Source organism: Methanofervidicoccus abyssi, assembly GCF_004310395.1.
GTDB lineage: Archaea > AGJL01 > Methanococci > Methanococcales > Methanococcaceae > Methanofervidicoccus > Methanofervidicoccus abyssi.
In genome coordinates, this window is sequence record NZ_BFAX01000001.1 from 1 (window position 1) to 115,343 (window position 115,343).

Below are 115,343 nucleotides of genomic sequence, written 5' to 3' on the forward strand. Positions count from 1 at the left end.
TGGTGGTATCAATACGTAATAACCCTTTAATGGCGTATCCCAATGAAACAATTTATGGAAGGATCCACAACACACTAATAAGACTTCTATATCCAAAGGCGGATAAAGTTATAGTAGTATCCAAAAAAATAAGAGATATACTGTCCAACCAATATAATATCCCAAGAGAAAAAATAGAGGTTATATACAACCCTCACAATATCCAAAACTACCTAAAACTATCAGAAGAACCGATAGAAGATGAATACAGGGAAATATTCAAGGATTCCTTTGTATTTATAAACATAGGGAGGCTAATGGAACCAAAAGGACAGTGGTTTTTAATTAGGGCATTTAAAAAAGTTGTTGAAGCACACAGTAATGCAAAACTGATAATCTTAGGAGAAGGAAAATTAAGAAAAGGATTAGAAGATTTAATAAGAAAACTCAACTTAGGAAACAAGGTATTCTTAATAGGAGTTCATAAGAATCCATTTAAATTTTTAAAAAACTCACAGTGTTATGTTCACTCATCCCTGTGGGAGGGCTTACCTAACACGTTAATTGAGGCTTTAACCCTAAATCTTCCAATCATCTCCACAGATTGTGAAACTGGTCCCAGAGAAATCCTCACTCCAGAGTTGGATATCGACAAAAAAATTGATTATCCTTATTTTGGAAAATATGGAATACTAATAAAACCCTTCCCAAGAAAGTACATTTTTAAAGATCTGGAAGAAAAACCTTTGATAGAACAGGAAAAACAATTAGCCGAGTTAATGATCAGGATGATTGAAAATGAGGAATTGAGAAAAAGATATTCTAATGGCTTAGAAAGAGCGAGAGATTTTGATATTGAAAAGATTATTAGGAAGTGGGAAGAAGTGATAAGATGAATGTAGAAATAGATATATTTTCAATTAAATACGAAAACAAAAGAATAGATCTGATTGGTAATCCTTATCAAGCATTAAAAGACCTTGAAAAGTACTTAGATTTTATAACAGAAGTATGTAAAGGGATATGTAAAAATAATAACTTAATAAAAAAAGAATTCGAAAATCTACTATATTACTCTTTTTTATACTACTTAGTAAACTGGGATAATATCTATCACTCTAATCAAGTTCCCTATATTAATTGGTACAACTTTAAAAATAATATATAAAAAGAAAATCATATATATGACTCTTGCCATAACTGACCCAAACAGTCCATAATAAAACACCCCCTATTTCCTTCATAACCCCTTGTTATGGACTGCACTATTGCAACTCCCATACCAGGTAGGGCAAAAATGCCTGTAAGGGTTAAAATAGTCATTACAAAGTAATACTCTCCAAAGGATTCCTTGGAGAACATATTTGCTAAAATTACACTTAATAAAAAACCCTTTATAAATAAAAAAAATTCTGCTAATTCCTAACCAAAACCCTCCCTTTATAAAGTAAGGTAAATCCAACCCTACCTTTGAGGAATACTTTTTTGCCAGTAAATATATCCTCTCCTTTAAACTGTAGTACAATTCTTTAAACTTCGTTATCATCTCTATCTCTCACTTAACTCCCTTAGAATCTTCTTGTATCTTTCCACTGACACCTTCCAATTAAAGTTTTCTTCTACGAACTTCTTAGCCTCCCTACCACAGTGAACCCTCAACTCCCTGTCATTAATAAATTCCATTATGCCCCTGCATATCTCCTCTGGACTGTTATCCTTTAGAAGTATTCCAGTTTTTTTGTTCACTATTACTTCATCTCCCCCCTCATAGGGACTACCTACAACAGGTTTTCTACAACACATAGCCTGAAGTAAAGATGTAGAAAGACCCCCACCTCTATATGATGGATGAACATATATATCACAACTTTTAATTATCCCTATAGCCTCCTCAAAATCCTTCTTTCCAGTAAAGTATATCCCCGTATTGAGATACCCCCCAGATAACTCTTTAAGATACTCTAAATCTTCCCCGTATCCAACTATTATTAACACAGTTTTATCCCTTATCTCTTTAGGAAGAAGTTTGTATCCTTCAATTAAATTATCCACTCCCTTCCATCTATACAACCTTCCAACAAAACATAGTTTTATCTTATCTTTAAATTTATCCTTTATCTCTCTATCTTCAGGTATGCTGTCTATATAATCTATCTCTATACCTCGATATATTACAGGAATATCAAGATTTTCTAAAAAATTCTCCAAGATAAATTTTTTGACAGATTTTGATATAGCTATCACACAATCAGATCCTCTAAATATCAATTTTCCTATCGTTTTATCATACATATAGGCTATCTTGTTAGTAAACCTATTACTCACATTAACAAAGGCACTGCCATGCTCCACATGTACAAGTTTTATCTTGGACAGTCTAAATTTTGCAAAGAGAAAACCTAACAGTGTATTTGAGAAGAATCTTGTTCTTGTCATTACAACATGAAAATTTATTTTATATAGACTGAAAAACATTTTCCAAAACTTGATGCTTAATATATTGGGAACAGGATAATTTGGAATAACCTCAAAGGCAGGATACCTATACACCTTAACGTTGTTGTGTCTAACTTCAAATTCTTTATACTTTGGAATATTTGGGGCGAAGATATAGATGTTAAATTCTTTATACTCAGATAGGTACTTAACAAATTCATCAACATGAGTTTCTAATCCTCCAATATGAGGTACATAGTATCCTGGAAAGATTATAAGGTTGATGGCCATCTATTACCCCCAAATAGATTTTTTGAAGCAATCTGTAAGGAAATATTACAACTCTTTATAATTTTTTAAATACTTCATACTAATCACTATTGTTGTTATCACACATATCACCACCTGAACAATAGATACAGGTGCCTTAACAGTAAGAGGTTCATCTATTCTGACGTCATCTAAAACATAGTATGGATTATAGTTTCTAGTAGAATCAGCCCTCAAATTAACCCCCTCTATCCTCAAGGTGTTGCTCCCGTTATTTATACAGTCTGTAACATCTACCTTCACCCTCTTTACGTCCCATGTAAAACCTCTATTGCTCCCTTTAATTGTATATATCAACTCATCGTTTAGATAGACCCTAACCTCCATATCTTTATCTATATTTCCGTAATGTCTAAAGGTAAGGTTATACGTGTAATTTTCCACTTTATCTATCTGGAAATTGTAGATCTTACTATCTTCTTTATAATTTATTTTTATATATCCAAAGTTGTAGGCAAATACTCCATCTATTAATAAAAGGAGAAGAAATAGCAGTATAACACTTCTACTTAGAGAGAGCATACAATTCCTCCCAATTTTTAATATTTATATCAATACTTTACTACCACTTTTATCCCTCTTATACCTTCCAAACTCACTTATATACTTCAACTTATCTCCCCAGAACACAGGCCCATCCCTACACACACAGAAGCCCTCTTCATCTAAAGCACACTGACCACAGAGACCTATACCACACTTCATATACCTCTCGAGGGACAACTGTACAGGAATATTGTATTCCTTTCCAATCTCCACTACTTTTTTCATCATCAACTCTGGTCCACAGCTTATTATAAGATCGAAATCACTATCTTCTTTCAGTAACTCTTCCAACCTTTCCGTTGTAAACCCACGGTAGCCAAGACTTCCATCATCTGTACATAAGAGTAACTTTCCACATCTTCTAAACCTCTCTATAAATAGTAATTCTTCTTTACTACGGGCTCCAAGTATCGTAGTTATCTCAAAACCTTTCTTTGAGAACTCTTCCATAGCAGTTACAACAGGTACAGATCCAATACCCCCAGCAATTCCAAGTATTCTGTCTCCCAAAGGTTCGAAGAATGTCCCATAAGGACCCCTAACGCCTATTAAATCTCCTTCTCTCAGATTGTGCATAGCCTCTGTAAATCTACCAACCTTAGCAACTGTAAAACTCCTATCAGAAGAGAATCCAAAGGGTTTTTCATCTACACCTGGAAGCCACAACATGGCAAACTGTCCAGGCCTAAATTTAAACTTCCTATCTAAGATGAAGGTTTTTACAGTTGGAGTTTCAACCACTACCTCTTTTATCTCGCAGATCACCGGCTTCTCCACATTATCCCTCATCTCTATTTTTCAGAGCTACCTTATAGTGAAAACAGGAGTAATATCCTTCATGACATGCAACCCCTTTCTGCTCAACGACAAAGAGAAGTGCATCCCCATCACAGTCTCTGTAGATTTCCTTTACCTTCTGTATATTCCCACTCTCTTCGCCCTTCTTCCAGAGTTTTCTTCTACTTGTAGAGTAGTAGTGCATATAACCTGTTTCTAAGGTTCTTTTCAACGCTTCCTTATCCATAAACGCTGTCATTAATACGTTTTTTTTCTCGTCGGTAGTTATCGCTATTATTAGGTTCTTCCCATCGATTTTTCTAAATTTTAAATTTAATTCCTTTATAATTCTTTCTGCATCCATAATATCCCAATTGAAGGTTATCATGTTATATATACTCAATAATTTTGTTATGAATTTTCATAATTGTTTACATAATCGTTATTTTTCCAAAATACTTATATACTTAAAAATATATTATTAATTTATATATAATAATGTTTACAGACTAATATATTATGTTACTGAGGTGGTTTATATGAGGATGTATAAAATTAGAGGACAAATATCTTTAGAATTAATATTACTGATGCTTGCAGTATTATTAGGTACTGTTATAGTAGGAGGAATTATTGTACCTAATAATTTATTTAATATAACAAGTGTAGAAGATACTAAAGAGATATTATTTAGAGGATTTGTGGAAGGAGGAGGGGTTTCTGTATCTTTTAGTGGTAATGATAACTTTTCAAACAATGGCACTACAGAAGCCTCTAATGCTGGAAATAACGAAAGTAACAACGAGTATGGAACTAATATTATTACTAACGGAAGTATAGCTGGAAGTCTAGAATTAACATTGATGGGTAACAGTATTTCATATATAACTTCGGATGTAATTCCAGGGGGAGAATCAATAAGTGGAGATATAGATATCACTATTCCTGGTAAAAAAATAAAGAAATTCAATGTAAATGAAACAAAGAAATTCAATGTAAATGGATACGTGACTGGAAAAATAAAAGTAAATGGAAATGGTGAATTACAGCTAGGAAACTTATCAGAAATTGATACCTTAACACTGGATATGAATGGAAACGCTAACATTACGTTGGATATTCTAAAAGTATACCATCTATATACAGGTGTTATTAAAGGTAATGTGGATCTTACACTATCCGGTACCAATATAGTTACCATGGATGTTAAGAGGATCAATGGAAATGGAGTATTAATTCTAAATAACGTATCTATTGAAACATTGAAAGTTGAAGAAATGGAGAGTAACTCAAAGTTAATAATCAATAACTCCATTATAGATGACTTTGAAAAAGGAATTATAAAGGGAGAAATAATATATATAAATTCCTCAGTAAATGGAATATGGTATTCCTAATTACATTGAAAAATAATCCTATCCGAATATTATTTTTATATTTTTACTATAATTAACCTATTAATAAAAGAATTTATTATTTATTTAATATTTTTTTATCTTCTCTTTTAGTAGTGGTTTATGCATAAAGTAAAGTGCTAGTGCAAGCATCAATATACTTCCTGCGAGATATACCATCTCCATTGGATTGGAATAATCTATATTCATCACCCTTTTAAAAAATCCAATAATTAAAACCATTATCACAACTTTTCCAAGTTTGTCCTTAAGCTCATCTAAACTGTAAATTGCTAAGATCCTACTTCTACCACTCTCCTCCTTATCGTCTATCTCACTGATAAAAAGTTCGTAGATACCAAAGGAGAATATCAACATAACCACTGCAACTAGATAGAGATGCACTGCACCTATGATCTTTTCAATTAACAATTCATGAAAATTTAGAGGATGATAACCTTCAAAAAAGAACATATATACTCTTTCAGTGATTATCACCATATCATAACTGGCTACGAGAAAGAGGGAGATACTTCCAACCATTCCAAATATAACAGCTAAGATAGCGATCAGCCTACATTTCCATAGAGTTCCTTCAAAAATAACCTCTAAAATATTCTTCTTTTTCATAACCTCACCTTAATTATACAACAAGAAAATAGATCTTTACACCAATATCTTTTATATCTTTTTTGGTGATTTGTATGGAGTCTCGAAAAGACGTAAAGATCTTAATAATGGGAGGTACAAAAGACGGAATCGAGATATCCAAAAGGTTAAAAAAGATGGGGTTCTTCACCATCACAACTACAAAAACAGACTACGGTAGCAAGTTGGTAGAGAAGTACTCGGATGTAGCCATCTCCAGGGAGAGCACAGATAAAACTCTTAAAGATATAATTAAAGAGTACAACATCTCAGTCCTAATTGACGCCACCCATCCTTTTGCAGTTAACGCCTCCAAGAGAGCTATAGATGTTTCAAAGGAATGTAATATTCCCTATATAAGGTATGAACGCCCTCATAGAAGATATAATGATGCCATATATACGAAAGACTTTGAAGAGGCCTCGAAGGTTGCCCTGAATATAAGTAAGAAAAACATCCTTTACGTTGGAGGAATTAAAAACTTAGAAACTGTAGTAAAGGTAATAGGAAAAGAGAGGCTGATTACCAGAGTGCTTCCAACTTCAGTACCGATAGCTCTGAAGTTGCTACCTTCTAAAAATGTAATAGGTATGGAAGGAATATTCTCAAAGGAATTAAATAAGTATATTCTCTTAGATTACAACTGTGACGTACTTATCACAAAGGACAGTGGAGATAGTGGGGGGTTGAATGAGAAGGTTTTAGGTGCTAAAGAGGCTAATGCAAAAGTAATAATTGTAGAACGTCCTAAATTGGATTACCCTCTATTTTTCTACAGTATTGAAGATCTTTTAGGGTACGTGGAAACCTTATTTTCCGAGGCTAAACAAAAACCCATTGTTGAATGATATCCAAGAGTGTAGTTAAGATTAACCTTTGAATAATGGAAAAACACCGAGGTAACACAATACCATGGATTATAATAATAAAATAAATAAGAAAAAAATAAATAAAATAAAAAAGAGACAGAAAACTTCTAAGAAACTTGAATTATGAATCACAATAAAACCTTAATAACTTTTTTATTATATTATATAGATTAATGTATAACCATTAGTATTATTATGGATAGTATTATTGTGATACTAGTAAAAATATGATTAGTATAATAGTTACTGTTAATAAAATAACGTCATTTGTACTTATATTTCCTATATTAAAATGAATATCGGAATTTTCTGAATACCCTCTGGAGACCATGGCTAAATAAGTTCTCTCCCCCTGTTCGTAGGCCCTTATAAAAATAGATCCTACGGTATATCCGAAAATATTGAGTATTTGTTTATACGATAAGTTTTTTCTATTTAACGCCCTAGATTTTTGAGCCCTTATTGTGGATTGCAGTATATCATACATTATAAAAAGATATCTAATCATCAAACCCAAAAGGATGGACATAATATTTGGAAGGCCCAGTTTTCTTCCAGCAAGTATTACTTTATATATTGGTGTAGTTGAAGATAGGAATACAATAGAAGTAATTGAAACAAGGAATTTTAAAAATAACAGTATTCCAAAATTCAATCCTTCCTGGTATATAGGAATACCGAAGATTTGAAAAATTATAGTATTTCCCCTTATAAAGGGCTGAAATAGGACAATAAATAACCCAAAAGGTAGTATCGGTATTATTCTTTTTAAGGTATTTTTTAACGAAATTTTAGATAAAATAATTAATAGAATCATATAGAATTCAAGTATTATCAAAAAATAGATATTTTTTAATGTTGTTGCTGTAATTATTAATAACAATACAATAATTAGTTTTATCCTTGGATCCAACCTGTGTATTATACTATTTTTAAAATTTTCTCTTTCTATAGCACGTAATGAACCATGCAAAAAACCACCTATATTTTAATATTTTTAATAAATGCAATAAAATATTTAAAAAAATATTTAAAAATGATTATTGGGATTATATTTTTCAAAAACTACTGATTATACTGACTACTTTTATTTTTAACTAAAACCTTGCTCAATCCATAGGTTAATCCCAATGCAATCATGGTTCCCACAACTAGTGCAATAATCTCCCCAATTTTTCCCATACCTTCAATACCATAATCGGGCATTGGTGCTGGGATTACACTTCCTTCCTCCTTTAGACCAATCTCTTCTAAATTTTGATGCAGTACCTTTTCATTGATAACCTTTTCTGCAGTACTTTCTAAACCATCTGGATTTGTTGATGCCAAGAAGGGAGACAATATACTAATTAGGAAGGCAATTATTAAACCTCCATAGATTATTTTATCCATTTTATCCATTTGATATCACCTTATTAAGTCCTTTAATTAAATCAGGTCTTACGGATGATAGGTAGGAAACCACAACTGCAGTTATGACACCTTCAATAATTCCAATTACTGCATGGTATAAACCCATATACATTAGTCCCTTGTCCAATGGGAAGGTACCTGCAATTGCCAATTCAATTGCACAGGCAATTGCTGCTAAAAATACTCCTGTCCACCCAGCAGCAAATGCTGCAACAGGTATGCTGACATTTTTTAACATTTTAAATACATAATATCCAACAAAGGAGGTAATTATCCCCATATTGAATATATTTGCACCCATAACTACTAATCCACCATCTGCAAAAAATAGTCCTTGGACAATTAAAACTAACGTAATTAACAGTACTCCAGCCCATGGACTATCAAAGATAATGGATACTAAAGGTCCTCCTACCATATGACCACTTGTACCCCAAGGTATAGGTACGTTCATGGACATAATGGCAAAGATACCTGCTCCAAGGACTCCAAAAAGGGGTACTGATTTTTCATCTAACTCCTTAGAAGCCCATTTAATGGATCTTGCAACAAACACCAGGGAAATTAACCAAAATATGGCACTTTCCCATAGTGGCAAAAAACCATCTGGTATGTGCATCATATCACCTATCTTCTTGTTAATACTAATCTTTAATTTAGTAATAATGTAATACTTTTATTAGAGTTTTTAATATAAATAACTTACTATAAAGAAATTTTTATTACTATTAAATATTTTTTGAGTAATCTATATGAACACCAATAACAAAAATAAAAGTTAAATTTAAGAATTTTTGAGTTAAAAATAATTTTATAAAAGAATAATAGGTAATTAAAAAAATAAAAATGAAAAAATAATTAAAATTTAAAAAATGAATATAATATTTTTAAAAATCGATTTATTTTTTTAATGGGACAATTACTACTTTAATAGAAACTGGGTTATTTCAGTTTAATATATCATGTTTTTAAATAACTTTAAATAATAAAACTGAAAGGTATTGAATATATGCTATATCATATTAATGCATGATTATTAAGTATTTTATATTCTCTATATTTCGGTGTAATGTATGATAGATCTGGCTAAAAAACACTTTGAAAAGATTGTAATACTCTGTGGAGCAAACAGAGATTGTAAGTATTACCCATGTCATTTTAACAACCAGGTATGTCTCTGGTGTTTCTGTCCCTTCTATCCCTGTTACGACGAGAGGCTGGGAGAATTTATCACAAGAAAAGATGGTAACAAGATATGGAGTTGTATTAAATGTTCCTGGATACATAGGCCAGATGTTGCCTGTGAGGTTTTAAAGGAGATCTTAGAGGTTACAAGGGGTAAAAATACAGCAGAGGCTCTAAAAGTCTTTGAAAACAGGGAACTACTGATGGAGATTATGAAGAAGGTAAGGGAAAAATTACCGTAGGTGTTTCAATGATTACCGTGGGAATAGATCATGGAACCTCCGGTATTAAGGTGTGTATCAGAGAAAATGGTAAAAATACCTTCTTTATACTCTCACGTAGTGAGATAAAGAACAGATCTTTTATACAGGAGTTAAGTAAGTACGTAAATCCTAACAACATAGATCTTATCTCCGTATGTTATTCCATGGGGGATGGTATAGATAGAATACTACCTATAGAGAAGGTAAAAAACAGGGGTATAGTTAGTATAGAAGGTGTTGGAGAGAAGATAGGAGGAGGTACTAAGGTATTTGACGAGATAAAAGAATCTGACATTCCTGCCGTGGTAATTCCTGGACTTCATAGAGGTATTAAGTGCTTAGATCGGAGATTCAGGGCTCTCTACTCCCATATAGCTTCCCCCGAAAAACTCTGTATGGCCTACAGTGCCTACAAACTACTCCAACTTAGAGATTTCATCCTCTCAGATATATCATCCAACACTGTTACATTAATTGTAAGGGATGGAAAGGTATTTGGAGGTTTTGACGCCTGTATTGGAGCAGTGGGATTACTACATGGGCCCATAGATTTGGAGATGATCAGAGAGATAGACAGTAAGAAGATAACTGCCAACGAGGCATTCTCAACTGGAGGTATAATAAAGATAATAAAAGATAGATATAGAGGTGTGGAGAACACATTAGAAGAGATCCTCAGGTGTTATAAAAAAGATAACAGGTGTGTCCTTGCAATAGAATCCCTTGTCCTCAGTGTAGCCATGGAGATAAACGCCCTTATGGTCCTAAATCCTAATAGGGATGTAGTACTAACAGGATCCCTTGTAAACATTAGGGAATTCGCCATCCCCGAGAGATTAAAAGAATATATAGATGGAAACTTCTATCTTTTGAAGGGGGAGAGTGGTGCTCTTGGAGGTGCTTTAATTGCAGAGGATATATTAAAAGGTGTTAGGAATATTTTAGGTATAGAGGTAGATTGTAGATAGTTATCTATTTTTTTTACTTAATTATAACAATAAAGTAACTGGGTGTAAGTCAGAAGATGTTATGGGATTTTTAAGTTTGATATTAAAATCTACTATAAAAATATAATATAACTATAAAAATATAATATAAAAAACATAATTTTTAAACGTATAACAAAGAAATAATGAAAATAATAATATAAGTGAAAAAATAAGAATAATTAAAAATAATATAAAAATAACAGAAAAGAGATGCAAAAGACTCTCTTGAAAAAGATTTGGGGCATTTTACCTACTTCCCTAGTGCTCCGTATAATCCAGAAGATAAAGGATTATACTTTACTTTTCACCTGTTATATTCTTATTTTTCTGTTTATAACTATTATTTTTTGATTATAATAATTTTTATTATTCTTCATCAAAAATCTGGATAGTTCCTGTTTAAGTATAAAATCTTTTTTGCCCATAATGATTAAAATATAAATAATAAACAGTTGAACTGAAGGAGTGATGGAAACGCAGTGAGCAGTGATTCTATTACAGTATCAAAGGTTTTCCCAGAGAACAGCAGTAAGGCCAACTATTTTTATTATTTTTATTAATCGTATTTCATATTAATAACTTTTATATAATTATTATTTTTTTATTTAAAAAAGAGATGTTAAATAGAGGTGAACCTATGAAGGTATATTTAAATGGTAAATTTGTAGATAAGGAAGATGCCAAAATATCCATCTATGATCATGGTCTCTTGTATGGAGATGGAGTATTTGAAGGTATAAGAGCATATGATGGAGTTATCTTTAAATTAAAGGAACATGTAGATAGACTTTACGACTCTGCAAAATCTATTCTTTTAGAGATGCCACTCTCTAAGGAGGAGATGGAGAAAGTGGTAGTTGAAACTGTAAGGATAAACAATCTGAGAGATGCCTATATTAGACTGGTGGTTACTAGAGGTATTGGTGATTTAGGGTTAGATCCTAGAAAGTGTTCCAATCCAACTGTATTCTGTATAGCTGAACCTATGAATCCTCTACTTGGAGAGAGTGGTATAAGAGCTATAACATCTTCAATTAGGAGGCTACCTGTAGATGTACTAAACCCTGCTGTAAAATCCTTAAATTATTTAAATAGTATCTTGGCAAAAATTCAGGCGAACTATGCAGGCGTTGATGAGGCATTTCTCTTAGATAGTGAGGGATATGTTGTAGAAGGTACAGGAGATAATATATTTGTAGTGAAAAATGGAATTATAAAAACTCCTCCAGTGGCATCCAGTGTATTAAGGGGGATCACAAGAGATACAGTGATAGATATAGCGAAAGAATTAGGTTATATAGTTGTGGAGGAGAGAATTACACTTCATGAGTTATACGTAGCAGATGAGGTATTTATAACAGGTACTGCTGCAGAGTTAGTGCCTGTTATAGAAATAGATGGGAGGGTTATTAATGGGGGTAAGATAGGTGAAATAACAAGGAGGTTGAAGGAGGAGTTTAACAGAGTGAAGAGAATCTTAGGTACTAAGGTGTATGACTAATGAACTCTCATATAGAAGAGATATATCCACAGAATCATGAGAATCAGCATTAAGACGGAGAAGATTACTAAGGTAGGTGAATTTCCAATGAGGATAGGAATAGGTCCGATCATGATAATACCTGAAAAAGAAACTTCACTCTCATTTTCTTTGTCTATGTTATTTTCTATCTTCTCTTTATTTTGGGTTCCATATGTGATAACTCCAAGGGACAGGAGGAAAAAACCGATAACTATTAGAAATATACCAACGTATATAATGAGTAGTCTATCCATAGATATCCCTTTTTAATGTTGTAATATCACAACTATAACTTAACTTCATTAAATCATTGGCCAATACTACATTTTAAATTGAAAAATATATAAGTTCCCATTAATGTAGTGAAATAAAAACAGTTAATATATCCTAAAATTATTTTCTTAATTTTCTCCCTATAAAATCCTGTATCTTATTTTTTGTAATTATTATAATCCTTACATTTTTATCATCATCATTAACCAAGAACATAATTTTTAAAGTATAAAAATAATAGTTATATAATCTGGGGAATAAGAACTTATTTTTTGCTTTTTTATCTTTATATTCATTGTCTTATTTTTTCTTTAATTTTTATAATAATATTTATATTATGTTATTTTAAACTCCAATCTCTAGAATATCCCTGAGCACCTGGAAAGTATAAAGTTTCCCCTATTGACGAGGCATCCTATAGAATGACCAATAACTACGTGGAATCGCAGAGTTCTCTTTTTATTATCTTAGTATTTTATAGACCATAATCTCTAATTAATTAATATATTATAAACTCTAATAATATGCTGTGTTGTAAAATACACAGAACCATAACATTTATATAGAAGTTTGTAATCATATATATACCGTAGAAGTAGAAAAACTGTAAAGAATTAAATAACCAATCATAATAATAAGGAGGTGGGGGAGGATGGTAGCAACCCAACCAATAGTTATATTGCCTGAAAATGTAAAGAGATACGTAGGTAAAGAAGCACAAAGAATGAACATACTGGCAGGGAGAGTTATAGCTGAAACTGTAAGGTCCACATTAGGTCCAAAAGGAATGGACAAAATGTTAGTTGATGATTTAGGGGATATAGTTGTTACAAACGATGGTGTAACAATATTAAAGGAGATGAGTGTAGAACACCCTGCTGCAAAGATGTTAATTGAAGTTGCTAAGACCCAGGAGAAGGAAGTTGGAGATGGTACAACAACAGCAGTAGTTATAGCAGGTGAGTTGTTAAGAAAGGCTGAAGAGTTGTTAGATCAGAATGTACATCCAACAGTAATTATAAAGGGATACCACTTAGCACTTAACAAAGCTCAGGAGATATTAAAAGACATAGCAATAGATGTTAACCCAGAAGATAAAGAGATGTTGAAGAAAATAGCAATGACATCTCTAACTGGAAAAGGTGCTGAGAAGGCTAGAGATAAGTTAGGAGAAATTGTAGTTGATGCTGTTACAACAGTTGTAGATGAAAACGGTAAGGTAGATAAGGATCTGATAAAGATCGAGAAGAAAGAAGGTGCTTCAGTAGATGAAACAGAGTTAATTAAGGGAGTAGTAATTGACAAGGAGAGAGTAAACCCACAAATGCCTAAGAAAGTTGAAAATGCAAAGATAGCACTACTTAACTGCCCAATAGAAGTAAAAGAAACTGAAACAGATGCTAAGATAAACATTACAGATCCTGCAAAGATGATCGAGTTCATAGAGCAAGAAGAGAAGATGATAAAAGATATGGTAGATCAGATAAAGGCATCTGGTGCAAATGTAGTATTCTGTCAGAAAGGTATAGACGATCTTGCTCAGCACTACTTAGCTAAGGCTGGAATACTAGCTGTAAGAAGAGTTAAGAAGTCTGACATGGAGAAACTTGCAAAGGCTACAGGTGCAAACATAATAACAAACATAAAAGATCTCACACCAGAGGACTTAGGAGAGGCTGGAGTAGTATCTGAAGAGAAAGTTGCTGGAGATGCAATGATATTTGTAAGAGAATGTAAGGATCCAAAGGCTGTAACAATCTTAGTAAGAGGTACAACAGAGCACATTGTAGATGAAGTAGCAAGGGCTATTGAAGATGCAATTGGAGTAGTGGCCTGTACAATAGAAGATGGTAAGATAGTTGCTGGTGGTGGAGCAACAGAAGTAGAGTTGGCAATGAGATTAAGAGATTACGCAGATACAGTTAGTGGTAGAGAACAGTTAGCAGTTAGAGGATTTGCCGATGCATTAGAGGTAATACCAAGAACACTAGCTGAAAACGCAGGTTTAGACGCAATAGAGATGATGGTAAACCTCAGGGCTAAACATGCAAACGAAGGAAGTGCAGCATATGGATTGAATGTCTTCACAGGAGAGATAGAAAACATGGTAGAGAAGGGTGTTGTTGAACCACTGAGAGTTAAAACACAGGCAATCCAGTCAGCAGCAGAAGCTGCTGAGATGTTGTTGAGAATAGATGATGTAATAGCTGCTGAGAAGTTAGAAGGTAAAGATAAGAAAGGAGGTTCTGAAGACTTTGGAGGGGAAGACACCAACCTCTAACATCTAACTAATACTTCATTATATTTTTATTTTTTTTGTTACTATATATCGATATATGCAAATAAATGAATAATTATTATAAAAATATAGATCAATTAAAATCAGACCTTAATACTGGAACAAAAGAAGTTGAACTGTTTAAGTTATTTGATTTTATTTAACCTAAAAAATGGTGGGCCCAGCCGGATTCGAACCGGCGACCCTCGCCTTGTAAGGGCGATGTCATAGCCAGCTAGACCATGGGCCCGTATAAAACAATTACAATACTACTATATAAATATTACGGTTTAATGTATATATATACACTACCATATTGGGGAAGTATGAAAGATAGAGCACTTAAAAATTTTTTAAGAGATATAGAAGAGATAATAAAATACTCTTCAGAGAAGGATGAGAAAAGTATAGAGAAATTTAAAAAAATATTAATGGAGATAAAGGAAGAGAAAGGTATAAACATTGTAGCGGATTATACGGAGTATAATCCCCTCCATCTGGGACATAAGCACTGTTTAAATAGAGGTAAGAAGAAGGGACTCTTTATAAGTGTACTCCCTGGACCCCTTGAGAGAAGTGGTAGGGGAATACCCTATCTAGTAGATAGATACATTAGGGCAGAGATGGCTATAAGGGCTGGTGTAGATATAGTTGTTGAAGGACCTCCTATGGGTATAATGGGCTCTGGGCAGTATATGAAGTGTATCGTCAAAATGTTTCATACTATAGGAGTAGATGTTATACCTAGGGGATATATAAGAGACAGTAAGATGGAGAAAATAGTAGATCTTATAAATAAGGGATACCACATCAGTGTAAAACCTTATAATATATCCTGTATTGAAACTGGAGAGTTTATCTGTGAGAAACTTGAGACAGATAACTACGTAATAGCATCCTTGTCTAACACTATCTATAAACTAAATAAAAAATACAACCTAAACTTCAATCCAAAGTTTCTATTTGTTGAAAGACTTGAGGGTATAAGTGGTAGTAAAATAAGAGAGTGGATATTTAAGGGCAAATTTCAGGAAATAGGTGATATGGTTCCTGAAACTACTTTAGAAGTATTGGAAAAGTACTCGGGAGGGGATATAGAAAGTATCATTCTTAGGAGATTTGAAGATAGAATATTGGAGACTGTTAACGAATATCCCCTTGAAAAGTATGTTCCAAAACATATTGCGGAGATTTTAGAGAAAAATAGGCCCTATAAAAGTGTGGAAGAGATTAGAAAAACTATACCTCAAGGTTTCTCTAAGCATTTTAAGGAGAGGATCGTTTCCATGTTGGAATGTAGGATAGAAAGAGATATTATCTCAGAGTACATTAAGAACTATCCTCCTAAGATAAAAATTCTATCTATAAACCAAGATATTTTATAGATCTTAGATTTGAAAAATAATAAGATAAAATAAAAAATAAGACCTCTCTCCACCCCAACATAAATTTTGAAAGTATAAACAGGTAGACATTCCGACCCCTGAATATTGGAAGGAGGAAATCTTCTCTAATATTTACTACTATACTACTTCTCTGATCTTTTCTAGTGTCCAGAAATTTAACAGAAATTTCACGTACTTCTCCAGTATCTCAAACGTGTCCAAAGAATAAATGGTCATAACTTTACTTTTTTATCTCCTATTGATTAATAATTTTAATTCTCCTTTTTTCTTTTTATAATTATTATTTTTTTAAATACGTTATTGTTAATTTTAAAATATTTTATTATTATATTTTATTATTGTAATCTATAAAGATAAAGAATACTAAAAAAACCAAAATGATTGAGACTCTTTTAAGATCCATCTTTTCTACTGGGATCATATGTTGCTTTTTGATAAGATTTCCATTCCCTTTTTATTTTTAAACAGTTATTTTTTGTGGTTAATTTTTAATAATATTATATTAATATAGAAAAATAAAAAGTTAATATCTGTAACACACTTGATTGAATTTTTTCAATTCCCACAGATTATCTCTTAGGAGGGGAATACTTTGCAAAAACAGAGGTTCTGCTTAGATACAACTGCCATCACCGATAGTGAAGTGAGAAAATCCTTAAATGCCTCCACAATAACGGAGTCTGCTGAAAAGATACTTGATCTCATTGCAAAATCTAGAATATACCTGGATATATCCTGCCACATACCCTACCCAAGTGTGTACAATGAGTTGATAGGTTTCTTAAAGAGGGAGGGATGTCCAGAGGAGATTATAATAAAGGTAGATACCTGGCTGGTAAAAAAGACTCCAAACAGATACGAGATAAAACTCCCTGCAGAAATACTATACGAGTATATAAGAGATTTAAGGGAGAGAATAAACAAAGGTATGAGGCTAAGTGAAAGTGCCATGTATGAAACTGCAGAGGAGATATACAACCTTACAATAAAGGGGGAAGGAGGTAAGAGAGAATTAATAAACTCTGTACTCTCGAAAACTGTCAATACCTTCAGAAACAAGTACAGAAATGCCCTTAGGACAGGAACCCTTGACAGTGCTCCTGACCTAGATGTGTTGCTTCTAGCGAAAGAATTGGATGCTGCAGTTGTTGCTAGTGATGAAGGTATTGAAAAATGGGCTCAACGCTTAGGTTTAAGGTTTGTTAAGGCAAAGGATTTTCCATTTATTTTGAAGGAGTATCTGTCAGTTTATAAAAAATAGGGTATAGAGTTGTGTTTTTAATAATTAAACCTTTGATTAGAACTAAGGTGATATTGTGAATCTAAAGGAGTTTATAAATATCTGCCATCTGTTATACCAGAGAAAGTACGTCGTAGGTAGTGGAGGTAATGTAAGTATCAGAGTGGATGATACAGTATATATTACACCTACAGGATCTATACTGGGATGTTTAAGGGAGGAAGATGTCTCTATTGTTGATATGGAAGGTAATATAATAAAAGGAGAACCTTCATCTGAGTTGAAGATGCATTTAGGCATATACAGAAATAGGAAAGATATAAACAGTGTAATACATACTCATTCTCTCTATGCTATAGCCCTTTCAGTGCTAGATAAAGAGATAGAGTTGATAACCCCTGAATCTAAAGTTTTCATAAAAAAGATAGGTTATGTTCCCTATTTAGAAGCAGGTAGTGAGGAGTTAGCTAAGGAGGTGTTTAAAAGAAAAGAAGATGTGATTATACTTAAAAATCATGGTGTTGTATGTCTAGGAAAAAATCTAAGGGACGCCTATATAAAAACAGAAGTTGTTGAAGAAGTTACAAAGTTGAACTTTATTACTCATCTTTTACAGTCTCCAAGGCACTAACTATACTCCAGATCTGGGTTCTTGTATGAAGGGGCATATTTGGATCGTCACTGATATCGTCCAAATACTGTATCGCAGTGGCACTTCTTACAATGTATTCCTCTTTTTCATTTAAGATGGCATCCTTTGCATTCTGTGCCGCAGCTCTTATATTCCTTGGAACTGTAGGATCATTTATGATGTTATCCAGCATCTGAGCTATCTGTTTTAACTTCTCCTCTGGACTGAGTTTCTTAGGTTTAAACACCTTCTCACCCTCAGAATTTTTTAAGGGTGATAAAAAATATAGCACTTATCCCTGTCCTATCAACTCGGTAATAGGTTTCTCTCCATACTCGACGATCTTGGTATTTACCTGGACGATATCTTCAGAAATTGTGTTGCCTCTTACACTTTTTCTCTTCCTTATACCTTTTTCCTTCGGTCTGTATCCAGGACCTTTACTTAGTAGTACTCTTTTAACTCCAGTACCAGGAATATCGGGTCTCATTGGAAAACCACACTTGTCAGATCCTCCAGTTATTTTTAACTTGTATCCTTCCAGACCTATGATGGAACCGTCTATAATATCTCCTATTTTTTTACCTATCAATGCAGATGTTTCAACCTCCAACTGGTAGGATTTCCCATCTTTATCAGATACTACAACTTTGAACTTTGGCAAGTTATCACCTTAGTTAGTCTTTATTAAAAATAAGAATTATTGTAAGAGACATTAAAAATAAATTATTTTATTAATCTAAAAAAATGTTTTTAAATGTATAATCCTTGATTATTTTTATACTTTTCCACGTCCTTATTATCGTAGTTTCTTATCATAAACATTATATATAAAATTTTTGATATACCAAAGAAGTTATTAAGTGTTTCTACTATAAATAATAAAGTATCAAATGGAAAAAGTAAATAAAAGGTGAAGTTTTACTCCTTCTATTTTCACTAAAGAATAAATCTCACTGTTATCCCCTGGAAGGACCTGGGCACTGGTAGAAGGGAAAAAATTCTGCTAACACCTCCTTAAAGAGGTACGTTAGATTACCATGTTCTCTTTAAAACGCATTTCCCTAAAGGTGTTTAACCCCTACTTAAATTCAACTTCTACTAACTAAAAGTATTTAATTAAAAAAATTATTATTATCTTAACTTTTAATTAAAAGTATTTAAAAATAATATTATAAATTTAAAAGACTATTAGAATAATAAAAATTAATAAAAATAAATTTTACCTAAAATTGTTTTTTAATTATAATATTAACAGAGTTATTGATAAAATTCTAGTTCCTATTAAAATCTCAAAAAATTTCAGGTACAACTGTAGATATCAACAAATAGGATTTTTCTGTTTTTATTCCGGTGTCCAGAAATATATTCCTGGAAATTAACATGTCTTTTTTTGATATTTTTATACTTAATTTTTGTTTAGGATTAATAAAAAATTAAAATCATTGCATCAAAAATAATAAATAAAAAAGATAAGTCAATTATAAATTTTTAAAATATAAACAGATAATTTTTCACTCCTCTACGCTTTCTTCTATCATGTCCTAATATTCAGAAAATATCCGTTTATAAAGATCCGGGTAGTCCCTATGTTAGACATCCCAAAATACAAAAGAATTACAGCTAGAAATGTTGTATTGGATTTAAACGGTACCTTAGCAGTAGATGGCTATGTAGATAGAGAGGTTTTAAATCTGTTAAAGGAATTAAGTAAGAGTTACAGGATAGTTGTCCTAACTGCGGATACCTTTGGAAATGCTAAGAAGATATTTGAAGGACTAGATAATGTAACCTTGGAGGTTATAAGAGATTCTGAAGAGAAAACTAAAGTTGCTAAGAGATACACTCCATATATCGGAATAGGTAACGGTAACAACGATATAGGAGTCTTTAAAAATGCAGAATTGAGTATAGCGATTATAGGGAAGGAAGGATGTAGTGCTAAACTTCTCCTTTCTGCTGATGTTATAGTATGTGATATAGTAGATGCTATAAACCTACTACTAAAGGAAAAAAGATTAATAGCAACACTTAGAGGATAGCTAGTAGCAGTCAAACCTTGTACGTAGTGTTATCTCCCCCTTGAGATTCTCAGTTAGTAGTTTCTTGGCCTCTTCTACGGAGTAGTTCCCAAGTAGGTACATCATCTTAACTAACGCCACTTCCGGAAGCATGTCCTCACAGGGTATCACCCCCAATCTTAGAAGTTTTCTACCATTTGAATACACGTTCATATTTACCCTTCCATTTATACACTGTGAAGCCATAGCCACTAAGAGGCCACTGTCTATAGCGTACTTTATGTTGTTGAAGATAGTCTCTGGAGCATGTCCTAAACCAGTGCCCTCAAGTAAGATACCTTTATACCCTTTATCTACATAGTAATCTATTATATCTCCTTCTATCCCGGGATATATCTTTATTAGGGCTACTCTCTCCTCCAAGTTGGTGTTTATTTCAACCTTAGGATCTTCTCCTTCTACCTTATTATTTACTTCCCTTATATACTCTATCCTCCTTGAAGTTGGGTATATTTTTGCAATAGGTATGGTATTCACAGATCTGAAGGCATCTCTTCTAGAAGTATGGTACTTTCTAACCTTTACACCTTCATGGAGATACGTGAAAGTATCTCCACTCTCTCCATGCATGACGACATAAACTCCTTTAATGGGCTCAGTGGCCACCATCACTGCAGATATAAGGTTCAGGGGGGCGTCTGAGGAAGGTCTATCGCTACTCCTCTGGGCTCCTACAAGTACAACAGGTATATTGGTTTCCACCATAAAGGAAAGTGCAGCTGCTGTGTAGTGCATGGTGTCTGTACCATGAGTTATAACGATCCCTTCCGCTCCATTCTCCACTTCTCTCTTTATCTCTTCTGCTATTCTCTTCCAATGGAGGGGAAGGATATTCTCACTGAGTATGTTCATAAGTGGCCTACCCAATATATTTCCAATCTCCAACAACTCTGGGAACGCGAGTATCAAATCTTCTGCAGTAAATGCCGGATGAACCGCTCCAGTATTATAATCAACCCTTGAGGCTACAGTACCTCCAGTGGATAAGATGGAGATATTTTTTAAGTTTCCCTTATTTTCAAAGATCACCTCTGGTTTTCTATATTTTGGAGTTTTACTACCTTCTATTTTTTCTATAGATACTATACGTCTCTTTGAAATACCTACGTTGTATCCATTTTTCATCTTGATAACTAAGATGTCTTCGTCTAAGGAGGGCATGACTATACCTATATATTGGGTATTCTCTGTTTTTATGGATACTAAATCTCCAACTTGGTAGTTGTCCATTTTTTCACCAGGCTTATAAGGTATTTTTTAATAATACTTGTTATATTATTAAAAATATTAAAGAATATTATTTAAATTAAAATTTATAATAAAAACTATATATCTATTAAATATCTATTAAAGAAAGATGGGGTATTATGAATACTACAGAGTTTAGAATAGTAATGAGGATCTTTGTAGTGTCTGTGTTCTTACTTGTTTTATACTTAATATATCCTTTTATCGACGTTATTGCTCTCTCTTGTGCATTTGCATATATGGGTAAACCCATATACGATGGAACTAGAAGATACTTTGGAAAATCTACAGCTGCACTGATCAGCCTACTTATTTTTATAATCCCAACTGTGGTAGCAGGTATTTTAGTGTTGAGAGATCTAGCAGCCTTTATACTTCAGGCAAATATTCAGAGCACTATTAACTCTTTAAACAGTATTTTAAATAAGATGTCGGACCACCAATTAGGTTATATATCCTATATAAATGAAAGTACTATGATACAGAATATACTGCTACATATTTGGACCTATTTAGAACCCCATATAAAAGCACTGGCATTTCAGGTTATGTCTCTTCCAATAGTATTTATAAAAGTACTAGTAATTATATTTTTAACCTATTATCTTTTGAAAGATGGGGATGTTATCAGGGAAGTGATACTTTCTCATGTTCCAGAAGAGTATTATCAAAAAACAAAATTATTTTTAGATAAATTAAACGAATCTTATAAAAACCTTTTCATAGGTAACGCCTTGACATCCATAGTGATAGGAATTGTGGCAGGTATAGGGTACTACATATTAAACGTACCTAATGCATTCCTTTTAGCAGTTTTAACTGGTATATTTGCACTACTACCTATAGTGGGAAGCTGGACTATCTATATACCTTTAACCTTCTATTATATATTAATAGGAGATGTGGTGAAAGGTATCGAAATATTTGCCTTCGGTTCAGTATTTCTATCCCTCTTACCTGACTTCATAATAAGGCCTCATATAGTTAAAAATGAGAGTAACATCCATCCCTCTTTGGTTTTAATAGCCTTCCTAATGGGCCCACTTACCTTCGGTTTTGGAGGTTTTGCTATAGGACCTCTGATTATTGGAGCCTTCGACGCCATATGTAGAATAAATCTAGAAAAGAGATCTAAAAACGAAGAGAATAATAAAACAATTTAAATATTTAAGAATTTGGATTATAAAGAATATAAAAAAATATTCTAATGGCGCGGAGGCCGAGATTTGAACTCGGGAAGGGCATAACGCCCAACGGGATTAGCAGTCCCGCGCCGTACCAGGCTGGGCCACCTCCGCACCTAATCCATTATAGTAAAAATACATTACTACTATATAAATTTTTCGATCAATGCATATCTAACATCTCCACTATAAGCCCCAATATTTCGTTAGACTATTGATGGTTGTTGCTAGTTTAAAAATTAATGGTGGTTAGACACATTCCCTATCAATGTTCCCTAACTATGTCACTCTCTCCTGGTGGAAGAACCCTGAGGATGTCTTCGTCATCTACATCGTAATCTTTAAATATCTCCTTAAGTTCCTTTATAAGCTCTCCCTTCTTCCTCCTGGCAGGTTTTATCATTACATATTTCTCAAAGTTTTTGGCGGTCTCAGGAGGTGCTGTAGTTAACTTCTTCTCCCCTTCGTACTCCAAGATACCTATACATAATCCCAGAGGCACACTCCTTATAAAGTTCCTCCTACCTCTTATCATAAACGCCCCTTTCTTCAGATACTCTCCACTCTCTGCAGTCTTTGAGATCTGCTCAGGTCTTACCCAGTAGACATCTGTATTACCCAGTCCCAACTTCCAGGCCCTTGAATGGGAAGCTGCAAAACGAGCAGTTTCCCACAACAATCTCTCTCTTTTCTCCTCCTCTAACTCTCCTATATCTCTATCCATCTTGATAACTGCAAAGGGTGCCCCCTCCATAAGTGTATGGAATACTATATCCTTATCATCTGTGTATCTCTTTATAAGTATCTCGTTTGTCGTTGCATCTTTTCCAGCCAGTATTAAGTAGCCCTCTATAACAGTCCATTTGAATTTCTCATACCACTTCCTCTTTTTCCTCTTCTTTTTTACAAGAGATTTTTTCTCCATCTCCTTGATCAACTTCTGTTCCAATTCCCCCTCCCTTTTCAACCTCTCGAGTTTCTCTCTACTTAACTCTATAGCCTTCTTAACACCCTCCATTTTACTCTTGAACTTCTTAGATCTACTGTAGTACTCTTCTGCATTCTCAAAGGCGTTTTTTCTTATATCTAATACAATATCTCTCTCTATAACCCCTTCCCCGTAATCTGCAGATAATCTAAGTACAACTTCTCCACTTTTCTCTCTTATAGAAACAATCTTACTAAGAAGAGGATTATCTCTGTTTTCCTTAATTATCTTCTTTATCTCTGCCCAGTCCATTCTCTCCCTTGCCTGCCTGAGAGCATTGAGGATCTCATCCACTACGTTGTAGTTGGCATATATCAGATCCCCCTTTATCTGGTTCTCCTGTGCCGTCTTTTCGTACTTCTTTAAAGTTTCCATCTGGCTCTCGAGGATCCTCTCCTGCTTTTTTATAATCCTCTGTAATTTACTCTCAACCTCCTCTACAACCTTCTTTGCTATATACTGGGAGAAGTAGTCATCCACTGCGTTTATGAATTTTTCGTAGTACTTTTTCTCGTAATCTTTATATCTTATCAGTTCCACTGGAGATACATCGAAATACCCTCCATCTTTTAAAACTATATGGGGCTTTCTATCTTGAAACATCCTCTTGAAGAACTCTCTACATCCGTTATACAGTTTCTCTATCTCCTCCTCGGAGAGATTCACAGTTTTCTTATCTACACCTGCAATATAACATATCTCCTCAGCATATGTTCCTGCTAAACCAAAGATCCTTGAAATAACCCTTACACATTCCGTCTTCTTATTTTTATCATCTTTAAACTTATCTCTAAATATCTCATATGCTATTGAGTATTCCAAATTAAATGGAGTTAGATCCCTCTGAGGTGGATACTTATAGATCTCCTTTGGGATTATCTCCCTACTACTCCACCTTTCCATCTTTAGCGGTAGTATTATCCTATCCTCACTATCTAGAAGTATCACATTACCCTCACCGAAGAGTTCCACAATAAGTTTATAGATATTCTCCTTCCACTGAAATGTTATCTTAACTATTCTATCAAAATTATGCTGTTCCACACTGGTTATTCTAGTGTTTTTCAGATACTTCCTCAGTAGCATTGCAAAGGATGGGGGATTTTTAGGTTTCTCCCTGTTGTATTCTGTTAAGGTAATATACTTGTAGGTGCCTATCCCTATGGCCACCTCCTTTGCACCTTCATCTGGAACATGTATCTTCAGTATCAATTCCTTTCCTCCCTGAGAATCTATTAGAAATGCCTTATCCAATATTCCATTTACTATCTCTCCTTGGAGTTCCTGTACTATGGCGTATATATCTACGTTAGTTAGATCCTTTTTCATAGTATCACCTAAGTAACTCAAATAATCTAAATTTTTAGTTAATATATGGTACAGTATATTAAATTAAAACTATGATAATTTATCATAAAACAGGATTATCATAAAAAACTGGACAGATTTAGAACCTCTTTAAAATCTCTCAAATGCAATGATAAAAACAATAGTTACAATCATAATTGTTATAATTAAAATAAAAATAATAAAAATTATTATATATTAAGAATCTTAATAGAAATGAATGTCTCGGAATTTTCCTGGACCCTAGGATAAATATTTACATGTTACATTATAAGATATCCAGAGTATCTAAAAGTTTTTTGTTTTAAAACCTTTTTCTAAAAAAAACTTTAGTAATCACCATTCTGATCCTCCGCTACTTTTTGAAGCTTGTGAATCAGTAGTAGCAGATAACTTCCCCCTTCTCAGCTTCATTGGAGAACTTTCGGGAAAACGATGACTTCTCCATCTTCAGGACCATCAAATCAGCTCTCACCCACATCCCTGTCTCCTTCGAGATCGCAGTTGATACATCCCATAACCTTGTGTCTATTCAGGCCTAATTTACCTACACATCGGGTACAGGGAGGAAACATGAGTATATTGACAATAATAAAAATATTTAAAGATTTGACTCGGTTATTTATTTATAAAACAGCTTTCCTAATAAAACCTACCTAATAAAAATGAAAAGTATAAAAATCACTAATATAAAAATTATAACACGATATATCTAATATCATAAAGAAAAAAGGTGATAAAGTGAAAAATAAAGTGGTAATTGTCACCGGAGTGCCTGGAGTAGGAGGTACAACTTTAACCCAGAAGGCTATAGAGAAGTTGGAAAAGGAGGGAATTCACTATCAGTTAGTAAATTTTGGCACTGTAATGTTTGAAGTTGCAAAATCGGAGAACTTGGTAGAAAACAGAGATCAACTGAGGAAGTTAGATCCAGATACCCAGAAGAGAATACAAAAGATGGCTGGAAGGAAAATTGCCGAGATGGCTATGAAGGGTCCTGTTATTGTAGATACCCACAGTACAGTTAGAACTCCCAAAGGTTATTTGGCAGGATTACCTAAATGGGTACTGGATGAACTTAACCCAGATATTATAGTACTTGTAGAGACTACTGGAGACGAAATACTCATGAGAAGACTGGGAGATACCAGTAGAAATAGGGATTTAGAAACCACTAAAAGTATAGAAGAACATCAGTTTATGAACAGATGTGCTGCCATGGCCTATGGAGTACTAACTGGAGCCACTGTAAAGATAATTAAAAACAGGGATAAACTATTAGATGACGCTGTTGAAGAGTTAGTATCTGTTTTAAAGTAATTCTTTTTTATTCTTTTTCTTAAAAATATTGAGGAGGTAAAGATGTTTGAGATATTCCGTTTTATTGTAGATACCTACTATAAAACAATGGATATGCTATTTATGCCCATTGTAATAAATATCCATCCTGCCCTTGCCATACTTATAATAGCCTTTATAGTATCTTTTATTATTACATTAGCAACGAAATTGTTAGTTGATCAGGAGAGAATGGAAGAGATTAAAAAGAGAATTAAAGAGTTCCAAGTAAAGGTAAGGAAAGCCTCTAAAGATCCAGAACTTATGAAGGAGATTGAGAAGGAACAGGAAGAGATAATGAAGATCCAGATGGAAATGATGAAGATGAGTTTTAAACCTATGATATACACCTGGGTACCTATTATAGCCATTATTGCATATCTGAAGCATGTCTACGGTTACAACGGGGTATTACATACCTTAAACCCCTCCTGGAATGGAGTAGTGGTATATCTTCCGACCATTCTCTCTAAGTTGTTGTTGGTACCCTTCTTTCACTGGTTAGGTGGTTTATTCTATCGAGGGGGATTTGGAATAGTTTCGGATGAAGCTCTTGGATGGCTTGGATGGTATGTGATATGTTCCATGGCTACATCTACTTTTTTGAGGAAGGTGATGGGTATAAAATAAGGGGATATGATGGCAAAGAAACCTGTAGTGGGAATACTCTCTGGGGAGAGGATTGTTGTATTTAATAAAGAAGGGATATCCAGACTAAGTGCCAAGAGGTACGGGGAGTTAAACGAGAACTTTTTATCACTATCTCTCATAGAAGGACTCTATTTACTGTCGAAAAACAGTATTAAAGTTAAATATAAAGATAGGTTTCTGTCATTTGAAGAACTCTACAACTACGCCAAAGAGATAGATGAGAGGTTATGTATAAAGTATCTGGTGTATAGAGATCTAAAAAATAGAGGTTATACCGTAAAAACTGGACTTAAGTACGGGGCTGATTTCAGACTCTACAGTAGAGAGAACATAGAAGAGATACATTCTGAGTATCTCGTAAAGGTATTCTCCGAAGATAAGCCCTGTTCCATCTCAGAACTTACAGGGTTTGTAAGGGTCGCCCACTCTGTTAGAAAGAAGTTGATAATCGCCATTGTAGACAACGACGGAGATATCGTTTACTACAATATGGAGTATATAAGGCCTTAAGGTGACAGGATGACTTTGAGGATCTCACCTGAGAAGGAGAAGGAACTTATTATAGACATATTGAAAAGTTACGGTGTAAGTGAAGAAGATGCAGAAATCACCGCAAATATATATGTGGAGGCCGATCTCAAGGGATTCCGATCACATGGTATAGGTAGATTTCCCCAGACAGTTGTGGGTATAGAAGTAGGAAATATCAACGTCAATCCAGATATCAAGATAATAAGGGAGAGTCCTGCAATAGCAACCATTGATGGAGATATGGGGTTAGGTTATGTGGTGGGAGAGAAAGCTATGAAGTTAGCTATAGAGAAGGGGAAAAATATAGGTATAGGTGTAGTGGCAACTGTGAATTCCAACCATTTCGGTATAGCAGGCCACTATTCAGAGATGGCACTTAAAGAGGATCTAATAGGCATAGTGATTACAAATACAGATCCTGCAATGGCTCCTTTTGGAGGTATAGAGAAAATACTTGGAACAAATCCAATAGCAATTGCTATCAAGGGAAAAAAACATATTTACTCCTTAGATATGGCTACATCTTCCATTGCAAGGGGGAAGATATTAGAGGCTGCAAGGACTGGAAAGAGGATTCCTGAAAATTGTGCCATAGATAAAGAGGGCAATCCAACTACAGATCCTAAGAAGGCCTTAGAAGGTTGTATATTACCATTTGGAGGGCCAAAGGGATATGCCCTGGCCCTTGCAATTGAAATGATTGCTGCAATAGGTGGAGCCGAGATGGGCACTAAGGTTAGGGGAACTGCAACTCCTACTGAGAGATGTACTAAAGGAGATCTCTTTATAGCTATAGATCCAGGATTCTTTGGAGATAAGGAAAAGTTTATGGAAAAGGTAGATATGCTCATAGAGGAGATAAAAAACTCCAAACCTGTTAAGAATTCCAAGATACTTATCCCTGGAGAGATAGAGAGAATGAATATGGAGAAATACAGGAGAGAAGGTATTGAGATTGACCAGGTGCTTTACAACAGGTTAAAGGAGATATGTGAAAAGAGGGGATTGGACATAGAAAAATATTTTTAAGTATTTTTAATTCAGATTATAAAAATATATAATAATTTATTAATAATAATTTATTAATATTAAAATCAGATAGACAGACAGATAACAATTAAATATAATAAAATTATTCCAGAAAAATAAATGTAGAAAGGTTTTTATCCTTTTTTATTTTATGTTATTTTAATTATATTTTTAAAATTACACAAATAACCTAAAAAATAAAAAAAATAATAATACGTAGAAAAATGGTGGACTGGGCGGGATTTGAACCCGCGGCCTCCGCACAGCCAATGCGGCGATCTCCCAGACTGATCTACCAGCCCTCAGTGTGGAGCATTTTAAGTTATTTCTTCTATATATATTTTTCGGTTCTATCATATCACTCCAAAGTAGTAGTGAAGTATCAACACTATTAGATATCCTATCACTACAAAAGGTACAAAAGGATATGTTGTAATTAAAGTTAACTCTTCTACAGATATATTCCCCTCTCTATGTAGTTTTTGTAGAAGTTTTATATCCTCCTCTCTTAACCCATCTCCATCTGTAAGGATGATTTTATCGTAGTCTCCTTTTTTCCCCATCTCCATATCCAACATCAGTTTAAACCTTTTCCACATTCCAGCTTCTTCTACCTTAGCCACGCCATCCTTTATGTAGATAACATCTCTTAGTATATCTCCTTCCTTCAACTGAGATATGGGCTTTTTTACAGATACCTCGGCACCAGTTAATGCGTATATCACAAGGGATATGAGAATAAGCTCAAATACATATATCACAAAGAAAATCAGAAGGTTATTATTTATAAAGTAATTCTTATCTACTATGTAGATACCAAGGAGATAGATAGGAGTTAAATAACTTAGTTTATTTATAATCTTTTTGTACCATGGTACTTTTCTGGAGATATATATGGAGATAATTACATAGGCCCAGAGGAGAAGAGAAGCGTAAGGTATCTTATACCTATAGAAGAGATATCTCAGGGAACCATAAAATACACTTAAACCTAATGAAATTGGTACAATACTTTTCCAGTATTTCCTAAAGATATTTATCAGAGGAAAAAGAGCTACAATTCCAGCACTTATACCTATCAACAGAAGTATAGGTATTGGTACATGTAATATAGTATCTCCATAGGAGAATATTGGCGCCAAAGTGGTGAATATCTTTACATCCCCTCCTCCCATACCTACACCTAAGATGAGACAGAGTATCAAAGTGGCGAAGAAAGAGAATATAGCGTCTAATCCAAAGAGATAGTAACCAACTGAAAGGTTTATCAACAACATAAGGATAATGACAATATGAGGTACTTCCTTAGTTTTAATATCCATGTATGAGGCTATCAAAAGGAGGACGAAGTTGATGAGATAAACTATCGTTAAGATATCCATTTTTCCCACCTAAATATAACAACCCCCAAAATTTTTACAAATATTTTTATTTTTAACAATAAAAAATTATAAATAAATGATTAAAATTTAAGTAAGAATAGTATCATACTTTTCAAATACACAAGGATATCCTGGAGATTTATGTAATAACTTCACTTTCCAATAGTTTAAACATATATAAATGATATATAATAGATAGTAACTGTTGTGTTAGAAGAGAGGAATTGTTCTTCCTCCAATGTCTGCGGGTAAGGAGAGATACTATTTTTTACCTTATATTAATTCCTTATATTAATTATTATGGCATTATCATTATTGATTTTATATTTGTCATATTGATTTTTTATAAGATTTTTGATGAATGAGAAAATATATTTTATTTTTATAAGGTACAAAATTAGATATAGTCACAACAAGTTAAAAAAATATCTAAGTGAAACTATGGCTATCTTGGGACTAGTGGGAAAACCGAATGTAGGAAAATCTACACTATTCAATGCAATGACAGAGAAGGCTGTTGATATTGCCAACTATCCCTTTACAACTATCAATCCAAATGTTGGAATATCTTATATTACCACACCCTGTCCATGTAAGGAGTTGAATCTTAAATGTAATCCCCAAAACTCCAAGTGTATAGATGGTATAAGGCACATTCCTGTTGAGGTTGTAGATGTTGCAGGACTTGTTCCAGAGGCACATAAAGGGAAAGGTATGGGAAACAAATTCTTGGACGATCTAAGGCAGGCTGATGCTTTTGTATTGGTGGTGGATGCAAGTGGTAAAACAGATCTAGAGGGGAATCCTACTGAGAATCACGATCCTGTGGAAGATGTAAAATTTCTACTGAAGGAGTTAGATATGTGGATATATGGAATACTCTCTAAGAACTGGGATAAACTAGCTAGGAGAGGGCAGCAACAGAAAAATATCGTTAAGATTATCGCTGAACAACTTAGTGGTCTAAATATCTCAGAGGAGGATGTGAAAAGTGCCATAAACACTCTTAGTTTAGATGAAAATCCTCAGAGATGGCGTGAAGAAGATCTACAGAACTTGGCAGGAACCTTGAGAAAAATCTCTAAACCTATGATCATAGCTGCAAATAAGGCTGATCATCCAGATGCCATGGAAAATATTAAGAGATTAAAAGAGGAATTTAAGGACTACATAGTTATACCTACATCGGCGGAGATAGAACTGGCACTGAGGAGGGCGGAAAAAGCAGGGTTGATAAAATACGACAGGGTTAAAAATGACTTTGAGATAGTGAGTGATTCACTGAATGAAGCTCAGAGGAATGCCTTGGAGTATATCAGAGAGTATCTAAAAAAGTACGGTAGCACTGGAGTGCAGGAGGTTCTCAACAGAGCATACTTCGATCTCTTAGATATGATAGTTGTCTATCCTGTAGAAGATGAGAACAAATACTCAGATAAGAAAGGTAACGTACTACCAGATAGTTTTCTGGTAAAGAAAGGAACTACTGCAAGAGACCTGGCATATATGATACATACCGAAATAGGAGATAAATTTATATACGCCATAGATGCTAGGAAGAAGATGAGGGTTGGAGCAGATTATCAGTTAAAGGATGGGGATATTATAAAGATAGTATCTGCGAAGTAAATGATTAATTTTTTTGGGTAAAAAATAAAAAAGTAAAAAAAGTAAGTATCATTTTAGGGGAATGGATAGATAATAGGGATTCGTATTCTTTTTTATGATTTTATTAATCACTGTTTTAATAAAGATAATTATAATGATAATTTTAATAATAACCAAAACCATTACCTATACTCATATTCATCCAACAATAAAGGAGAAAGATAATCACTGTTTAGAAAATCCTATATCTTGTCGATACTAAAATGCCAAGTTCTTGGTGATACCGTGATAACAGATGTTCTTATAATAGGAGGGGGAGGGGCTGGTGCTAGATGTGCAATAGAGTGTAGTGGTAAGAGGGTTGTTGTGGCAGTTAAGGGGTTATTTGGTAAAAGTGGGTGTACTGTAATGGCTGAAGGGGGTTATAATGCTGTACTGGATCCTGAGGATGATTTTGAGAAACATTTTAGAGATACCTTGAAGGGAGGAGGTTATATAAACAACCCTAAATTGGTCAAGATACTGGTAAAAAATGCCCCAAAGGAACTGAGAAACTTAGAGAAATTTGGAGCATTGTTTGACAGAAAAGAAGACGGTAGCATAGCCCAGAGGCCCTTTGGAGGACAGAGTTTTAACAGGACATGTTACTGTGGAGATAGAACTGGACATGAGATAATGACATCTCTGATGGAGTATATCTGTAAGTTGGACAACGTTACTGTACTGGAGGATGTAATGGCTATAAAACTGATAGTAAAAGATAACAGATGTTATGGAGCTATTTTTTTAGATCTCATAGATGGGAGGATATTTCCCATATATGCAACATCTACGGTAATTGCCACAGGAGGTGCTGGACAGATATATCCTATAACTTCCAACCCTCTTCAAAAAGTAGGAGACGGTTTTGCAATGGCTTACTGGGAAGGAGTGGAGTTAATAGATATGGAAATGGTGCAGTTCCATCCTACAGGAATGGTAAATAGCGGTACTTTAGTCACTGAAGCTGTAAGAGGTGAAGGAGGCATACTCTACAACAGGTACGGAGAGAGGTTTATGGCAAATTACGATAAAGAGAGGATGGAATTATCTACAAGGGATGTTGTTGCAAGGGCTATATACACGGAAATAAAGGAAGGAAGGGGGATTAATGGAGGTGTATATTTAGATGTGTCTCATTTAGAGGATGATGTTATCGAGGAGAGACTTGAGACAACATTCAAACAGTTTCTAGATATAGGGATCGACATAAGAAAAGAACCTATGATAGTGGCACCTACTGCCCATCACTTTATGGGGGGTATAAGGATAAACGAGAGATGTGAGACGAACATCGAGGGGCTATTCGCCTGTGGAGAGGTTACAGGAGGTATCCATGGGGCAAATAGATTAGGTGGCAACGCCCTTGCAGATACCCAGGTATTTGGAGCGATTGCAGGAAGAAGTGCAGGGGAGTTTGTAGAAGATAGGGGGAATTTAAGGGATATGGTAGATGTAAGTGGTATGATTAACAAGATAAAGGACGATATAAGGGGAAAAATAGAGACAGATAGAGGACATTCGATACATTCACTTATAAGGGATCTTAAAAGCACCATGTGGGATAAAGTGTCTATAGTCAGGGATGAAAGAGGGTTAAAAAGTGCCCTATCTAAGATAGAACTTCTAAAAAAGAACTTAGAAAATGTAAAGTTAAGGAATATATTCGAAATTCAGAAATACTTTGAATTTAAAAGTATGATAACAGTTGCAGAACTTGTGACCAGGTGCGCCTTGGAGAGGAGAGAAAGTAGGGGAGCCCATTACAGATCAGACTATCCAGAAACTAAGGAAGAATGGAAGGGGAACTTAGTTATATCTAAAGATGGGATAAGATTTATAGAAGCCCTTTCGATTTGAAACAAAAGAGAGTAATAAAAAATTTCAAATAGGATTACAATAAAGATTATAATATTATAATATAAAGAAGTATTGTTAAAAATCATAAAACCTTTAAACACTGGCAAAAAATATAAGTAAAATCTTTTTTAATGCCAAGCAGTTTGTTGAGGTTTTGTTCTCTTATTTTTTTATAATAATAATATAATAATTTATAATAATAATTTAAACCTTAGGGATATTACTTCTCCTATCTATTAACTCCTTCTTCTTCGCATCGTTCCAGTTGGAGACGTTCTGTAGATAACCAGTTATCCTACTGTACCTCTGAATACTACTACTACCACAATATACACATCTATCTTTTAGACCTGCAATAGATCTACCACATCTTTCACATATACTTAAGTTCTTTGTATATGTCCAGAAACCTATATTGGACTTTTCCACAATTTTCTTAGTTATATCCATAAGTACCTCTGGATCTGCATAAGCCTCGATGTTCCAGAAGTGAGTAATATGTCCCCCATTACAAAGTGGATGAAACCTCTCCTCTATCCTAACCTTCTCCCCTACAGACACTGGAGCATTTACTCTAACATGTGAAGAGTTTGTATAGTAGAGAGTATTTATATTGGAGAAATCTCCATTTACCACAAATTTGCATTCTTCCTTGTAATATCTGTAGTCCAACCTGGCAAACCTTCCTGCAGTACTCTCCGCTGGCGTCTGAGTTACGCTCCACCTTAAACCTGTCTCCTCCTTTAAGTTATCTGCATAATCCCTTATGTATTTAATTACTTTCTCCCCAAACTTAAGGGCGTACCTGGATTCATGAAGTTCCTCCCCTATATGGTATTTGAGAAGTTCATTCAACCCTACGAAACCGAAGGTTTTAGTGGTATTCTCGTATTTGTAGTACTGCTCTCCATTGAACCTCTGTGTTAAAAATGGTAGTATTCCACCTTTGAGGACCTTTTCAGTTACCTGGTGTTTTATATAAAGCGCCCTCTTAAGTATCTCCAACCTCTCCTGAAGTATCTCGAATAGCCTGTCATCATCCCCTTTAGCCTCATAACCTATCCTCGGTAGATTGACAGTGTACCACTGCATATTTCCAGTTCTTAAAGTATCTATTTCCACATCACCTTTCCAGTCTCCACTTAATCTCGTCCTGCACCCCATGGCGTTGGTATTCTCCACCTGCCATTCAGGGTACATGTTTATAAAGTAAGGTATTCCCCACTTACTACTAAGTTCATGGAGTTTTATCATCAGATCCCTGTTTTCATCCTTAAACGCCCTCTCCCTCAACTTCACAATGAAGTTTGGAAATAGGAAAGGTTTTCTTACAGCGTCTCCTTCCATCATCACATCTATGAGAGCCTCTAAGATAAGGTGAGCCTCCTCTTCGTATTCCTCGTAGGTGCCCCTTACATCCCCTGCAACAACAGCTTCCTTATCCCTTAAGTACTCTGGCACTTCTAACTCTAAGTTTATACTACTGAAGACAGTTTGTCCCCCCCTAGCAACATACATTTGATTCATCTCGTAAATAAACATCTGCATAAGTTGTTTTATCCTCCTGTAGGATAATCCCCTCATATAAGGTGCTAACCATATGTTGAACTCGTCTATCGACTGGCCCCCACTCATCTCACACTGGGCAGCGCTTAATACCTTAGCAGCGTGCTGTATTGCAACCTCTGGATGCTTTGCAGGTTTTGAGACACTTGTATGTCTCCCAGTACCATCTACTCTTAACCCGTACATGAAGAAGTTCCTTAAGTCATGCTGGCAGCATACAGGTCTTATTGCAGCGTACTCCAAGTCGTGGAGGTGGATATCTCCTCTCATATGTGCATCTGCAATATCCTTCGGGAATATCTCTAAGAGGGCGTACTGCTTCATCGTTTCGTCTGCAACCCACTTATGTATAGACTCTGGGTTGTGCATGAGGTTTGCGTTCTCCCTACATCCTTCATTTATAAGTTTTTTAATGTCGTATATAGGAATACCTAACCTTGTGTGTCTTATTCTGTACTCTTCCAATCCGTATTCTATCAACTTTGCATTTACTAGTTCTCTTATCATCGGTGCTGTGATGTACTTAAGGTTAAGTCTCTTCAGAGATTTTTCAATCTCGTTTCCTATCTTTTCAGCAGTTTCTTTATCTAACCCAGTTTCATCTATAAGTTTCTTGATAATCCTGGTTTTATCAAAGGGCTGGATCTCGTTGTTGGAGGTTCTAACTACTAAATTATGCTTTTGTTTATATTTTTCTAAGTAGTTAGTTCCATTTTCCCTGTCTATCTCTTTCAGTGATTCACATACAATTTCTTTTATCTCTTCAGTAGTTATTCCATCGTATAACCTAGATTGAAGTACAGCGAGGATTCTGTTTATGTGTCTGTAATCAACCTGAGAGTTCAAAAGAGATTTGACTAACTTATTTAGATCGAATAACTCCCTTACACCATTCTTTTTAACGACATAGATCTTGCAATTTTTATAGTATCTACTACTTATCATCACTACCACCAGATATTAAAGAGATATAAAAAAGTACCAAATAACTACGATAACTAATAATCCTTATACTATTAATATTTTTTTAAAATTCTAAAATACTTATTTTCAAATATTAAAAGATTTACAACTATTCCAGCAGATCCTTCAGATGTTCAATACATTTGACTATATCGTCAATACTATTATTCTGCATCTCTATCATCTTTATTCCATTTATTCTTCTTAATTTGTCTCTGTAATCTCCAAAGGGTATCCTGCCTTTTTTCAAATATTAAAAGATTTACAACTATTCCAGCAGATCCTTCAGATGTTCAATACATTTGACTATATCGTCAATACTATTATTCTGCATCTCTATCATCTTTATTCCATTTATTCTTCTTAATTTGTCTCTGTAATCTCCAAAGGGTATCCTGCCTTTCCCTATGCACAGATGTTCATCAAGATCTCCGTTGTTGTCGTGTATATGGACATGGGTTATTTTCTCTATAACTCCTCTCTCTAAAAAACTTTCTATATTTCTATTTAAGAAGGCATGACCTATATCGAAGGTTATGCCTATATCCTCCAAATGTTCAAGAATCTCCTTAGTAGGTTCCCTGAACATAAACATACTATAAGAAGGCATATTCTCAATGGTAATCTTAGTACTGTACTCTTCCTGAATCCTGTTCAACTCCTTCAAGGTTTTTATAAGGGATTCTAAGGCTACAGTGTAATCGTCTTTAAATACACAGTAACCAGGATGGAGTACAAGAATACTACTATTTACCTTACTGGCAACCTGCAGGATATCTCTGACAAGATCTAAACTTGCCCGTCTTATCTTCTCCCTAAAGGAAGAAAGATTTAGATCTGTCAGTGGACAGTGGAGCGTGTATTTTAAGTTGTAGGAATCTACCACTTCTATGTTCTCCTCCTTCATAATATTTAAATTACCATCACATAATAACTCAACATACTTTACCTTACCCTCTAAGAAGTCTAAAGCATTGGGAAGGCTCTTTTTAGAGTCTAAAAATACACTACAGGATACTCCGATCTTCATGGTTTCACAGAGATTGTTTATGAACCACTTTCTCTCCGTTAAAGTTAAATCTTTATACATTATAAAGATTATTGAATTATACTAATTATAAAAATGATTAAAGTTAAAATAATGAAAAAATCATTACAATTAAAATCTCAATGAAAATGAGCAAATAAAAAATAAGGTAGAACTATTAAATATTTCAGGATTTCCGAATACTAAATAAATATTTAGTTGTATTAGGAAGTATTCAGGTTTATCTAGGAGTTTTATATTTTTTACTTTTCTTTATATTTTATTTTTATTATTTTTATTTTTTATTGTAATAATTCATCAATTTGATGAAAACTATGGTGATGTTATCTGACTATATGTAACAAGGGATATATATGAACATTCTCATGCCTACCATTTTTCATCCCTACAGTGGAGGAATAGCCTATCATGTAGATAACATAATAAGACACCTCGTGAATATCTCACCATATAATTTCCATATTCTTAACTACAGTTTTCAAGGAGAATTAAAGGAGAAACCTCCTAACACCATGGTGCATAAGGTAAAGTACATTAGGGGAATAAGAGGTCCAACCTACACCTTTAATGGATACTTCCTGGGGAAAAACATAATAAAAAAATACAACATTGAGATTATTCACAGTCATTACGCATTTCCCCAAGGTTTCTTAGGGGCACTTCTCAGTAGGAGGTACAAGATACCTCATATATTAACACTCCATGGCAGTGATGTGTTGATACTCTCTAAGCATCCCATTGGTAGACTGTTCTTCAAATATGCTCTCAAATATTGTGATAGGATAATCTGTATAAGTAGATACTTAAAGGAACAACTTCCTAAGGAGTACCAGGATAAAAGTGAGGTGATATACAACGGAGTGGATTTCAGGAGATTCTATGATGCTGGTATAGACGAGGATTACGGTCTTTTTGTAGGATCTTTTGTACCTCAGAAAGGATTGTATACGTTAATTGAGGCTATTAAAGATATAAACTTTAACTTTAAGTTTATAGGAGATGGTCCACTCTTCAGGGAAGTTAAAGAGTATATAGAGAGAAAAGGCATTAAAAATATCGAACTCTTAGGGAAAAAGGATCAAAGGGAAGTTGCCCAATACCTTAGAAGATGTAGTTTTTTAGTGCTTCCTTCTACCTCTGAAGGTTTCGGTATGATAATATTGGAGGCTATGGCCTCGGGGAAATGTGTAGTAGGCTCCAAGGTAGGAGGTATCCCAGAGTTGATTCTCGACAACTACAACGGTTTTCTATTTGAGGCTAACAACGTAAAGATGTTAAAGGAGAAGATAGAGATGTTGGTAAATGACAAGGATCTGAGAAGGAAGTTGGGTAGAAACGGGAGGATGTTCTCACGGAGATTTTCCTGGGAAGAGGTTGCCAGGAGATTGGATACTATCTACAAGGAATTAAAAGAAAGTTTTAATACCCAGTGATTAAACAGGGATAAAAATTATACCATATTTTAAAAAAAAAATTAGATGAATGAAAGGAATAAAACGGGAGAGGAGAGAGTTAATAGGAGAAGTTGTAAAGTACACTTTATCCACTTTTTAAGATAAATAACTTACCTTATCATCCCTTTCTCCTTCTGCCATTTCCTCCTTTCTCCCAGTATACACCTATCACCTCTATTACCTCCAACAGGATTCTGTGGAGTACCTAAGCAGTTCATACATCTGGCCATAATACTGGCCCCCAATGCAAGGCCATCCTCGACGAACACTACATTATCTTCAGGTTTATCCCATATACCTAAATTATTCAATTTCTCTAATATCAACCTAGGTTTATCCCCTGTTATTCCAGCCCTTCCAGTTATTCCAATGGCACTTTTATCACTTATAAGGCCCATATCTCTTGCCAACTCTACAAGCCTCTCAGTTATCTTTGCAGATACTATATCCAAGGTGTAAAGTAGGGTTGGGATGTTACTCTCCTCTAAGATTTTCTTTCCAATCTCCTCCAACTTTGGTAGATCACTTCCATTCTCTCCTACATCACAACCTATAAGGGTTGTTCCCGCCCTTTCTGCACTTTCTGGATTTACAGGTACAGTTCCAAATCTCTCTACATTTTTAGGAACTTCACAGATCCTTATATATCTATGTATCTCTTCTCCATACTCCTCTGCAAGTTCTCTATTTATTTTACCTTCCCTACTCTTTATATCCAGTACTGCACCTTTATCTTTACTTACCAATCCACTACCTCTAACTATACTGTCTGCAATGGCACCTGCAAGGCCACATAAGTTGCCGATAACATGGGCGTAGGGCTTACTGTCATCTGTTATCCTACCTGCAAGTGTTGTACCAAAGTCTATACTCATACATGGGTTTCTGAAATCTACATGGGTCCACTTTGCCCCCACCTTTATTCCTGCAGTAACTAACTCACCTTCCATTTCATTGGCTACAACTTCTTTACCAGTTGGAGGTACCACTCCAGTAACAGCACCGTCAAATATGATCTTATCCATTAGACTGTACTTGTCAAAGGGCTTTGGAAGTTGGCTTTTACTCATGGCAGGAGCCATCTTTGAAGGAGGTACTCCTGCTTTTAAACATCCTTCTGCAAGGGCTATTATCATATTAGATACTTCCTCTGGGGAGGCAAATCCTGCAGTAACTCCAGTACTTCTAACTACAAAATGGAGATCATCCACTGTAAGGTTTCCCTTTTTCAAGGCTCCAAGTAATACATCCTTAACCATATCTGCAACTGCCCCCTTAGTCAATTCCACTCCCCAGATGGTTTTTCCAAATACCTCCTCCCCTTTTTTTGGTGGCCTCACATCCCTGGTCATTACAACGTATTTACTAACAATGTAGGTATTACCCGTTTCCATATTGGTTGCTGTAATTATGGATTTTGTTGTAGTATTTCCCAACTCAACAGATGCAACAATATAATAAGGGTTTCTCTTCAATTCTATTAGGTCTATACTCTGGGATCTTGCATAGGCAATATTAGAGCTTTTTTTGAATATATTAAGTATTTTATCAAAAAATCCCATTTTATCCCCCAAATTATCCCAAAATTAAATTTTAAAATTTTTATAGTAATTTAAAATATTATCGTATAATAACCTTATATAAGATATATTATATAAAAAATATAAACAAAAATTAAAGCCTAATGTTACGAAGATCACAGTAAGAGAGTATAATTGTTATAATAGATATTACTAATAAATAAAAATTATCTGCCATTATCCTAATCTCAGTGTAAAGAGAATTTTAAGAGATGATAGATGTGTAATTACACCTCTTTCCCTTTTTGAATAAAGGTTTTTAATTTTTATTATATCTTCATTAAATATTATACTAACCATTATTATATTATTAATCATTGATATTTGTTTAGTGAAAATGTATTGCTCTTATGCTATATTATTTAATGGCCTATACTATCTCCTTTATAGAAAAATAACGGTGATTTTATGTACTATCTGATATTCACATCCTATGGTGCTTTTCTCCTAGAATATAACGGTGATCTAAATTTAGAGAACATAAAACACTATAAAATATTTCCAGAAGAAGAGATTCCCAAAATCATGTATAACCTCCGAAGAGGAAACCTTCAAATAGTTGAGGAGTTAATGAAAGAATGGGATCTAAAGGATAAAGGTATAAAAGTCTTAGTAGAATACTTAGAAAATGAGCCCACACTTCCAGGAAAGTTTATAAGAGAGAATATATATCCCCTAGGTAAGAAATACAGCATTTTCAACAGTTACAAGGAGTTTATAGAAAAAACAAACCTATGGGCTACTCAACTCACAAAACTTTTAATGAAGGAATCCTCTGAGAGAAAGGATAAATTGATAATCCAGACTGTAAGTGCCTTAGATGACTTAGATGAGACACTTAATTTATTCTCCGAGAGACTTAGGGAGTGGTATTCTCTCTACTTCCCAGAGATGGACAAGATTGTAAAGAAACATGAACTTTATGCAAAATTGGTATCCCAATTTTTAAAGAGGGAAAACTACACCAGGACTAAGTTAAAGGAGTTTCTACCTTCAAAAACAGCCAAAACACTATCTAAAGTAGCAAAGAGTTCAATGGGTGCAGAGTTATCCGAGGAGGATCTCTCAATTATAAAGGGATTTGCAGATCAAATAATATCTATGTATAACCTAAGAGATAGCCTACTGAAGTATTTGGGAGAATTAATGGAGGAGACTGCACCTAACTTAACAAAGTTGGCAGGGGTTTCCTTGGGTGCCAGACTTATAAGTTTAACTGGGGGATTGGAGAGGTTGTCAAAACTCCCCGCCTCTACAATACAAGTTATCGGAGCTGAAAAGGCACTATTTGCACATCTGAGATTAGGAGCAGATCCTCCAAAACATGGGGTAATATTCCAACACCCTCTTATTCAAAGCTCTCCCTGGTGGATTAGGGGGAAGATAGCAAGGGCTCTAGCCTGTAAGTTGGCTGTGGGAGTTAGAGCAGATGTTTTTGGAAACTACATAGCAGATGAACTTCTTGAGAATCTTAATAAGAAGGTTGAGGAGATAAAGAGGAAGTACCCAGAACCTAGGAAAAAACCTTCAAAGAAGAAGAAGGAGAAAAAAGAAAAAGGTATGAAAAGGAAAGGAGATAAGAAGAAAAAGAAAAAGATAAAAAACCGAAAAAAGGGAAAGAAAGTAATAGGTAAGACATCCTCAAAATGGTGATACTTTGAAAGTTAGGGAGATCTTCGATAACGTATATGAGATAGATACAGGTGATGGGGTCAGGAAAATAGGGACAAAATCCTTAATCCCTTCCAAGAGAGTTTATGGAGAGAAGATAGTTAAGATAGAAGGGGCGGAATATAGAATCTGGAACCCTAGCAAGAGTAAGTTGGCAGCTGCCATATTGAAGGGGCTTAAGGTTATGCCCATAAAGAGAGGTTCAAAGGTGCTCTACTTAGGTGCTTCGGCAGGTACCACACCTTCACATGTTGCAGATATTGTGGAATACACACCTGTATACTCTGTGGAGTTCTCGCCGAGAATAATGAGGGAGTTCTTAGAAGTATGTAGGGATAGAACAAACCTTATACCTATACTGGGGGATGCTAACTTACCGAACACCTACAGTAATATAGTTGAGATGGTGGATGTGATATACGAAGACGTCGCTCAGGTAAATCAGGCTGAGATACTTATTAAAAATGCCAGATGGTTCTTAAAGGAGGGAGGATACGGTATAATAGCTATAAAGGCAAGAAGTATAGATGTTGTAAAGGACCCCAAGGAGATATTTAAGGAGCAGAAGGAGATACTGATAGAGGGAGGTTTTAAGATAGTGGATGAGGTGGATATTGAGCCCTTTGAGAAGGATCATGTATTGATGGTGGGCATCTGGCAACCCTAAGGTGGTAGTGTGAGATACGACTTTCATACACATACAGTTTTCAGTGATGGAGAACTGATACCTTCAGAACTTGTAAGGAGGGCCATACTACTTAACCATGTTGCCCTAGCGATTACAGATCATGGAGATGCAAGTAACTATAAGGATTTAATAGAGAAGATAACGTTAGCGAGGGAGGAGTTGGAAAAGTACTGGGATATAAGGGTTATAGTAGGTATTGAACTTACCCATATACCTCCTAAGTCCATTCCAAAGATGGCGAGAAGGTGTAAAGATGTAGGGGCGGAAATTGTTGTAATACATGGAGAGACAATAGTGGAACCTGTAGAGAAGGGAACAAATTACTACGCCTCTATCTCCGAGGATGTGGATATTTTAGCCCATCCTGGATTGATAGACAGGGAGTGTGCAGAGAATATAAAGGAGAATAATATATTCTTAGAGATTACCTCGAGGAAGGGGCACTCTCTAACAAATGGACATGTGATAAATGTTGCAAGGAATTTCGATATACCTATCTTGATAAATACAGATGCCCATGGCCCTTCTGATCTAATAGATCTAGATTTTGCAAGGAAAGTAGGTTTAGGTTGTGGAATGGGAAGAAAAGAATTGGAAAATGCTTTATGTCATTATCCCAAAGAGTTGTTGAAAAGATTATAGGAATTAAATTGTACGATCGATAAAACTTTTTAAATTAATAAACACCATCGAGATCCAATAAAAATAATAAATTTATTGATATAGAGTAACTAATTAATAGTAATTTTTTTATTTTTAAAACATTCCCTCATTTTTATCATTATCACAATTTTTCAATTTTCTTAATCATTAACTTTGATAAAATTGATAAAACTCTTATTTGATATTCTTATCATCCTTGATAAACTCTCTCAGAAGTACAGTGGCGTAGCAACCTTTTTCCAACTTAAACCTTAAAACTACACCGTCCTCTTCTGCCCAGAATGTAAAATCATAAACCTTAGTGATCAATCTCCTCCTAGTGCCTGGGAAGTCTCCAAAGTCCTCTATATAGAATCTCTGAAGGTCGATACCCTCCTCTTCTATGATATCCCTTTCAATTTCCCCCTGTATCCCCTCAGCCAGCCTACACTTTCTACCTAAAACAGCCCCTGTGGGAATACCTCCAAACAGTATATCTCCCTCCTGGGGTTCAAAACCGTACTGGAACCTCCTATTTATCATCTCGTTGAAAAGGTAGGACTGATAGGCGTTTATAAACATACATCTTAAATGAGGTGGTAAAACCTTAAAACTCTTAATAAAACTTCCAGTTTCCAAGTATCTCTTGAGCATCTTTCTCTCGTAGTAGAGTTCCTTTGGGTACATCTTTAGAGCTCCCTTGAAATCTCCTTCATCTACCAACTTCCTAGCCTCCCGTACTCTGCCTTCCTCGAATAGTGGAGTTCCACAGTAAGCGTAAAATGCCCCTTCAAAGTCCCTGTTGTATATAAGTTTTCCCACTATATGGGTTATAGGTCTATCTGTACCAAATCTTTGGATGCCATAGTAGTTCAATATATAATTTAACTTAATATCTTTTAGAATATCTACAACTTCCTGAGGGTCTCTATCCTTCAGTCTTACCTTTATAGTAAATCTGTTGCCCCAGAGATCACCTAACTTTAACTTTTTATTTGTCCTTTGGATATCCCTTATTTTTATCCCCTTTATACTATCTTTTATCCTCTCCAGAGCCTCTACCTTTATCCCAAAGCATCCTACTCGTTGAGTAGTTGCTGCATACTTATCTTTAGTCCCTGCAAAACCAAAGTTCTTTCTCTTAGAATTTGTCCTCTTCACCAACTCTCCTATTGCATCTAAGGTGTTCCAGTTTATCTTCTCCAAGGTAAAGTGTATAAAGGCACCTTTCCAGTTGGGATCATCCTTAAAAATTCCAAGATCTTTTCCATACTCTAAGATTATACCATCTTTGGTGATCTCCTCAACTATGAAGTCTTCTGGATACTTCTTAATAATTCCCTCGATCTTTAGATTTATAAAGTATTTGTCTAAATTAATTTTTATTTCTTCTATCAATTTTCTTATCTTCTTCTTCCTGTATTTTTTCTCTATCTTCTTACGATAATCTTCAAGATTTTTTAGGGATTCTAACTTTCTCCTGTAACCTATTAGATAGTTTTTCATAGTTTATCCCTATCGTACTGTAACTGTTAAAAATAAATGATTATTCCTACTTCTAAATTTGTTTAATGGTTTTTTATGAGTTATTCCTGAATCTTAAGTGAGTAACTTCGAAAAACTTACTGGAGAGTGTTCTAAAGTCTTATTAAGGATATAAGAAATTTTAATAGATTGATATAAGTTTTAAAGAGTACTTCTATAACGTTTAAGTTGTAGTATATAGAGTACTGATATATTATCCAATCTAAAGGCTCCAAGAAAGCTGCAAGCCCAATAAAAGCCAGGGCGGTTAGTATCTTTAAAATAATATCTCTACTAAAAATACCTTTTACTTCATTATAGAACTTAGAATTTTCTACAGGCAATATTCTCTCTGCAACAGTGAGACCTGTCACTATAGATAGAGCGAGACCAGCAAACTCGAAAATTCCGTGAGGTATTACAACGGGGAGATATTCTATATTTATATTGTATCCTAAGGCGCCAGTTAAGGGATTTATAACTGTAATCAGGTAAAATAATATAAGGGCATTTATATAATCCTCACGGGCATTGGGATCCCTTTTAACTTCTCTCCTATAAAGATATGCTACAAGAATGTAAGCCAAGAGGATAGCTATACAAGATAGAGAGTTATTTATGAAGTAGGGTAGTACAAGAGATAGATAACTGTGACCTACATGGGTTGTAACTGAAGAAGACACTACCTCAAATTTCTTAGTTGCAATGTATTCTACAGTTTTTATCACACTTTCTGGGTGGGAAGGTATTAATAAAGAAGAAAGAAACACTAATATCTTCGAGAGTAAAATTACAGATAAAAAACTGATCCAACATCCAAAGTAGGTTATAAAAAATTTTTTTGTAAAATTCATCCTTAGAAAACTTTTAAAGATATTTCTAAAAGTTGAAGATATTTTTTTTATTATGGTATCTATTTTCCTATACATAGTTTCCCTATTGTGTTAGTTCTTTCTGAGATCTTCCCGCTTTTTTTACATCACTACTATTATAGTGAAAAATATATTTCCGTAGTATATTAAAGGTTTTATATAATTGTTATTGGGATAAAATGAAAAATACCGACGTCGAGAAGAATGTACTTATAAGAGAAATCTATGGGATGATTAGAGAGATACGTCGGGAATTAAATTTAAAGGATATAAAGTTGGAGATTGTAGATGTAGAGATAATACGTGAAGGTGGAGATACACTTTTAAATATATGTGTCCTAACTAGATCTGATAAATCTACAATAATAGGACCTGGAGGCTGGGTTGTAGGAAAGCTAAGAGAGTATTTAAAGGACAGATTTCCTGGAAATTTGAAGATCCTTGTAGATACCTATATTGATAGAGTTATTATAAGGAAGAAGATGGAGAAAGCTTTATCCACTCTGGAAAGTATTGGATTGAAAAAAGGAGAAAGGATTGTTATACTGGTTCAGTGTTGCTACGATTTAGGAGTGTTGGATTTTTTAAGAAAATATTTTAAAGTATTTGTAGTATCCCTAAGTATTGGATCTGTAGTCCTTCCCCCTAAGAACAGGAAGTTGATAGAGGATTATCTCCTAAAACATAGGATTCCCCATAAGTTCTTAAATCCTATAGAGTTAAAGGGAGAAGATATAAAAGAAGTATTGGGCAGGTATCCATGTGATTTCTGCAACGATGTTGTATTTAAATTTGTCGTAGAGGAGTGTAAAAGAATGGGCATAGGTTATTTAATAAACAACCATATACATCAAGAGATTGAAAGATTCAAAGACATTTACCTAATAAATTTTTTAAAGTTGTACCCTCTAAAGAGAGATACTCTAAGGATAAACTATCCCTACTTAAAATGCCCCTTGATGATACAGTCTCTTAAAAGAGATAAGGATTTAAAGGTTAAAGTAATAAGAGATATAGTGTCAGAGGTATATGAAGGTCTTATGGAACCTGGTATAGGTGCAGAAGTTATATTGGAGATAGGGAGAGTAGGAGAGAATAAAAAGAAAAAAATCTAAAATATTTGATATTATTTAGCAATTTAAAAAAATAATCATAGTCCTAAATATAACATATAATATAACTATAAAAACTCTTTAAGAAGAGATCCAATATTTGATGTAGTCCAGAAAGATAAAGGTTATATTTTACTTTTCTATCTGTATTTTTTCTATTCTTTAATTTTATAATATTCTTTTAATGAATTATTATTTTTTTATTAGGATTATTTCCATAGTTAAAGATATCACATCCTTTTTACTATGCAATTACTTTAAAATCTGTTGTTAGGTAGGAAAGTATTATCAGGAAAATATCCAGTATAATTATCAACAGTAAATACTTAACAGGAGGAGATTCTATCTTATTTATAAGTTTTAAATCTCCGTTGTATCCCCTAGAACTCATTATAATGAAGGATTTTTCACCTCTCTCCCATGCCCTTATAAAGAGAATAGCAGCCAATGTACCTAAGGATTTATAAGTGGTTTTTAGATTTCTATACCCCAATCTTGTATTTTGGGCGTTCATTATTCTTATCATCTCATCAAGTAAGAGGAAGATATACCTATACATCATCATTGCAATATCTAAAATGGCAGATGGAATTTTCAATTCCTTTAAGATATAGAAAAGTTCAGTTATAGGGGTGGTTAGTGCCAGGAATAGAGTAGAAGCAACACAACCAAGCATTCTACTGAATACCAACAACCCTAAATTTATACCGTAACTGTAGATAGAGATTTTGAAGTTGAAGATCTCTATGGTGAATAGTTCATTACCGCCTACGTATATGTAGCCCATTAAGATCACTGTAAGTATTCCAAACCCTAAAGGAGTTGCTAGAAGAAGTAGATATATCTTCAGTGGGACTTTTGCTACAAAGATAGTTAGAGCTATCATTATGAAAGCTATAATTAGAGGTACTACGATAGATTTTGAGAAAAGAGCGATCAACAGCATAGATAATGCAAATAATACCTTTAACTTAGGGTTGGTATGGCGCAACCTGTTAGTATGGGCTATGTGATCTATAGTGTTTAATTGCAATCTAACTCACCTGAAAATATTTTGTAAAAATAGAAACTATCTTAAATTAACAGAATAAAAAAAATAAAAAGGAGAGGTTATTGGTTCCCGGATTTTAACTCTATCTTAGCTTTGTTGTATCCTACAAAGTATCCAATGATTATGGCACCTATTGCAGCCTGTAACGCAAAGAGAAGGGATTCTATTTCTCCACTTGGAGGCTCCCATATTGGACTAAACCAAGGTTTATAATTTGGATTCAGTTTCTCTATAGCCTCTCCTGCTGCATCATCTGCTCCCCCAAAATATCCTTGCTCTTCCCCTTTACCAGCGTACATTATAAGTGGAGCAGCGGTTAATAATATAACTCCTAAGATCATAATAATATGTTTTGTTTCCATTTATTCAGCACCTCCAGTACTGGTATTTAATGAAGATGTGTAGTTTGGAACTTCACTTTCATCAATAACTCCTAACTTCAAAAGTATATCTGGCCTTAACTCCTTTATCTTGTCCCAAAGTATTACTGTCAATAAACCCTCTGCAATTGCAAGGGGTACCTGAGTAATGGCAAAAATACCTAAGAACGTTGTCAATGTAGCTATTGGATTATTTCCTGGAAATGCCAATGTAAGTTGTATTGAGGTGGTAACATAAGTAATCCAATCTGCAGCAATAGCTGCTAACATAATTGCCCATGAGGAGTTTATCTTTCCTTTTAGGATTTTCCATACAATTGCCCCTGCAAGAGGACCCATAATACCCATGGAGAATACATTTGCTCCTAAGGTGGTTATACCACCATGGGCCAACAGTAGAGCCTGGAAGAGTAATACAACAGTGGCTAAAACAGCGGTAATTGGTACACCAAAGAGCACTGCACTTAATCCATTACCACAGGGGTGGGAACAACTTCCAGTAACTGAAGGTAGTTTAAGGGAACTGAGTACAAACATATATGCTCCTGCAACTGCCAACAGAGGTTTAACTTCTGGCTGTTCTTTCATAAGTTTGTTCATCTTTATAACTCCATAACCCACTACTATACCCGATAGAACGTACCAAAATGCACACCACATTGGTGGTAGAAATCCTTCCATTATGTGCAAAGTATCACCTCGTAGTTTTGTATAGTAAATCAATTTAAAATTGTAATATAAATATTTTTCTATTGAAATTTAATTTAATTAAAACTTTCTTTAATACTCCTCTCAAAACAAAATAATACCATAACGCCTAACAGCAAAACCTGAATAAAAAAATAATAGGTAATTAAATCGCCAACTAGCTTAAAAAAAGAAATAAAATAAATCTATCATGGACAAAATCGTAATAAATAGTAAAAGGATGAATAGAAAATAAAAAGAAAGTAAAAAAATTTCCCATAAAATCCCATAAAAAGAATTAAAGGAACTCCTGTTCTACTTTGCTAGTATACACTGTAGTACAAAAAGATAGGGACAGATTTTTACTTAATTATTTTTTTAACCCGAATTAGTTCTTTTATTAGGTTATTATTGATTTTAACCGTTTTTATAGTAGTTATTATATTTTTTATCGTTTGATATAATGAATATAAAAAAATATTTTTGGATATCATGAGAAGAGTAATAGAGTACTACAACACCTTGGCCAAGGAGTACGACAACATATACAAGGATATAAAATACATGAGATCTGTGGAATTTAAAGTTCTGAAAAGTGAGATAAAGAAAGACTACTTAATCTTAGATGTGGGGTGTGGGACTGGAGAACATTTAATGTATCTGAGAGATTATAACATAATAGGATTGGATATATCCATAGAGATGTTAAAAAGGGCCAAGGATAAAAGTGGAAAATTTGTAGTTGTAGGCGATATACAACATCTACCATTTAAAAGTAGATCCTTCAACTGTGTAATTTCCTTCTTTGGAGCCTTGAATCATGTACAGATAAACAGAGCACTTAAGGAGATAAGAAGAATTCTCGTTAAAGAAGGTTTATTTATATTTACTCTGGCCAACCTCTATCATATGAGATGGATATTTAAATCCCTGTTAAGAAAGGGATGGTGGTACACTGTAAAAGCTATAAAAAAGAGGAAGGGAGATATTACAAAGGTTGTGGATGGGAAGAAGATAAGAGTTAATACCAGATTTTACTCGTTGGAGGAGGTGGAGGACCTCCTGGAAAAACATAACTTCCATATAAAGTATACATTTGGTACTTACATTACCAATTCTCCCTTAGATAACATACTATACAAAACCTTTTTAAAGCACTTTGGTGGTTATATAGGTGCTGTAGCTGTTAAAAAGTAAATTAGGTGAAAGGATGTATAAGATATGTGTAATAGAGGGAGACGGTATTGGAAAGGAAGTTGTACCTGCAACCTTAGAAGTTTTAAAGGCTACAGGTTTGGACTTTGAATTTGTACATGGAGAGGCTGGGGATGAGGTATTTAAAAGGAGAGGTATTGCCCTTCCAGAAGAAACTGTAGAGATTGCAAAGGAGTGTGATGCGGTACTCTTTGGAGCTGCTGGGGAGACTGCAGCAGACGTGATAGTTAAGTTGAGAAAGATACTTGATACCTACGCCAACGTCAGACCTGTTAAATCCTACAGAGGTATAAAGTGTCTGAAGGATAACATTGATTATGTAATAGTAAGGGAGAATACAGAAGGTCTTTATAAGGGTATAGAGGCCGAGGTTGCAGAGGGAGTATATACTGCAACGAGGGTAATTACGGAAAAAGCCTGTAGGAGAATATTTAAATTTGCATTTGACCTGGCAAGGAGGAGAAAGAGGGAAGGTAAAAGGGGAAAAGTTACCTGTGCCCACAAGGCTAACGTCCTAAAACTGACAGATGGAGTATTTAAAAGAATATTCTACGAGGTTGCAGAGGAGTATCCAGATATAGAAGCGGAGGATTACTACATAGATGCCATGAATATGTATATCATCACAAAACCTGAAACCTTTGACGTTGTTGTTACCTCCAATCTCTTTGGAGACATCCTATCAGATGGAGCTGCTGGGACAGTTGGAGGACTGGGAATGGCACCCTCTGCAAACATTGGAGATAGATATGGACTCTTTGAACCTGTACATGGTTCTGCACCAGATATTGCAGGTAAGGGTATAGCAAACCCCACTGCTACTATACTAACTGGAGTACTTATGTTGAGATATTTAGGAGAAGACGAAGTTGCCAACAGAGTAGAGAAAGCACTTGAGGAGGTGCTGGAGAAGGGACTTACAACGCCAGATCTCGGTGGCTCCCTTACAACATTTGAGATGGCTCAGGAGGTTGTTAAAAGATTGAAAGAAGAGTAAAAGAAATTTTATTTTCCATAGTATATCTCCAACGCTTCTTCTACACTTTTATTCTCTATGGTGATAGCATATATAGCATTACACATTCTTACAGCCTCTTCGAAGGATTTTTGATGTATATTTCTACCTGTGGCATTTCCCGCTGCACCACTTATGTGTATCTGGTCGTAGAGTTCTTGAAGGAATACCTTAGGATCTTTAGATTTACCTCCTGCACACACTACTTTAGTTCTACCTGCTGCTAAGACAGCTTCTTTAAGAGCCTCTGCAGGATTTTCACACTTTGGATAGTTAACCTTTACAAAATCTGCACCAAGACATAGGGCAACTCCAGCGGCTCCAGCTATTAGGTGGGGATCATATTCGTCTTTAACAGCCTTGCCTCTTGGATACATCCAAAGTATCGCTATTAACCCATGTCTATGAGCTTCATACACTACCCTAGAGGCCTCAGAGAGCATCTCATGTTCATACTCACTACCTAGGTACACTGTATAACCAACCCCCAATATGTTAAGTTTTGAATAATTCTTGAACTCCACAACATCCTTTACAGTAACTAGGGCTCTACTTATAGGATCCCTCTGGGAGGTTTTAACAAGGTTAGTTTTTGAGTTTATCTTCACTACGTAGTTGATATCTCTATAGTCCATACCATATCTAGCTATAAGTCCCAACTGTGTAGCAAAAGCTCCTATTTTCCCATTGGAAGCTATTCTAAATAAATGTTCAGGATCTGCATCATCTTTTGGAATCCCTGGGCCGTAGAAGTCATCGTTTAAATGCTCTATCTTTTGATCTCCTGCAAAGAGCATCAGTCTTCCAGTGTTTTGGGTTAATTTAAGATAATTCTTTATATAAGTATTTCTTTTATCTGGTGGAACGTCTAAAGGTACTAGTACATCCTTTTCAGATATTTTTATACTATTCTCCATAAAAACCCCCGAAAAATTTGTTGTTATAAGATTATTCTAATTCTCTAATCATAAAAAAGTAATCTTCCAGCCAATCTACTACTCCATAATTTATCTTCTTATTTTCAACAGCATGTATAATTTCATTTAGAATGAAATCTATGCTTCTGCTGGTAGTATCGATCTCGTATACAGGTATATTCTCATTCTTCAATCTTTCTAAGGATTCCACAAGAGAGACATCTAGTATCTCTGCCCCCACATTCTCTTTAATCTTCTCCTCTGGATAACCTCGTCTTTTCAACCTCTCCATTATTACCTGGGGATTGCACCTGAGGACTACGATGTAATCTACATCTAATAGATGACTTATATGTCCATCGAGTATTACAAAATCTCCCTTCAAATCTTTTAAATACTCCCTAAGTCTTTGAAAGTCTACTACATAGGAGTCCATATATTCATCCTTCTCTATGTAGAGTTTGTTCTTCTTTACAACTTTTGTAAGATCTACATGTCTAACGGAGATGCCCTTCTTCATTAGTCTATCTTTAAGATATTTAGAGATAGTAGATTTTCCTACTCCAGGTGTTCCTGTGATGGCTAATTTTATACTACCACCTTAGTTGTTATTCCTGACATTCTCAACAACTGTCTCAGATCTATACCTGTCGATGTCTATATCAGAACGGACTATTAAAATTACGTTGTCATCAACTTTCCAGAGGGAGTAATTCAAAGTCTCCATATACTTCTTAAAATCTAAGAATATCTTCTCAAAAGCCTCAAGGGTAATCTCCTCATGGTTTATAATGATCACATCATGGTCAATTATCTTCTTTAAGGTTTCAAATTCGTGTGGAGATTTCATTCTAACTGTCAATACCTTAGGTAGGATCTTCTGGACAACTACCTTAGTCTCACTTTTCATATCCCCTTCCTTCTCATTTCCCTCACTTATATTTTCTTCATCCAATAGAGGTTCTCTTCTTTTTACCTTTAATTTAGACACTATTTTAGATTCTGGTAATGGTATCTCTTCATCTCCCTTTATCTCGTAGGCAGATGCTTCCTCACCTACGATAATATACTCGTCATCCTTAATTGGAAGTTGTTTTGGTGGTTCATCATTTCCAAAGATAACTCTCTTTAGCCTTTTTAACATTTCTGCCACCTGATTTATCATTTAACAAAATCAACTGATTTATGATTATTATAGATTATTATTATTTATATTATAATTAGTTTGATGATTATTATTTGCCAATAATTATTATTATTTTACTATATTTAAGTTTTTTTAATTTTTAAAAGCAATCCATTACAAGGTATATCCCTAAGAATATAAAAAAAGCCCCAACCATCATCTTGATAGATGGAAGATCCCTTGTCAAAATAGAGTTGACAACTATTGTAAAGAAAGGATATATACTGGTAATTACCACGATTTTTGAAGGTGAGGAAAGTTTTAGAGCTTTATAGTATAGATAGGTGGATAAAACACTTGCAAGTGATACTATCCCAAGGAAAATAACAGGTTCAACAGGAAGGGATTTGAGGCTCCCTATGCTTACTTTTCCCATTAAAATATAGATGACAGATATTACAATGAAATTCATAGATACCATTAAAAACAGTGCCATTGAGGGATCTATATAATTTAACGCCTTCTTTTCAATAATTGGAAATATCCCCCACATCATCGCTATAATAAGTGCCAGGAGTTCCCCTTTCATAAAAGATCACCCTTATGCTTTTATTTTTAAGAGGGCATAATAGCAAAAACATTATTAAAGATAAAGGTAAAAAATAATAAAAAACAGGAATTCTTCAAATATCATCAAATACCAACTATAAAATTCTAGTATTCATAATTACTTAAAACATCACATGGAAAGATAAATACCGTACATTTACCCTTCTTTATTTTTAATATTTTAACGTTGATAAGAACCTAAATTTTTTGTTGATTTTACCTAATAGACATTATTAATCCCCGAAGGTGTAACTATGAGTATAAACGTCTTAATAGATGTGGATTACAACCCCCACGATAGGTGCATATATCTCTATCTATTAAATGGCCTTATAAAGGATAGGAATTTTAAACCTTACTTTTATGTAGATGCACCTATAGAAGATATTAAAAAATATCTTGAAAAAAACCATAAAGAGTTGCTATATCATATAGAGAAACTTGAAACTATAGAGAGGGCGATGATAGACAGGAATCTTAAGGGTAGAAATAGGATCATTAAGAAGACACTTACAAAAGTGGTTGTGAAGTATCCCAAAGATGTGCCAAAACTTAGAGTACTTAGAGAGTTGGGAGAAATATACGAACATGATATCCCCTTTACAAAGAGATACCTCATAGACAACGACATAATTCCGATGATATACTACAGAAATATTGAAGATAAAGAAAGAGAAATAGTGGGCAACGAAATACCGGAATTGAAGGCAGTAGCCTTTGATATGGAAGTGTACTGTGAGGGTAGGGAGCCTGTACCAGATAGAGATCCTATACTTATGGTGAGTTTCTACTCGCAGGGAATGAAGAAAGTTCTATCTTACAAACCCTTTGAACATGAGTACTTAGAGTTAGTGGAGAATGAGAAGGAATTAATAAAGAGAGTTGTTAAGATTCTAAAGGATTACGACCTAATATATACCTACAACGGAGATAACTTCGACTTTCCTTACTTAGTGAAGAGGGCCAAGTACTTAGGTGTTAATATTCCCCTGGATATAAGAATCTCAAGAGGAGGAATGCATTTAAGAAGTTATATCCCCGGAAAAATACATATAGATCTTTACCCCATTGTGAGGAGGACGTTAAACTTAAGCAAGTATAAGTTGGAGGATGTATGTTATGAACTCTTTGGAGTACGTAAGTTGGAGGTTGGACATAGGAATATATCTAAGTTATGGAAGGAGGAAGATAGAAACCTCGTTGAGTACTCCTTCCAGGATGCCTATTACACCTACCTAGTTGGAGAGTACTTTTTACCTTTGGAGGTGATGTTCTCGAGGATTGTAAATCAGACACCTTTTGAGGTTTGTAGGATGAGTAGTAGCCAGATGGTAGAGTACCTACTACTTAGATACTCGTATAGAAAAAACTTCTTAGCACCTAACAGGCCTTCTGAGGAGGAGTATAAGAGAAGACTTAACGAGTACTACGAAGGAGGATATGTAAAGGAACCTATTAGAGGTATTCATGAGAATATAGTAAGTATGGATTTCAGATCCCTTTATCCTTCTATAATAATATCCTATAATATAAGCCCTGATACCATAGACTGTGAATGTTGTGAGGGAGAATCTGAAAAAATACATGGACACTGGTTCTGTAGAAGGAGGAGGGGGCTTATACCTGAAGTACTCTACAAGTTAATAGAGAGGAGAAAGGAGATAAAAAAGAAGTTAAAGAGGATAGATAGGAACTCCTCCCACTACTCTCTCCTAGATTACGAGCAGAGGTCCTTAAAAGTGCTGGCCAATAGTCACTACGGTTATCTGGCATATCCAAGGGCCAGGTGGTACTCCAAGGAGTGTGCCGAGGTAATAACCTACTTAGGTAGGATGTTTATACAGAAAACCATAGAGGAGGGAGAGAGATACGGGTTTAAGGTAATATACGCAGATACAGATGGGTTATATGTTACTATGGATGGTATAAAGAGCAAAGAGGAGTTGTTGGAGAGAACCTACGAATTTTTAAGAGAGATAAATAAAAAACTTCCAAAGAATATGGAGTTGGAATTTGAGGGGTACTATAAAAGGGGGTTATTCGTTACAAAGAAAAAATATGCTCTTATCGATGAGAACGGTAAGATAATAATAAAGGGATTGGAACTTGTAAGAAGGGATTGGTCCAACATAGCCAAGAAAACACAGAGGGAAGTGCTAAAGGCACTACTGGAGAAAGGAAATATTAAAATGGCAAAGGATATCATCATCAACACAATCGAGGATCTGAGAAAAGGTAGAATAAATAAGGAGGATCTGATTATATACACACAGATCACAAAGGATATATCCCAGTACAAAACAACCGCCCCCCATGTTGAAGTTGCTAAAAAAATCTTGAGGAATGGAGGTAGACTGAAAGTGGGTGATGTAATTGGGTATATCATTACCAGTGGTAGTAAACCTATAAGTGAGAGGGCAGAGTTGCCAGAGGATGCAGAGAACTACGATGTAAACTACTACATAGATAACCAGGTCCTCCCACCTGTGATACGAATAATGGAGGCTTTGGGAATATCGAAGGAAGAACTTAAAAGTGAAAGTAGACAGAGTACCTTACAGGATTTTTTTAGGATTTAACTGATCTGTTAGGGTAATCAAGAGTGGTACTATGAACCTCTTTGTATATGGGGAATTAATGAAAGATGATGTTCTACTTATGTTGATAAATAGAATACCAGAAAAGAAGAAAGGAAAAATAAAGGGATATGAGAAGTTTTTTGATTATTCTATAGGTTATTATGGTGTTAGGAGAAGAGAAGGATCTGAAGTCCCCGGTATTATACTGCTAGATATAACTGAAGAAGAGTTAAAAGTTTTTGATCACTTTGAGGATGAAGGGGAGTATTACTACAGGGTAAAAACTAAGGCTTACGATGAAAATGGAAAGGAGTATGAAGTATTTCTCTACGTTAGGGACTTATAAAAAAATAAAAAATATTAATAATTATTACAATAATTTTATTAATAATATTATACAGTACTATTAACTACCACGATAGTTAAACATGTTTTTTGTCAAGACTACCCACTATTTTTTAAAGTCTATCTATAATTTAAAACACTCTTATTTTTTTGTCTATGCACTAACTACAAAATTAGTGATAGTATGTATAAACTGGGTATCAATAGGGAGATTGTAGAATCCATATACAGAGAAGGACACCCTATAGCCCAGTATGGATTATATATGAAGAAGATAAGACCATACAAAGTATTTAAAATACCTGTTGACTGTGGGTTGGTATGTCCAAATAAAGATGGTACATTAGATACCGAAGGTTGTATATTCTGTCCAAAGATGGGTAGGCCTATAAGTGTAAAGTACTGTGACAGTAAATACTCCCTGAAGTATCAAATTGAAAAACAGATGGAAAATCAAAAAAAGAAGGGAATAGGTAAATTCTATATTTATTTCTATCCTGGAACAAACACCTACGGAGATCCTGAGAGGTTAAAGGAGTTGTGGGACCTTGCTCTATCTTATTCAGATGTAATAGGACTTTCCTTAGGTACCAGGCCAGACTGTTTAAGTAGGGAGGTCTTAGATATCTTGGAGGGCTATGTAAAAAGGGGGTATGAAATTTGGATAGACTTGGGTATTCAGAGTTTCCATCAAAAAACCTTAGATCTACTAAATAGGAGGCATAATGTGTCCCATATTATAAAGGCTATATTAGAGTGTAAAAGGAGAGGTATCTTCGTATGCGGGCATGTTATACTTGGGTTGCCAGGTGAGACCTGGAAGGAGATGATGGATACTGCAGAATCCCTATCGAGGTTAGGGATAGACGCCCTTAAGATATATCCCTTAGTTGTAGTTAAAGATACAAAGTTGGAGGAGATGTATTGGAGGGGGGAGTATAGAACCTTAGATAGAAAACAGTACATAAAACTTCTCTGTGATTTCTTAGAACATACTTCTCCCTATGTACTTATACAGAGGGTTTCAAAGGATAAGGTACCTGAGGAGATAACGGTATCTCCAGAATGGAAGTTAAGTAGATTAGCTATACTCAACGACGTGATCACAGAGTTTAAAAGGAGAGGTACTAGACAGGGCATATACTTTAGGGGATAGCATGAGATACGAGGTGGTGATCACTTGTGCCTTAAATGGAAAATACAACAGGGCTCCTATAGGGGTATATTTTAAAGATAATTGGGTTAAACTTCACCTCTATGAGGGGTCCCATACCTACGATATACTGAAGAAGGAGAATTACTTTGTAGTAAATATTACTTCTCCCTACCTTCTAGCTCAGTCTGTATACGACGATAAGGGGAATTACAGTACTATAGAATACAGTGATATTGCTCTCCCCTATCTCTCCGATGCTTACAAGATATACGTTGTAAAAATTGTTAAAAGGAAATTTGTAGATATCAAGGATGAGTATGGAGATTCAAAACTGATGGTGATCCAGGGAAGGATTCTCCTAGAAAGGGATATAAACAGTCCTCCTGTAACGCCTTACTCCAGGGCAGATGGCCTCATTGTGGAGATGGCTGTACTCTACTCCCGGCTAAATATTGTCAATGAGGAGAAAAGGGTAGAGATGGTTAAGAGGATGGAAGAGTACTTTAAGATCATTAAGAAAGTTGGAGATGAAAGGTATATTCGACTGGGGGAGAAGTTCCTTAAGAGTAAGAACCCAACAACCCCTTAGGAGAAGAATTAACAGAGTTCTATCTTATCTTTTAGTATTTAAGGACATCTTAGAGCAAATAATTGTAGAATTTTTTCACCTGAAGGGAAAAAATTATAATCTCCATTTTTACTGTTTGCTCATCTGTAGATATATACTGATAATGTCACTTAGGATTGCAGAGGATGTTTCTATACTTCCAGCACCCCTTCCAACGACTATAACTTCTTTGGCTAAGTCGGTGTATAACTTAGCAACATTTAAGGATCCCTTTACATTGAGAGGGTCGTCTAAGGGTATCAACTTGGGACCTACCTCTAACTTATTTTTCTTTACCTCTCCAATGAGTTTTATAGTATATCCTCCTTTATTCGCCATGGTAAGTGCCTCGGGGGTTATCCTCGTAATCCCCTCTATTTTTACGTCTTTTATAGTGACGTTCATATCCATAATAGAGTTTGCAAGAATCACTATCTTTGCAGCGGTATCAAGCCCACTGATATCCTGGTAGGGATCTGTCTCTGCAATACCTAATTCCTGTGCTTCTTTAAGTACGGTGTCGAAGTCTAAGTTCTCCCTCTCCATCTTTGTGAGGATATAGTTAGTAGTTCCATTTAATATTCCCTTTATCTCTATAATCTCGTTTCCAGCTAGGGTCTCCCTTGCTAAGTTAATAATGGGCATGGCACCTCCAACAGATGCCTCGTATCTAAATATTTTGTTGTATTTTTTGGCGTAGGACATCAACTCCTGGAAGTAGAGGGCAAGAGGCCCCTTATTCGCCGTTATCACATGTTTTCCACTTTTAAACGCCTGAATGATATATGTTTTTGCGGGCTCTCCATTTTCTATATTTGTAGGTGTCGCCTCTATGAGGACATCTCCATCGAGGGTTTCTATAACTTCTGTTGCTGGTAGAGATACACCTTTATCTGGATACTCAGCTATCTTTCCTTTCTTTTTCTTAACTTCTAAGGCTAAATCTAGATCCAAACCATTTTCATCTATTGCAGCACCACTACTATCACATATAGCAACTACCTTGAGATCCATACCGTATCTCTTTTTAAGATACTCTCTCTTCCTCTTTATGACGTTGATAACTCCTCTCCCAATTACTCCAAAACCTACCAGTATTACCTTCATGTTCCCCCCGTAGATCTAAAAGGATTTTATAAATAAAAGATCCTTTTCCTTCGAGATCCTCTCCATCTCTCTACACAGATCCTCTAACTTATCACTCTCTACTACTATCCTCATCCTTGCAGAGGACTCTTTAAAAGGATGGGGCATAGTTAGATCGAGATCTACAACTAAACCGTATTTGTTAAATCTATCTATGGTGTCTCTTATGTCCGTATCTACAACATGTCCTATAACTACCACGTCTATATCCATCTTTCTAACGTTATTATTTACCTTAGTGACTACAATACCACTATCTTCAAGTTTTTCCAATATTTTTTCTAAGGTATTCTCATCTAGATCCTCAAGTACTATCCTAACAGGCACCTTACCATCACTCTTTTTCTCCCTTAGATGTATAACACTGTGAATATTTATACCCATCTCAGATATAGGCGTCAGAACCTTTAGAAGTTCTCCTGGGGAATCCCTTAACTCTAAATCTAAGAGAATCATAACTTCACCTATTTATAATTATTATAATGTAAAAATTTTAATGTAAAAATTTTATAAAAAATATAAAAATAATAATAAAATAAATAATTAGAAAAAAATATTTAAATAGTTCTGTAATTCAGGGATCTCTTAATTACCTCAACATTTATCTTTCCAGAACTTACTACTTTTCCAGTCCTTATATCGTTTATCGTTACTACTGCAGGGGCGAACATTCCCTTATCTATTTTGTAGAAGTCATAATTTGCAGATTTGAATACCTCTAAGAATGGTTTTCCATAGTCTGATGATGCAGAAGAAGGCAGGTTTTTACACAGATCTTCTATGTTATCTCCTTCATCACTCTCTATGTAGTAATACGTTTTACCTCCGTAGAGCACCATATCGTTGGTAGCACCCATCATAACTAAATCGTCTCCAACAATTGGAGCGATAGGTGCAATACCTACTGCATATTTAACCTTCTTTACATCGAAGTTTAGTACCTCTAACATCTTGTAGGTTCCATTCTCCACAACCCTACCACTGATCTGTATAGAACCTACAAGGGATGCTGTTGGAGCAACTAAGAGATAGACGTTTTCAACATTTACCCCACACTTATCTGCTATGTACTGAGCGACGTCCTCGTTTGGAAGTTTTGAAGATTCTAAACATAGTATAGCTACATCGGCATTGTCCTCGTAACCTATTTCCTCGTATGTGCTCTTAGGCATCTTTGCAAGGGCTCTGGCAGGTCCTGAACCCATGGCAAAGTATTTACCAACCTTTATAGCCCAGCCTGCTTTCTGGGAACCTAAGGTGGCTACTGCAGGATGGGATGTGATCACCTTTACAGAAGGAAGTGCCAGTTCGTTGTTTAATCCCTCATCTAAGGCGATACCAACATCTGCCAATCCCCCTAAACATACCTTTGTAAAAGCCTTACCTGCTTCGAAACTACCGGGAACATTTATTCCACAATCTATAACCTTTGCCCCATTCTCCAAGGTTTTTACTTCTATGTTTAACTCATCCTTCTTTTTTATCATTTCTTCTACTATAGAAAGTGCCCTTAAATTTACACTTAGCATCTGTATCACCCTGCTGTTTTATTATTTTTTTTAAATTTTTTAAATATTATTTTTATACTTTTTTATTTATAGTATTAAATAGGAGATGATATATATGGATAGGGAGATCTACAGATTCTTACATAGTTTAAATATAAACTTTAGGAAAAAAACACTGAGGGAACTTTTAGAAGAAGAAAAACCCTATGTTGTCATAAATGGAAAGAGACATAGGATAAAAAAGAGGGAGTTAAATTTACTGAAAGGTTTAACTGACAACCTAGATCTAAGGATACCTATAGTTTTAGAGATAGATGCCTCCTTAGAGTCTGGTACTGTGAAGATCAGTGGCCGTGAGGAAGTAAAGATAATATCTAAAATACTTGGAAGAGAAATAAACCCCTTTAGTGAGGAGAACTCTCTATATATCTACAAACCTGAGGTAAGAATAGTTAGGAGACACCTTCCTACTACTACAGTCTACCTCTTTAAAATAGGACCTGTGATAGAATGAAAAAAAGAAAGTACAGAGGTGTAGACCCATTTAAGAGGATTTTGAACAACCCGAAAAATATAGAGAGGTTGTATAAACTTTATTATATTATAACTCTCTGGGTATGGTTTGTAGTAGTACTTGGAGCTCTAATTTTTATTGTATGGGCTATAAAATATTTAAGGATAATTTAAGAGAGAGTGAGAATTTTAGGAATAATATAAAAAAATTTCCTTAAAATTTTAATAATGGAAAAATTAAAAAAAATTAAAATAATTTATTGGTAATTATTATAATTATTATTAACAAAAATAAAATCAACAATGAAAAAATAAACTCTCTGATAATCTCCTTGAATTATTCCGGGTACTGAATAAAAGAAGTAATGTTGTTAACACAATATACCATGTCTCAATGGGGGATATCGATGAACGAGTATGTCATGTATTTTACCATGTTCTCCCTGATGATTGGAGCACTTTCATCGCTGAAACTCTGTTTCCATAGGAATACATCCAACGTACTCATTGGAGAAGGTTTAATGGCTATAATAATAGCTACCTTTTTAGTAGTACTCTCCCAGGCATTTAATATACCTTTTGCGGATACTGTAGCACTCTTTATAATCGTGGCTGGACCTGTTGGAACGCTAGCATTTTCTATGGTTATGAGAAAAGGAGATAAAAATAAATAACGGTGTCAGTCCGCCCATCAATCATCACAGGTCAGAAGCTACCACCGATCATCATCCACCATTTAAAATTAGATGCCTTCACATGTTTATATAATTTTCCTATGTAATCCTATAGTATCCAAATCTCGGTGAGTATATCTCGGCATTTCTCTTTAACTTATCCAATAGATCCTCTGCCTCCTTCTTAGATATACCAAATTCAGAGGCTCTCTCTATTATATCATCTTCTGAAGCTAAACCATCGTTAGAGAGTGCAGAGAGTTCCTTTATAATCTCTAGTATCTTGTCCATCTTGTCGTATTTTGACTTGGGTAGTTGCCCCATGATTTTTCCTATGTCGTATTTCCCTGTTTCTGGATCGTAGGCAACCTGATTTAGACACTCCTCTATAATCTCGATGGCTACCTTTGCATCCCCCTCTTCAACTTTTTTTGATAACCTTGCCTTTGCATGCATCTCGGATATCCTTATAATAGCTTCTAACTGTCTGGCTGTAACTGGTATTGGGTTATCTCCCTCTCCCAACCTTCTCATATTTACATAGAAGTCCTTAATGATCTTCTTTGCAGCTTTTGTTAGATGTGGGTTCTTTAACTTCTTTTCATCTACATCATCCTCCATAAAGAGTTCCTGGTTCTCCTCGAAGTATACACAGTTTCTAGCGTAGATGATATAACTCTTCATTAGGTTTTCGTCTACTACGATACCGTCTACCTCAATAGGTTTTAATACAGAGTAATCCTTAGTTACTGTCTCTATATGGACATCTAAAATATGTTCTGCAATCTCTTCATCTCTTCTTCTATCTGGTATGTCTCTAAGTGGGAATATTAGATCGAATCTACTCAGGAGTGGAGGAGGTATATCTATCTGTTCAACAATCCCTAAGTTGGGATCGAATCTTCCCCTCTTTGGGTTACAGGCTGCAAGGACAGCACATCTTGCAGGGAGTTTTACATTTATACCTCCTTTATTTACATGGATAGTCTGAGACTCCATGGCCTCGAGGATGTATTTCATAACATTCTTATCCACTGTAAGTTCATCTATACAGGCAGTACCTCCGTTAGATTTTACAAACACCCCAGGCTTCACCACCCATCCATCCCCTATATCTGTACTCTCTTTTAAAACGTTGGCTGTAAGACCTCCACCTGTTGCTGTAGTAACTGAAGCGTAGGCGTTCTGAGGGAAAAGTCTTGCTATCTTCCTTAACATGGTAGATTTCCCTACCCCAGGATCTGTAATTAGAAGTATGTGGCTGTCTCTCCTTAGAGGAGTACCATCAGGTAGAAATTTTGTACATCCCTTTATCTGTTGTAGGAATATTGCCTTTTTTACAATATTATATCCCTTAATCTGTGCTATGAGGTAATTAGATAGTATATCCACTATGTTCTTCTTTTTACCTAGTTCATTCAGTACCTCTATAAGATCAGGTTTAAGAACATCTCTAACTTCTATCTTCTGATAATCCTCGATCAGGGATACACTGTTACTCCTTACACATATCTCAAAAATAGGCATGTTTAGGCTGGAACGGATTCTTTTTCTCATAACAGTTCCTACAACTTTTACCCTTCCTGAGTATATCCCCTGGGAGTTCTCCAGAAACACTTTTATACTCTTTGGTGGATCTTCTGGATTCTTCATCAGATCTATAGGTTGTTGTATCTCCAACTCCTGGATATTCACATAGATAGAGCTATCTAAGTCTAACTCCATCTCCACCCTACGATCATTTTTCTCACATACTTTACATATATACTTCGGTATCTTTTCGAAGTAGTTATATGTTGTATGTGTTATGTTCCATCCACACTCAGGACATACGAACCGGGCCACCTTAAGTAGGGCACATACTTTACCTGCAGATATGATATCTCCTTCAAATGTTAAAAGTTTGTTAATGTCAAAGGAGTTTATATTTTCTATTTTCTTCTCACAACCTATAGGGTTCTTTAGAGATATACAAATCTTTTCTAATTCCTTTTCTGTCCTACTATCTTCCCCAAAAACTTCCTTGTAGGTTTCTTTAAATACGTCGAGGAGGGTTTTTTCAACTTCTATAGGATACTCTAGGATTATATCGTTTACTTCACAAGCTTCTGGAAAATTCCTTAAGAAATCCTCTATATCAAACTCGAAAATATTATTCTTTATAGTACTCTCTGATAGTTTACGTTTAATATACTGCTTTATTTTGTCTTTATATTTCTCTTCAAATTCTTCTTTATCGTATTCTATTGTAAATTTGTCCATTGTCACCACAACTTTTTAATTTGTAAGTATAATATAAATACATCAAAATAGAAAATTATCAAAATAATCATTATATTAATCAGTTTAAAATATTAATTAATTAAAATATTAATTAAATACTGAATTAACCTTGTAATGTAGTTTGGGATAGTTAATATATATCTCTGATGTGAAGTGAACTTTATGATTTAACCCTTCTAAACAAAAATTATTAATATATAGAACTTTAATCAATTTTTCTATATCCATTTTTTCTATTATGATCTTGGTGATATAGATGGTGTCTGAAAATATAAAAAATTTTGTCGAGGAGATAAGAAATCAAGTCCAGAAAGAAGCTAAGTATATCGAGTTAGTTTTTACAATTTATTACCTGATAAATTTAGTGGAACCTAGTAAAAGAGAAAGTTTTCAGGAGGCTATTAACAACGCTGAGAGTATAGAAGATGTCTACGAAATACTTGATGCCTTAAAACTCCAGATTGGGGCGCAAGGTGTTAAAAAGTTACTTAGGAATCTATAAATCATTTTTTAACTATTCATAGACAGTAGTACTATTCCCAAGATCACTAATATAATACCTATTATCTGATTGGTAGATAGATACTCTCTGAGGAAAATAACTGCCAATATGGTAGTGATAGCAGGACCTATAGAGGATAGAGGTACAACGATACTAGCCTTTCCCTTATTGAGCATGTAGTAAAGTAGTAGACTCCCCAACACCACCATTACAGCGGATATTACACCGTAGATCAGTATTTTTCCTTGTATCTGCCATAGTCTCTGAGGATCTTTTATAATTATAAAGATAGAGAGTATCATTCCTACGATATTAACTATAATCCACTGTATAAAGGGATCCTTTTCAGAAACTATCTTTGCAAAGAAAGTGCCCACACCGTAGAGGATCGCTATAAGGATCCCAACTATAACGTCATTGTTTATACTAATCACCCTGAAATTGTCAGAGATTAATAACTTTAGCATCCCTTATATTCTCTAAATTTTTCAACTTCTCCAACACATCTTCAGGTATCACATGATCTACGTTGAGGACCATTATACTCTCTCCTCCAGGTTCCTTCCTACCGACCTGCATCCCTGCAATGTTTATACCGTAGTCTCCTAGGAGTAATCCCACCTTACCTATCATCCCAGGCCTATCTATGTGTCTGATTATACAGATAATACCTTCAGGTTTTATATCTACCCTGTATCCGTTGATCTCCCTAAGTACAGGCCTACCTTCTATTACAGAACCAACTAAGGATATACTTTCTGAATTACCTTCTGCTAACACTTTTATGGCGTTACCATACTCACTCTCAGATATTGTGCCTTCAATTACCTTTATATTTCTATTTTTAGCTACTGTAGGTGCATTTATAAGATTGACACCTGCAAGGAGTATAGGAGACAACATACCTATGAGGAAGGATCTCTTCACCATCTCTGTATCTTCCTTTGCTAACTCACCAGAATATATTAACTTCACTTTCTCTATGGACCTGTCAAGTAGTTGTATGGTCATAAGTCCCAACTTCTCTGCAAGATCCATATAAGGTTTTAACTTTCCCATCTTTTCAGATGGTATTGCAGGGAGATTTACAATATTCTCTGCAGGTTCTCCCCTAAGTATCTTTACAACCTGTTCTGCAACGATAATACCTGCACTTTTCTGGGCCTCTTCTGTGGAAGCACCCTGATGGGGAGTACCTATAACGTTGTCCAGTGTAAGTAGAGGATTATTCTTTGGAGGTTCTTCTTCGAAAACATCCAGTGCTGCAGCCCTTATTTTCCTATTTCTTAGAGCCTCGTAGAGGGCCTTCTCATCTATCAGTCCCCCTCTAGCACAGTTTATAATTATTACATTTTTTTTCATCAGTGATATCTGTTCCCTACCTATTATATGCCTAGTTTTTGGAGTTAAGGGGACGTGGAGGGTGATAAAATCACTAACCTTACAGAGTTCATTTATATCACTTAATAACTTAACACCTAAACTCCTTGCAACCTCTTCAGATATATAGGGATCGTAGCCTACAATATTCATACCAAATGCCTTCGCTCTCTTCACAACCTGCTGCCCTATTCTACCTAGTCCAATAACTCCAAGGGTTTTACCATAAAGTTCTACACCTTTAAAGGATTTCCTATCCCACTCTCCTCTCTTTAAGGAGGCTGTAGCCTGAGGTATATTCCTCGCTGCAGATAACATCAAACCCATAGTTAACTCTGCGACAGAGATGGAAGATGCATCTGGAGAATTAACCACTATGATACCTTTCTCTGTTGCATACTGGATATCTATATTGTCTACACCAACACCAGCCCTTGCAATAATTTTTAATTTTTTTGCGTGCTCTAAGATATCTCTTGTCAACTTTGTTCCACTTCTAATAACTATAACATCTATATCTTTTATTTTTCTCTTTAATTCCATCTTATTCAGGTTAGTTGCTATTTCCACTTCTCCGACTCTTTTGAGTATCTCTACAGCATCTTTGTGTATTTCGTCTGTTATAAGAATATTCACCATAAACCTCACTTCCCACTTTATGGTTCTTTTTTATTATGTTTGTTCTTCATGAGAAATCCTATTCTCAAAAATTATTCTTAATTATATATATTAAGTCTTACTGACTAACGGGATTAAAATGTGGGATTTCTCTCCTCCTTCTATAAAGGTTTGGGGGTGTTATATCTCCAATCCTGAGAGGAATAGACTTACCTGAAAGAGTGCGAGATCGGTGATATCTTCTTGATAAACCTATGGGGAACTGAGATTGATATGTACTGAAAATGCAGATGCCACAGGTCTCCACAGTTTCCCATAAAATAGAAGTTAAAATAAAAGTAAAGAGATAAACAGTTACTCTAAAACTTTTTAACATTTCTGAACAACTCAAGGAAAGATAGAGAGATAAAGGCGATGAAACTTCTATCCTTTTGTCAGATGGTTTAACAATATATTACTTTCGGTTATATTTTATACTTATTAATTATTATTTACCATTATTTTACTTATTGGAATATTTAAACATTTTTGCTCTACACACCTAACGTATATAAAGTACTCTTAAATTTACTTCAGTAGATTATTATAGGATGTGATTATACTAACAACTTCTAAGATAGAAAATTTTAAATAGATGAAAATATACCTGTTATAATCATAGAATCTATTAAAATCGGAATACTGTAAAATTAAAGCTTATTATTTCTCTTTTTCTTTTCTGAAATTAAAAGGGGGATTATAATAATATTTTTTAAATATTTAACAGGTGAAATTAAATGTTTAAAGCAACTATCAGTAATGCAAAGGAGTTTAAAAAAATAGTTGAAGCAATGAGTAACGTAGTTGATGAAATCTCATTTGAAGTAGATGAAAAGGGTTTGAGGGCAAGTGCAGTGGATCCTTCTCACGTAGCATTGGTGAGTATAGATATTCCAAGGGAGGCCTTTGAGGAATACCTTGCAGATCCTCATGAAATAGGTGTAGATTTAGGAGTATTTAAAAAGATCATGAAAAGGGCGAAATCAGAGGAGAAGTTAATCTTAGAACTGGACGAAGAGAAGAATAGATTAAATATTATCTTAGAGAATAATGCAACAAGGAAGTTTTCACTCTCACTCTACGATGTCAGTTCCTCAAATGTTAAAGTTCCAGATCTAAACTATCCAAATGAGATAGTTATAAAAGCGGGAGCATTCAAAGAAGCCCTGAAAGATGCTGAGCTGGTTAACGATCATGTTACCCTACAGACAGATGGTGAAGGTAGATTTATAGTATTATCAAAGGGAGATGTGAATCAGTGTGAAACTATTTTCGATGAAAGTAGTGAGGCAGTATTGGATATGAGAATCACGGAGCCTGTAAAGAGCACTTTCAGTCTCTCATATTTAGAAGATATTACAAAGGCAGTTTCCTCAGACGATATACTTCACATACACTTAGGATCTGACATACCTGTAAAGATAGAGTTCAACATTGCAGATGGGAAGATCCTCTTCCTCCTGGCTCCGAGAATAGAATCCTAAACTTTTTTACCGGGAAATTATGTATAAAAATATTGTAGATGCATTTTTTAATGAGTTGAAAAATGACAAATTGACAAAATTACATGAAAATTTCTACGAAGATGTTAAAAAATATATTGAGAATAAAAAGTATAAAAGTGAAAGAGAGTACAGACGTATACTGTATTACATCAAAGAGTTGAAAAAGTTAAGATTATACAAAGCATTTTATGGAGATAGGGAGAATCTCTTAGAAGAGGAGAGGGAAATATTAAAAGTTATTGAGAGTATTGAAGGTATATCCAGCTTAAGGAGAGAAGTAGAAGAGGCCAAGATAGAGGTATCAGAAGATTCAAAATCTCAAGAGATACCAAAACATATAAATACCCAGAGGTACATTGACATTGTAAGAGTCTTAACCAAGTTTCCAGAATTTACAGATGGAAAGGTAGTGTACAACTTAGATGAGAACGATATCGTATCTTTAGATAGAAGAATATCTAAAATATTGGAGAAGTATAAGATAGTTAAAAGAATAAAAGGTGAATTTTATGAAAATGAAAAAAAAGATAAAAAGGTACTGCCCTTACTGTAAAAAACATACTGTACATACTGTAGAGCTGGCTAAGAAGAGGAAGGCAAGTGAATTAACCTGGGGTCAGAGGCAGTTCAGAAGAGTTACTTCAGGTTATGGAGGTTACCCAAGACCTCTTCCAAGTGGTTCAAAACCTGTTAAAAAGTTAGACTTGAGATACAAATGCTCAGAATGTGGAAGAATGCATACTAGACGTAGTGGTGGTTTTAGAGCGAGGGTGTTTGAATTGGTAGAGTAATTTTATAGATGGAGGTGAGATGTTGGATCTGATACCAAAACCAAGGAGTAGGTTTTTAAGGGTACAGTGTCCAGAGTGTGGTAACGAGCAGGTTATATTTGGATGTCCTGCAACTGTTGTAAAATGTATAGGGTGTGGGAGAGTAATTGCAGAGCCAAGGGCGTCTAAAGGACTGATAAAGGCTAAGATATTAGAGGTATTGGAGTAAATTTTTATTTTTATTTATTTTTATGTTTCGATTTTTATAGATTAGTTTTCATTAAAAATTTTAAATATATTATTTTAGGGATATTATGAAGATAACGAGGATGCACGGTGCTGGGGGAAAGTTAATGCAGGAACTTATTGAGAAGGTGATACTGGGCAATTTAGAGTTAACTTCTGTGGAAGGAGGAGTGGGGTTGAGAGAGTTAGACGACGGAGGAACTGTGCCCCTTGGAGACAGGGAGATAATTTTCACCATAGATGGACACACAGTTAAACCTATATTTTTTCCAGGAGGGGACATAGGTAAGTTGGCAGTCTGTGGTGCTGTTAACGATATAGCAGTTATGGGAGGAGAACCGGTAGCCCTTTCCCTTTCTCTGATAATACCTGAAGGTTTCCCCATTGATAAGTTAGATAGAATAATGAAGTCTATAAATGAGACATCTAAAGAGGCAGGAGTACCTATAATCACTGGAGATACCAAGGTATCCAACGTAGATGACATAGTAATAACTACTGCAGGTATAGGTATAACTGAAAGAGGGAAGGTTATAAGGGATAGTGGCATGAAGGAAAGGGATGTTATTATAGTCTCTGGCAACATTGGAGAGCATGGGATGACTATACTTTTGGCAAGGGAGAACTTCGATTTTAAGAGTAATCTAAAATCTGATGTTGCACCTCTCAATAAACTCATAAAAAAAGTGCTTGACAGTGGTGTAGAAGTACATGCCATGAAGGATCCAACGAGGGGGGGTCTCGCCAGTGCCCTAAACGAAATGGTGGAGAAGAGTGGCCTTGGAATAAATATATACGAAGAGAAGATACCTATAAGTGAAGAAGTACAATCCCTCTCCGAAGCCCTTGGTATAGATCCTTTAACGGTAGCTAATGAGGGAAAGGTTGTTATGGCAGTGAAGAAAGAGGACGGAGAAAAGGCATTGGAGGTACTACGCTCTCATCCTCTTGGAAGGAACGCCCAGATCATAGGTGAAGTTGTGTCAGATCACAAGATGGTGGTGATGGAAACCTTAGTTGGTAGAAGGATAATAGATACCCCAATGGGAGATCCTATACCTAGAGTATGTTGATTATTTTTATTTCTAACGGTATAATATAGTGTTAGGTACAGTTAAAAAATTAAAAAAGTAAGCAATATAAAACCTTTAGTTCTCATTAAAGTAACAATCAATGTTAAAAAGTAGAGAGGAAATATAACATTTTTTTATATCTTATTAATAATTTAATATTTTTAATATTTTATATAAAATTTTTAATGAGATCTGGATTATTACTTATTTGATTGATATATTACTACTTGGTAGGATGTATGGTTAATATAAAAATAAAATTCTACAAAAATAATAAAAACAATAAAATATCCCAAATAATATTATACACTTTAGATAGTATCTAAAGTGTAACAATTTTTAGCATGGTAGGAAGAAAAATAATTCTTACCGTAAGTTGTATAATAGCTTCATTCATATGTAAGACTTAAGTTAAATGGGTGTTGTACAAACCTGGAGATGTGGGATTTCTATATCCTAAAACTCCTTCACTGAAAAGGGGTAGAGAGAAGATTACTCGCTACGAACGTTTCAAACTTTATAAAAAGTAATGGATGATCAGATGTTTGGGTATTTAGGTTTGAGTAATAAGAATCTAATTTTTCGTAATAATCAACTTTTTATAATCTTATAAAAAAGTAAAATCATTAAATAGAGATAACGGTGAAAATTAAATGAAAGTAGATATGCATGTCCATACTATAAAGTCTAGTTGTTCCTTGAACCCCCCAAGATTGTTGAAAAAACTGTGCTCAAAGATGAAAATACTCCCCATGATATGTGATCACAACACACTTACAGAGACGGATTTTGGAATACCGGGAGAAGAGATACCTACAGACAGGGGGGAATTCATAGGTCTATTTTTAAATGAAGAGGTAAATGAGAAAGATATATTTGAGGCCATGGATAAGGTGAAAGAACAGGGGGGATTGATATACCTGCCTCATCCATTTGATGAAAAGAGGCGTAGATCTCTCTGTAAATACAACATCCTAAACGACAAGGACTTTAAAAGAAGGGTGGATATTGTAGAGGTTTTTAACAGTAGGTGCGAAGATAACAGGCCTAACGAAATGGCCTACAAGTACGCTAAAATGAACAATATGCTAATGGGTGTAGGGAGTGACTCTCACTTCCCGTGGGAGTTGGGCAATGCATATCTGATAGTTGAAGAATTCGATAGAGATAATCCCAAAGAGTTTTTAAAAGTACTTAAGAAAAACAACAGGGATGGTTTTAAATACTATGGAAAATTAGGAAATCCTATAAATATGTTATGTAGTAAACTCTCAAAGAGAATAAACAACTCAGGCTCCTTGAGACTCCCAAAGTTAAAATTTAACAAGAATATGATAAGATACCTATAGTACGGAGGATAACATGGATGTTAAAGTAGATAGTTTAAAGACGTGGAGAAGGACACACTACACAGATGAGATAAAAGGAGAGATGGATGGAGAAGAAGTAACAGTCATGGGATGGATAAATTCCATAAGAAAGTTAGGTAAGTTGGTGTTTGTAATACTGAGGGACAGAGAGGGGATGATACAGATAGTTATTCCAAAGCAGAAGGTCTCCGAGGAGGTATTTAAGATCGGGAAATCTCTTGGAAGGGAGGATGTTGTTGCTGTTAAGGGAAAGGTAGTAGCAAACGAGAAAGCTCCTGGAGGATGTGAAATAGTACCGATGGAGATCAAGGTACTGAGCAAGGCACACTCTCCTCTTCCACTGGATCCGTCAGAGAAAGTACCTGCAGACTTGGATACAAGACTTGACAACAGGTTTTTAGATCTTAGAAGGCCCAAGATAACTGCACTCTTTAAAGTAAAATCTGAGATGTTAAAATCTGTAAGGAACACTTTCTACGACGAAGGATTTATAGAGGTTAATACACCGAAACTTGTGGCAAGTGCTACAGAGGGAGGTACAGAACTTTTTCCACTATCTTACTTTGAGAAGGAGGCTTTCTTAAGTCAGAGTCCTCAGTTATACAAACAGATGCTAATGGCTGCAGGTTTTGACAGAGTATTTGAGATAGGCCCTATATTCAGGGCAGAAGAGCACAATACCAGGAGGCATCTAAATGAAGCGGTATCTATAGACTGTGAGATGTCCTTTGCAGATGACAGGGATGCCATGGAGATTCTCGAAAAGGTAGTGCATAATACTCTTCTTCATCTAAAAGATCACTGTAAGAAAGAACTGGAGATACTAGATGTAGATCTAAAGATACAGGATACTCCATTTCCAAGATTAACATACGACGAAGTCGTTGATATTGTAAATACAAAAGGAGTGGATATGGAGTGGGGGGAGGACCTTTCAAGGGCTGGGGAGAAGGCGTTAGGGGAATATATGGAAGGGTTCTACTTCATAATTAACTGGCCCAGAGACATTAGGCCGTTTTACACCTTACCAAAGGAGGAGGATCCAAAACTTTGTAAGGCTTTTGATCTGATGTATAGGGATCTGGAGATTGCCTCAGGTGCCCAGAGAAATCATATATATGACCTTTTAGTAGATAGCATTAAGAGAATGGGATTGAATCCCGAAAGTTTCGAGAGTTACCTTCAGGCTTTTAAATATGGAATGCCCCCTCATGCAGGTTGGGGACTAGGTGCAGAGAGATTTATGATGGTGTTAGGGAGACAGAAAAATATCAGGGAGTGTATTCTCTTCCCAAGAGATAGACATAGACTTACACCTTAAATATTGTTTTCCTAACTATAAAAAAGAATAAAAGGAGAAATAAAAGGAGAATAATTTCTATCAGTTTCTTCGATAAATGTAGACATTTCTATTTTTTATATCATTTTTTTATTTTATACAGTTTTTAATATGGTTAATAATAAATATTAAGAAAATAATCATAAATTGCTTATAATAAATAAAATCATAATAAATAAAATTAGGTGAAGATAATGGTATCTAAGGAAGATGTAATAAAAGCTTTAAAGAATGTTATAGATCCTCATATAGGAATAAGTATCGTAGATATGGGGTTGGTAAAGAACGTAGAGATAGATGAAGAAAATAACGTATCCTTTGAACTGATACCTACAAATCCTGCGTGTATGAGTGTAATGGGCATGGCGTTGGGAGCAAAGGAAGAGGTTAAGAAGATAGATGGGGTAAAAGATGTTAAAGTTGTAGTAAAGGGGCATATAATGGAGGATGATATCAACAAGATAATAAACAGCAGCGAGTAAATATCCTATTTTTCTCTTTTTAAGGTGGAAGGATGTTCAGTAGGCCTAAGGGGACGAGGGATTTTCTACCTGAAGAGATGAAGAAGAGGAGGATTGTAGAGGAGAAACTTAGGAGAGTTTTTGAGAGTTATAACTTTAAGGAGATACTTACACCTACCTTCGAGAGTTTTCAACTACTATCTAAAAAGACGGGGGAGGAGATAAGGAGACAACTCTTTGTATTTAAGGACCATGGAGGTAGGGAGATGGGCCTCAGGCCTGAGATTACTTCTTCCGTTGTCAGGCTCTATCTAAACGAACTTAAAAATCGCCCTAAACCTCTAAAACTCTACTACTTCACAAACTGTTTTAGATACGAGAATCCTCAGGCTGGGAGATACAGGGAGTTTTGGCAGATGGGATGTGAGTTAATAGGTAGTAAGTATTCTATAGCAGATGGGGAAGTTATAAATCTTGCCATGGATGGTTTAGATGCTGTAGGTTTGGAGTATGAGATCCATATAGGCCACTTAGGAGTGCTTAAAGGTATATTTAAGAAGTTTAACCTTTCAGAAGAGAAGGAGTTGGATATAAGGAGACTTATAGACAAGGAAGATTACGGGGGACTTAGAGATTATTTGGAGAGTATAGAGTCTTCCCAGGAGTTAAAAGAGACGATATTTACACTCCTGAAATTTAAGGGAGATAGGGAGATACTGGAAGAGGTAAAGGAGGTGTTGAAGGATTATCCTCTATCACTCCAGGCTCTAGAGAACTTAGAGGAAATATTAGAATTCGTAAAGAAAGAAGACATAATTATAAATTTCGGGATAGCACGGGGATTGGATTACTATACAGGTATGGTATTTGAGATATATGGGAAGAAAGAGGGAGCTAGACAGTTATGTGGAGGAGGTAGATACGATAACTTAATAGAACTCTTTGGAGGGGAACCTACACCTGCAGTTGGTTTTGCCTATGGATTTGACAGGATAATGTTGAATATCCCTGATTTTGAGGTAGAGGAAAATGTTATACTGATAGTACCTGTTAAAAAAGATAAGGACTTACTGAAGAAATCTTTAAAGATTGCAGATGAACTTAGGAGAAGGGGGAAGGTTGTAGAAGTGGATCTGATGAACAGGAGGTTGAACAAGGCTCTTAACTACGCTGACACCCTCGGAATTAAGAAGGTTGTAATTGTAGGAGAAAGGGAACTGGAGAAAGGGATGGTATTGGTAAAAGATATGGAAAGTGGAGATCAGATAGGTGTGAAGTTGGGAGAATTAGGAGAGTTTGTTTAAATATTTATTTCGGATATTTACAGCATTATTTGTTGATTCCATCTTATTAATTTAACCTCGGTTTTATACTGGTTGTATTGGAATCCTTTGTTATGGTTTGTTATTATTTAGGTAATTAGCAGGTGAATTTAAAAAATCTCTATAAGTTTTTTTGTTCTTTTTTGTTAATTATTATTAATTATCCTGCTAAAATTAATTAATATAAAAAAATAAATCTTTATTTTAAAATCCTTTTCTTTATTTTATCTTATTCTATAATTTAAGATTTTATAGTAGTATCTTTTTTTAACAAAACAAACACTCTATCATTTTCTCTGGCAATACCTCTGATCTTAACACCAACTCTCTTCCCTCTCTTAGCTACCTTTACAGGTTTATGGTCGATCTCCATAGATTCAACCTTTTCCTCTATACATCCTGTCTTATTTCCCATTATAATTATAGTGTCCCCAATCCTCAAATCTCCAGTTAATTTAATCTCTGCCACTCCTATCTTCTTGTAGAAATTCGTTACAACCCCCACTTCAACCTTCCTGTATGGAGAAGCGTTTCCCTCTATCTCATACTGGAAGTCATGTCTATCTATCCTATCTCTAAAGTAAAAACCTGTATCAAACTCCCTGTTGTAGGATTTAAGAAGTTCCTTTTTAAAGTAAGGTAACTTCTCGTAGTAGGTACCATCTAATACAGCATCTATAGCCTCCCTGTAAACTTTCACAGTTCTCATTACATAGTCGGCGTTTTTACTTCTTCCCTCTATTTTAAAACTATCTAACACCTCTATAAGTTCTGGAATATGTTCTATCATACAGAGATCCTTAGGAGATAGGAGATATTTCCCCTCACAGATCAACTCATGGATACCGTCGTGGTGCTCATTTATCAACTTCCACCTTCTTCTACATGGTTGGAGGCAATCCCCACAGTTTGCATTCCTGTTGAATAGGTAGGCACTTAGGAAGCACCTACCACTTATAGCTACACATAGCGCCCCATGGACAAAACCCTCCAACTCTAAATCTATACCTTCCTCTTTTAACTTCTTCCTTATCTCCCTTATCTGGTTTAAAGTCAACTCTCTGGATAGTATAACCCTTTTTGCAAACTTGGAGTAGAACTTTGCAGTTATGGAGTTTGTGATATTTGTCTGAACACTTGCATGTACCTTTAAACCGTAATCCCTTGCAAGCATCATAGCCCCTACATCACTAACTATAACTGCATCTACCTCAGATTCAACTGCAAAGTCTAAAATTTCTTCTAACTTCTTCAGATCTCTCTCGTATATTACGGTATTTAAACAGAGGTAGATCTTTCTGTTGTTATCGTGGGCTATCTTCACACCCTCCTTCAACTCCTCCCTTGTAAAGTTTTTGGCAGTTATCCTCATGTTGAACTCCTTCAATCCACAGTATATCCCATCTGCCCCGTAATCAACTGCAGTCTTAAGACATGTTAGATCCCTTGCAGGAGCCAGTAGTTCCACCACCTTTATCACCTCCTATCCTCTTCAGTTCTCTACTTAACTCTAAGTAATACTTACTCAATTCTTCTCTGAAATACTCTAGATCAAGGTACTTCGCTTCGTGGTCCTCGAGATAGATAGCCCTATCTGCCAGTGCAGTTAGTAGATCTAAACTACTGGTAGTGATGATGAAGGCAGAGGTTAATTTTTCCCTCTCCTTCATCATAATTTCTGAGAGAGATTTCACTCCTTCAAACCACTTAGACAGCAAACCACTTACAAGAAGATTCACTGCAGAGTTATCTTCGTCTATAAGGATAACATCTACGCCATTAGTCATAGCCCGCTGGATCCTGTAGGCCATAGTCATAGATGTTGAGGCTCTCCCTACGACCTTCTTAGGAGTTCCTTTCAATCCCTTCGGTAGTTTCTCGAAGAATAGGCTGATATCACAACCTTGCATATCCATAGAGCCTCCCGTAATCTTGGCAAGATCTCTGGTTGTGATTATATACTCCCTCCCATCACCTAGGAGGTGATCGTCTTGACCACTCTCTATACCTTCAAGTAGTGTAGTCTTCCCCTGGGCATTTCTCCCAGTAATAATGAATATTTCCCTCTTCTTAATACCTAGTCCTGTAATTACTCTTCCATCATACAACTCCACTTCTACAGGGTTTAACTCTCTAGGAGTTATAAAAGGTACATTTACCCCTTCCTTAGGTCCTGCTATTCGAAAGTGTCTTCTTACAGGTGTATAACTCCTGGCAGGCTTAGAGTTGTCCCCTATGAAGGCTACAAGGTCTAGAGTATCTAACCTATTCCTTAGATCCTTCTGATTAACTATATTGATATTCTCCTTCTTTAGTAGGGAATAAGATATTCTATCTATGTAGTCCTCCAATTCCTGGGAGAGTTCATCTATTTTTCTACCAATACTCCTTGGATCCCTCTCAGAGAATATCATCCTTAAAAGTAGATGTATCCTGTTTCCCTCTATGTAATTGTATCTATCTGCCCTCCAGAGGTTACTCCCTATATTCATATCACAATTTACTACGGTGAGAGGCTCGTAGAGTTCTCTGTACCTCCTTCCAAGATTTCCTGAAAGTGGAGAAAACTTTCCTTTTTTCATCTCCTCCTTAATACATTCGATAATCCTGGCGGTACTTCCTTCTAATCCCTTAGAATTTAGATCGATAAGATCTTCCCTTCTGAAAACAAAGGGCAGGACTACCTTTACCTTTCCATCTCCCTGATCACTGACGTAAAAGAGTTTATTTTTGTTTGAAGATGTTAAGGCAGATTTGTTTAAATTTGGGTTTTTGATATTCTTTACTATCTCTTTTATAAATTCCCAGGTATTCATCTATATCACTATATACTTTTACTTTTCCCCGCATACTAATACTATGTTATATATACAGTCTCCACTAAATCTGGAGAAAATGATTATTATAATAAACCATAATCTTAAACAAAAACAAAATGTCTTAAAAACCTTGAGAGTGAATATTAAATCTATATTTATATTGATTGCACTTATTAGCAGATTCTCTGTTATATTGTAAGTCTTCAAAAATGTATACTCCCAACTACTATCATTAATTACAGTTTATATCACAATGAACATTATCGTCTTATTTCAAACACTTAGAACATTAGAGTGATAAAAGAGTAATAAGTTTTTATTCTCTTTGTTTATTTAGGTGTTTTAAAAATTTTTATTTTTTGTTTTTTAATTATTCTTTTTATAATTATATAATTAATATTTTTTATTGAGATCTTCGATGATTTATTGTTTAGTATAAATAATTTGTCCAAGACTATATATATTATTAGATTATATCTTCTGAAGAAGCCAAGAATAGTAACAATAAATATAAATGATAAGAAGTAATAATATTATATATGAGAGTATATATTGTAGGTATAGGACCAGGAAGTAAGGAGTACCTCACATTAAAGGCTGTTGAAACTGTAAAGAACGCTGATATCGTTGTAGGTAGTAAAAGAGCCTTAGAACTCTTCGACATTGAGGAAGATAAGTGGTATATCTTATCTAAAAATATTGTAGAGGATTTAAAAAAAGTAATAGAATATGCTAAAAAAGAGAAGAAAAGTGTTGTAATACTATCAACAGGAGATCCTTGTTTTAGCGGATTGTTAAAAACTCTGTTAAAGTACAACATAGTAAATAGAGAAGATATAGAAGTTATTCCTGGTATCTCTTCTATCCAAGTTGCAGCCTCCAAACTTAAAATCTCCTGGGAGGACTACCACATACTCACTCTCCATGGTAAAGAGGAGAATAGGAAAGTATTGCTGGATCTTATTAAAGATAATAAAAAGGTGATCTTTTTACCAAATAAAAATCTGAAGGAGGATATAGAGTATCTGATAGAGAACGGTGTAGATGAAAATAAAGAAATAGTAATATGTGAAAATTTAACGTATCCAAAGGAGAGGATAATAGAGTGTAAATTAAAAGAAGTCTTACATTTAAATCTATCCTATCTTGTTGTATGTGTAGTGAAGTAACAGGAAGAAGGGGTAGTTATGCTTAAACTCTCTAATATCAAATATCTTCTACCTGTTCTCATAATCTTAACTTCTGTACAAGGTATAAATTTAGTATGTGCTGAAGAGTCCTTTAGTAAGATTGTAGAAGACAGTCCGTACCCAGAGTTTATATATATAGATAAGGAAATACTACCTAAGATCCTCAAAAACTATGGTGTTGATATACCTTCCTTTCTCCTTTTCTTTGTAGATGGAGTATATATTAACCTAGAAAATCCTGAAGAAAAAGCTGTTAAGACACCAATATGGTTCTTAGTAAAGATAGCCAAATCTCTAAATCTACTGGATGAGAATATAAATGCAGAAGGAGGGTTTATATTTATGGACTCTAAATATGTGGGAAAACCTGAGTATTATATGAAATATGGAAATCCCGCCTGGAGATATAATTATATACTCCAAAGACTACGTTGAGATTATCAAATTTGAGAAAGAAGATACTACCCATGTCAGTATAGTAGTTAAAAAAGAGAGTTTGACAGACACCATGAGAAATGAATATATAATAGGAAAAATGATAGAAAATATAGATAATATAAATGGTATTAAAGTTAGAGAATCCAACGTCCGAGTTGAAGGAGAGTTAATATTCATCGATATGATAATGGATGCAAATATCTCGGATATAGACAAACTTACAAATATAACAATAACAAATATAAATAATAAAATAAAGGGATATGATGGATATACTTCAGTTCTTACCTGATTTAGGTGTTGGATTTATAAGTGGAGTGGTTGTAGGGTGGGGAATAAAGGTAGCTTTAAAGATAGTTGCTGCTCTAATAGCCCTCTACTTCTTAAGTTTGCTCTATTTGGCAAAACTAGGTGTGATTACTATAAATAAAGATGCACTCTTAGGGTTGTTGGGAAGTGTAGAGAACTCTCTTGTATCCTTTGGAGGTCAGATAGTGGGACTGATTCATTCCCTTTCTCTGGGTACAGGATTTGTGGCAGGATTTATAGTAGGATTTAAGAAAGGATAAATAGCGTGTATTTCCCTTTGCACTTCTTTTTGATTGTAATTGCTACTTCTTTTTAAATACACAATATACAAGCAGTGGGAATACCAAGGTAGCGTCTGCCCAGATCTCCACGTACTCTGCTCCCTTTTGGATCTTCCCCCAGGATATCCCTTCCTCTGGTGGAGCACCACTTAGAGAGCCATCCCAGGGAACCCCAGTAGTTATATATATGGCATAATCAGTACCTTCTCTAAAGAGGTTTGCATTTATTACACTGTGCTTAGGAAGGGAGCCCCCCAATACGATACAGCATGTCTTCTTGGAGTATACTGCTATGTTGTTCAACTCTACAACATCTTCAGCTATATCTATCTTTAACTTTGACTTTTTCTCCACCTTGTAGAAGTAGAGCATATCTCCAATAGAGCCATCAGTTATTGCAGGACAAAATACAGGTATATTATTTTTATATGCCCAGTAAAGTATAGATCGCTCCTTTACATCTTTACTAAATTTTTTATCTATTAATTCCCCTAACTTATAACAGAACTCCCTTGTAGATACTATCTTCTTCTCCTTCTCCTGTAGTTCCTCCAAATATTCAAAGAAATTCTTCATATATTTCTCAAATTCAATATATCTGTCATTTGGAACTAGTATATTTCCTATTCTGTTTATACCTTCCTCTCTTAACTTGGCTCCATTGAGATGCCAGTCTCCAATAATAAAAGGTTTTATACACTTTATAAAATCTTCTTCAACACCTCCAGCAGTAGTTACCAACACATCTACTTTCTTATGTTTCACAAGATAGGCTATGATCTCCCTTAATCCAGAAGATACTATGTTGGAAGTATAAGCCATAAATACTGTGATCTCATTTCTATCCTTCTCCCTCGCCATCTCTACCTTTTTCCATATCTCAATAGCCTTTCCAAGCTGTGTCCCTTGAAATCCTATCCTCTTGTAATAATTCATCAGGATATCTGATAGATCTATATCCCTATCTAACCACGGGCCTTCTACACTTAAGCCTTGGATATCTCTGCTCTCCTTTAACACAATATCTTTTGTCCTTTTCTCCATCTTCTCACAGCTCTACAGCCTTAGTCTTTTTGATGTGAAGAAGGATTTAAATGGACTCTTTATCTTCTTTTTCACTTTTTCCCAATATCTGACTCTTAAACTCTTTTGCTATCTTTATAGCTCTCATAGTAGCCAGGTCTTTCTCAATGTAAGACTCTGCTAATTCTCTGGCTAAGAAACTTAGTTCTTTTCCAAAAGATGTCTTCTTCTTTATTATAGGTTCTCCTCTAATCCAATGTTCTTCTACATCTTCATCGTAGGGTAATATTGCAATAATATTGTCTATCACATCCTCATAATTTACAATGCCTCTATCCTTGTTTATAATAGTACCTATCACATCAATACCTAAGGTATCTAACAACTCCAAGGTTTTTAATGTCCCTCCTATTCCAGGTATACTATCTTCGCCAACTACTATCATTTTACAGGCGAGTTCCTCATTAGAGAAGAGTATATTTCCTTCGGTGATGTTCGGTGGTAGATCGAGTATAACTACTTCGTAATCTTCATCGATATAATTTATCAGATCTATAAATTTTCTTATATCAAAATCTGTGTTGAATGCGTTAGGAGTAGAGTCACTAACTATAATAGAGAGGTTCTCATATTCGTGTATAATTTCATCTATTGTATACATTCCATTTAAGTAGGTATTTATTGTCTCTGGAACGGATTCCATATTAAAAAATAGAGCACTGTTGCCACCGTATATATCACAGTCTATATATATCGTTTTTATAATATCGCTGATATAATATGCAATATTTATTGCAAGGGTTGTTTTTCCAGTGCCTCCCTGAATGTTGTAAAATCCTATCTTCATAATATCTCCTGAAAAAATTGTTATTAATTAATAGATAAAGATATTTAATTTAAATATAGTTATGATATATATTATTATTATAAATTATTATAACTATAATAAGAGTTATATTAATTATTAATTTTTTAACCTTGATATTAAAAGGTGTCCTTTATGGATCTAACTGTAATTCAAAAGGAGATTCTTCAAGAGTTGATAAATATCTACGAGGAAAAAAATAGGCCTGTTAAGGGAACTGAGATAGCAAAGAGATTGAATAGAAACCCTGGAACTATAAGAAATCAGATGCAAGCCTTGAAGGCACTGAACTTGGTAGATGGTGTACCTGGCCCTAGAGGTGGGTATATTCCAACGAGTTACACCTACAAGGTATTAGGTTTAACCTACGAAGATATCATAGAGGTACCTATATACAAAGGAGATAAAAAGGTTGAGGGTGTGTGTGTTGAAAAGATAATCTTCGATACTGTTGCCCATGAGAAGGCCTGCTCTTCCATGATACAGATAAGAGGAGATACAAGGTTGTTCAAGGAAGGGGATATAATAAGAGTAGGTCCTACATATCACAACAAGATCGTAGTATTTGGTAAAGTTATTGGAAGAGATGATATAAACCATATACTCCTAATAAATGTTATGGGGGTTGCAAGCGTTCCAAACATAAAAGTGGAAACTGTGGCCATAAAGGAAAAACTTATATGGATAGAACCTACTACGAAGATAAAGGATACTGCCAGAATCCTCTATGAAAATAGTATAAGTGGAGTACCTGTTATATCTAACGGTAAGTTAGTTGGGGTATTTACCTATCATGACTTAGCCCATGCAATCTCCAAGAATATGGAAAATCAACCTGTAGAGAAGGTAATGACAAGAGATCCTATCACCATCACACCAGACAAGAAAATATACGACGCTCTTATACTCATGGAAGAGAAGGATATAGGTAGGCTGATAGTAGTAGATAAGGATGGAAGAGTAGTAGGTATTATTACAAAGACTGATGTTTTAAAACTTATTGGAGGAGCACTTTTTAACAAGATACTGAAAAATATAAAGGGAGATTAATCCTTAAATATACTCTCCGCTATCAATAAAGCACAGAGATCTCCACAGACACTACAAGCTTTCTCATTAGAAGAAGGCAATTCTTCTCTCATCTTCTTAGGTTTCTCCTTATCAAAGGCTAGTTGAAACTGTTTCTCCCATAGGTGATGTTTCCTAGCGAGGGCCATCTCTTTCTCCATCTCCCAAGCTATCTTATTACCTCTTGCAATATCTGCAGCCTGGGCTGCTATCTTTGTAGCAATAAGTCCCTCCTTTACATCCTCCTCCTTCATCAGTCTAACATGTTCTGCAGGGGTAACATAACATAGGAAGTTTGCACCTGCATATCCAGCAATGGCTCCCCCTATAGCTGCAGTGATATGATCGTAACCTGGTGCCATATCTGTTACAACAGGACCTAGTACATAGAAGGGAGCATTTTTACAGATGGATTTCTGTAGCCTTACGTTACTCTCTATGTTGTTGAGAGGAATATGACCAGGACCTTCTACCATGGCCTGCACCCCAGCCTCCCTACACCTCTCTACAAGTTCACCCAGTACAATAAGTTCATGTATCTGAGCCCTATCTGTACCATCACATAGACATCCAGGCCTCATCCCATCTCCTAAACTTATAGTTACATCATACTCCTTCAGTATCTCTAACAGGTAGTTAAAGTTCTCGTAGAGAGGATTTTCCTTACCATGATGGATGATATATGCAGCCAAAAATGCCCCTCCTCTACTTACTATCCCCATTATTCTATTACTCTTCTTCAAAGTTTCCACAGTTTCCTTAGTGATACCGCAGTGAAGAGTCATAAAATCTACCCCTTCCTTAGCCTGCCTCTCTATGACCTTAAATATTAAATCTTCATCCATATCTACTACGCTTCCATACTTCTTCTTGGACTCAACTCCTACCTCGTATATAGGTACAGTCCCTATAGGTAATTTAGTGTGCTTCATAATAGTTTTTCTTATCTCAGGTAAGTTTCCTCCAGTACTTAAGTCCATTATAGCGTCTGCACCGTATTTGTTGGCAATTTCAGTTTTTCTTATTTCCATTTCTATATCTACACAGTCTGGAGAGGTCCCAATATTTACATTTACCTTTGTTCTTAAACCTTCTCCAATACCAACAGGTGTTGTATCTCTATGAACATTTTTTGGGATAACAACGTATCCCCTGGCAATAAGTTTTCTCAACCTCTCAGGATCTATTCTCTCCTTTTTAGCAACTTCCTTCATCTCTTCTGTTATTATCTTATTTTTGGCATCTATCATCTGAGTCATAGGATTCACCAGAATAAAAAAAATTATTATAATAATAATATTATATTAGAGTTTATAATCTACTAAGGTTTGGTATTTATAACTTTTATACTTACCATTTATTAACCATTTATTAATAATTTAATATATCAAAATTTTTAATTATAATTTTATAATCAAATATTAAAATGGTGAGTAGATGGGAGTGCAGTTTGGTGATTTTATCCCAAAGAAGGAGATAACCTTAAAGGATCTCAAGGGTAAAACCTTGGCTATAGATTCGATGAATATTCTATATCAGTTTCTCTCCAGTATAAGATTGAAGGATGGTAGTCCCTTGAGGAATTCAAAGGGAGAGATCACATCTACCTACAACGGTCTCTTCTATAAGAATATATACATGTTGGAAGAAGGTATTACTCCTGTATGGATTTTCGATGGAAAACCACCTAAGTTGAAGTACATGACATGGAAGGAGAGAAAGAAGATGAAGGAAAAGGCAGAAGAGGAATATAAAAAGGCGAAGGAGGAAGGAAAATTGGAAGAGATGTACAAGTATGCAAAGAGAGTTAACTATCTAGATCCAAAGATAATAAATAACTCAAAGAAACTGTTAAAACTTATGGGAATACCATACGTGGAGGCACCTTCAGAGGGAGAGGCCCAGTGTTCCTACATGGTGAAGAAGGGAGATGCCTATGGAGTAGTTAGTCAGGATTACGATGCACTTCTCTATGGAGCTAGTAGAGTCGTTAGAAACATAACTACAAATAAGCCTTTGGAGTTGATAGAGTTGGATACTGTATTAAATCATCTGGGTATAACCTTGGAGGATCTCATAGATATGGCGATACTCATAGGTACAGATTACAACATAGGAGGGGTAAAGGGTATAGGTCCAAAGAAGGCGTTAGAGATTGTAAAGAATAAGAAGATGAAACTCTATTCAAAGTACATTCCAAACTATGAGGAGATAAAGGAGATATTCAGAAATCCAAAGATAACTGACAACTACGAGATAAAGTTAGAGTATCCAGATATAGAGGGCTTAAAGAAGTTTCTTATAGATGAGATGGACTTTTCAGAGAAACGTGTGCTCCCACATATTAAAAAGTTGGAGAAAATACATGAGAGAAAGTACCAATCTACATTAGAGGCATGGTTCTAATTTTATAAAAAAACGCTGAAGTGAGAAAATGATCAAGATATATAGGTTTACAGGACTCTCGGCACTTTTAATTATTTTACTGATACTTCTACTTCTATTCTTCCTTATTTTACTAATATCTCCATTTATTATATTACTCACATTTCTTATAATTCTCTATCTTGTGTATAGGAAATTTAAAAAATCTATATCTAAACTCCTGAAAAACTTAAGAAAGAAAAAGATAAAGATATCAGGTAAATCTACCAAGGGAGAGGTAGAGATACATTTTGCAAAGAACATACCCCTAGAATCTGGAAATGACCTTAAAAATATGAGCACTTTGGAAATAGACCCAGAGCTGGATGATTTTGTAAAGTATCTAATAAGTAAAGGTTTTAAATACGACAGTGAAAGTGGAACACTGTATTGTGAAAATAAATCAGTTTATCCCCTCTATAAGGAAACATACCCTGTCAATAATATAATTAGACTCTATAACTCCAAACCTGATAGAGATATTATAGTTTTGGGACTTAAGGGAACGCCTAACAATCCTAAGTTTATTTACATTATACCTGTAGAAGAAGCTAAGGAGAGGATGTCCATAGAAGAACTTAAAAGGTATCTAAAAAAGTTTTAAACAGGGTAATGTTATGGATGTATATGAGGTACTGTTTCAGAAATGTTTGGAACATATGGTTATAGTGGATGGTAAAAAAATTCCTCTCTGGGCTATATCCAAAGAAGATATCGAAGAAGAAAAAGTATGTTTTGACTTAGAGTGGGAGAGTCTTCAAGATCTGGTAATATTTCTCTATGAGCTTAAAATAGAACAGAGGAACTCCAAGGAACTTATAAAGTTTCCTATAGAGAAGATACTGATAGGTATTGCATTTTTGAAATCTAAGAAATCTGGATATTCAAACACAGATGACACGAGTAATATTTGTATAAACTATCTAAGTGATATTATAACTGCAAGGATAAACTGTATATCTAAATACTACTATCTCATAAAAAAACCACTAAATACAAATATCTTTGACGAAGTTATTCTTAAATTTCCTCAAAAAAAAGATATTAGGACTAACAACATAGAAGATATAAAAGAGATTGTTTTTAAACTTAAAAATTTACAGTTTGATATATAGAACCTTTTTCCTACTCCGTCCAGTGGACATAATCTACTTACTATGGAGGTTGAGGTTTTTTGTAAGTTTTCTATCTCTTTTAAAATATATTTTTGGGATAACTATGATCTTAGGACCTAAGCTATCTAAGAAGTTCGTAGAGATAATGGATGATACACAGGTACAACAGTGTGGTATAGATCTGAGAGTTGGGAGTATATATAGGATAGAAGGAGAAGGAGTCCTAGACTACAGCAATGAAAAGAGAAAACTTCCAAGTTATAGAAAGATATTCTCTTCAGAGAATGACATTAAGATCTCCCTTGACAGAGGAATATATCTTATAAAGGTGGCAGATAAAATTAAGATACCTGAAGATATGGCTGCCTTGGTATATCCAAGGAGTAGTTTATTAAGAATGGGATGTACTCTATACACTGCAGTACATGATCCAGGATACGAAGGATATCCTGAGTATCTTTTAAATGTGATGAACCCCATCACAATATATAGGTATGCGAGGGTTGCCCAGATCCTCTTTATCAGAAGTAGTGGTGTAGTTGGTACCTACTCCGGTATTTATCAGAAAAGATAATTACTTTAGTTTCTTTTAACTATAATAAAAAATAATATTAACATTATAAATAATTTAAAAAAATAAAATTTATAAAACTTATAAGAAGAGAAATCTCACTTTTTTAGTATATAGTATAGTCTAAGAAACAAAGGCTTATTTTACCCAGTGTGTTTATTCTTTATTTAGATATTAAACTTTAAGATTTATTTTTTATTTTTTATGATCCTTGAGTATATTAAACTCTGTTAAGAATATAACAGGTGAAAAGTAAAGTATAACTTTTATCTTTCTGGACTACGGTAAGTACTGGAGAAGTAAGTAGGATTTCTGTTAGATATTTTCTCAATATTGTTATTCTCAACACCAAATATTACAGTTTTAAAAAATTTACTCTTTATATCTTTCCTTTCCTCCTATGTTTCTAATCACTTCTAAGAAATGCTTTTTTAACTTAGGTAGTTCTTCTCTGTTATAGCTATAAATTCTAAAGGTAATACTTTTAAACCCTTTCTCTACCTTCTCCTTCTGATAGACATCTAAGATCTCAACGTCGAACATTCCCTTTAAGAGTTTCAGTATGATCTTTTCATCTACGCTCTCTCTGAAGAGCACGGATATATCGTAGAAGTACCTATTTAAGTTTTTCTTTTTCCATTCTTCCAATTCTTCCTCTCCCATAAGAGATACGTTGGCTATGTTTATCCTTACCTCCTTACCATTTTTACTTAAAACTATAGTATCATCCACAATATCCTTCAAAATTCCATAATGAATATTTCCTGTGTAGATGTGCTTCAATGCCACCTCCTTACCTATGGACTCCTCCAACTTCTCCATCTCCTCGATAATCGCCCCAACAGCCTTGTTTGAATATCTCAATCCCCTTACAGCCTCACTTCCAAAGTGTTTAGCAGCCTCCTTCATTATATTAACAAAGGATTCTCTGTCCTTTCTGGCAACTACGTCTTTTATCTTTATACATTCCTTTATAAAGGTTTCATGGATATGTCCTATCTGGGGGTTGTACATCTGGATATCTGCATATAGGTAGGGATTCTGCCCTATAATTCTCCCTATAATGTTTATCATTAGTTCGTATATAGGTGAAGCATATTTCCTAGACTCCTTTATATCTACATTCAACTCCTTTAACGTTGTCCCAAGGGATATATAGGCGTAATGAGTTAAGCCCTGGATAACCCCCATCACCTTATCGTGCTCTCTTGGAGACATTATCACCACTCTTGCCCCTTCCCTCTCCAGGAAGTCCATTAATTTTTTAAACCAGGGATTTGACATGTGTTCTTTAGAAGGTGTGAGTATTACAACCTGTCTTTTCAGAGATGGAGTGGAAGGTCCGAACATGGGATGAGTAGGTATAACACATACTCCTTCCCTGGCATACTCCTCCATGGTTTTAGCAGGTATCTCCTTTATAGATGTGATGTCCATGAAGAGAGAACCTTCTCTGACATGGGGTGCTACTTCTCTTATTACACTCTCTGTGACATTTATAGGTACAGCTACTATTACAATATCTCCCTTTTTTGCAGCCTCTATATTGTCTCTTGTAAATGTCACTCCTAACTCTTTTTCTACATTTCTTCCCTTATCTACATCCCTTCCAGTGACAACTACATCAAAATCTCTACTCTTCAAGAATCTTGCAAACCACTTTCCCAACCCATCAGTTCCACCGATTATCGAGACTATCATAGTTACTCCTTTAGTTTTTTATTGATAAAATTATTATAATAGTTTTATAAAAATTATTAATAATTTTAATAAGAAGTGATCATTGTTTATCTTGGTGGAGAATATGATATTAAAGAGTATTACTTTGGAGAATTTCAGGAGTCATAGATATACCCAGTTATCTTTTAACAAAGGTATTACAACGATAATAGGTCCTAATGGTAGTGGAAAATCCTCTATATTCGAGGCTATGAGTTTTGCACTCTATGGAATCTCAGATTATACGATAGAGGAGTTGATAAGGAAGGGAACAGGAAGGTTCAAAGTGGAACTTACATTTGAGTTAGGTGGTAATATCTACAGGGTGGTTAGGAGCAGGGGCAGGAGATCTTCTGGAGATAGTGTAAATAAGTTATATATAAATGGAAGACTCTATGCAGAGGGCAGTAAGGAGGTTAATAAGAGGATAAAGGAGATCTTAGGCATAAATCACGATGTATTTCTAAATGCTATCTATATAAAACAGGGTGAGATAGACAATCTTATAAATATCAGACCTGCTGAGAGAAAGAAGATCATTGGAGAGATCTTGGGTGTAGGTAGGTATGAGAAAGTTTGGAGGGAGATGGGAGATGTTATAAGTAGATTTAAAAATAAGTTAGAGAATATAAAAGGACAACTTTCGAGAAAGGAAGTGATGGAAGAGGAGATTAAGGAAGTGAAAAAAGAGATAGAAAATATGGAGAGAGAATTGAATAGGTTAAAGGAAGATTGTAAGGAGATAGAAGGTGAGTATCAGAATAAGAAAAATATTTTAGAAGAATACAATGAAAAGGAAAGGAAATACAACGAGTTGACGAGTAAGATTGATAATATTGATAACCGTATTAAAAGATTTGAAAATGAAAAGGAGAATTTAGAGAGAGATCTTGAGAGTATCAGGGATCGGATGGATATACTTAAAGATACGGAGATGAACTACAAGAGATACTGTAAGATCGAGGAGGAGTTGAAGAATGAGGTACTCGCTGAGATGGATAGATACGAGGAATACTATCAGCGCTACAAAGGACTTGATGAGGTTAGGAATAAGTTGGAGAAGAATATAGAAGATATCAATAGGAAGATGAAGGAAGAAGGAGTTGGGGATATTCAGTTAGAAGATGTAGAGAAGAAGATAGATGTTATAAAGAGAAGATTGAAAGAGTTAGAAGAGATATGGGAAAAACTCTCTGAGTTGGAGAATTTGAATAGTAGGTTAGAAGAGATAAATGGATATATAGAGGAGCTGAATAGGTGTAAAGAGGGGTATTTGGAATACAAGAAAATAGATAAAAAATTGGGAGAGTTGGAGACTAAAATTTTGGAACTTGAGAAGTTAAAGGTGGAAAAGAAAAATATAAAAAGTGCAATAAAGAAGTTGAAAGATGAGATATCGAAGTTAAAGGAAGAGTTAAAGCCTTTAAAGGAGATTGAAGAGAAAATAAAAAAGGAGGATGAATTGGAAAATAAGTTAAAGGAGTACAAGGAAAAATTCCAGGAATTAAATAGTGAGATAACAGAAAGAAAAACTAAGATAAAGGAGTTAGAGGAGATTATAGAGAAACTCAGTAAGGCCGGTAACAAGTGTCCCCTCTGTCAGTCCGATATTGACGATTCCAAGAAGGAGAGTCTCCTAAGTAAATATAGAGAAGATCTTGAAAAAATGGAAAACGAGTTAGAGAAACTTTACGAAGAACAGGAGATGTGTAGAAAAGAGATATTCAGGTTAGAGGGATTATTGAAAGAGATAAGTAGTTTGAAAAATGAATACGGGAGATTGAAGGAGAAGGAGAGAAACCTCCAGAACAAATTGCAGGAGTTGGATAAATACAGTAAAGAACTTCAGCATGTAAATAATGAGATAAAGAAGTATATAGATGCGGAAAAGGAGAAGGAAGAGTTGAAGAAGAAGAAAGAGAGTTTGGAGGAAATGTATAGAAGATATCAAACCTCTGAGGATTATCTAAAGGGAGTAAATAGGGAGGAACTACTAAAGAGGAAGAAAGAACTTTCAGAGGTTGTAAGGGATTATAACAAGGAGAGGATAAATGAAGAGAGAGAATACCTTAGTGGTGAGTTAGATAGATGGACTGACATTAAGATGTGGATAGTAGATAAGAGGGAGAAAGAGAAGGAGTTAAATAATGTTCTTAATGAGATGAAAAATATCAAAAAATACTTTGATCACTATATGAATTTAAAGGAAAAGAAGGACTCCTTAGAGAAAGATAGAGAAAAGTACAGGAGAGATTACGAGAGATATGAAAAAGCCCGAGCAGTGTTGGAGGACTACTCAAAAAAATATAACGTAGATATTTTCAACTTGATAGACACGCTGGAAAAAAGTATTAGGGTAGTAGAGGAGACATTGAAAACCTGTATGAGTAAGAGGGAAGAGTATAGAAGGGAGATAGAATCCCTAAAATACGATAGTGAGGATCACAATAGGATAAAGAAAGAGGTTGATGAGATTCTTAATAATCTGACCTCTATGGAGAGAGAGATAGGAGAATATAACGGCCGCTTAAAGTCTCGCAGGAGAGATTTGAAGAACCGCCTTGAAGAACTAGATAAATTAAAGGAGTTAGAAAAAGAAAAAGAGAAATTAGAAAGATTTATAAAATATTTAGAAAATATTAGAGAAAAAGTATTTTCCAAGGATGGGTTTCAACAATACCTTAGAAAGAGATATACTCCTCTTATCCAGAGATACACAAACGAGATATTCAGTGAATTTGAGTTGCCTTACCACTACATCCAGATAAAGGAGGATTACGATATTCTAGTAGATGAATTCCCTGTAAAGAATCTAAGTGGGGGAGAACAGATAGCAGTCTCATTGGCACTACGTTTAGGTATAGCAAAGGCTCTATGTAGCAGTTTGCAGTTTATCATATTGGACGAACCTACTGCCTTCTTAGATGAGGATAGACGTAAAAAACTGTTAGATATATTTAAAAGTATAAAAACTATCTCCCAGATATTCATAATATCCCATCATCAGGAGTTAGAGCAGATAGCAGACAGCACAATCCATGTCACTAAGAGAGGAGGTATCTCCTACGTATCCCAGGGGATAACGTGATCCTGGTGGTGCCTGATACCAACTTTTTAATATACAGTGTTAAACATGGAATAAACATAGACTACGAGTTAGACAGGTTATTTAATATATATAAGGTTATAATACTGAAGTGTGTAAGGGAGGAGTTGGAAAAACTTAGGGAGAGGTTAAAGGGCAAGGATAGATACTCTGTATTACTTCTTCTATCTCTTATCAGAACGTATGAAGAAGAACGTGAAAATATCCCTGGGAAATATACCGACGAGATAATACTGAACTACGCCTTAAAATGTAGGGAGGAGGAAAAAAAGGTTGTGGTATGTACAAATGATAAAGAATTGAAGGGAAAACTCCTTGATATAGGCATTCCTGTAGTAGTTGTTAAACAGAAGAAGTACTTTGAACTACAAGGGTATATATAAGGTGATAGAATGGAGGTATTAGAATATCTCAAAGAGTTGTCTCTCGCAGATGGTATCTCTGGTAGGGAAGACAGTATAAGGAGTATAATGGAGAGAGAACTTAAAAAGTACTGTGAAGAAGTATTCACAGACAGATTAGGTAACCTAATAGGTAGGATGGGAGATAAGGGGCTTAAACTTATGTTAGCTGCCCATATGGATGAGATTGGTTTAATGGTGAAGTACATAGATGAGAAAGGATTCCTGAAATTTATAAAAGTTGGAGGTATTAACGATCAGATGCTTCTAAATCAGAAAGTTGTAGTACATACAAGGAATGGTAAAAGAATTATTGGAGTCTTAGGTTCAAAGCCACCCCACAAGATGAAAGAGGAAGAGAGAAACAAGATGATAAAATACGAGGACATGTTTATAGATATTGGGGCAAAGGATAGAGAGGATGCGAAGAAAATGGGAGTGGATATTGGAGATTGGATAACCTTCAAATCGGAGTTTGACATCCTTGGAAACAACAGGGTAACATGTAAAGCCTTTGATAACAGGATAGGTTGTGCCATCCTATTAGAGGTTGCTAAAAGGTTAAAAGAAGAGGATATAAAATGCCAGGTGTATTTCGTAGGTACAGTTCAAGAGGAAGTAGGATTAAAGGGTGCTAAAACTTCTGCCTTCAGAATAAACCCAGACGTAGCAATTGCTCTGGATGTAACTATCTGTGGAGATCATCCAGGGATCAACATAGAAGAAGCTCCTGTGGAGTTGGGAAAGGGTCCTGTTGTCTGTATAGTAGATGGTGCTGGAAGAGGACTTATTGCTCACAGAGATGTATTGAAGATGATAGAAGATGTCTCTAAAAAGTACAACATCCCAGTACAGTATGAGGTTGGAGATGGAGGTACAACAGATGGGACTGCCATATATCTTACAAGGGAGGGGATACCTACAGGAGTTATCTCTGTACCTGCTAGATATATCCATACTCCCGTAGAGGTCATAGATCTATCTGATTTGGAGAATGCCGTTAATTTGATAGTTAAATGTGTCGGAGAGGTGGACAAGTACTTCTGAAGAGATTATAATCCCACTAAAATTATAGCTAATTAAAACTTAAAATAAAAATGATAAAAAAGAACCTAAAAAAATCTAAAAGGTGAAATAAACAAAAAATGTGATTTTATTAATTAATAATAAAATAGTGAATCTCGCTTTATTTTCGGAAATACTCTAATTACTAGAATGGACAAGATAAGATCTTGTTAAATCTTTTTCTTCTTGGAGGCATCTAATCCTACTCTAATAGTCTAATAGTATGAATAAAACTCTGTCAACAATGAAATTACTCTCTTTCCAAAATATAGAGGAGTTTTTTTATTTTTTACCTTAGTAGATTTATTTTTTTGATTATTATAATTATTTTTGAATTGTGGTTTAGTTAATTATTTAAAAAGAAGTAATCTAAGGCGATATTATGATAAAAGTATTGGACGCTTCTTCTTTTATCCATGGGTATAACCCATCCTTAGAGGAAGGAGAGCACTATACTACCAGCAGTATAGTTGAGGAAGTAAAGAGTAAGAAGGATATTATATATCTTGCCTTAGAATATGGAAAATTGTTTATCAAAGAACCTAAAAAAAAGACTGTGGAGATGGTAAAAAAAGCTTCTGTAGAAACTGGAGACACCTTATCTCAGAGCGATATAGAAGTACTTGCCTTGGCTATCGATTTAGGAGGGGTACTCTATACAGACGACTATGGCCTACAGAATGTAGCGAGAAAACTATCTGTCCCATTTAAACCTATACTATCCAAGGGGATAAGAAAAGAGTTTAGATGGAGATTAGTATGTAAAGGATGTAAAAAAATATACAGTATAGATCATAAAGAGGATATCTGCGAGATCTGTGGAAGCCCCCTGGAGAGAAAGATGATCAAAAAAAGAAGATAATTATGTAAAGAATAAAATAACCTCAGTTTTCATCAAAGTAATAGTTATATAACAACACATAAGTTTTTTCTCTCTTCTACTCGACAAGATTTTCCAACAGGGTGATAGTATCTTACCAATAGGATAAAATTTCTCTTGTTTAGTAGTAATTCCGTATTATTTTTTATTTTTTATTTGTATTTAAATATTCTTTATATCCTCCCAGCAGGCCTTTAAAACCTGGACAGAATGTTTAAAGGTTTCAAGTTCCTCAGGGCTTATCCTTATAGGCACTATCTCCTCGATACCTTTCCTACCTAACTTAACAGGTACCCCTATACATATACCACTTATACTGTCTATCTCTCCATCCAGGTATGTAGAAAGTGTTAATACTCTCTTGTCGTCGTTGATTATTGTTTTTATCACATTAACCACAGCAGAGGCGGGACCATACTCTGATCCTCCTTTTAATCTAATTATCTCTTCCCCCCTACTCTTCACAAGTTCCACTATCTCCTTGTATGGTAGGTTCTCGTAACCTGGCATCCTACTTATAGGAATTCCCCCAATCGCCGTTGCACTTAAAAGAGGTACCATTGTATCTCCATGCTCCCCTATTATTCTCGTCCTAACCTCCCCTATATGTACCCCAAAGTACTTTGCAATAGCCACTTTAAACCTCATAGAATCTAAATGAGTACCTAATCCAAATACCTGACTTCTGTCATAGCCACTTTCAAAGAGCGCTTTCTGGGTCATAATATCTACAGGATTTGTTATTATAAACAATTTAGTATCACAGGTTTTAGATATATCTTTGACGTAGTTCTTAATAATCTTTGCATTTGCCTTTGCAAGATCCAGCCTGGACATCCCATCCTTCCTGGGCACCCCTGCAGAGATTATTGTAATCTCACTACCATCTACAGCATCTGGGATCTCCTTATCACTGTAGATCTCTATCTCTGCATCCCTGGCTTCTGCTGCAAGGGCATCGTACATATCCATTCTAATACCCTCTAATTTTTTTAGAGACTTCTCCCTGGATATAAGAACTATATGTTTTATAGAAGGTTCCCTTGCAAGTAAAAAGGACACTGTAGATCCTATCCTCCCAGAAGCTCCAATAACAGATATCTTCACCCTCTCACCTATAATACTTTTGAATAGAAAGTATTAAATATTATTACTAATGATTATATTATTAATAACCATTTATCTTTAGAAAGTAATATATAGTTAAAGTTTTTTTTAGTATATCTAAAGTATACTTTAACACTGTATCTAGGAGGTATTTACTATGGAAAGAGATAGTAGTATCCTAGATATAGAGGAGATAGACATTTTAGCTATTGGACTACTACTCACAGCCCCTATGATGTCTGAATATGAGATGAAATGTATTATATGCAAACTGAAAAAAATAGCAAGAAAAAAGAAAATGATGAATTACAAAAGTATTAATGAGATACTAGACGACTGGGCTAATAAAGCCTACCAGTTAACTATGAAGTATTAAACTACTATATCATCAGGAAATAGGGGATAAGGGAGAGTAATATAATTATCCCTATGAATACAGTTAGTAGTTTCTTTAACTCCTTATCATAATTTTTATTATATTTTTTATTTTTATTATATTTATTTTTACCTTTCTTTTTCATAGATATCCCTCAACTCCAAATAAGATAGTCTTATCAACCTCTCATCACTGATATTTAAAGATCTGATTAAGTCCATAAGATCCTTCATGGCATCTTCTCTCTCAGATTCGGATTTAACAGTTTTTTCAAATTCGGCGAAATATCCTATTCCCTCTACCTCGTCAATAGATACAGTTATATCTCCACTGTTTTTGTATATCTCCCTTATCTTCTTAATTGGAGGTAGTGATTTAAATCCAAGTTTTTCTAGTATTACCTTAGTAACATCTCCATCATTTACAATAACCTGATACTCCTCCCTAGTCTTTGATTTATCGTCTATCTTTGGCCCCTTGTAAGTTAAATAGTAGTTTATATACTTCTTGTGGAAATCTACAGCTTTTCTAACCCTAAGTGCCTCGTCAGTTTTTCTAAAATCCCTATCTATGCCGTTAAAGTAGGTATCGATTTCCTCCATTTTAGTATATTTTTTAAATCCTAAATTTTCCAGTTTGCGGATAAGATTTGGTATTTCATCTTTCTTCAATCTAACTTTTAATTCTACTTCAATCATAATACCACCAAACTTTTAATATAGGGCTTTAATACTCTCTTTAACTCTTCCACATCTACGTTCTCTATCTCAAGCCAGATAACCACATTGTTCTTTTCCTTTTCAAGAGTTGTTGATAATATATTACCTCCTATCTCCGATATCTTCGAAGATATATCTGCTAGTAATCCTATCCTATCCTCAGCCACTATCCTGATCTTCCTAGTTAGTAAACTGATATTGCCTCTCTCTATTAGATACCTTCCTTCTTCTGTTAAATAAACCCCTCCATTTTTACCCTTTTTTGTAATTACTAGCCCTAAATCCCTTAAAACCCTTATATATCTATCTACATTCTTCGGATGTATATTTAGCTTACTGGAGATCTCTTTAACTGTGTTACACTCTGTTAGAAGTTCCATTATTTTTTTAGTCGTACCCTCAACCCTCATCTTCCCACAGAGGTATAATTTTACTATATCGTAACTGTTATTTATTATTAATTATTACCTTGTTATTAAATTTTAACAGTTAAAAAGGTGAAAAAAATGTTGACCCATGTGGATGAAAAGGGAGTGAAGATGGTAGATATCTCAGATAAAGAAGATAAAAATAGAGTATGTATTGCAAGGGGCTTTATTAAATTAAAACCTTCCACAGTAGAGGCAATATCTAAGGGAGAAGTAATAAAGGGAGATGTACTAACTACAGCCCAGGTTGCAGCGATAATGGCCGTGAAAAACACTCCAAGTATAATACCTTTATGTCATCCTATCCCTATAACTGGAGTAGATGTTAAATTTAAAACTAAGAAAGACGGTATAGAAGTAGAGGTGAAAGTAAGAACTACTTATAAAACAGGTGTAGAGATGGAAGCACTTACAGGAGTTTCAGTGGCACTTTTAACAATATGGGATATGGTAAAATCTATTGAGAAAGATAAAAATGGACAATATCCAGATACCGAGATAGATAGTATAAAGGTTGTAAGTAAGAAAAAGGAGTAAGGTTTGATAGGATGTGGGATTTGGAAAAGGAGAAGGTTATAAGAGAGATATTAAGGTATAAGGGAAAGAGAATACTATTCCAGGCTCCTGAAGGGTTGAAGTTAAATGTGGAGAGGGAGATAGATAGTATAAAGAGATACTTTAAAGATAGAGGTTGGAAAGATATGGAATTTATAATGTGGGGAGGGAGTGCCTTTGGGGCCTGTGATATATGTGACAAGGAGGGGAAGTATCTAAATGTAGATCTTATTATACACTATGGGCATGAAGAATTGCCTTACGTAAGATCGGAGATACCTGTTGTCTATATTCCAGTTTATTACAAACCTGATAGAGAACATTTGATGGGGATCTACAGAGATATCGATAGAATACTTGGAAAGTATAAAGATCCTGTAATAACTACTACTGTACAGTTCAAAAAGATTCTCAGTAGGTATAATCCCCATTTAATACTTGGTTGTAGGGCCGATATAATCTTAGATGATAATAGAGATATTCTCTATATAGGAAGTGGAAGATTCCACCCCTTAATGTTAGCATATAAATTTAGAAAGGAGATACCTGTATATAACCCTATAACAAGAGAGTTCTTCAAGATAGGGAGAGATGAAGTTGAAAGTTTTATAAAAAAGAGGTTAGGAGTAATATCCAAGTTGTATCTAAATCCCCCCAGGAAAATTGGAGTTATACTATCTACAAAAAAGGGCCAGTGTAGAATAAGTGTATTCGAGAGAATAATTAAGATACTCAAGGAGAGAGGTATAAAATATATTCCAATTGTCTTAGATAACATCAACCCTGAAGACCTCGTATATAACGTAGATGCCTACGTTGTATGTGCCTGTCCAAGGATAGTGCTAGATGACTATATAAAATATAGAAAGATACTTCTAACACCTAAGGAGTTTGAGATGTATATAAATAATGACTTCAATTACCAATTGGATGAAATACGTCCTGAGGATTTTTAGTAGGTAGAGTAGTTAAACTATTAAAAAATCTTAAGATACTTGATAAAGAATAAAAAAGGATAAAATCTCGAGTTCTCACCTATACTGAGCACTGGAGGAATAGGAGATTTAATTTTATTATATATTTTATTATACATTATTATTATATTTATTGTTCTAATTATGTTCTAATTTATGTTTAAAAATATTATAAATAAAGTAAAAATTATTTCTTCAACCCCAACTTCTCAAGCACTGGATCACAAGATATAAAGTGTAGATCTAGGGCGACATCTTCAGGTTTCATACCCATGGCAAGGCCCAACAACTGGGAGTAGTGTATAACTGGTAATGAATACTCTCTTCCAAATTTCTCTTTTATCTCTATCTGTCCCCTGTCAAACTGTAGATGACAGAATGGACATACTTCTGTAATACAGTCCCCTCCTGAGTTAAGTACATTTCTTATTTTCATCTCTGTGATTTTCAGTGCTGTCTCTAAGTCTCTAGCTCTTACACCTCCTCCAGCACCACAGCACATCTGTTTATCTGGGTAGTTAATAGATTTAGCACCTATAGCCTCTACAAGGGCATCGAAGGATTTTGGCCTTTCTGCACTCTCTATCTTTTTTATATCAGTTGGTTTCAAATAGTGACATCCGTAATGAACAGCTACGTTTAAGTTCAATGGCCTTACGACCTTCTCCCTTATGGCATCTGGGCCGTAGTCGAAGTAGAGTACCTCTGGCAGATGTCTAACACGTACCTTTCCCTTGTACTCGTAGCCGTATTTTGAAAGGATCTTATTAACCTTCTCCCTTGTCCTCTCGTTCTCATGGAGTATATGGTTTGCCTCGTAGAGAGAACCGTAGCAACCGTTACAGATAGTTAGTATATCTAACCCTTTCTCCTCTGCAACACAGAGGTTCCTCCCTGCAAGGGTTAGCCATGTTAGTAAATCGAAGGAACCAAATACTCCTGGGGCGGGACAACAGGAAGCCTTCTCAAAGGGATGTAACTTTATACCTAACTTATCCAACGCCTTATAGGTTGCACTCTCTATACCAGGATACCTGTTAGGTGCAATACATCCAAGGAAAAAAATGAATTCCATCTCCTTCATAGTTTCACCTTTTTAGTCAACCTCTGTCCAGTCCTTAGTTTTAATCTCCTCTAATTTCTTAGTTTCAGGGTTGATACCTGCATTTTTACAGAATCCAGTATCTTCCATAATTCCCCTTATATGCTCCAATACTTCTGGATACTTGTAGGTTGTTGGAGGTACCTCAGTTAAGCCTATGTTCTTCCTAACATCCTTTATCTTGTCGTTTATAGGTACTGCATGACCAGTTAAAAATACGTAAAGTGCAGTTTTTCTATGGGCTAGGGCAACGTATCCCATCTGGAAGGCTACATTTCTCATAGCTTTGATGATTTCTGTGATCTTAACATCTCTTGGACATCTCTCGTAGCAGGTATAACATGTTGTACATTTCCAAAGGTCTTCACTTTTTATATAATCTCCATATCCGAATAAGGCGGCTCTTATTAACTTTCTCGTTCTATATGCAGTTACTCTTCCACTTGGACATCCTCCTGTACAGGTCCCACACTGGTAGCACCGAGAAAAAGATCTTATTATATTTTCTTCTCCTATGTTTTGTCCAATCTCCACCATTTTTTTTGGAAGTTTTGGATTAAAGTCTTTGGCACTTATAACCATGGTATCACCTCTATTTTTACTATGGAATGGTGTATATTTAAATGGTAGTTATTGATACCTTTCTATAATACAGATGTATAAACCCTTTTAATTAACAGTGAAGCTTATAAATAATGTAAGTTAATATTAATTATAGAATAATCTAATAAAGAGAAAATACAGATAAAAAATTAATAATGTAGATATTGTCCCCTACTTTACACTGTATATTAAGAAAAATAGAATAAATTTCTGTTAATCTTTGTTCTTTTTATAATAATTTTTTAATCTTGTTATTTATTGTTTTTAATTTTTTAATATTATTTTTAAGTATATACTTTTAATATGGATATTCATGCCTATGATATCATAGATATCATAATACCACCCAACCTGAAATGATATAAAGAATGGTGATTTCTACATGATAGAAGTCAGAGGGAAGTCCCCCAAGGAGATTATTGAAAAGTTGAAGAAGATGGAATTAGGGGGGGAGGATGAAATCTATATAAACACAGAACTATCGAAAGATCTGATAATATATCTACTGGAGAATAGCAACGTAAATACTATATATCTACCACCTTCCAAGTACAGACGTACTAAGAAAAAACTTATTAACGCCTTAAAAGAAATTGGTTTAACTGTTAAATCTCTAAAAGTAAGGGTAGGAAGGCCATCTAAAAACAGAGAAATTGTAACAAGATATATGGATAAGAAACCTTGGGAAATATCTAGGATCACAGGGTTGAATTTAAAAACTGTGGAGTATCATTACTATAAGATTAAGAATAATAGTGAATATAAAGATCGAAAAAATAAAAATAATATATAAAAATGTTCCTGAATGTTTTAAAAGGGAAGATTTCAATTTAAATAATATAAAATATATTACAGTCTTCTCCCCAAGTAATTTAAAATATAATAGTCAAATCTAAAGGAGTTTCTCTTCGCTCTACCTTTATTAGTCGGGCTTCATCAGGAAATCTTTGAAGGAATAAAACTCTCACATCCTCATATCAACAATATATCCACTAGGATATGGTTATTAACAAAAATTTTTTGTTATTTCTTATTGAAGAGAAATTTGGAGTTTTATAAGATTCCGTCTATTCAGTAACACTTATATTTAATGTTTTGTTTAAATCCAAAACATCTCATGGATTTTATACATCACCACAGCAGAGATACATCCTACTATCGTGCATATAAAGTTAACATGTTCGTTGTTCAATATTCCCTTTCTTTCAAAGAGTGCTCCAGAGAGACTATCTGAGAGGTTCCCTAAGATACCTGAGAAGGTACCAATTATAAGAAGGTAGTTGTTGTTGAAAAGTAAAGTGGCTAAAAGACCTATGAGAAAACCACCTACCACACCTACAACGACACCCCATAACGTTATGCCTCCATCAGTACCCTTCTCAACCTTCTCAAAGGTGGTTATCAGCCTTGGAGTTTCTTCAGATAGGACACCTAACTCGGAGGAGAAGGTATCTGAAGTGGCTGCAGAGATAGCCCCCACGTATCCAAAGAGGGCTGTATTATAATCTAGGATACCGAAGATATACATTATCACTACTAAAATTGCCACCAACCCATTTGCAAGTACATTTTTTAGAGATCTTCTCTCCTCATAAAGATTCATAGATTCTTTTTTAGAACGTCCTATCTTACTGACTAAACTACCTAACATCAGGAAACTTAATATTATCAGTAGCCATTTTATATCTGTTCCCATCAGTATGACAAAGGCCATTAGAGTTGAGACTGCTATACCAACGTCATCCAAGTAACCTTTCTTCTTTATTATATATGCTAAGATCATTATCACCATAAAGGAATATATAAACTTTAGATATATCTTCATCACATTTCACCAGAAGACTAAAAGTTGTTTTTAACCTTAAAAACTAATAAATAATAATTATAACTTTTAAAATATTTCGAAGTTTTATAAAAAGAATATGGTGGTATCAATGGAGAGTAGTAAAAGAGAGAAAGATATTTACCTATTTAAAAAGGCTATTAAGGAGTTGAAAAGTAAAAAGGGAAAGGGTACTGAGTTAATTAGCCTCTATATACCGGCAAGGAGGAGGATATCTGATGTAGCTCAGTATCTAAGAGAGGAACTCTCCCAATCTTCCAACATCAAAAGTAAAACAACGAGGAAAAACGTCCAATCTGCAATTGAGGCAATTCTCCAAAGGTTAAAACTCCTAAAAGAACCTCTTGAGAAAGGAGTTATTATATTCTCAGGGATGGTTCCCAGAGGAGGGCCAGGGACTGAAAAGATGGAGACATATGTATTGGAACCACCTGAACCAATAAAGACGTTTATATACAGATGTGATTCTCAGTTCTACACAGAACCATTGGAGGAGTTCCTAGAGGAGAAAGATACATACGGTATTATACTTATAGATAGAAGTGAGGCTACAATTGGGATTGTTAAAGGTAAGAATATACAGATACTTAAGAGGCTAACTAGTGGGGTTCCTGGGAAGTTCAAGGCTGGTGGACAATCTGCAAGGAGATTGGAAAGGCTAATAGACGACGCTGCACATCAATTTATGAAAAGGGTAGGAGAGTATGCAAATGAGGAGTTTCTACCTCTGTTGAAGGAGAAGAAATTAAAGGGAATACTTATTGGAGGGCCAGGGAATACGAAGATCGAGTTTGTAAAGAAAGGATACCTCAACCATGAACTGAGGAAGATAATTATCGATACATTTGACATATGTTATACCGAGGAGTTTGGAATAAGGGAACTATTGGAAAAAGCTTCTGATGTTTTAAAGGACATAGAGTTAATAAAAGAGAAGGAAGTTATTCAGAGATTCTTTAAAGAACTTATAAAGGAAGATGGTGGTCTCGCAGCCTACGGTGAAAAGGAGGTTATGAGATATCTCCAGATGGGTGCCGTAGATACCCTCATCATCACTGATAATATCAATATGTCCAGAGTAACTGTAAAGTGTAACAACTGTAGTTACACCCAGGAGATAAATGTAAAAAACGATGAACTCCAAAAATTCGAAGAGAATCTTAAAACGAAATCCTGTCCACAGTGTGGTGGTATGTTGTATATCGCTGATAAAGAAGATATTATCGAGTACTTTGCCAAACTCTGTGAAGAGTCTGGAACAACCTTAAAGATTGTATCTACAGATACTGAAGAAGGTAGTCAGATATACAAGGCATTCAAAGGTATCGCCGCTATTTTGAGGTATAAAATAGACTAATTAGAATAATTAAATCTGGCTTCTTCTCTAAGGGCAAAGATCTCAATAAAATAATAAATAAAATAATAAGTGTTATAATAAATGAAAATTTATTTAGAGTAGATAAAAATTAAAAATAAAAATCTTAAAAGATTGTAGGGACAAACACATAAAATTAACCTGTTTAACGACGGTAATTCGCCCTTTTCAAATACTCGGAGAAAATTCGGGGAAGTGTAATATAACAGAAGTTTTATACCCTTTTATTTATAAACTTTTTATTATAGCCTTCAACAAACCTTTTAAACTAACAACTAACTGTTAAAAAGTAAAATTATAAAGAGAATGATTAAAATCAAAAATAAAAAATAAAAGGAGAGGCTATCCTTACCTTCGGATGTTCCTGGACACTTTTTTATTTATTAATACATAACATTTTTAAATAATAAAAATTAAAAAATTTTAATATCTAAATAAAGGTAATAACCAGATAAAAAAGTTAAATGACTCTTATTCCCCGAGCTATATCGAGTGCTAGAGAAATAGAGAGATTTCTGTAACCATCCTTCTTAGAAGTTTATTTTTAATTTTTTTATTTTTTTGTTATTCTTTGGCTTCTCCTTTTAATGGAACCTAAATTTATATATTAAAAAATCTTTTTGTATTGTTGTAGATTAACTTAACAACTTCCTTGTAACTATAACCTTCTTCCTTCTTTATACTGTATATCGCTTCTATGACCTTTATAACGTTGAGGGGCGTATTTTTTTTACCTTTAACAGGTGTGAGATAAGGACTGTCTGTCTCAACTAAGATGTTTTCAAGATCTAAATTCTTAACAAGATCTCTATGATGTGGAGAAATGCATATAAGTGTAGATATAGAGATGTAATGTCCATTCTCTATCAACTCCTTTGCAAGTTTTTCATCTCCACTGTAACAGTGGAACATGGATACTACCCGGTTGTTGATAATGTTGTAGCACTCCCTTTCCAATCCCCTTCCATGGACTACTAAAGGTTTATCTAACTCCTCAGAGATAGATATAAATCTCTCGAATATCTCCTTTTGACGAGGGAGATTTTCATCCTTTATATCTAAACCTACTTCCCCTACTGCGACTATATACTTTTCACAGTTTTTTACTATGTTGTAAACTTCTTTTATAACCTTCTCATCTGCTCTTACACTGTGGGGATGAAATCCCAGGGTAAGATAGATATCAGGATGTCTCTTTTTGATCTCTAAGGCTCTCTTACAACCCCCAATACCTACTCCACTTGTGACTATCTCTATATTTTTTTCTCTACAGGTGTTTATAACTTCTTCTCTATCTCTGTTGAATTTTTTATCTTCTAAATGGCAGTGGGCGTCAATGTATCTTATACCTTCCATTGTTTCGCCTATCAATAGATTTTCTATCCTTATCACTATTTTTTCTTCTTAGATTAACACACCTTCAAGAAAAGAGAATAAAAATAATAATAATCGTTTATAATAAAATATTTTCTAAACACTGAGATAAAGATTGGTAATTTTTATTATAAAAAAGAATATCCAACTGTGAAATTATAAAAAGTCCTTATTTAAAATTAGAAAGATTATATATAGGTATATAAAATTATATATAGGTATATATTCTCTTAAGTTTTGAAACCAGCCTCTCCCTCTTGCTTACTATGTTCTCTTCTCTGTACTGTAGTGCTCCAGTTGGGCATACGCTTTTACACATCTCTACATCGTACATGTAACATCCATGACATTTAAAGGCCTTTCCAGTGTTAGGATCTATCCTTATTATTCCAAAAGGACATGCATCCACACATAAACCACAGCCTATACACCTATCATTTACTACTACCTTGTCTTCTATCCACTCTATGGCTCCAACTGGACATACGTTGTAACAGGGAGCGTCCTCACAGTGCATACACTTTATAGGAGTTTTATCTATTACTACTATTCCATTTGTTGGACATACCCTTTCACAACTTTTACAACCTATACAGAGTTTGGCGTTAGGTATTAATTTCATCTTTCCACCTAAAATTACAGCTTAGTGTCAACCTTTGCGGCGATTGTTATCTTTGAGATCATAGAATTCTTTTTAAATTCTTTTTTCCTCAATTTATCCATAATCTCAAGGTTTTTACTTCTCTTTTCGAATATAATATCGTTTATATCTACTACCTCTAAGCACTTCTTGGGACAGGCCTTAACACAGGCGTACTCATTATTTCTCTCGATACAGAGGGAGCATTTATGGGCTATGTCTGTCATAGTTATGGCACCGAAGGGACAAGCTAAGGCACACAATCCACAGCCTATACACTTGGATCCATCTAAGTATATTATCTCTCCTCTCTTCTCGATAGCATCTACTGGACATACTTCTTTACATGGTGCAAGGGCACAGTGTTGACAGACTATAGGTAGGTATCTTCCTTTGTGTTCCATAATTCCTATTCTACTTACTCCTCCATGTACAGAAGCACATGCCTTAATACAGACACCACAGTTATTACATTCATCGTTAGTCATTATAATTTTTTTCATTTTTTTCCCTCCTTATTCCAATCCTAAGAGTTTGCATTTTTCATCTACGTATTTCTGGAGGATCTCAATATCTTCATCTGTTAGATGTCTGTACCTCTTCTGCATCCTTATATACTCCTTTAAAGGTTTCCTCTTTGTAGGTCTGTAGGTGATCCTGAACTCTCCGTATTCGATCTCGTAAAGTGGGAAGAAACCTGTCTCAACTGCCAACCTTCCTACTTCTATAGTATTTTCTGGGTTGTATCCCCATCCTACTGTACATGGCTGTAGTACATGGATAAAAGTAGGCCCTTCTATCTCACAGGCCTTTTTAATTTTCTTCATCAGATCCTCAGGATAACTGATACATGCAGTTGCAACGTATGGAATTCCATGAGCTGCTGCAATCATAGCCATATCTTTCTTAGGCCTGTCTTCTCCCTTACTCTTCTTTCCTGCAGGAGCAGTTGTTGCAGAGGCAAAGAGAGGCGTGGCACTACTCCTCTGGACTCCAGTGTTCATGTAGGCCTCGTTGTCATACATTATGTACACCATGTCATGTCCCCTCTCCAGTGCTCCACTTAGAGACTGGAAACCTATATCTGCAGTACCTCCATCTCCAGTTATTGCTACGACAGTTATCTTCCTATCCTTGAACTTACCTCTCTTTTTCAGTGCCTTTATCGCCTTCTCTATACCACTTGCCACAGCCCCTCCACATTCAAAGGCGGTATGTATCCAAGGTACCCTCCAGGCAGTCTCAGGATATGGGGTGGAGAATACCTCTAAACATCCTGTGGCACTTACTACTATTACATCCCTTCCAACAGTCTTCAAGACCATCCTGGCGAGAATAGAAGCACCACATCCTGCACATCCCCTGTGGCCAGGGGCAAATAACTCCTCTCTTGGAAATCTCTTATTCATAGTATCACCTATTATTCTTTAAGACCTATCCACTTAGTTTCTCCATCTTCAGATTCTTCGAGATGTTTAATTATCTCTTCTATATTTTGAAGGGTAATATCCCTCCCTCCCAAACCTACGATGTAGTTACATACCTTCTTGCCCTTCAATGTTGCCATTATCTCTATACCTAAGGCTCCCATGTTAAACCCTAATGAGATATTCTTATCTAACACTCCAACGTTCTCAGTTTCCTTTAACATCTCCTTTATATCCTCCTTTGGAAATGGTCTGTAGGTCCTAACTCTTAGGAGTCCTACGTTCTTCCCCTTCTCTTTAAGACTATCTATCACGTACTTTATAGTTCCACAGACACTACCCATAGCTACAAGTACAGTATCTGCATCTTCTAAGTTGTAGCCCTCTACTAAACCGTTCCCATACCTCCTGTTGAATATCTCATAGTATTCCTCATTTACCCTCTTTATTACTTTCTTAGCCTTTTCCATAGCATCACTTATTTGCTTCCTAGTTTCCATATAACATTCAGGTACTCCTACTGGTCCTTGGGTTATAGGTCTATCTGGATCTAGATAGGCATGTTTAGGCTCATAAACCCCCAGATAATCTCTAACCTTCTTCTCATCTGGTATGTGGACTGGTTCCACGGTATGGGTAAGTATAAACCCATCTATACATACCATAACTGGTAGTAGAACATCTTCATCCTCTGCAATTTTATAAGCCTGTATTATACTGTCAAGTGTTTCCTGGTTATCCTCTGCATAGATCTGTATCCATCCAGTATCCCTCTCAGATATAGAATCTTGATGATCACACCATATGTTTATAGGTGCTGAAAGTGCCCTGTTTGTATTGAGCATAACCACAGGTAACCTCATACCAGCAGCTATATACAACATCTCATGCATCAATGCTAATCCCTGAGATGCAGTTGCTGTAAATGTCCTTACTCCAGTTGCAGAAGCACCTATACAGGCAGCCATTGCCGAATGTTCACTCTCTGCTTTGATATATTCTGCATCCAATTCCCCATCTGCGATAAACTTAGCCAATACCTCAATACATTCACTCTGGGGAGTTATAGGATATGCTGCAATAACCTCCACCTTGGATAACTTTGCAGCTATAGCGGCTGCAGTGGTTCCAGTAATAACATCGACTCTCTCCATAATACACACCTTATTTCTCTTCCCTTACCTTAGTTATGGCGTTTGTAGGGCATTCCTTAGAACATATTAAACATCCTTTACAGTAGTCGTAGTTTATCCTGAAGTTTTCATTCTCATCCTCGTATATTGCCCCTTCTGGACAGAATATATAACATATCTCACACTTTACACACTTCTCAGTATTTAAGATAGGTCTAAAGGTCCTCCAGTTTCCGGTTTTATTTCTAGTTGTATTTCCAGGTTCGTATATAATAGCACCTATTGTAACCATACATTACACCTTTTACTTTTCTGAGATAATATTATACGCTACTTCTGCAGCTTTTGTGTTTTTCTCCCCAAGTTCTCCCCTAAATGTATCCAGTATCGCCCTTTTAAGGGAATCAAAAGATATCAACTTAGTGGCACCTACAAATGCTCCTAACATTGTGGTGTTAACTATAGGAACACCGAGAATATCCAAAGCTATCCCTGTGGCATCAATAGTGTATGTCTTAAAATCCAAGTCTAGATCATCTTTAGTTGTGTTTACAATCACTATTCCATCTTTCTTTAACCCCTCTACAACATTGACGGTATCTAAAAGTGTGGCATCCTGGACTACCACATAGTCTGGATTGTATACTTGGGATCTAACAATAATCTTCTTATGATCTATCCTAGTAAATGCCATAACTGGAGCTCCTCTTCTCTCAACACCAAAAAAAGGAAATCCTTGGGAGTATTTACCGTCGTAAAATGCAGCTTTTGCTAAAATTTTGGCGGCGGTAACTGCCCCCTGCCCACCTCTACCGTGAAATCTGATCTCTATCATAACCCCACCTCAAAAAAATTAATCATTATTAATCATTACAAAATAAGTAGTGGTATATAAATTTTTTTATTTTTCTACAATTGTCGAATTAAACTAACCCATCTTATAATAATTTAAATATTAAAATATATAACAATATAATAATATTAAATTAATTATAACCCTTTTAGTTTAGTATATACAGCTTTGTTGGTACTTTCTTCCTTGTACTTAACTACCATCTCTTTGAATACATCCTCCTGAAAGATCTCCACTTTACCTTCGTTTGCAAGATATAGGCAGGGTAAAAAGTTTTTAACTTTATCTCTCCTATCTGGAAACTTCTTCTGGAATACAATAACACCTTCTTTCCTTAGTTCTAAAATTAAATTCTCCATAAGTTTAGAGATATCGTATTTTTCCATTTCCTCTATAACTTCGTAAAGTGTATTCTCCGTTTTATCTTTTTTCTTTCTCCTATTCCTTTTCACCTTTATGAGTTCCAATTTTAGAGTATCTATTAGATCATCAACTGTAAACTGTTTTTTATCCTTCAGATGTTCATTATCTACACTGTTTTCCTTTTTTTGAGAGCTTTCATCGATATCTTCATAACTTCTACTATCTTCAAGAGAATTATCTTCAACATCATCATCCTCGAAGGTGTATTCACATTTCTCGTAAAGAATCTGGGACTTCATCCTCAGTAGTATCCCCCCAACTAATATAACATCTGCAGAGAGCCTTATATCGAATCTTTCAAGTTCTTTAAGTGTTTTTATGTACTCATCTGCTATCTTGGCAACGTTAATGTCCCAAGGGCCAATATTTCCCTTTTGAATACTCTCCTTAATTATTCTTACCCAAAGTTCAAACTCCATAATACCACAGTAATTACTTTAAAAAAATGCCCAATAAAATAGAGGTAATGCCACAATTGCCCATATTATAGGATTCCAAGATAACACCTTAAAGCCATCGAATGGAGGTACAGGTAGTAAGTTGAAGGCTGCCAGGTAGAGGTTTATATATACACCGAAATACAATATATGGGAGATAATGGTAAATGGAGGTAAGAAAATGGAAAATACAGAGAAAAGGATGGCTAAGAACACGTTGGACAGGGGACCTGAGAGGGCAATTATACCACTCTCTTCTGAAGTCAGATAATCTTTGAAGATATACACAGCCCCAGGGGCTATAAAGGTAAATCCTATTAGTATTTTTAGAATGAGTGCTATAGCTAATCCTTCAAACCATGCTCTAAATTCACTATAGGCTCCAAAATACCTTGCTACTGTCCTATGGGCCAATTCATGAAAGATAAAACTACTACCTACGATAAGTATAGCTATTATAAATCTATAGAGAAATACTGGATCATTAAATATATAAAACCCTCTTCCAGGCCATGCAAAGATTAAGGCTATTGCAACTGTAGAGATAACTAAATCTCTGATCTCATCGAGAGAAAAGTGGAAGATACTGTAATTCATACTATCACCAAATAATAAATAATTGTTATTATATATTGTTTATTTATTAAAATAAGGATTGAAACCTTATCAACAAAGAAGACAAGTGTATCTACCCTTAATTCCCTTGTATATGTAGTTTATATCACCAGTGAAATTATAGATGGTCTTCTATACTTCTTTTTTAATGGTTTATGATCATGAGAATTTTTATTGATATTTAATAATATTTTAACTACTATTATAATTATAATTGTAATTATTATATTCACTCCAATGCTCCTAAATATTTACTTAAAAGTCCTTTCTTCTTTAGATACTTAAGTAGTTGATTAGGTTTATTGTATTCTTTTATTAAGTTTCCAAGAGATGCATCTCCCCTGGAGAGAACGCACTGTATAACCATAGAGTTGAAATTCTCATAACTAACACGTACGCCATGTCTCTTCAGGGATTTTTCAATGTATTTAATAGTAGCTTTAGACTCCATATTAAATGGTTCTCTCTCAAATTCTGTACAGGGTTTTGGAATGAATGGGTTTATACTTATAGATACTTTCCTAAATTTCTTTTTAACATCCTTAGATAGACTTATTATCTCCTCTATATCCTCCTTCTCTTCTGTGGGCAATCCTACCATAAAATATAGTTTTATACCATCTATACCTTTCTCCTTTGCAACCTCCAGCGCCCTCTCTATATCTTCATTGGATATATCCTTTCCAATATAATCTCTCAACCTTTCACTTCCTGCCTCTGGTGCAATAGTTAGGGTTTTAATATCCAATACCTCTAATAGTTCTTCACTTACTGTATCTACCCTTAATGAAGAAGGAGATATTTGTATATTATACCTCTCCTTTATATACTTACATAAATCTACTATGTATTTATAATCTCCAACTGAAGGAGCTATAAGTGCCACCTTATCAGCATCTGTATGTTTCAGCCCTTCATCTACAAGATAGGTTAGATCCTCCAAACTTCTAAATCTAGGAGGGTAGTATATACTCCTAGCCATACAGAACTTACATCTCCTTGGACAGCCCCTGCCTATCTCCAGGAGATACGCCTTTCCATAGGCTCCTGATGGATGAGTAAATTGGTTTATTGGATAATCCTCAATGCCAAGTTTTTTGGGATACACTCTCTTTATACTTTTGAAGTTCTCTTTACTTTTACCGTGATACTCCGGGAAGTAGGTACCCTCTACATCTACCTCTCTGTTAATTAGACGGTACATAATATCAGTACTCTCGATCTCTCCTATTACAAATACATCGAAGAAATCACTTAGAGGTAGAGGATTACTCATACTACAGGGACCTCCCCCAATAAAGATAGCTTCTGGGTTCTTATTCTTAAGTTTCTCTACTATTTTCACTACGTTGAAGTAATCGTTCTCGTACTGTAGGGTGATAATTATAGCATCCCTGTTCTTTATCTGAGAGTAGTTCTCTAAGAAGTACATATCACAACGGATATCTCTATACTTATTTAGGTGATGGTGAAGGATATGCATAGCTAAGCAGGAAATTCCTCCTTTAAATTTATTAGGGTATATCAGTGCTACGTTCTTCATAGTAATACCTGATGGATATTAATATTTAGACATATGCAACCGAAAAATATATATAAGAATTATTTTATTTATTTACTTTTAGGATCTTGTTTTAGGACCTTAGAGCGGAGGTGGCCGAGCCTGGACTAAGGCGCCGGACTTGAAATCCGGTGGGGCTCTGCCCCGCAAGGGTTCAAATCCCTTCCTCCGCGCCTTTTTCTCTGAGTAGTTTGATAATGTTGATTTTTATAATACTTGATTTAACTTAAGTTAATAAATTTAACATAGATTAAATCAATGTTCTTACGGTGGTACAATGGGAGATGTAAAAACAGTTGCCTTAGCAGGTCAACCTAACGTTGGAAAGACAACGATATTCAACGAACTAACTGGAATGACCCAGTGTGTAGGTAACTGGCCAGGTGTAACTGTAGAGAAGAAAGAAGGTTCAATGATTTATAAAGGGATGAAGTTCAACATAGTCGATCTACCAGGAACCTACTCTCTAAAAGCAGACTCCTTAGATCAGAAGATAGCAAGGGATTTCATAATTGAAAATAAAGATGCTATTATTGTAGATATAATAGACACAAACAACCTTAGTAGAAACCTCTACTTAACACTGCAGTTGATAGAACTTGGGAGATCACCGATAATATGTTTAAACTTCATAGATGAGGCGGAGAAGTATGGTATCTCAGTAGATGATAAGAAACTTAGTGATAGATTAGGAGGGCTTCCAGTTGTAAAAACTTCAGGTAGGTACAAGATAGGCATAGAAGATTTAAAGGAGACAATACTAAATTACAAACCTATACCCTGTGAAATTAGATACTCTGAACTATTAGAGAATACCTTAGATAAGATCGTTGAAAAGTTGGAAAGATATTCCCTACCTACAGATGAGAAGTTTAAAGGAGTTCCAAAAAGATGGCTAGCTATATCCTTCCTCGAGAGTGATCCTGAGGTTTTAGAGTTATTTAAGAAGAATGAAGATCTTTTAAAGGAGGTAAAGAAAATAAAAGAAGAGTTGGAAAGAGAGCTAAGACATGATACAGAGAGTTATGTTGCCGAGGAAAGATATAAAAAAGTAGATGAGATACTGAAAGATATCTGGAAGGAGAACATAATATTCGATGATATAGACAAAATACTCCTTCACCCTGTCTACGGGATGATAATTTTTGCCATTGTTATGTATGTAACCTATAGTGTTGTTATAGGGTTAGGTAATATATGCATAGAATACATTAAGACATTTTTTGAGTATTTAGGAGTGTATGCAAGTAGGATAGTTCCAGAACCATTCACAGGAGTTGTGGTGGATGGGATAATCAAGGGAGTAGGGTCAGTACTTATCTTTTTCCCATATATAGCCTTTATGATGTTTTCTCTAACTCTATTGGAGAATTTTGGATATCTAACTAGGGTTTCAGCTCTCTTCCATAAGATAATGGCCAGAATGGGCCTTAGTGGAAGTTCTACAATACCTATTATAGTGAGTTTTGGATGTAACGTCCCGGGTATAATGGCTACTAGGATAATTTCTGATACTCTTAGGCGAATTAGTACCCTCCTTGTACTACCTCTTGTCCCATGTGCTGCCAGGTTTGAAGTAATTACATTTATGGCTGCTACGTTCTTTGAAAAGCATGTTGCTTTATTTGCAATGGGAATAGTGAGTATAACTCTCATCCTCTTAAGTCTAGTATCTTACGTTATTGGTAAGTATATAGTAAAAGGTAAGCCTGAAGAACCTATCTTCGAACTACCTCCCTACAGATTACCAGATTGGAATTATATTCTTAAAAGAACCTGGGTATATACAAAATACTTTCTAATAAAGGCAGGAACTGTGATATTGGCAGGTTCTATACTGTTCTATTACTTACTTTACTATCCAAGTGAAGAGAACTGTTACGGTATGATAGTGGGAAAGATATTAGAACCTATAACTCAACTTATGGGGATAGATTGGAGAGGGGCACTTGCACTACTCTCTGGAATCATTGCCAAAGAGTTGGTAGTATCTACCATGACGATGGCTTACGGTGGAATTCCTAACATAGTTGAATCACTAACTCCACTACAGGCCTTTGTCTTTACCTTAGTTACTGTATTATACATTCCATGTTTAGCTACAATAGCAACTTTATTCCATGAAACAGGAAAGAGTGTAAAATGGACTTTATTTGCAGTAGGGTATAACTTGACATTGGCTACATTGGTAGGCATAGTGGTATATAACATTGGACAGCTCTTAGGCTTTGCATAAAATAGGAGATGATACCTTATTAAAGAAATAAGGAGTGATATAAAAAACTCCATGATTTAGGTATTGTGCCTGGTACAAGAATAACTGTCATATCAAACGAGAAGAGAGAGATATAACGAGATCCATAATTGTAGAGTAGAAGCTGTTTGACCTTCTTTACTCTATAAAAGATGAAATTTTCAATCTTAATACTATTTTATATAATTGTTGAAATACAGAACTTTTTTAAATTAAAATTACCAGGAAGACTCGATAAAATAATAATAAATCAGTACTCGTAAATAAAATAATTATTAAATAAAATAATTATATTAATTATAAAAAATTAAACAAAAAAGATTAAAAAATAAAACCTTTTTATTCTAAAACATAATAATATATCTTCTCTACTTCTGAACATTGGAACGGAGGAACGGAGGGATTCTCTCTAATATCTTCTAACCATGTCTGTTGGAGATTCTCAATATCATGGGAATAATTTTTTATCATTATCCCAGTTTAGAAAACATCCCTCGGATAAGGAATATGGTTAATTTTTTTACTTTATTATCATTATTTTATTAGTTGTTTTTAAGATCAAGGTTATAAAAATTAATATATAACCAAAAAATAAAAATTTTAAAAAATGTTAAATATTTAATTAGACGGTAAGAAGTTAAAATACAACCTTTACTCTTTAGACCACATTATAACACTTTTTATTTTTTTATTATTTTTTTATTTATTATTTTATCGGGGATTTTTAATAGAAATATTTTTGGGTAATAACAATTATACAGTAAATAAATTCATTTTACCCCTTTTGATTTTCTGATTTCATGCCCACCTTACACTCAAATACATCTAAAACCTCCAATTCTTTTAGAGACTTCAACAGTTCTTCTCTTCTATCTTCATCTGTCAATATTATAACAATACCCCCACCACCTGCACCTGAGAGTTTTGCACCGTATCCGTATCTACTACCTAACTCTACAACCTTGTCTATCTTGCTGGTAGAAACTCCCAACTCCCTCAGTAGTTCATGATTTTTCACCATAAGACATCCCAACTCCTCCCATGTGGATACTTCCTCAACTTTATCCACTATTTTACCTATGGATCTAAAGATCTCTTCCTTTCTCGGATGTTCTGCAACCTCCTTAACAAGTTCAGCGGTTTTTTTCTTCCTCTTTTCGACATGGACCACTAAGAAATGGCAACCTTTAAGAAGTTTGTAGAGTTTAGTACCTTTCAAAACCTCGAAATCATTACTGTTTTTGATCTT

120 protein-coding genes and 4 tRNA genes (1 of these 124 running past the window's edge) are annotated in these 115,343 nt (G+C 34.9%); 63 read left to right on the plus strand and 61 right to left on the minus strand.

Annotation, left to right across the window (positions count from 1 at the left end; genetic code table 11):
* Both MHHB_RS00005 and MHHB_RS00010 read left to right on the plus strand, forming a co-directional pair.
* Nucleotides 1–875, plus strand: an 875-nt coding sequence (locus MHHB_RS00005; protein WP_131006577.1) for a glycosyltransferase, incomplete at its 5' end; no start/stop codon positions are given.
* Nucleotides 872–1,147 carry a hypothetical protein gene (locus MHHB_RS00010; RefSeq protein WP_131006578.1) on the plus strand — a complete coding sequence of 92 codons (276 nt, stop codon included), beginning with the start codon at nt 872–874 and terminating at the stop codon, nt 1,145–1,147. The genes MHHB_RS00005 and MHHB_RS00010, both read left to right, overlap by 4 nt.
* Before the next feature lie 8 nt (nt 1,148–1,155).
* Here the strand turns inward: MHHB_RS00010 and MHHB_RS06505 are convergent, their stop codons facing one another.
* From MHHB_RS06505 to hisI, 5 genes are all read right to left on the minus strand, one after another.
* The gene (locus tag MHHB_RS06505) at nt 1,156–1,341 is read right to left on the minus strand and encodes a hypothetical protein (protein ID WP_229701889.1); all 186 of its coding nucleotides are present in this window, start codon (nt 1,339–1,341) and stop codon (nt 1,156–1,158) included.
* 186 nt (nt 1,342–1,527) lie between these two features.
* The gene (locus tag MHHB_RS00020; protein ID WP_131006579.1) at nt 1,528–2,706 is read right to left on the minus strand and encodes a glycosyltransferase family 4 protein; all 1,179 of its coding nucleotides are present in this window, start codon (nt 2,704–2,706) and stop codon (nt 1,528–1,530) included.
* Nucleotides 2,707–2,751: 45 nt separating this feature from the next.
* Nucleotides 2,752–3,267, minus strand: a complete 516-nt coding sequence (locus tag MHHB_RS00025) for a hypothetical protein (protein ID WP_131006580.1) — start codon at nt 3,265–3,267, stop codon at nt 2,752–2,754.
* Between the two features lie 24 nt (nt 3,268–3,291).
* Nucleotides 3,292–4,068, minus strand: coding sequence for a dihydroorotate dehydrogenase electron transfer subunit (locus MHHB_RS00030; RefSeq protein ID WP_131006581.1), 777 nt, complete (start codon nt 4,066–4,068; stop codon nt 3,292–3,294).
* Between the two features lies 1 nt (nt 4,069).
* Nucleotides 4,070–4,432, minus strand: coding sequence for a phosphoribosyl-AMP cyclohydrolase (hisI, locus tag MHHB_RS00035; RefSeq protein ID WP_131006582.1), 363 nt, complete (start codon nt 4,430–4,432; stop codon nt 4,070–4,072).
* Between the two features lie 175 nt (nt 4,433–4,607).
* Between hisI and MHHB_RS00040 the strand changes: the two genes are divergently transcribed.
* Complete coding sequence (locus tag MHHB_RS00040) at nt 4,608–5,465, plus strand: class III signal peptide-containing protein (RefSeq protein WP_131006583.1); 858 nt, start codon at nt 4,608–4,610, stop codon at nt 5,463–5,465.
* An 84-nt stretch (nt 5,466–5,549) separates the two neighbouring features.
* Here MHHB_RS00040 and MHHB_RS00045 read toward each other — a convergent pair whose 3' ends face one another.
* Nucleotides 5,550–6,092: a YqhA family protein gene (locus MHHB_RS00045; protein ID WP_192893778.1), complete on the minus strand. Its 543-nt coding sequence runs from the start codon at nt 6,090–6,092 to the stop codon at nt 5,550–5,552.
* 74 nt (nt 6,093–6,166) lie between these two features.
* On the opposite strand from MHHB_RS00045, the gene cobK reads away from it, so the two are divergent.
* Complete coding sequence (cobK, locus tag MHHB_RS00050) at nt 6,167–6,958, plus strand: precorrin-6A reductase (RefSeq protein WP_131006584.1); 792 nt, start codon at nt 6,167–6,169, stop codon at nt 6,956–6,958.
* Between the two features lie 226 nt (nt 6,959–7,184).
* Here cobK and cbiQ (MHHB_RS00055) read toward each other — a convergent pair whose 3' ends face one another.
* The 3 genes from cbiQ (MHHB_RS00055) to cbiM (MHHB_RS00065) all read right to left on the minus strand — a co-directional run bounded on the left by cbiQ (MHHB_RS00055) (nt 7,185) and on the right by cbiM (MHHB_RS00065) (nt 9,011).
* Nucleotides 7,185–7,952: a cobalt ECF transporter T component CbiQ gene (gene cbiQ, locus MHHB_RS00055; protein WP_131006585.1), complete on the minus strand. Its 768-nt coding sequence runs from the start codon at nt 7,950–7,952 to the stop codon at nt 7,185–7,187.
* 92 nt (nt 7,953–8,044) lie between these two features.
* Nucleotides 8,045–8,380, minus strand: a complete 336-nt coding sequence (locus tag MHHB_RS00060) for a PDGLE domain-containing protein (RefSeq protein ID WP_131006586.1) — start codon at nt 8,378–8,380, stop codon at nt 8,045–8,047.
* On the minus strand, nt 8,373–9,011 hold the full coding sequence (gene cbiM, locus MHHB_RS00065; protein WP_131006587.1) for a cobalt transporter CbiM: 639 nt from the start codon (nt 9,009–9,011) through the stop codon (nt 8,373–8,375). Before cbiM (MHHB_RS00065) ends, MHHB_RS00060 begins: the two co-directional genes overlap by 8 nt.
* Before the next feature lie 454 nt (nt 9,012–9,465).
* Between cbiM (MHHB_RS00065) and MHHB_RS00070 the strand changes: the two genes are divergently transcribed.
* The 3 genes from MHHB_RS00070 (at nt 9,466) to ilvE (ending at nt 12,330) form a co-directional block, all read left to right on the plus strand.
* A complete protein-coding gene (locus tag MHHB_RS00070; RefSeq protein WP_131006588.1) occupies nt 9,466–9,819 on the plus strand; it encodes a cysteine-rich small domain-containing protein in 354 nt (117 codons plus the stop codon).
* An 8-nt stretch (nt 9,820–9,827) separates the two neighbouring features.
* Nucleotides 9,828–10,808, plus strand: coding sequence for a methanogenesis marker 12 protein (locus tag MHHB_RS00075; protein WP_131006589.1), 981 nt, complete (start codon nt 9,828–9,830; stop codon nt 10,806–10,808).
* Between the two features lie 658 nt (nt 10,809–11,466).
* Nucleotides 11,467–12,330, plus strand: a complete 864-nt coding sequence (gene ilvE, locus MHHB_RS00080; RefSeq protein WP_131006590.1) for a branched-chain-amino-acid transaminase — start codon at nt 11,467–11,469, stop codon at nt 12,328–12,330.
* Here the strand turns inward: ilvE and MHHB_RS00085 are convergent.
* The gene (locus MHHB_RS00085; protein ID WP_131006591.1) at nt 12,327–12,605 is read right to left on the minus strand and encodes a TIGR00304 family membrane protein; all 279 of its coding nucleotides are present in this window, start codon (nt 12,603–12,605) and stop codon (nt 12,327–12,329) included. The genes ilvE and MHHB_RS00085 overlap by 4 nt on opposite strands.
* 671 nt (nt 12,606–13,276) lie before the next feature.
* Between MHHB_RS00085 and thsA the strand changes: the two genes are divergently transcribed.
* On the plus strand, nt 13,277–14,905 hold the full coding sequence (gene thsA / locus MHHB_RS00090; protein ID WP_131006592.1) for a thermosome subunit alpha: 1,629 nt from the start codon (nt 13,277–13,279) through the stop codon (nt 14,903–14,905).
* Nucleotides 14,906–15,075: 170 nt separating this feature from the next.
* On the opposite strand, the gene MHHB_RS00095 is transcribed toward thsA, so the two are convergent.
* Nucleotides 15,076–15,152 (minus strand) — tRNA-Val (locus MHHB_RS00095).
* 76 nt (nt 15,153–15,228) lie between these two features.
* On the opposite strand from MHHB_RS00095, the gene MHHB_RS00100 reads away from it, so the two are divergent.
* The 3 genes from MHHB_RS00100 to fucA all read left to right on the plus strand — a co-directional run bounded on the left by MHHB_RS00100 (nt 15,229) and on the right by fucA (nt 18,179).
* The gene (locus MHHB_RS00100) at nt 15,229–16,287 is read left to right on the plus strand and encodes a nucleotidyltransferase family protein (protein ID WP_131006593.1); all 1,059 of its coding nucleotides are present in this window, start codon (nt 15,229–15,231) and stop codon (nt 16,285–16,287) included.
* 613 nt (nt 16,288–16,900) lie between these two features.
* Complete coding sequence (locus MHHB_RS00105) at nt 16,901–17,569, plus strand: RNA ligase partner protein (RefSeq protein WP_131006594.1); 669 nt, start codon at nt 16,901–16,903, stop codon at nt 17,567–17,569.
* Nucleotides 17,570–17,624: 55 nt separating this feature from the next.
* Nucleotides 17,625–18,179 (plus strand): L-fuculose phosphate aldolase, encoded by a 555-nt coding sequence (gene fucA, locus MHHB_RS00110; protein ID WP_131006595.1) that lies wholly within the window; start codon nt 17,625–17,627, stop codon nt 18,177–18,179.
* On the opposite strand, the gene MHHB_RS00115 is transcribed toward fucA, so the two are convergent.
* Together MHHB_RS00115 and MHHB_RS00120 are read right to left on the minus strand one after the other, a co-directional pair.
* The gene (locus tag MHHB_RS00115; protein ID WP_131006596.1) at nt 18,148–18,426 is read right to left on the minus strand and encodes a UPF0147 family protein; all 279 of its coding nucleotides are present in this window, start codon (nt 18,424–18,426) and stop codon (nt 18,148–18,150) included. The genes fucA and MHHB_RS00115 overlap by 32 nt on opposite strands.
* A 45-nt stretch (nt 18,427–18,471) precedes the next feature.
* On the minus strand, nt 18,472–18,843 hold the full coding sequence (locus tag MHHB_RS00120) for a 30S ribosomal protein S6e (RefSeq protein WP_131006597.1): 372 nt from the start codon (nt 18,841–18,843) through the stop codon (nt 18,472–18,474).
* A gap of 925 nt (nt 18,844–19,768) precedes the next feature.
* Between MHHB_RS00120 and MHHB_RS00125 the strand changes: the two genes are divergently transcribed.
* Nucleotides 19,769–20,221, plus strand: a complete 453-nt coding sequence (locus tag MHHB_RS00125) for an HAD family hydrolase (protein WP_131006598.1) — start codon at nt 19,769–19,771, stop codon at nt 20,219–20,221.
* Here the strand turns inward: MHHB_RS00125 and gatD are convergent, their stop codons facing one another.
* On the minus strand, nt 20,222–21,490 hold the full coding sequence (gene gatD / locus MHHB_RS00130) for a Glu-tRNA(Gln) amidotransferase subunit GatD (RefSeq protein WP_131006599.1): 1,269 nt from the start codon (nt 21,488–21,490) through the stop codon (nt 20,222–20,224).
* 137 nt (nt 21,491–21,627) lie between these two features.
* Here gatD and MHHB_RS00135 point away from each other — a divergent pair, with 137 nt between their 5' ends.
* A complete protein-coding gene (locus tag MHHB_RS00135; RefSeq protein WP_131006600.1) occupies nt 21,628–22,671 on the plus strand; it encodes an AI-2E family transporter in 1,044 nt (347 codons plus the stop codon).
* 45 nt (nt 22,672–22,716) lie between these two features.
* On the opposite strand, the gene MHHB_RS00140 is transcribed toward MHHB_RS00135, so the two are convergent.
* Together MHHB_RS00140 and rqcH are read right to left on the minus strand one after the other, a co-directional pair.
* Nucleotides 22,717–22,806 (minus strand) — tRNA-Ser (locus tag MHHB_RS00140).
* Nucleotides 22,807–22,957: 151 nt separating this feature from the next.
* Nucleotides 22,958–25,009 carry a ribosome rescue protein RqcH gene (gene rqcH, locus MHHB_RS00145; protein ID WP_131006601.1) on the minus strand — a complete coding sequence of 684 codons (2,052 nt, stop codon included), beginning with the start codon at nt 25,007–25,009 and terminating at the stop codon, nt 22,958–22,960.
* A 759-nt stretch (nt 25,010–25,768) separates the two neighbouring features.
* Between rqcH and MHHB_RS00150 the strand changes: the two genes are divergently transcribed.
* Genes MHHB_RS00150 through comC form a run of 4 tightly spaced genes read left to right on the plus strand, consistent with a single transcriptional unit; the run spans nt 25,769 to nt 28,576 of the window.
* Entirely contained in the window at nt 25,769–26,347 is a 579-nt protein-coding gene (locus tag MHHB_RS00150) for an adenylate kinase (RefSeq protein WP_131006602.1), read from the plus strand.
* A 51-nt stretch (nt 26,348–26,398) separates the two neighbouring features.
* Nucleotides 26,399–26,995, plus strand: a complete 597-nt coding sequence (locus MHHB_RS00155; RefSeq protein WP_131006834.1) for an EMC3/TMCO1 family protein — start codon at nt 26,399–26,401, stop codon at nt 26,993–26,995.
* Nucleotides 26,996–27,001: 6 nt separating this feature from the next.
* A complete protein-coding gene (gene endA, locus MHHB_RS00160) occupies nt 27,002–27,526 on the plus strand; it encodes a tRNA-intron lyase (RefSeq protein WP_192893779.1) in 525 nt (174 codons plus the stop codon).
* A gap of 9 nt (nt 27,527–27,535) precedes the next feature.
* A complete protein-coding gene (gene comC, locus MHHB_RS00165; protein WP_394342762.1) occupies nt 27,536–28,576 on the plus strand; it encodes an L-sulfolactate dehydrogenase in 1,041 nt (346 codons plus the stop codon).
* A 225-nt stretch (nt 28,577–28,801) separates the two neighbouring features.
* On the opposite strand, the gene MHHB_RS00170 is transcribed toward comC, so the two are convergent.
* Both MHHB_RS00170 and MHHB_RS00175 read right to left on the minus strand, forming a co-directional pair.
* Nucleotides 28,802–28,878: transfer RNA gene (locus MHHB_RS00170), tRNA-Ala, on the minus strand.
* 51 nt (nt 28,879–28,929) lie between these two features.
* Complete coding sequence (locus MHHB_RS00175) at nt 28,930–29,958, minus strand: A24 family peptidase C-terminal domain-containing protein (protein WP_131006604.1); 1,029 nt, start codon at nt 29,956–29,958, stop codon at nt 28,930–28,932.
* A 441-nt stretch (nt 29,959–30,399) separates the two neighbouring features.
* Here MHHB_RS00175 and MHHB_RS00180 point away from each other — a divergent pair, with 441 nt between their 5' ends.
* Together MHHB_RS00180 and tfrA are read left to right on the plus strand one after the other, a co-directional pair.
* Nucleotides 30,400–31,587: a redox-regulated ATPase YchF gene (locus MHHB_RS00180; RefSeq protein ID WP_131006605.1), complete on the plus strand. Its 1,188-nt coding sequence runs from the start codon at nt 30,400–30,402 to the stop codon at nt 31,585–31,587.
* Nucleotides 31,588–31,851: 264 nt separating this feature from the next.
* Complete coding sequence (gene tfrA / locus MHHB_RS00185) at nt 31,852–33,465, plus strand: fumarate reductase (CoM/CoB) subunit TfrA (RefSeq protein ID WP_131006606.1); 1,614 nt, start codon at nt 31,852–31,854, stop codon at nt 33,463–33,465.
* A 204-nt stretch (nt 33,466–33,669) separates the two neighbouring features.
* Here the strand turns inward: tfrA and nrdD are convergent, their stop codons facing one another.
* The 3 genes from nrdD to MHHB_RS00195 all read right to left on the minus strand — a co-directional run bounded on the left by nrdD (nt 33,670) and on the right by MHHB_RS00195 (nt 37,024).
* Entirely contained in the window at nt 33,670–35,976 is a 2,307-nt protein-coding gene (nrdD, locus tag MHHB_RS00190; protein WP_131006607.1) for an anaerobic ribonucleoside-triphosphate reductase, read from the minus strand.
* Nucleotides 35,977–36,103: 127 nt separating this feature from the next.
* Complete coding sequence (locus tag MHHB_RS06440; RefSeq protein WP_153801559.1) at nt 36,104–36,244, minus strand: hypothetical protein; 141 nt, start codon at nt 36,242–36,244, stop codon at nt 36,104–36,106.
* An 18-nt stretch (nt 36,245–36,262) separates the two neighbouring features.
* A complete protein-coding gene (locus tag MHHB_RS00195) occupies nt 36,263–37,024 on the minus strand; it encodes a sugar phosphate isomerase/epimerase family protein (protein ID WP_131006608.1) in 762 nt (253 codons plus the stop codon).
* 371 nt (nt 37,025–37,395) lie between these two features.
* On the opposite strand from MHHB_RS00195, the gene MHHB_RS00200 reads away from it, so the two are divergent.
* Nucleotides 37,396–38,475, plus strand: a complete 1,080-nt coding sequence (locus MHHB_RS00200) for a glycosyltransferase family 4 protein (RefSeq protein WP_131006609.1) — start codon at nt 37,396–37,398, stop codon at nt 38,473–38,475.
* 131 nt (nt 38,476–38,606) lie between these two features.
* Here the strand turns inward: MHHB_RS00200 and MHHB_RS00205 are convergent, their stop codons facing one another.
* Nucleotides 38,607–40,058 (minus strand): methanogenesis marker 14 protein, encoded by a 1,452-nt coding sequence (locus MHHB_RS00205; protein WP_131006610.1) that lies wholly within the window; start codon nt 40,056–40,058, stop codon nt 38,607–38,609.
* 426 nt (nt 40,059–40,484) lie between these two features.
* Here MHHB_RS00205 and MHHB_RS00210 point away from each other — a divergent pair, with 426 nt between their 5' ends.
* From MHHB_RS00210 to MHHB_RS00220, 3 genes are read left to right on the plus strand one after another with little or no spacing between them, the layout of a single operon-like run.
* Nucleotides 40,485–41,729, plus strand: a complete 1,245-nt coding sequence (locus MHHB_RS00210) for a Pre-mRNA processing ribonucleoprotein (RefSeq protein WP_131006611.1) — start codon at nt 40,485–40,487, stop codon at nt 41,727–41,729.
* Between the two features lie 4 nt (nt 41,730–41,733).
* Nucleotides 41,734–42,414, plus strand: a complete 681-nt coding sequence (locus MHHB_RS00215) for a fibrillarin-like rRNA/tRNA 2'-O-methyltransferase (RefSeq protein WP_131006612.1) — start codon at nt 41,734–41,736, stop codon at nt 42,412–42,414.
* Nucleotides 42,415–42,423: 9 nt separating this feature from the next.
* Nucleotides 42,424–43,077 carry a histidinol phosphate phosphatase domain-containing protein gene (locus tag MHHB_RS00220; protein WP_131006613.1) on the plus strand — a complete coding sequence of 218 codons (654 nt, stop codon included), beginning with the start codon at nt 42,424–42,426 and terminating at the stop codon, nt 43,075–43,077.
* A gap of 195 nt (nt 43,078–43,272) precedes the next feature.
* Here MHHB_RS00220 and truD read toward each other — a convergent pair whose 3' ends face one another.
* The gene (gene truD / locus MHHB_RS00225) at nt 43,273–44,583 is read right to left on the minus strand and encodes a tRNA pseudouridine(13) synthase TruD (RefSeq protein WP_131006614.1); all 1,311 of its coding nucleotides are present in this window, start codon (nt 44,581–44,583) and stop codon (nt 43,273–43,275) included.
* Nucleotides 44,584–44,714: 131 nt separating this feature from the next.
* A complete protein-coding gene (locus MHHB_RS00230) occupies nt 44,715–45,530 on the minus strand; it encodes a hypothetical protein (RefSeq protein WP_131006615.1) in 816 nt (271 codons plus the stop codon).
* A 122-nt stretch (nt 45,531–45,652) separates the two neighbouring features.
* On the opposite strand from MHHB_RS00230, the gene MHHB_RS00235 reads away from it, so the two are divergent.
* The gene (locus tag MHHB_RS00235; RefSeq protein ID WP_131006616.1) at nt 45,653–46,588 is read left to right on the plus strand and encodes a hypothetical protein; all 936 of its coding nucleotides are present in this window, start codon (nt 45,653–45,655) and stop codon (nt 46,586–46,588) included.
* Nucleotides 46,589–46,829: 241 nt separating this feature from the next.
* Here MHHB_RS00235 and cbiQ (MHHB_RS00240) read toward each other — a convergent pair whose 3' ends face one another.
* From cbiQ (MHHB_RS00240) to cbiM (MHHB_RS00250), 3 genes are all read right to left on the minus strand, one after another.
* Nucleotides 46,830–47,618 (minus strand): cobalt ECF transporter T component CbiQ, encoded by a 789-nt coding sequence (gene cbiQ, locus MHHB_RS00240; RefSeq protein WP_131006617.1) that lies wholly within the window; start codon nt 47,616–47,618, stop codon nt 46,830–46,832.
* 77 nt (nt 47,619–47,695) lie between these two features.
* Nucleotides 47,696–47,998, minus strand: coding sequence for an energy-coupling factor ABC transporter substrate-binding protein (locus MHHB_RS00245; RefSeq protein WP_131006618.1), 303 nt, complete (start codon nt 47,996–47,998; stop codon nt 47,696–47,698).
* Nucleotides 47,999–48,706: a cobalt ECF transporter S component CbiM gene (gene cbiM / locus MHHB_RS00250; protein WP_131006619.1), complete on the minus strand. Its 708-nt coding sequence runs from the start codon at nt 48,704–48,706 to the stop codon at nt 47,999–48,001.
* A 489-nt stretch (nt 48,707–49,195) separates the two neighbouring features.
* On the opposite strand from cbiM (MHHB_RS00250), the gene MHHB_RS00255 reads away from it, so the two are divergent.
* Both MHHB_RS00255 and leuB read left to right on the plus strand, forming a co-directional pair.
* Nucleotides 49,196–49,900 (plus strand): class I SAM-dependent methyltransferase, encoded by a 705-nt coding sequence (locus MHHB_RS00255; RefSeq protein ID WP_131006620.1) that lies wholly within the window; start codon nt 49,196–49,198, stop codon nt 49,898–49,900.
* Between the two features lie 13 nt (nt 49,901–49,913).
* Nucleotides 49,914–50,915, plus strand: coding sequence for a bifunctional 3-isopropylmalate/3-methylmalate dehydrogenase (gene leuB, locus MHHB_RS00260; RefSeq protein ID WP_131006621.1), 1,002 nt, complete (start codon nt 49,914–49,916; stop codon nt 50,913–50,915).
* An 8-nt stretch (nt 50,916–50,923) separates the two neighbouring features.
* Here the strand turns inward: leuB and MHHB_RS00265 are convergent, their stop codons facing one another.
* The 4 genes from MHHB_RS00265 to MHHB_RS00280 form a co-directional block, all read right to left on the minus strand.
* Nucleotides 50,924–51,850: a beta/alpha barrel domain-containing protein gene (locus MHHB_RS00265; RefSeq protein ID WP_131006622.1), complete on the minus strand. Its 927-nt coding sequence runs from the start codon at nt 51,848–51,850 to the stop codon at nt 50,924–50,926.
* 31 nt (nt 51,851–51,881) lie between these two features.
* The gene (locus tag MHHB_RS00270; protein ID WP_131006623.1) at nt 51,882–52,442 is read right to left on the minus strand and encodes an adenylate kinase family protein; all 561 of its coding nucleotides are present in this window, start codon (nt 52,440–52,442) and stop codon (nt 51,882–51,884) included.
* Between the two features lie 9 nt (nt 52,443–52,451).
* Nucleotides 52,452–52,994 (minus strand): hypothetical protein, encoded by a 543-nt coding sequence (locus MHHB_RS00275; RefSeq protein WP_131006624.1) that lies wholly within the window; start codon nt 52,992–52,994, stop codon nt 52,452–52,454.
* A gap of 142 nt (nt 52,995–53,136) precedes the next feature.
* A complete protein-coding gene (locus tag MHHB_RS00280; protein ID WP_131006625.1) occupies nt 53,137–53,565 on the minus strand; it encodes an EamA family transporter in 429 nt (142 codons plus the stop codon).
* 280 nt (nt 53,566–53,845) lie between these two features.
* On the opposite strand from MHHB_RS00280, the gene MHHB_RS00285 reads away from it, so the two are divergent.
* The 4 genes from MHHB_RS00285 (at nt 53,846) to MHHB_RS00300 (ending at nt 58,254) form a co-directional block, all read left to right on the plus strand.
* Nucleotides 53,846–56,164, plus strand: coding sequence for a DNA-directed DNA polymerase (locus MHHB_RS00285; RefSeq protein ID WP_131006836.1), 2,319 nt, complete (start codon nt 53,846–53,848; stop codon nt 56,162–56,164).
* Between the two features lie 31 nt (nt 56,165–56,195).
* Nucleotides 56,196–56,510: a gamma-glutamylcyclotransferase family protein gene (locus MHHB_RS00290; protein ID WP_131006626.1), complete on the plus strand. Its 315-nt coding sequence runs from the start codon at nt 56,196–56,198 to the stop codon at nt 56,508–56,510.
* Between the two features lie 183 nt (nt 56,511–56,693).
* On the plus strand, nt 56,694–57,665 hold the full coding sequence (locus tag MHHB_RS00295; RefSeq protein WP_131006627.1) for a TIGR01212 family radical SAM protein: 972 nt from the start codon (nt 56,694–56,696) through the stop codon (nt 57,663–57,665).
* Nucleotide 57,666: 1 nt separating this feature from the next.
* Nucleotides 57,667–58,254: a DUF447 domain-containing protein gene (locus tag MHHB_RS00300; protein WP_131006628.1), complete on the plus strand. Its 588-nt coding sequence runs from the start codon at nt 57,667–57,669 to the stop codon at nt 58,252–58,254.
* A 108-nt stretch (nt 58,255–58,362) separates the two neighbouring features.
* On the opposite strand, the gene MHHB_RS00305 is transcribed toward MHHB_RS00300, so the two are convergent.
* From MHHB_RS00305 to mch, 3 genes are all read right to left on the minus strand, one after another.
* A complete protein-coding gene (locus MHHB_RS00305; RefSeq protein WP_131006629.1) occupies nt 58,363–59,379 on the minus strand; it encodes a homoserine dehydrogenase in 1,017 nt (338 codons plus the stop codon).
* 15 nt (nt 59,380–59,394) lie between these two features.
* Nucleotides 59,395–59,874: an ACT domain-containing protein gene (locus MHHB_RS00310; protein WP_131006630.1), complete on the minus strand. Its 480-nt coding sequence runs from the start codon at nt 59,872–59,874 to the stop codon at nt 59,395–59,397.
* A gap of 101 nt (nt 59,875–59,975) precedes the next feature.
* Nucleotides 59,976–60,947, minus strand: a complete 972-nt coding sequence (mch, locus tag MHHB_RS00315; protein ID WP_131006631.1) for a methenyltetrahydromethanopterin cyclohydrolase — start codon at nt 60,945–60,947, stop codon at nt 59,976–59,978.
* Nucleotides 60,948–61,041: 94 nt separating this feature from the next.
* On the opposite strand from mch, the gene MHHB_RS00320 reads away from it, so the two are divergent.
* From MHHB_RS00320 to MHHB_RS00325, 3 genes are all read left to right on the plus strand, one after another.
* Nucleotides 61,042–61,440, plus strand: coding sequence for a DUF61 family protein (locus MHHB_RS00320; RefSeq protein ID WP_131006632.1), 399 nt, complete (start codon nt 61,042–61,044; stop codon nt 61,438–61,440).
* Nucleotides 61,437–61,613, plus strand: coding sequence for a hypothetical protein (locus MHHB_RS06470; RefSeq protein ID WP_192893780.1), 177 nt, complete (start codon nt 61,437–61,439; stop codon nt 61,611–61,613). The genes MHHB_RS00320 and MHHB_RS06470 overlap by 4 nt, the downstream gene beginning before the upstream one ends.
* 233 nt (nt 61,614–61,846) lie before the next feature.
* Nucleotides 61,847–62,113 carry a hypothetical protein gene (locus tag MHHB_RS00325; RefSeq protein WP_131006633.1) on the plus strand — a complete coding sequence of 89 codons (267 nt, stop codon included), beginning with the start codon at nt 61,847–61,849 and terminating at the stop codon, nt 62,111–62,113.
* Nucleotides 62,114–62,212: 99 nt separating this feature from the next.
* On the opposite strand, the gene MHHB_RS00330 is transcribed toward MHHB_RS00325, so the two are convergent.
* Nucleotides 62,213–64,375 carry an AAA family ATPase gene (locus MHHB_RS00330; protein WP_131006634.1) on the minus strand — a complete coding sequence of 721 codons (2,163 nt, stop codon included), beginning with the start codon at nt 64,373–64,375 and terminating at the stop codon, nt 62,213–62,215.
* A gap of 277 nt (nt 64,376–64,652) precedes the next feature.
* Between MHHB_RS00330 and MHHB_RS00335 the strand changes: the two genes are divergently transcribed.
* Complete coding sequence (locus MHHB_RS00335; RefSeq protein ID WP_131006635.1) at nt 64,653–64,898, plus strand: hypothetical protein; 246 nt, start codon at nt 64,653–64,655, stop codon at nt 64,896–64,898.
* Between the two features lie 8 nt (nt 64,899–64,906).
* Here the strand turns inward: MHHB_RS00335 and MHHB_RS00340 are convergent, their stop codons facing one another.
* Both MHHB_RS00340 and serA read right to left on the minus strand, forming a co-directional pair.
* Complete coding sequence (locus MHHB_RS00340) at nt 64,907–65,365, minus strand: EamA family transporter (RefSeq protein WP_131006636.1); 459 nt, start codon at nt 65,363–65,365, stop codon at nt 64,907–64,909.
* The gene (gene serA / locus MHHB_RS00345) at nt 65,343–66,917 is read right to left on the minus strand and encodes a phosphoglycerate dehydrogenase (RefSeq protein WP_131006637.1); all 1,575 of its coding nucleotides are present in this window, start codon (nt 66,915–66,917) and stop codon (nt 65,343–65,345) included. Before serA ends, MHHB_RS00340 begins: the two co-directional genes overlap by 23 nt.
* Before the next feature lie 755 nt (nt 66,918–67,672).
* Between serA and MHHB_RS00350 the strand changes: the two genes are divergently transcribed.
* From MHHB_RS00350 to hisS, 9 genes are all read left to right on the plus strand, one after another.
* Nucleotides 67,673–68,419 carry a DNA polymerase sliding clamp gene (locus tag MHHB_RS00350; RefSeq protein ID WP_131006638.1) on the plus strand — a complete coding sequence of 249 codons (747 nt, stop codon included), beginning with the start codon at nt 67,673–67,675 and terminating at the stop codon, nt 68,417–68,419.
* Nucleotides 68,420–68,438: 19 nt separating this feature from the next.
* Complete coding sequence (locus MHHB_RS00355; protein WP_131006639.1) at nt 68,439–68,993, plus strand: DNA replication complex GINS family protein; 555 nt, start codon at nt 68,439–68,441, stop codon at nt 68,991–68,993.
* Nucleotides 68,950–69,231 (plus strand): 50S ribosomal protein L44e, encoded by a 282-nt coding sequence (locus MHHB_RS00360; RefSeq protein WP_131006640.1) that lies wholly within the window; start codon nt 68,950–68,952, stop codon nt 69,229–69,231. The genes MHHB_RS00355 and MHHB_RS00360 overlap by 44 nt, the downstream gene beginning before the upstream one ends.
* Nucleotides 69,232–69,253: 22 nt before the next feature.
* The gene (locus MHHB_RS00365; RefSeq protein ID WP_131006837.1) at nt 69,254–69,439 is read left to right on the plus strand and encodes a 30S ribosomal protein S27e; all 186 of its coding nucleotides are present in this window, start codon (nt 69,254–69,256) and stop codon (nt 69,437–69,439) included.
* Between the two features lie 85 nt (nt 69,440–69,524).
* Complete coding sequence (gene hypE / locus MHHB_RS00370) at nt 69,525–70,529, plus strand: hydrogenase expression/formation protein HypE (protein WP_131006641.1); 1,005 nt, start codon at nt 69,525–69,527, stop codon at nt 70,527–70,529.
* Nucleotides 70,530–71,182: 653 nt separating this feature from the next.
* Complete coding sequence (locus tag MHHB_RS00375; RefSeq protein ID WP_131006642.1) at nt 71,183–71,878, plus strand: PHP domain-containing protein; 696 nt, start codon at nt 71,183–71,185, stop codon at nt 71,876–71,878.
* 13 nt (nt 71,879–71,891) lie between these two features.
* Nucleotides 71,892–73,220 (plus strand): aspartate--tRNA(Asn) ligase, encoded by a 1,329-nt coding sequence (gene aspS / locus MHHB_RS00380; protein WP_131006643.1) that lies wholly within the window; start codon nt 71,892–71,894, stop codon nt 73,218–73,220.
* Between the two features lie 212 nt (nt 73,221–73,432).
* Nucleotides 73,433–73,720, plus strand: coding sequence for a metal-sulfur cluster assembly factor (locus MHHB_RS00385; protein WP_131006644.1), 288 nt, complete (start codon nt 73,433–73,435; stop codon nt 73,718–73,720).
* 32 nt (nt 73,721–73,752) lie between these two features.
* The gene (hisS, locus tag MHHB_RS00390; protein WP_131006645.1) at nt 73,753–75,003 is read left to right on the plus strand and encodes a histidine--tRNA ligase; all 1,251 of its coding nucleotides are present in this window, start codon (nt 73,753–73,755) and stop codon (nt 75,001–75,003) included.
* Nucleotides 75,004–75,262: 259 nt separating this feature from the next.
* On the opposite strand, the gene MHHB_RS00395 is transcribed toward hisS, so the two are convergent.
* Nucleotides 75,263–76,492 carry a U32 family peptidase gene (locus tag MHHB_RS00395; RefSeq protein WP_192893781.1) on the minus strand — a complete coding sequence of 410 codons (1,230 nt, stop codon included), beginning with the start codon at nt 76,490–76,492 and terminating at the stop codon, nt 75,263–75,265.
* Nucleotides 76,449–77,837 carry a P-loop domain-containing protein gene (locus MHHB_RS00400; RefSeq protein WP_131006646.1) on the minus strand — a complete coding sequence of 463 codons (1,389 nt, stop codon included), beginning with the start codon at nt 77,835–77,837 and terminating at the stop codon, nt 76,449–76,451. Before MHHB_RS00400 ends, MHHB_RS00395 begins: the two co-directional genes overlap by 44 nt.
* Before the next feature lie 542 nt (nt 77,838–78,379).
* Between MHHB_RS00400 and MHHB_RS00405 the strand changes: the two genes are divergently transcribed.
* From MHHB_RS00405 to MHHB_RS00420, 4 genes are read left to right on the plus strand one after another with little or no spacing between them, the layout of a single operon-like run.
* Nucleotides 78,380–79,009 (plus strand): cobalt-precorrin-7 (C(5))-methyltransferase, encoded by a 630-nt coding sequence (locus MHHB_RS00405; protein ID WP_131006647.1) that lies wholly within the window; start codon nt 78,380–78,382, stop codon nt 79,007–79,009.
* An 18-nt stretch (nt 79,010–79,027) separates the two neighbouring features.
* Nucleotides 79,028–79,465, plus strand: a complete 438-nt coding sequence (locus MHHB_RS00410) for a hypothetical protein (RefSeq protein ID WP_131006648.1) — start codon at nt 79,028–79,030, stop codon at nt 79,463–79,465.
* On the plus strand, nt 79,416–79,760 hold the full coding sequence (locus MHHB_RS00415; RefSeq protein ID WP_131006649.1) for a hypothetical protein: 345 nt from the start codon (nt 79,416–79,418) through the stop codon (nt 79,758–79,760). The genes MHHB_RS00410 and MHHB_RS00415 overlap by 50 nt, the downstream gene beginning before the upstream one ends.
* Nucleotides 79,732–80,037 carry an FUN14 domain-containing protein gene (locus MHHB_RS00420; protein ID WP_229701890.1) on the plus strand — a complete coding sequence of 102 codons (306 nt, stop codon included), beginning with the start codon at nt 79,732–79,734 and terminating at the stop codon, nt 80,035–80,037. The genes MHHB_RS00415 and MHHB_RS00420 overlap by 29 nt, the downstream gene beginning before the upstream one ends.
* 42 nt (nt 80,038–80,079) lie before the next feature.
* Here the strand turns inward: MHHB_RS00420 and MHHB_RS00425 are convergent, their stop codons facing one another.
* Complete coding sequence (locus tag MHHB_RS00425) at nt 80,080–81,102, minus strand: deoxyhypusine synthase (protein ID WP_131006651.1); 1,023 nt, start codon at nt 81,100–81,102, stop codon at nt 80,080–80,082.
* A 46-nt stretch (nt 81,103–81,148) separates the two neighbouring features.
* Nucleotides 81,149–81,928: a MinD/ParA family ATP-binding protein gene (locus tag MHHB_RS00430; RefSeq protein WP_131006652.1), complete on the minus strand. Its 780-nt coding sequence runs from the start codon at nt 81,926–81,928 to the stop codon at nt 81,149–81,151.
* A gap of 153 nt (nt 81,929–82,081) precedes the next feature.
* On the opposite strand from MHHB_RS00430, the gene MHHB_RS00435 reads away from it, so the two are divergent.
* Entirely contained in the window at nt 82,082–82,996 is a 915-nt protein-coding gene (locus MHHB_RS00435; protein ID WP_131006653.1) for a CBS domain-containing protein, read from the plus strand.
* Here the strand turns inward: MHHB_RS00435 and thiC are convergent.
* On the minus strand, nt 82,993–84,273 hold the full coding sequence (thiC, locus tag MHHB_RS00440; RefSeq protein WP_131006654.1) for a phosphomethylpyrimidine synthase: 1,281 nt from the start codon (nt 84,271–84,273) through the stop codon (nt 82,993–82,995). The genes MHHB_RS00435 and thiC overlap by 4 nt on opposite strands.
* 178 nt (nt 84,274–84,451) lie before the next feature.
* Between thiC and fen the strand changes: the two genes are divergently transcribed.
* The 4 genes from fen (at nt 84,452) to MHHB_RS00460 (ending at nt 87,127) form a co-directional block, all read left to right on the plus strand.
* Complete coding sequence (gene fen / locus MHHB_RS00445; protein ID WP_131006655.1) at nt 84,452–85,420, plus strand: flap endonuclease-1; 969 nt, start codon at nt 84,452–84,454, stop codon at nt 85,418–85,420.
* Between the two features lie 28 nt (nt 85,421–85,448).
* Nucleotides 85,449–86,042, plus strand: a complete 594-nt coding sequence (locus MHHB_RS00450; protein ID WP_131006656.1) for a hypothetical protein — start codon at nt 85,449–85,451, stop codon at nt 86,040–86,042.
* A gap of 13 nt (nt 86,043–86,055) precedes the next feature.
* Nucleotides 86,056–86,553: a hypothetical protein gene (locus MHHB_RS00455; protein ID WP_131006657.1), complete on the plus strand. Its 498-nt coding sequence runs from the start codon at nt 86,056–86,058 to the stop codon at nt 86,551–86,553.
* A gap of 103 nt (nt 86,554–86,656) precedes the next feature.
* Nucleotides 86,657–87,127, plus strand: coding sequence for a deoxyuridine 5'-triphosphate nucleotidohydrolase (locus tag MHHB_RS00460; protein WP_131006658.1), 471 nt, complete (start codon nt 86,657–86,659; stop codon nt 87,125–87,127).
* A gap of 369 nt (nt 87,128–87,496) precedes the next feature.
* Here MHHB_RS00460 and MHHB_RS00465 read toward each other — a convergent pair whose 3' ends face one another.
* A complete protein-coding gene (locus MHHB_RS00465) occupies nt 87,497–88,825 on the minus strand; it encodes a prephenate dehydrogenase (protein ID WP_131006659.1) in 1,329 nt (442 codons plus the stop codon).
* Nucleotides 88,826–88,928: 103 nt separating this feature from the next.
* Between MHHB_RS00465 and MHHB_RS00470 the strand changes: the two genes are divergently transcribed.
* The 4 genes from MHHB_RS00470 to MHHB_RS00485 all read left to right on the plus strand — a co-directional run bounded on the left by MHHB_RS00470 (nt 88,929) and on the right by MHHB_RS00485 (nt 94,277).
* Complete coding sequence (locus MHHB_RS00470) at nt 88,929–91,931, plus strand: AAA family ATPase (RefSeq protein WP_131006660.1); 3,003 nt, start codon at nt 88,929–88,931, stop codon at nt 91,929–91,931.
* The gene (locus tag MHHB_RS00475) at nt 91,928–92,332 is read left to right on the plus strand and encodes a type II toxin-antitoxin system VapC family toxin (RefSeq protein ID WP_131006661.1); all 405 of its coding nucleotides are present in this window, start codon (nt 91,928–91,930) and stop codon (nt 92,330–92,332) included. Before MHHB_RS00470 ends, MHHB_RS00475 begins: the two co-directional genes overlap by 4 nt.
* 9 nt (nt 92,333–92,341) lie before the next feature.
* Nucleotides 92,342–93,397, plus strand: a complete 1,056-nt coding sequence (locus tag MHHB_RS00480) for a M42 family metallopeptidase (RefSeq protein WP_131006662.1) — start codon at nt 92,342–92,344, stop codon at nt 93,395–93,397.
* A gap of 400 nt (nt 93,398–93,797) precedes the next feature.
* A complete protein-coding gene (locus tag MHHB_RS00485; RefSeq protein ID WP_131006663.1) occupies nt 93,798–94,277 on the plus strand; it encodes a type II toxin-antitoxin system VapC family toxin in 480 nt (159 codons plus the stop codon).
* A gap of 180 nt (nt 94,278–94,457) precedes the next feature.
* Here the strand turns inward: MHHB_RS00485 and MHHB_RS00490 are convergent, their stop codons facing one another.
* A complete protein-coding gene (locus MHHB_RS00490) occupies nt 94,458–95,402 on the minus strand; it encodes a malate dehydrogenase (protein ID WP_131006664.1) in 945 nt (314 codons plus the stop codon).
* 157 nt (nt 95,403–95,559) lie between these two features.
* Here MHHB_RS00490 and MHHB_RS00495 point away from each other — a divergent pair, with 157 nt between their 5' ends.
* Nucleotides 95,560–95,778, plus strand: a complete 219-nt coding sequence (locus MHHB_RS00495; protein WP_229701891.1) for a hypothetical protein — start codon at nt 95,560–95,562, stop codon at nt 95,776–95,778.
* A gap of 4 nt (nt 95,779–95,782) precedes the next feature.
* Here the strand turns inward: MHHB_RS00495 and MHHB_RS06445 are convergent, their stop codons facing one another.
* The 3 genes from MHHB_RS06445 to MHHB_RS00505 are packed head-to-tail and all read right to left on the minus strand — an operon-like array spanning nt 95,783 to nt 96,907.
* A complete protein-coding gene (locus MHHB_RS06445; RefSeq protein ID WP_153801560.1) occupies nt 95,783–95,923 on the minus strand; it encodes a hypothetical protein in 141 nt (46 codons plus the stop codon).
* On the minus strand, nt 95,907–96,476 hold the full coding sequence (gene cyaB / locus MHHB_RS00500; protein WP_131006665.1) for a class IV adenylate cyclase: 570 nt from the start codon (nt 96,474–96,476) through the stop codon (nt 95,907–95,909). The genes MHHB_RS06445 and cyaB overlap by 17 nt, the downstream gene beginning before the upstream one ends.
* Nucleotides 96,473–96,907 (minus strand): ACT domain-containing protein, encoded by a 435-nt coding sequence (locus MHHB_RS00505; RefSeq protein WP_131006666.1) that lies wholly within the window; start codon nt 96,905–96,907, stop codon nt 96,473–96,475. Before MHHB_RS00505 ends, cyaB begins: the two co-directional genes overlap by 4 nt.
* A 96-nt stretch (nt 96,908–97,003) precedes the next feature.
* Between MHHB_RS00505 and moaC the strand changes: the two genes are divergently transcribed.
* Together moaC and MHHB_RS00515 are read left to right on the plus strand one after the other, a co-directional pair.
* Nucleotides 97,004–97,462, plus strand: coding sequence for a cyclic pyranopterin monophosphate synthase MoaC (gene moaC / locus MHHB_RS00510; protein WP_131006667.1), 459 nt, complete (start codon nt 97,004–97,006; stop codon nt 97,460–97,462).
* Between the two features lie 11 nt (nt 97,463–97,473).
* A complete protein-coding gene (locus MHHB_RS00515; protein ID WP_131006668.1) occupies nt 97,474–98,436 on the plus strand; it encodes a diphthamide synthesis protein in 963 nt (320 codons plus the stop codon).
* Between the two features lie 205 nt (nt 98,437–98,641).
* On the opposite strand, the gene hdrB is transcribed toward MHHB_RS00515, so the two are convergent.
* Together hdrB and hdrC are read right to left on the minus strand one after the other, a co-directional pair.
* Nucleotides 98,642–99,529 (minus strand): CoB--CoM heterodisulfide reductase subunit B, encoded by an 888-nt coding sequence (hdrB, locus tag MHHB_RS00520; RefSeq protein WP_131006840.1) that lies wholly within the window; start codon nt 99,527–99,529, stop codon nt 98,642–98,644.
* Nucleotides 99,530–99,550: 21 nt separating this feature from the next.
* On the minus strand, nt 99,551–100,138 hold the full coding sequence (hdrC, locus tag MHHB_RS00525) for a CoB--CoM heterodisulfide reductase subunit C (protein ID WP_131006669.1): 588 nt from the start codon (nt 100,136–100,138) through the stop codon (nt 99,551–99,553).
* A gap of 403 nt (nt 100,139–100,541) precedes the next feature.
* On the opposite strand from hdrC, the gene MHHB_RS00530 reads away from it, so the two are divergent.
* Complete coding sequence (locus MHHB_RS00530) at nt 100,542–100,952, plus strand: hypothetical protein (RefSeq protein WP_131006670.1); 411 nt, start codon at nt 100,542–100,544, stop codon at nt 100,950–100,952.
* Between the two features lie 306 nt (nt 100,953–101,258).
* On the opposite strand, the gene MHHB_RS00535 is transcribed toward MHHB_RS00530, so the two are convergent.
* On the minus strand, nt 101,259–101,984 hold the full coding sequence (locus MHHB_RS00535) for a TIGR00297 family protein (protein WP_131006671.1): 726 nt from the start codon (nt 101,982–101,984) through the stop codon (nt 101,259–101,261).
* Between the two features lie 97 nt (nt 101,985–102,081).
* On the opposite strand from MHHB_RS00535, the gene prf1 reads away from it, so the two are divergent.
* Nucleotides 102,082–103,359 carry a peptide chain release factor aRF-1 gene (prf1, locus tag MHHB_RS00540; RefSeq protein ID WP_394342763.1) on the plus strand — a complete coding sequence of 426 codons (1,278 nt, stop codon included), beginning with the start codon at nt 102,082–102,084 and terminating at the stop codon, nt 103,357–103,359.
* Nucleotides 103,360–103,977: 618 nt separating this feature from the next.
* Here the strand turns inward: prf1 and MHHB_RS00545 are convergent.
* From MHHB_RS00545 to MHHB_RS00590, 10 genes are all read right to left on the minus strand, one after another.
* Complete coding sequence (locus MHHB_RS00545) at nt 103,978–104,733, minus strand: TatD family hydrolase (RefSeq protein ID WP_131006673.1); 756 nt, start codon at nt 104,731–104,733, stop codon at nt 103,978–103,980.
* Nucleotides 104,734–104,959: 226 nt separating this feature from the next.
* Nucleotides 104,960–105,373, minus strand: coding sequence for a 4Fe-4S dicluster domain-containing protein (locus tag MHHB_RS00550; protein WP_131006674.1), 414 nt, complete (start codon nt 105,371–105,373; stop codon nt 104,960–104,962).
* Nucleotides 105,374–105,387: 14 nt separating this feature from the next.
* Nucleotides 105,388–105,894: a 4Fe-4S dicluster domain-containing protein gene (locus MHHB_RS00555; protein ID WP_131006675.1), complete on the minus strand. Its 507-nt coding sequence runs from the start codon at nt 105,892–105,894 to the stop codon at nt 105,388–105,390.
* Nucleotides 105,895–105,906: 12 nt separating this feature from the next.
* Nucleotides 105,907–106,800: a pyruvate synthase subunit PorB gene (gene porB / locus MHHB_RS00560; protein ID WP_131006676.1), complete on the minus strand. Its 894-nt coding sequence runs from the start codon at nt 106,798–106,800 to the stop codon at nt 105,907–105,909.
* Between the two features lie 11 nt (nt 106,801–106,811).
* Nucleotides 106,812–107,972 carry a pyruvate synthase subunit PorA gene (gene porA, locus MHHB_RS00565; RefSeq protein ID WP_131006677.1) on the minus strand — a complete coding sequence of 387 codons (1,161 nt, stop codon included), beginning with the start codon at nt 107,970–107,972 and terminating at the stop codon, nt 106,812–106,814.
* 10 nt (nt 107,973–107,982) lie between these two features.
* The gene (porD, locus tag MHHB_RS00570) at nt 107,983–108,243 is read right to left on the minus strand and encodes a pyruvate synthase subunit PorD (RefSeq protein ID WP_131006678.1); all 261 of its coding nucleotides are present in this window, start codon (nt 108,241–108,243) and stop codon (nt 107,983–107,985) included.
* A gap of 12 nt (nt 108,244–108,255) precedes the next feature.
* On the minus strand, nt 108,256–108,786 hold the full coding sequence (locus MHHB_RS00575; RefSeq protein WP_131006679.1) for a pyruvate ferredoxin oxidoreductase subunit gamma: 531 nt from the start codon (nt 108,784–108,786) through the stop codon (nt 108,256–108,258).
* A gap of 155 nt (nt 108,787–108,941) precedes the next feature.
* On the minus strand, nt 108,942–109,646 hold the full coding sequence (locus MHHB_RS00580; RefSeq protein ID WP_131006680.1) for a segregation and condensation protein A: 705 nt from the start codon (nt 109,644–109,646) through the stop codon (nt 108,942–108,944).
* An 18-nt stretch (nt 109,647–109,664) separates the two neighbouring features.
* A complete protein-coding gene (locus MHHB_RS00585; RefSeq protein ID WP_192893782.1) occupies nt 109,665–110,261 on the minus strand; it encodes a site-2 protease family protein in 597 nt (198 codons plus the stop codon).
* A gap of 247 nt (nt 110,262–110,508) precedes the next feature.
* A complete protein-coding gene (locus MHHB_RS00590; RefSeq protein WP_131006681.1) occupies nt 110,509–111,828 on the minus strand; it encodes a B12-binding domain-containing radical SAM protein in 1,320 nt (439 codons plus the stop codon).
* Between the two features lie 98 nt (nt 111,829–111,926).
* On the opposite strand from MHHB_RS00590, the gene MHHB_RS00595 reads away from it, so the two are divergent.
* Together MHHB_RS00595 and feoB are read left to right on the plus strand one after the other, a co-directional pair.
* Nucleotides 111,927–112,013: transfer RNA gene (locus tag MHHB_RS00595), tRNA-Ser, on the plus strand.
* A gap of 104 nt (nt 112,014–112,117) precedes the next feature.
* Entirely contained in the window at nt 112,118–114,076 is a 1,959-nt protein-coding gene (feoB, locus tag MHHB_RS00600) for a ferrous iron transport protein B (protein WP_131006682.1), read from the plus strand.
* A 793-nt stretch (nt 114,077–114,869) separates the two neighbouring features.
* Here the strand turns inward: feoB and mvk are convergent.
* A protein-coding gene (gene mvk, locus MHHB_RS00605; RefSeq protein ID WP_192893790.1) for a mevalonate kinase crosses the window boundary here: on the minus strand, nt 114,870–115,343 show its end. Its footprint extends 525 nt past the window's final position; 474 of the gene's 999 nt are visible here — the last part of the coding sequence; its start codon lies off the right edge, out of view; its stop codon occupies nt 114,870–114,872.

What these genes read in the sequence shown, in the direction of transcription:
- MHHB_RS00010 (WP_131006578.1), top strand. Translation starts at nt 872, where the DNA reads ATGAATGTAGAAATAGATATATTTTCAATTAAATACGAAAACAAAAGA.
- MHHB_RS06505 (WP_229701889.1), bottom strand. Translation starts at nt 1,341, where the DNA reads ATGTTCTCCAAGGAATCCTTTGGAGAGTATTACTTTGTAATGACTATT.
- MHHB_RS00020 (WP_131006579.1), bottom strand. Translation starts at nt 2,706, where the DNA reads ATGGCCATCAACCTTATAATCTTTCCAGGATACTATGTACCTCATATT.
- MHHB_RS00025 (WP_131006580.1), bottom strand. Translation starts at nt 3,267, where the DNA reads ATGCTCTCTCTAAGTAGAAGTGTTATACTGCTATTTCTTCTCCTTTTA.
- hisI (WP_131006582.1), bottom strand. Translation starts at nt 4,432, where the DNA reads ATGGATGCAGAAAGAATTATAAAGGAATTAAATTTAAAATTTAGAAAA.
- MHHB_RS00040 (WP_131006583.1), top strand. Translation starts at nt 4,608, where the DNA reads ATGAGGATGTATAAAATTAGAGGACAAATATCTTTAGAATTAATATTA.
- MHHB_RS00045 (WP_192893778.1), bottom strand. Translation starts at nt 6,092, where the DNA reads ATGAAAAAGAAGAATATTTTAGAGGTTATTTTTGAAGGAACTCTATGG.
- cobK (WP_131006584.1), top strand. Translation starts at nt 6,167, where the DNA reads ATGGAGTCTCGAAAAGACGTAAAGATCTTAATAATGGGAGGTACAAAA.
- MHHB_RS00060 (WP_131006586.1), bottom strand. Translation starts at nt 8,380, where the DNA reads ATGGATAAAATGGATAAAATAATCTATGGAGGTTTAATAATTGCCTTC.
- cbiM (WP_131006587.1), bottom strand. Translation starts at nt 9,011, where the DNA reads ATGCACATACCAGATGGTTTTTTGCCACTATGGGAAAGTGCCATATTT.
- MHHB_RS00070 (WP_131006588.1), top strand. Translation starts at nt 9,466, where the DNA reads ATGATAGATCTGGCTAAAAAACACTTTGAAAAGATTGTAATACTCTGT.
- MHHB_RS00075 (WP_131006589.1), top strand. Translation starts at nt 9,828, where the DNA reads ATGATTACCGTGGGAATAGATCATGGAACCTCCGGTATTAAGGTGTGT.
- ilvE (WP_131006590.1), top strand. Translation starts at nt 11,467, where the DNA reads ATGAAGGTATATTTAAATGGTAAATTTGTAGATAAGGAAGATGCCAAA.
- MHHB_RS00085 (WP_131006591.1), bottom strand. Translation starts at nt 12,605, where the DNA reads ATGGATAGACTACTCATTATATACGTTGGTATATTTCTAATAGTTATC.
- thsA (WP_131006592.1), top strand. Translation starts at nt 13,277, where the DNA reads ATGGTAGCAACCCAACCAATAGTTATATTGCCTGAAAATGTAAAGAGA.
- MHHB_RS00100 (WP_131006593.1), top strand. Translation starts at nt 15,229, where the DNA reads ATGAAAGATAGAGCACTTAAAAATTTTTTAAGAGATATAGAAGAGATA.
- MHHB_RS00125 (WP_131006598.1), top strand. Translation starts at nt 19,769, where the DNA reads ATGTTAGACATCCCAAAATACAAAAGAATTACAGCTAGAAATGTTGTA.
- gatD (WP_131006599.1), bottom strand. Translation starts at nt 21,490, where the DNA reads ATGGACAACTACCAAGTTGGAGATTTAGTATCCATAAAAACAGAGAAT.
- MHHB_RS00135 (WP_131006600.1), top strand. Translation starts at nt 21,628, where the DNA reads ATGAATACTACAGAGTTTAGAATAGTAATGAGGATCTTTGTAGTGTCT.
- rqcH (WP_131006601.1), bottom strand. Translation starts at nt 25,009, where the DNA reads ATGAAAAAGGATCTAACTAACGTAGATATATACGCCATAGTACAGGAA.
- endA (WP_192893779.1), top strand. Translation starts at nt 27,002, where the DNA reads ATGATGGCAAAGAAACCTGTAGTGGGAATACTCTCTGGGGAGAGGATT.
- comC (WP_394342762.1), top strand. Translation starts at nt 27,536, where the DNA reads ATGACTTTGAGGATCTCACCTGAGAAGGAGAAGGAACTTATTATAGAC.
- MHHB_RS00175 (WP_131006604.1), bottom strand. Translation starts at nt 29,958, where the DNA reads ATGGATATCTTAACGATAGTTTATCTCATCAACTTCGTCCTCCTTTTG.
- MHHB_RS00180 (WP_131006605.1), top strand. Translation starts at nt 30,400, where the DNA reads ATGGCTATCTTGGGACTAGTGGGAAAACCGAATGTAGGAAAATCTACA.
- nrdD (WP_131006607.1), bottom strand. Translation starts at nt 35,976, where the DNA reads ATGATAAGTAGTAGATACTATAAAAATTGCAAGATCTATGTCGTTAAA.
- MHHB_RS00195 (WP_131006608.1), bottom strand. Translation starts at nt 37,024, where the DNA reads ATGAAGATCGGAGTATCCTGTAGTGTATTTTTAGACTCTAAAAAGAGC.
- MHHB_RS00200 (WP_131006609.1), top strand. Translation starts at nt 37,396, where the DNA reads ATGAACATTCTCATGCCTACCATTTTTCATCCCTACAGTGGAGGAATA.
- MHHB_RS00205 (WP_131006610.1), bottom strand. Translation starts at nt 40,058, where the DNA reads ATGGGATTTTTTGATAAAATACTTAATATATTCAAAAAAAGCTCTAAT.
- MHHB_RS00210 (WP_131006611.1), top strand. Translation starts at nt 40,485, where the DNA reads ATGTACTATCTGATATTCACATCCTATGGTGCTTTTCTCCTAGAATAT.
- truD (WP_131006614.1), bottom strand. Translation starts at nt 44,583, where the DNA reads ATGAAAAACTATCTAATAGGTTACAGGAGAAAGTTAGAATCCCTAAAA.
- MHHB_RS00230 (WP_131006615.1), bottom strand. Translation starts at nt 45,530, where the DNA reads ATGTATAGGAAAATAGATACCATAATAAAAAAAATATCTTCAACTTTT.
- MHHB_RS00235 (WP_131006616.1), top strand. Translation starts at nt 45,653, where the DNA reads ATGAAAAATACCGACGTCGAGAAGAATGTACTTATAAGAGAAATCTAT.
- MHHB_RS00245 (WP_131006618.1), bottom strand. Translation starts at nt 47,998, where the DNA reads ATGGAAACAAAACATATTATTATGATCTTAGGAGTTATATTATTAACC.
- MHHB_RS00255 (WP_131006620.1), top strand. Translation starts at nt 49,196, where the DNA reads ATGAGAAGAGTAATAGAGTACTACAACACCTTGGCCAAGGAGTACGAC.
- leuB (WP_131006621.1), top strand. Translation starts at nt 49,914, where the DNA reads ATGTATAAGATATGTGTAATAGAGGGAGACGGTATTGGAAAGGAAGTT.
- MHHB_RS00265 (WP_131006622.1), bottom strand. Translation starts at nt 51,850, where the DNA reads ATGGAGAATAGTATAAAAATATCTGAAAAGGATGTACTAGTACCTTTA.
- MHHB_RS00275 (WP_131006624.1), bottom strand. Translation starts at nt 52,994, where the DNA reads ATGTTAAAAAGGCTAAAGAGAGTTATCTTTGGAAATGATGAACCACCA.
- MHHB_RS00280 (WP_131006625.1), bottom strand. Translation starts at nt 53,565, where the DNA reads ATGAAAGGGGAACTCCTGGCACTTATTATAGCGATGATGTGGGGGATA.
- MHHB_RS00290 (WP_131006626.1), top strand. Translation starts at nt 56,196, where the DNA reads ATGAACCTCTTTGTATATGGGGAATTAATGAAAGATGATGTTCTACTT.
- MHHB_RS00295 (WP_131006627.1), top strand. Translation starts at nt 56,694, where the DNA reads ATGTATAAACTGGGTATCAATAGGGAGATTGTAGAATCCATATACAGA.
- MHHB_RS00300 (WP_131006628.1), top strand. Translation starts at nt 57,667, where the DNA reads ATGAGATACGAGGTGGTGATCACTTGTGCCTTAAATGGAAAATACAAC.
- MHHB_RS00305 (WP_131006629.1), bottom strand. Translation starts at nt 59,379, where the DNA reads ATGAAGGTAATACTGGTAGGTTTTGGAGTAATTGGGAGAGGAGTTATC.
- MHHB_RS00310 (WP_131006630.1), bottom strand. Translation starts at nt 59,874, where the DNA reads ATGATTCTCTTAGATTTAGAGTTAAGGGATTCCCCAGGAGAACTTCTA.
- mch (WP_131006631.1), bottom strand. Translation starts at nt 60,947, where the DNA reads ATGCTAAGTGTAAATTTAAGGGCACTTTCTATAGTAGAAGAAATGATA.
- MHHB_RS00320 (WP_131006632.1), top strand. Translation starts at nt 61,042, where the DNA reads ATGGATAGGGAGATCTACAGATTCTTACATAGTTTAAATATAAACTTT.
- MHHB_RS06470 (WP_192893780.1), top strand. Translation starts at nt 61,437, where the DNA reads ATGAAAAAAAGAAAGTACAGAGGTGTAGACCCATTTAAGAGGATTTTG.
- MHHB_RS00325 (WP_131006633.1), top strand. Translation starts at nt 61,847, where the DNA reads ATGAACGAGTATGTCATGTATTTTACCATGTTCTCCCTGATGATTGGA.
- MHHB_RS00330 (WP_131006634.1), bottom strand. Translation starts at nt 64,375, where the DNA reads ATGGACAAATTTACAATAGAATACGATAAAGAAGAATTTGAAGAGAAA.
- MHHB_RS00335 (WP_131006635.1), top strand. Translation starts at nt 64,653, where the DNA reads ATGGTGTCTGAAAATATAAAAAATTTTGTCGAGGAGATAAGAAATCAA.
- MHHB_RS00340 (WP_131006636.1), bottom strand. Translation starts at nt 65,365, where the DNA reads ATGCTAAAGTTATTAATCTCTGACAATTTCAGGGTGATTAGTATAAAC.
- serA (WP_131006637.1), bottom strand. Translation starts at nt 66,917, where the DNA reads ATGGTGAATATTCTTATAACAGACGAAATACACAAAGATGCTGTAGAG.
- MHHB_RS00350 (WP_131006638.1), top strand. Translation starts at nt 67,673, where the DNA reads ATGTTTAAAGCAACTATCAGTAATGCAAAGGAGTTTAAAAAAATAGTT.
- MHHB_RS00355 (WP_131006639.1), top strand. Translation starts at nt 68,439, where the DNA reads ATGTATAAAAATATTGTAGATGCATTTTTTAATGAGTTGAAAAATGAC.
- MHHB_RS00360 (WP_131006640.1), top strand. Translation starts at nt 68,950, where the DNA reads ATGAAAATGAAAAAAAAGATAAAAAGGTACTGCCCTTACTGTAAAAAA.
- hypE (WP_131006641.1), top strand. Translation starts at nt 69,525, where the DNA reads ATGAAGATAACGAGGATGCACGGTGCTGGGGGAAAGTTAATGCAGGAA.
- MHHB_RS00375 (WP_131006642.1), top strand. Translation starts at nt 71,183, where the DNA reads ATGAAAGTAGATATGCATGTCCATACTATAAAGTCTAGTTGTTCCTTG.
- aspS (WP_131006643.1), top strand. Translation starts at nt 71,892, where the DNA reads ATGGATGTTAAAGTAGATAGTTTAAAGACGTGGAGAAGGACACACTAC.
- MHHB_RS00385 (WP_131006644.1), top strand. Translation starts at nt 73,433, where the DNA reads ATGGTATCTAAGGAAGATGTAATAAAAGCTTTAAAGAATGTTATAGAT.
- hisS (WP_131006645.1), top strand. Translation starts at nt 73,753, where the DNA reads ATGTTCAGTAGGCCTAAGGGGACGAGGGATTTTCTACCTGAAGAGATG.
- MHHB_RS00400 (WP_131006646.1), bottom strand. Translation starts at nt 77,837, where the DNA reads ATGAATACCTGGGAATTTATAAAAGAGATAGTAAAGAATATCAAAAAC.
- MHHB_RS00405 (WP_131006647.1), top strand. Translation starts at nt 78,380, where the DNA reads ATGAGAGTATATATTGTAGGTATAGGACCAGGAAGTAAGGAGTACCTC.
- MHHB_RS00410 (WP_131006648.1), top strand. Translation starts at nt 79,028, where the DNA reads ATGCTTAAACTCTCTAATATCAAATATCTTCTACCTGTTCTCATAATC.
- MHHB_RS00415 (WP_131006649.1), top strand. Translation starts at nt 79,416, where the DNA reads ATGGAAATCCCGCCTGGAGATATAATTATATACTCCAAAGACTACGTT.
- MHHB_RS00420 (WP_229701890.1), top strand. Translation starts at nt 79,732, where the DNA reads ATGATGGATATACTTCAGTTCTTACCTGATTTAGGTGTTGGATTTATA.
- MHHB_RS00425 (WP_131006651.1), bottom strand. Translation starts at nt 81,102, where the DNA reads ATGGAGAAAAGGACAAAAGATATTGTGTTAAAGGAGAGCAGAGATATC.
- MHHB_RS00430 (WP_131006652.1), bottom strand. Translation starts at nt 81,928, where the DNA reads ATGAAGATAGGATTTTACAACATTCAGGGAGGCACTGGAAAAACAACC.
- MHHB_RS00435 (WP_131006653.1), top strand. Translation starts at nt 82,082, where the DNA reads ATGGATCTAACTGTAATTCAAAAGGAGATTCTTCAAGAGTTGATAAAT.
- thiC (WP_131006654.1), bottom strand. Translation starts at nt 84,273, where the DNA reads ATGACTCAGATGATAGATGCCAAAAATAAGATAATAACAGAAGAGATG.
- fen (WP_131006655.1), top strand. Translation starts at nt 84,452, where the DNA reads ATGGGAGTGCAGTTTGGTGATTTTATCCCAAAGAAGGAGATAACCTTA.
- MHHB_RS00450 (WP_131006656.1), top strand. Translation starts at nt 85,449, where the DNA reads ATGATCAAGATATATAGGTTTACAGGACTCTCGGCACTTTTAATTATT.
- MHHB_RS00455 (WP_131006657.1), top strand. Translation starts at nt 86,056, where the DNA reads ATGGATGTATATGAGGTACTGTTTCAGAAATGTTTGGAACATATGGTT.
- MHHB_RS00460 (WP_131006658.1), top strand. Translation starts at nt 86,657, where the DNA reads ATGATCTTAGGACCTAAGCTATCTAAGAAGTTCGTAGAGATAATGGAT.
- MHHB_RS00465 (WP_131006659.1), bottom strand. Translation starts at nt 88,825, where the DNA reads ATGATAGTCTCGATAATCGGTGGAACTGATGGGTTGGGAAAGTGGTTT.
- MHHB_RS00470 (WP_131006660.1), top strand. Translation starts at nt 88,929, where the DNA reads ATGATATTAAAGAGTATTACTTTGGAGAATTTCAGGAGTCATAGATAT.
- MHHB_RS00480 (WP_131006662.1), top strand. Translation starts at nt 92,342, where the DNA reads ATGGAGGTATTAGAATATCTCAAAGAGTTGTCTCTCGCAGATGGTATC.
- MHHB_RS00485 (WP_131006663.1), top strand. Translation starts at nt 93,798, where the DNA reads ATGATAAAAGTATTGGACGCTTCTTCTTTTATCCATGGGTATAACCCA.
- MHHB_RS00495 (WP_229701891.1), top strand. Translation starts at nt 95,560, where the DNA reads ATGGAAAGAGATAGTAGTATCCTAGATATAGAGGAGATAGACATTTTA.
- MHHB_RS06445 (WP_153801560.1), bottom strand. Translation starts at nt 95,923, where the DNA reads ATGAAAAAGAAAGGTAAAAATAAATATAATAAAAATAAAAAATATAAT.
- cyaB (WP_131006665.1), bottom strand. Translation starts at nt 96,476, where the DNA reads ATGATTGAAGTAGAATTAAAAGTTAGATTGAAGAAAGATGAAATACCA.
- MHHB_RS00505 (WP_131006666.1), bottom strand. Translation starts at nt 96,907, where the DNA reads ATGAGGGTTGAGGGTACGACTAAAAAAATAATGGAACTTCTAACAGAG.
- moaC (WP_131006667.1), top strand. Translation starts at nt 97,004, where the DNA reads ATGTTGACCCATGTGGATGAAAAGGGAGTGAAGATGGTAGATATCTCA.
- MHHB_RS00515 (WP_131006668.1), top strand. Translation starts at nt 97,474, where the DNA reads ATGTGGGATTTGGAAAAGGAGAAGGTTATAAGAGAGATATTAAGGTAT.
- hdrB (WP_131006840.1), bottom strand. Translation starts at nt 99,529, where the DNA reads ATGGAATTCATTTTTTTCCTTGGATGTATTGCACCTAACAGGTATCCT.
- hdrC (WP_131006669.1), bottom strand. Translation starts at nt 100,138, where the DNA reads ATGGTTATAAGTGCCAAAGACTTTAATCCAAAACTTCCAAAAAAAATG.
- MHHB_RS00530 (WP_131006670.1), top strand. Translation starts at nt 100,542, where the DNA reads ATGATAGAAGTCAGAGGGAAGTCCCCCAAGGAGATTATTGAAAAGTTG.
- MHHB_RS00535 (WP_131006671.1), bottom strand. Translation starts at nt 101,984, where the DNA reads ATGAAGATATATCTAAAGTTTATATATTCCTTTATGGTGATAATGATC.
- prf1 (WP_394342763.1), top strand. Translation starts at nt 102,082, where the DNA reads ATGGTGGTATCAATGGAGAGTAGTAAAAGAGAGAAAGATATTTACCTA.
- MHHB_RS00545 (WP_131006673.1), bottom strand. Translation starts at nt 104,733, where the DNA reads ATGGAAGGTATAAGATACATTGACGCCCACTGCCATTTAGAAGATAAA.
- MHHB_RS00550 (WP_131006674.1), bottom strand. Translation starts at nt 105,373, where the DNA reads ATGAAATTAATACCTAACGCCAAACTCTGTATAGGTTGTAAAAGTTGT.
- MHHB_RS00555 (WP_131006675.1), bottom strand. Translation starts at nt 105,894, where the DNA reads ATGAAAAAAATTATAATGACTAACGATGAATGTAATAACTGTGGTGTC.
- porB (WP_131006676.1), bottom strand. Translation starts at nt 106,800, where the DNA reads ATGAATAAGAGATTTCCAAGAGAGGAGTTATTTGCCCCTGGCCACAGG.
- porA (WP_131006677.1), bottom strand. Translation starts at nt 107,972, where the DNA reads ATGGAGAGAGTCGATGTTATTACTGGAACCACTGCAGCCGCTATAGCT.
- porD (WP_131006678.1), bottom strand. Translation starts at nt 108,243, where the DNA reads ATGGTTACAATAGGTGCTATTATATACGAACCTGGAAATACAACTAGA.
- MHHB_RS00575 (WP_131006679.1), bottom strand. Translation starts at nt 108,786, where the DNA reads ATGATAGAGATCAGATTTCACGGTAGAGGTGGGCAGGGGGCAGTTACC.
- MHHB_RS00580 (WP_131006680.1), bottom strand. Translation starts at nt 109,646, where the DNA reads ATGGAGTTTGAACTTTGGGTAAGAATAATTAAGGAGAGTATTCAAAAG.
- MHHB_RS00585 (WP_192893782.1), bottom strand. Translation starts at nt 110,261, where the DNA reads ATGAATTACAGTATCTTCCACTTTTCTCTCGATGAGATCAGAGATTTA.
- feoB (WP_131006682.1), top strand. Translation starts at nt 112,118, where the DNA reads ATGGGAGATGTAAAAACAGTTGCCTTAGCAGGTCAACCTAACGTTGGA.